Origin of the sequence: Bradyrhizobium cytisi, from assembly GCF_008123515.1 — a bacterium.
Taxonomy (GTDB): Bacteria; Pseudomonadota; Alphaproteobacteria; order Rhizobiales; family Xanthobacteraceae; genus Bradyrhizobium; species Bradyrhizobium cytisi.
In genome coordinates this window covers 1-112,557 of the sequence record NZ_VSSR01000034.1, presented here as the reverse complement: position 1 = coordinate 112,557, position 112,557 = coordinate 1, and the positions used below count along the sequence as shown (strand labels likewise).

The following is a 112,557-nucleotide window of genomic DNA, read 5'->3' as shown; positions in this document are numbered from 1 at the left end:
CGCCGCCGCCTTCTCGAACAGCGCGCGCGCCGCGACGTCGTCCTTCTCCCCGCCATTGCCGCTGGCAAGCATCAGGCCGAGTTGGTACTGCGCCTCCGCATTGGTCTCGGCGGCCTTGCCGAGCAGCGTGCGCGCCTGCGCAGGGTCCGCGGGAGCGCCGCCGCCTGCGCTGCCGAGCGCTGCGAGGTTGGAGACGCCGCGGGGGTTGCCGGCCTGCGCCGCCTTCTCGAACAATTTTCGCGCCTGCGCCTCGTCCTTCGCGATACCGGAGCCGTTGCCATAGGCGACGCCGAGCTCGACCATCGCAGCACTGGAGCCCTTGTCGGCCGCCTTGCGCCAGGCGGCGATCGCCTCAGCCGTCTGCCGGTTGGCCGCATAGGCACGCCCGAGCGCGAACATCGCGCGGCGCGATGAGCTTGCCGCCTGCTTGCAGAATTTGATCGCGGTCGCGAGGTCGGAGGCGGCGATGTCGGGCACGCCCTTCACGTCGGCCGGCTTGTCGGGATCGCTGGGATCGGCGGCGACACGGTCGCAGGGACGAGATCGGCCGATTGCGCGTGCGCGGCGACGGGCGCGGCAAGCGCGACGAGGATGGCAAAGAGACAGATCCGCATGGACATCACGTTGCGTCCGCGTGCCGGCGATTTCAAGGCTCGAGTCCTGACTGGCGCAGCACGGACGCGACCTCCGGCGATGCCAGATAGCGCAGCAGCGCCTCGGCGGCTTCGGCCTGTTTCGCATCCGCCATGCGTCCGGCGGAGAACACGGCCGGCGTCTGCAAATCGTGCGGGACCGGGCCGATCACCTCGATGCCCTCGACCTGCTTCAGCTCGCTGATCTGCTGCACGGCGAGGTCGGCCTCGCCGCTGACGAGCCGCTCGGCCGTAAAGCCCTGCTCAACGATGGTCGCCTTGGCGTTGATCTCGGCGGCAATGCCGATGCGCGCGATCAGCCGGGCAAAGTACACGCCGCTTGCGCCGAGCCGCGAATAGGCAATGGATCGCGCCGCGAGCAGCGTCTTGCGCAGCGCAGCCTCATTGGCGATGTCGGGATGCGGCGCGCCTTTCCGCACGGCGAGGCCGACATAGGAGCGCGCCAGGTCGGCTGCGGTGTCCGCGATCACCCGGCCCTCGCCGATCATCTCGTCGAGCCCTTCGCGCGTGAGGATCACGAGGTCGGCGGCCTCGCCGGCGCGCAAGCGCTTCAGCAGCGCCAGCGTTGGCGCGAAGTCGGCATCGACGTGAATGCCTCTCGCGGTCTCGAACGCGGAGGACAGGCTGCGCATCGCGCCCATCAGGCCGAGCGTCGAGAGCATGCGAATTCTTTCCATGGGCAATTCCCCGTAGCGATCAGGCGCGATGCATCAGCTTCAGCGCCGCGGTCAGGCGCAGGCTGCGCTTGCCGGCAAGCGCGGTCGCCTCCAGCACCGCCTCCTCGCCGTCATAGCTGCCGGAGAAGCCGATGCCGACCTCGTGGCCGCCAAAGATCGGATCGTCCTTGGCGAGCGTGTGCTCCTGGTTGAGGATCTGCCCCTTCCAGCGGCCGTTCGCGGCGGTGTAGCTGCCGAGGTAATAGAACGACGCATCGCCGCCGAGGATGCGGCCGCGGTTGAGCAGCATCACGCCGGTGAGCCCGCCGTCGACGCCGTCGAGCATGCGCAGGTGAATCGAGTAGAGGCCGTCGACGATGCCGGCCTCGCCGACGCCGCCGGCGATCGGCACCTCGTCTTCCGTGATCGGCGTCATCAGCGACTGGAAGGGCACGCCGGGCAGCTCCTTGAGCTCGCCCTTGAAACGGTAGAGATCGCCGTCGGCAAAACCCTTCGCGATCAGCGTCGCATCATCGGTGCCGGCCATGGCGCGGTAGGTCGGATCGGGGTTGTGGCGAACGGTCTTGATGACGATGTCGACGCCGTCCGCGGTCTTCTCGTAGGTGCCGATATGGGCGAACGCCGAATTGCCGCCGAGCATCGTGCCATTGCCGGCATGCATCACGCTCCGGCCGACGCTATCGCCGAGCTGAAATCGCACCTTGTAGAAGCCTTCAAACACCAGCCGTGTCCCCGGCCCCGCGCGCATCCTGCGGGCACTCTATCCCGATTTGGCCTGACATGGACAGGCCGGCATGGCCGCCAGACCCACAACAAGCGCTGTCATCGGAATGCAAAAATCCGCCGGAGCCTTGCAGCTCCGGCGGATTTAAAAAGCCAACCCGGGCCAGCCCCCAGCCCGGGCCGGGAGGATCTTTAAGCCGCGGCCTTCTTGTCAGCCGGGACGGACGCGATCGTCTTCAGGATCTGCGAAGCGATCTGGTATGGGTCGCCCTGCGAGTTCGGACGGCGGTCTTCCAGATAGCCCTTGTAGCCGTTGTTGGCGAAGGAGTGCGGCACGCGGATCGAGGCGCCACGGTCGGCAATGCCGTAGCTGAACTTGTTCCACGGCGCGGTCTCGTGCTTGCCGGTCAGACGCTTGTCGTTGTCCGGGCCGTAGACGGCGATGTGGTCCATCAGGTTCTTGTCGAATGCCGCCATCAGCGCCTCGAAGTACTCCTTGCCGCCGACCGTACGCATGTACTCGGTGGAGAAGTTGGCGTGCATGCCGGAGCCGTTCCAGTCGGTGTCGCCGAGCGGCTTGCAGTGGAACTCGATGTCGACGCCGTACTTCTCGGTCAGGCGCAGCATCAGGTAGCGGGCCATCCACATTTCGTCAGCGGCCTTCTTGGAGCCCTTGCCGAAGATCTGGAATTCCCACTGGCCCTTTGCGACTTCCGCGTTGATGCCTTCGTGGTTGATGCCGGCCGCGAGGCAGAGGTCGAGATGCTCTTCGACCATCTTGCGCGCGATGTCGCCGACGTTCGAGTAGCCGACGCCGGTGTAGTACGGGCCCTGCGGCGCCGGATAACCGGAGGCCGGGAAGCCGAGCGGACGGCCGTCCTTGTAGAAGAAGTATTCCTGCTCGAAGCCGAACCACGCACCCTCGTCATCGAGAATTGTGGCGCGCTTGTTGGTCGAGTGCGGGGTCTTGCCATCGGGCATCATGACTTCGCACATCACCAGCACGCCGTTGGTGCGGGCACCGTCCGGAAACACCGCGACCGGCTTCAGCACGCAATCCGAGCTGTGGCCTTCGGCCTGCTGGGTGGAGGAGCCATCGAAGCCCCAGAGCGGAAGCTGTTCGAGCGTCGGGAACGACGCGAATTCCTTGATCTGAGTTTTGCCGCGCAAGTTCGGAGTCGGCGTATATCCGTCGAGCCAGATGTACTCGAGCTTATACTTGGTCATTGAGCCTCTCTGTAGATGATGCGAAAGGTGGGGTTGAGAGCCCCCGCACGTTTGTACCCGGCCATCATCGGCCGGCCCTTTACAAGCATTTAACGTGCCAAAAGGCCGCAGCGCGGGAGGTTGTCCACCGCGACCGGAACCGGCCCGCCAGCGCAAAGCCGTCCACAGCGACCTGCGTCATAGCCGCGCACCTTCGCGTGAAGCTGCAGTGCAAAAGTCCCGCGGAAAACGCCTGATTCTGGAGCACGCGGGCCCCTGCCGCAGGCTGCCGATGAAACGCGCATCAACGTCCGGCAACTTTCGCAAAGCCCCGATCCCTGCCTAGCAACCTTTGGAATGGCCCACGCGTTAGTCACCGACACGCTGCCTTGGGGGGTGCAGACAGTCGACTGCCCACAAAATAGGCGAGAGCTGATTTCGTTTTCAGCACTTTCCAATTCGGGATGCGCGGTCGATATGGGGAGTCCAGTAACCACAATCGAACGAGTCGGGCGCACCATGGAGGCCAAGGCGCTTCGACCGAGGAGCAAATCGAAATGATGAACAATGGACTGAGTCACGGATCTGCGAAGATCTATCAATTCCCCGTCGGGGGCCGCGCGGCTCTCGCCGGGCGCCGCTATGGCGACACCCGCTTTCCCGCCGATCACGCTTCGCTTCCCGCGAACGTCTCGATCTGCAGCGACAGCTGGTACCACCAGGACGCGGTCGACGAAGCAAAGCCCAAATGGGAACGTTAATGCCGGTGCCTGGTTTGAAACCGCCGCGCTCTTTCAAGCGCTCAGCGGAAGTTTGAAAAAGGGTCGAAACAATGAGGTTTCGACCCTTTTTGATTCCGCACATGATTGCGGGCTCAGATCACCGCGCAGGCCGTCACCGGCCGCATCAAATGCTTGACCATGGTCGCCCCGGTCTTGCCGACCGATGATTGCCCCCTGTAATGGTCCGTCGGCAACATAACAAAAAGAAGCTCCCATGTCGGACTCTCCTGCCCGTCACCTCGCATTGCAAGGCGCCAGCAATTTTCGCGACCTCGGCGGTTACGCCACAAGCGACGGTCGCACCACGCGCTGGCGCCACATCTTCCGCTCCAACCATCTCGGCCAGCTCACCGCTGAAGACATCGCGATCGTGCGCGCACTCGGCGTCAGAAGTGCGTTCGACTTCCGCGGCGTCGAGGAGCGCGCGGCCGGCATTTGCGTCGTCAACGAGATCACGGTGCATTCGCTACCGATCGAGCCGACGGTGGTGGCTTCATTGCGCACCGAGCTCGCCAGGGGCGCGCTGACGGGACCGGTCGCGCTTGAGCTCATGCGCGAGTCCTATCGCAACTATGTCCGCCACAACACGCACAGCTTCCGCATGCTGTTCGGCCATCTCCTACAGGACCGCGCTCCGCTCGTGATCCATTGCACCGCCGGCAAGGACCGCACCGGCTTTGCCAGCGCGCTGATCCTGCATGCGCTCGGCGTGCCCGAGGAGGTCATTGCGGAGGATTATCTGCTGACCAATCGCCACTACAAGCGCGACGTGTCGAGCGTCTCCGATCTGCCCGCCGACGTCCTCGACGCCATCGGCTCGGTCAATGCCTCCTATCTGGACGCGGCTTTCGAAGCTGTCGGCCGCGACTATGGCGATGTCGAAACTTACCTGCGCGACGGCCTTAAGCTCGGCGCAGCCGAGCAGACCGCGCTGAAGGAGCGCTATCTTCAGGCGTGAGCGACGCCGGGCGCCTCACGCCGTCGGAGTTGCGGCCTTAATGATGGAATTGGTCAGCGCGAGCGATACCTGCATGGTACTCCAATTGCTCTGATGCAGCTTCAGATCATCCTCCGGATCCAGCAGCTGCTCGAACGAAGCGTTGTTTAGCACGTGCCAGTGGCGCATTAGCGCCCAGCGCTGGAACAGATTGACCTTGGCGTCCTCCGCCGCGGTTCGGATCGCCGAAACCATCTTCTCCGCAAGATCGGCGTTGTCGTCGAACAGCATGGCCGTCACGTATTGCGGGTCGATCAGGACAACATCCATGGTCAGGTGACCGCGCAGGAGCGCCAATCCCCCGATGATGTTCGCGACCACTTCGTCGAAGTTGAACTCCTTCTGGCGAAAGACCGCATTGGTTCCGACCTGCCAGAGCACCAGAGAAGGATTGTCAGCAAAGATATCGTCTTTGAACCGAGCCACTTCCAATGGCGCTTCTTGGCCGCCCTGGCCACGGTTGAACACGTCGACCCGGATGTTCGGATGCGGATCGTCATCCTTGTAGTGCTTTCTCAAATACAGCTCGAGCCGCGCGGGATAGGGAACGACATTGCGAAGTCCCGCAGTCGATGACGACCCCATCGCCACGACGCGCACGGGGCCCCTTCCGTTCAACGCGGCCCGGAAATTCTCCAGGGGATGCTTCAAATCAACGATCTCAGGGGGACAATCGACAGTCGGCAATTCGTCAGACATGAACCAAACCTCCGCGCCGCCATCTAAAGTTGCAGCAATCATTCAGCCTTGATGCCGCCGCCATTGCAAGTCCAATTCGCCTCACGCAATAGTCGGCGCGAATTGAGACGACGGAGAGTATCGTGCAGGGAAAAATCATTGTGGTGACCGGCGCGCTCGGCGCGCTTGGCAAGGTTGTCGCCGACGTCGCGCAATCACGCGGCGCGCGGGTCGCCGGCATCGATCACGCGCCCTCTCAACTGCCGGCGACGGCCGAGCGCATCGAGATCGGCGGCGTCGACCTGTCCGACCCGGCGCAGGCGAAGACGGCGGTGGATGCCGCCGCAAAGCATTTCGGCAGGCTGGACGCCCTGGTCAATATCGCCGGCGGCTTTGCCTTCGAGACCGTTGGCGACGGCGACATCAAGACATGGCACCGCATGCATGCGCTGAACGTGCTGACGGCCCTCAACGCCTCGCACGCGGCACTGCCGCATCTTGCTTCTTCAAAGGCGGGTCGCATCGTCAACATCGGCGCCATGGGCGCGCTGCAGGCTGGCGCCGGCATGGGGTCCTACGCGGCATCGAAGGCGGGCGTGCACCGCCTCACCGAGGCGCTCGCCAACGAATGGAAGGGCAAGATCACGGTGAACGCGGTGCTGCCGTCGACCATCGACACCAAGGCGAACCGCGCCGACATGCCGAAAGCCGACTTCGCCAAATGGGTGGCGCCGCAGGAGCTTGCCGAGGTGATCCTGTTCCTCGTGAGCGACGCCGCGAGTGGCGTCACCGGCGCGCTGATTCCGGTGAGCGGACGGGTGTGATCAATCCGGCACCAGCAGCCGCAGATTGCCCTTGAAACGGATGCTCTGCTTGCCCGCGAGCGCCATGCCTTCGCCATAGGCGGTCTCGTCGGTGTAGGTGCCGCTGAAGCCGATGGTGACGACCTTGCGACCCCATATGGGGCGCTCGTCGAACGAGGGCGAATGCTCCTCGTTGGTCAGCTCGCCCTTCCACTTGCCGTCGGCGGAGGTGTAGCTGCCATGGGCAAAGAAAAAGGAATCGCCGCCGCGCATGGTGCCGTCACGCAGCACCATAACGCCCTGATTGCCGCCCTGCACGCCATCCAGCATCTCGATCCGGATGTGATAAAGCCCGTTCCTGATCGTCATATTCGCGCGCGCCCGCCTGTTCCGCGCGCAGGGGTATAGCTGGCTTGACCGCGTCCGGGCAAATGGGCCGGCAGCCCGAGTCCCATCCGGGCTAAACTGGCCGCAACTGATTCTTCTTCTTCGATCGGAAACTCACTGTGGAAACCGCGCTCTATCTCCCCGTCAAACGCTTCCTCGAAGAGCTCGGCTTCTCCGTGAAGGGCGAGATTGGCGGCTGCGATCTCGTGGGCCTGAGCGCCGGAGATCCGCCGGTGGTGGTGATTGGCGAGCTCAAGCTCGCCTTCAATCTCGAGCTGATTCTGCAGGCGGTCGATCGCGCGCCAGCGGGCGACGAAGTCTGGATCGCCGCAAAGATGTCGATCCGCGGCAAGGGCCGCGAGAGTGACGCACGTTATCGCAATCTATGTCGGCGCCTCGGCTTCGGGATGCTCGGAGTGAGCGATAACGGCCAGGTCGAGGTGCTCGTGAAGCCACCGACGGCAGGCCCCCGCCGCGAGCCGAAGACGCGCTCGCGGCTCGTGGCCGAGCATCAGCGCCGCCAAGGGGATCCCGTGCTCGGCGGCAGCACGCGCGCGCCGATCATGACGGCATACCGGCAGCAGGCGCTGGCCTGCGCATCGGAGCTTGCCGCAGGCCCGCGGCGCGTGCGCGAATTGCGCGAGCGCTGCCCCGATGCCGGCAAGATCTTGCTTAACAATGTGTATGGCTGGTTCGAGCGCGCCGACCGGGGAATCTACGGGCTAACGGAGGCAGGACAGACGGCGCTCAAACGCTGGCCGCAGCAACGGGCTACGATCGATGCCGGTGTCGCGTCACCGCCATGACATCCGACCGGTGCATAGCTGAGATGCCACACCGATTTCATATTGCAATGCAGCATCTCAGGCACTAGGTATCCCGGCATCAAAACGAGGCCGTTATGAACGCAGACTGGAATACCAAATATGGCACGCGGCGCGTGCGCCACGATCCGCCCACCCTGGACGAGGCGATCTTCGCCGCCATCGGCATCACCGACGACCAGGAGCAGCAGGCCGAGATCGCCGCAGCGCTGATGGGCATGCCGCTCGAAACCGTTCAGGCCGAGGTCAAGAAGCAGGCGCGCACCAACAGCCGCATCACTGCGACGCGCGTGATCGCCGGCGAGCAGGGTGCGCAGCGCTCCGTGGTGGTCGAACGCCGTGTCATCCGTCGCTTCGGCAACGACAAGCGCACCGGCACCTGAGCGCTCATTCCTTGGCTCCAATAAAACAGCGGACCGGCCTTGCCGGTCCGCTTTTTGATTCAGGCCTTTGAATTTCAGGTCTCTTGATTTCAGGCTGCGCGATTGCCGTACATGCTGGAGATCAGCTTCCAGCAGGTCGAGTTGAAGTTGAGAATCGCGCGGCCGGCCTTGAACGGCGCCGCTGCGAGCTCAGCGAGCTCGGCCTCGGGCGTCTTGCCAAGATCGATCGTGCCTGTGGACTCACCATGTCGGAACTGCAGATGCGCACCGAACTTCTTGGCGAGCGCCCGCATGGCGTGATTCTCCGCTCCCGTGGTGATGCGCAGGCTCTTGTAGCCCTTCCAGCGCGCTTCCGCGATCAGGCGGCTGAACAGCACGGTGCCGACATTCTGGCGGCGGGCGGAGGCTTCCACGCTGAAGGCGACCTCAGGCAACGAATCGCCCTCCGGCGGATGCAGCTCGGCCGCACCACGAACCACGCCATCGACGATATAGGCGACGATCACGGTGCCATCCTCGGCGCAGCGGGCGGCGTAACGCTCGATGAAGCTGTCGTCGAGAAAACCGTTAAAGCGATCATGCCGGCTTTCGGCATCGAGCCTGAGCAGGTGATCGCGCAACAGCGGCAATTCTTCCTGCTGGATCAGGGTCCGCACATAGCGCGGAGCGGTGCGGACGGTGTCTTCAAGTACCACGTCAAAACTCCTCTTGGTGTCCCTCGAGGAGGCGTTCGAATCCCTAGGCCTCCAATATTGTGCGTCGCAGCAAATTTTTCAAGACGGGAACCTGCTCAAGTTTGAGGCAGCGAGAACGACTAATTCGTTAACAAAATCAAGCCTCCGTAGTTTTTACAGGACCAGCTGGGTCTGGGTCACGATAGCGATCAGCTTGCCATCCCCGGTCTCCAGCCGAGTGGTCCAGACCTGGGTCCGCCGGCCCCTATGGACCGGCGTGGCAATGGCGACGACCGTGGTTCCCTCCTTCGCCCCGCCGATGAAATTGGTCTTGCTCTCCAGGGTGGTCGTGCCCTTTGCGTCCTCCGGCAGGTTGATCACGGTTGCGGCTGCGCCGACGGAATCGGCGAACGCCATCACCGCGCCGCCGTGGACGGTGTGATGCAGGGTACAGAGATCGGGCCTGACAATCATCCGTGCCACCACGCGATCCTTCTCCGCTTCGACGAACTCGACGCCCTTGAGCTCGGCAAACGGCATCTTCATCGCTTTAACTTTCTCAAGCGGCGTCATCGGATCTCCTCCCAATTCGTTCTGTTCTCAAGCTGAAATGCACAGTGCGGCAAAGCAATGACGCCCGAGGTAATGGTTATCGTGACACGGCCGAGGCACTTGCTCATATGGTTTTGTCGCCGATCATCCTGCAACCGGGACCGGCGGCGTTGACCGACCGGCTCGATGCGATCGTGATGGCGTTGTGGGGCGAGCGCAGCTCCATCATCCGTCATTGCGAGCGTAGCGCGCTGCGCTCGCAATGACGGTTGAGGCAGCATTCGTCCCTCACGTTACCGCATTGACGACCTGATACTCCGGCCGCCGCCACACCTCGCCTGCGATTACGTCCTCGATGATCTCGGCCGCCTTCATGACTTCCGCCTCGCCGATATACAGCGGCGTGATCCCGAACCGCATGATGTCAGGCGCGCGGAAATCGCCGATGAGGCCGCGGGCGATCAGGGCCTGCATGGCGGCGTAGCCGCCCTCGAAGGCGAACGAGACTTGCGAGCCGCGGCACTCGTGCGCACGCGGCGTGACCAGCTTCAAGGGGGGGCAGCGGCGTTCGACCTCAGCGATCAACAGATCGCCGAGCGCCAGCGAGCGGGCGCGGACCTCCTCGACGTCAATCCGATCCCAGATATCGAGCGAAGCCTCCAGCGCCGCCATCGCCAGCACGGGCGGCGTGCCGACACGCATGCGCTCGACGCCGCCCGCGGCAGCATAGCCAAGCTCAAATGCGAAGGGCTTTGCGTGCCCCATCCAGCCGGACAGTGCGGTGCGTGCGCTGTCGGCGTGACGCGGGGCGACATAGAGGAAAGCCGGCGCGCCCGGGCCGGCATTGATATATTTGTAGGTGCAGCCGGCCGCAAAATCGGCACCACAGCCGGCGAGATCGACCGGCAGTGCGCCGGCCGAGTGGGCGAGATCCCAGACCGTGACGATGCCAAGCTCATGCGCCTTTGCGGTCAGCTTCGCCATGTCGTGACGGCGGCCGGTGCGGTAGTCGACCTCGGTGATGTACAGCACCGCAATCTCTTCCGACAGCGCGGCCTCGACCTCCTCGGGCGCCACCAGACGCAATTGATGGCCTCGCCCGAGCGTCGCGATCAGGCCTTCGGCCATGTAAAGATCGGTCGGGAAATTGCCGGTGTCCGACAGGACGCCCTTGCGCGATGCATTCATGTCGAGCGCGGCGGCGAGCGCTTGATAGACTTTGAGCGACAGCGTGTCGCCGACCATGACCGACCCCGCCTTCGCGCCGATCAGCCGCGCGATGCGGTCGCCAACGTGGCGCGGCTGCGCATACCAACCGGCGCTGTTCCAGGCGCGGATCAACTCGTTGCCCCACTCCGCCATAATGACGCGGTTGACGCGCTCGGCGACGCCAAGCGGCAATGCACCGAGCGAATTGCCGTCGAGATAGATCACGCCGTCAGGGAGATGAAAGAGCGCCTTGGTGTCGTCGTAGACGCGAAGCCTGGTCATGGACACATCTCTACAAAATGGTGCGCACGCGCCAGAGCTCGGGAAATAGCTCGACCTCCAGCATGCGCTTGAGATAGCTGACGCCGCCGGTGCCGCCGGTGCCACGCTTGAAGCCGATGACCCGCTCGACCGTCGTCACATGGTTGAACCGCCAGCGGCGAAAATAGTCCTCGAAATCAACCATCTTCTCGGCGAGCTCGTAAAGCATCCAGTGCGTCTCCGGCGCCTCGTAGACGATACGCCAGGCCTGCAGCACGCCCTCGTTGAAGCTGTGGGTCTCGCGGACGTCGCGCGAGAGCACAGCGGCCGGCATCTTGAGCCCGTTGCGATCGGCGAGCCGCAGCACCTCGTCATAGAGGCTCGGCGTCGCAAGCTCGTCCTCGAGCAGCTTCGTCGTCTCGGCATCGTGCGCGTGCGGCTTGAGCATGGGGTGGTTGCGGTTGCCAAGCAGATATTCGATCAGCCGGTACTGCCGCGACTGGAAACCTGATGATTGCCCGAGCTGCGAGCGAAAGCGCGTGTATTCGCTCGGTGTCATCGTGCGCAGCACGTCCCAAGCGCCGTTGAGCTGCTCGAAGATGCGCGACATCCGCGCCAGCATCTTCATCGCGGGCTGCACCTCGTCTTTGGCGATGGCGCGGCGTGCGGCGCTGAGTTCGTGGATGGCAAGGCGCATCCACAGCTCCGTGGTCTGATGCTGGATGATGAACAGCATCTCGTCATGCGCTTCGGAGAGCGGATGCTGTGCACCGAGGATCGCATCCAGCGCCAGATAGTCGCCATAGGACATGCGTCGGGCGAATTCGGTCTCGGCGCCTTCGCTTGAAGGATCGTAATCGCTGGACGTCATGGCAGGCCCTCTCGATCGATCATCCCTTTGCGCCCCGTCAGTCGAGGCCGATCAGGCGCGCGGTGATCGGCGACGACGGATCCCTAAGCGCATCGATCACGGTAAAATGGTTGAGCCCGGGATCGACGACGAGACGCGTCGGCACGTCAAAGCCGGTCCAGACGTTGGCGAACAAGTCGGACTGGCGGATGAACTCGGGCCGCTCACTGCCGCCGACCCAGGCGGTCAGAGGCGAATGTCCGCGTGGCAGATGCAGCGCCGCGCTTTCGCGCGTCGCCTCCTCCATGGTCATGCGAAGTGTCTCGTTCATCCTGGTCTTGAGCAGCGGCCGCAGATCGTGCAGGCCGCTGATCGAGAGCGTGCCGGCGATGCGGTTGAAGACGGCGGGCTCAAGCCGGCTGTCGTCGCAGAGCATGCGCGTCACGAGATGCCCGCCGGCGGAGTGGCCCGCCAGCCGGATCGGCCCCGCGACGAGCGAGGCCGCTGTCGCTATCGCGGCGGTGATTTCGGCGGTGATGCCGGAGATGCGCGCGGCCGGCGTCAGCGTGTAGCTCGGCAGTGCTACCGCCCAGCCATGGTGGCGCGCACCTTCGGCGAGATCAGTCCAGGTCGACTTATCGAAGCGCATCCAGTAACCGCCATGCACGAACACGACGAGACCCCTGCTGTCGCCGTCGGGCAGGACCAGGTCAAAACGCTGGCGCTCACCGGAGCCGTAGGCGACGTCGGGACGAAAACCCTTCAGCGCGGCGCGATAAGCCGCCGCCCGCTCCGCCCATTGCGCCGGCATCTTATCCGAGCCCGGGATATGGGCCGAATTGGCGTAAGCGTCATCCCAATCGCGCATCGTGACTCCGAGGACCCGCCCAGCGAACCCAGCGCCAGTCTGCCACCGGTCGGGCCGGCATCCTAGTCTTTCTTTTAAGCTTAAAGGATTTGGATGAGCCCCCGGATTGGGCAGGCCGGCGCCCCCGGCGACTCACTGCGTCATTGCGAGCGAAGCGAAGCAATCCAGTCTACCTCCGGGGCGGCAGTCTGGATTGCTTCGTCGCAAGAGCTCCTCGCAATGACAAAGGAGAGAGGCTTACGCCTTCTCCACCCCGCACCACTCCGCGATGAACAGCGCCATCGCCTTGGTGGTCTTCTTCAGCGAGTCCAGATCAACATATTCGTTGAAGCCGTGCATCTCCCCGCCGCTGGCGCCAAAGCACAGGCTGGGGATGCCGTAGTTGAGGCCGTAGAAACGGGTATCAGTGAGCGCGGTGAAGACGAGATCTTCGACCGCGCCGCCATAGACCTTGTTAAAAGCTGTGCCGAACGCGGCTTCCGGTGCCGCGGAATCGGTCAACTCATAGCCTTCCGACAGGAAGCCCGACCATTCGACCTCCGGCGGATTGTTGGCGAGGAAGCGGTGGTTGCGCGAGGCAGCGGCAACGCAGGCCATGATCTCCTTCTGGTGATCGGCGACCGACCAACCCGGCAGGATGGCGATACGGCAATCGACGTCGCACCAGGCCGGCACGCTGGAGGCCCAATCGCCGCCCTTGATGATGCCGGGGTTGAAGTTGATGGGATGGCTGAGCGTATTGAAGTGACGATCGGCCTTGGCGCGCTCGTTCCACTCGATCTCGAGCTTCTGTAGCGCATGGACGAGGTGATAAGCCGCCATGATCGCATTGGAGCCGGAGCCGGCAAAGGCGACATGGGTCGGATGGCCCTTCACGCGCAGGCGAAACCAGATCACGCCGACCTGCGAGCGTACCATCTTGCCGGCGGTGGGCTCGGGGATGAAGCAGGCATCGGCCCGGTAGCCGCGCTGAAGCGTCGAAAGTGCGCCGACGCCGGTGCTCTCCTCTTCGATCACCGACTGAAAGTGAATCCGCGCGGTCGGCTTGAAGCCGGCCGCCTTGATCGCGTCCAGCGAATAGAGCGCGCCGATGGTACCCGACTTCATGTCGCAGGCGCCGCGGCCGAACATCTTGCCGTCCTTGATGACAGGCGCGAACGGCGGTGTGTCCCACAATTCCAGCGGCCCCGCGGGCACCACGTCGCAATGCCCCTGGAGGATCAGCGATTTGCCGGCCTCGGTGTTCGGACGATAGGTGCCGACCACCGAGCGTGCCTTGGAGAAATCATGCTCGATCGGCCCGAAGCCGCGCAGATCCTTGAGATCATCGACGTTGATGTGCCAGTCGTCGACCTCGTAGCCCCGCTCGCGCAGGAGGTCGCCGATCATGTCCTGGCACGGTCCCTCCGCCCCGCGGGTCGAAGGGATCGCAACGAAATCGCGTGTGGTCGCAAGCTGGGCTTCGAAGCCGGCATCGATGGCGTCAAGAATCCTCTGCTGCGTTTCGGCGTTCATCAGGCAACTCCGGGCATCTAGTTGGTCAACGGTGCACGCAAGCTAGCCGATTTCAGCCGTTCGGGTACTCCACAAAATAAGCATCCCGCAATGCATCTTCGAGCAGGCGGCCTTCCGAATAGCCATTCAGCGTCGCGGGCCGGCTCACGCCGTCGAGCAGCCGCGGGCACGGCTCCGGCGCGCCGAGAACGGTGTGGACCGGAATGCGCTCGGCATAGATCGGTAATTCGTAGTCTTCTTCGTCGTCGGCGACACCCTTGGCGCGGACCTTTGCGGACGCTTCCTCGATCTCCATCGCGATGAAGGAGGTCGCCTTGATCTCCTGGGTGTTGCTGGCCCGCAGGCTCGCGGTGCGATCCGGAAAGAAGCGGTCGACCATCGCGACCACGGCGCGCTCTTTCTCTGCGGGGTCGGTCACGAGATAGGCTGTGCCGAACGCCATCACCGCGCGGTAGTCGGCGGAATGATTGAAGCCGCAGCGCGCCAGCACAAGGCTGTCGAGATGGGCGACCGTCAGGCACACCCGCTCGCCCCTCGTCTGGTTGCGCAACATGCGGCTCGCGCTCGAGCCGTGCCAATAGAGCTTCATCCCCTCGCGCCAGAAGAAGGTCGGCGTGCAATAGGGCTGACCGTCGATGACGTAGGAGACATGGCACAGCATCGAGGAGTCGAGGATGCGATGAACCGTCTCGTAATCGTAAAAGCCGCGGTCGTGCCGGCGCTTCACCTGATTGCGCGCTGACGTCGGATAGAAATCTTGGCTCTCGGTCTGGCTCACGGCCGCTCCTCATCAGAATTGGACGAATTCGAGACCGGTTGTAGCTGCGCATTTGGTCTGCGATAGTGCCAATTCCATGCAAAAACTTCCGACCAATTCTCTCGTCCCTGCCAAGGCCGAGCTGCCGCTCGATCTCATTGGCCCGCACATCACCGCCGGCGCCTCCTCAGCGCACCGGCTGTACCAGGCTCTGTGCGAGATGATCGTCTCTGGCCTTGTCAAACCTGGCGAGCCGCTGCCGCCGTCGCGCACGCTCGCCAAACAAACCGGCTTTCGGCGCAACGCGGTCGTCACGGCTTACGAGCGCCTGATCGCCGACGGGTTCGCGCAAGCGACCGTCGGCTCTGGCACGTTCGTTGCCGCGCGCATTCCGGCGCGCGCGGCCATACAGAAGAAGCCGAAGGTGATTGTCGAGGCGCCAAAGCAAGGCGCGCTCTCGCTCGGCTGCACCCATATCGACGAGCGCGCGGTACAGCGTTTTCGCGCTTTCGTTGGCCGACGCATGCGCGCCTTCGGCGCCGAGCATCTGCATTACGGCGATCCGCGTGGCAGCCGCGAGTTGCGCGTCGCGATCGCGGACCATCTGCTCTCAGCGCGGGGGCTGCGCTGCGATCCCGACCAGATCATGCTCACATCAGGAACGCTGCACACGCTGCGCATCGCTCTCGGCACGATCCTGAAGGCCGACGATCAGGTCTGGTGCGAGGACCCCGGCTATCCCATTGCGCGCCGGACCATCGCCCAATGCGGCTATCGCATTGTGCCCATTCCCGTCGACGCCCATGGCCTGCAAATCGCGAGGGGCCGCACGGGCGCGCCTTCCGCACGCGCGGCCTATGTCACGCCGTCGCATCAGTTTCCGCTCGGCGTGCAGATGTCGATGCCGCGGCGGCTGGAGCTGCTCGACTGGGCGAAGCAGGCCGGCGCCTTCGTGTTCGAGGACGATTACGACAGCGAGTTCCGCTATGACGGAGCGCCGCTGAAGTCGCTCGCCGGCATCGATCACCTCCAGCGCGTGATCTACATGGGCACATTTGCCAAGACGCTGTTTCCGGGACTGCGCATCGGCTATTGCGCCCTGCCCGAACGCTTGATCGGCGACGTCACGGCCGCGCGCGCCGCGCTCGACCGTTTTCCCGGAACGCTGATGGAAGGCGCGGTCGCCGATATGCTCAATTCCGGCGCGTTTGCCGCAAACCTCAAGCGCGTGCGCAAGCTTTACCGCGAGGCGCGTGATGCACTGGCCGAAACGCTCGAAGCGGCATCGGATGGCGCGCTGTCGGTCCCGGTGCCGTCGCAGGGCCTGCACCTCGTGGCGCAGTTCGATCCGGCCGTTGCGCCAGCGGTTGCGGCCGAAGCGAAACAGGCCGCAGGCGCAGAGGGCTGGCTGCTCGCCGACACTTATGCGCGGGCGCGGCCGCTTCCCGGCTTCGTGCTGGGATTTTCCGGGCACGCGGTTCCACAACTCGTCGCCTCCGCCGAAAGGCTCGCACGGGAGGCGCGCGCGGCCTTGCGCAACAAAAGCAAGGCGGGCCGGCGGGCGTGACAAAGGTCCACTATGAGAATCGTGTGCCGCTCCCTACATTGCTGCACCGACGCCGGAATCCCTCATCATGTCACCCTGTCGTGCAGCCTGTCTCTCAGTCCTGATCTCCGCCATGCTCGCGACGGCGGCACACGCGGCCACGGTCGGGCGCGAGCAGGACATCGTCGATCTCAAGCTTGGTCAGCGCGTGATGGTGGATGACGGAACCTGCCCGGCCGGACAGGTCAAGGAAGTTCGCGGTTCGAAGATGAGCGACAAAGGCGTCGTGCGAACCAGCTCTTGCGTGGCGCGGTACGGTCCGAAGTCCAAGTAACCGCTACGACTTCGCCGGATCGAACATGCACTGCAGGGTCGGCTTGGCGATCTTGGTGAAGGTCGCGCCGATTTCGCTTTGCTTTGCCGCCGGCACCCAATCGGTCTCGATCGTGGGAACGCCGGTCTCGCTGATGCCGCGCAGCAGCGCCTCGCGCAGGTCGCGATCCTCGACCGCGGCCGCGGCATGATCATGCAGACAGCCGCAGACCTCCTCCGGATGCTCCCAGCGCCCGAGCATGCGCGGGGCACATTGCCGCACGAATTCGGTGCGCGGGTCGGGCAGCCGGGTCGGCGCGCGCACCTGCGCCTGGACGGAACTGATCGTCAGAAGGGAGAGGACCGCTGCAGCGCAGAGACGAAGGTACATGATGGCTTTTGCCGGCTGATTTTCTTGTTGCTGATCAGAAGCGCGCGGCGAGAACGATCGGCTGAGGCGCCGTGGTGGTCACCGGCGAACCGCTGTACTGGAAGGTGCCGATACCGGGCAGACTACCGTCCGGCGCGCCGCCAAACGAGGAACCGGCGAGCACGAAGCCGAAAGCAAGGATGAAGCTGAGCGCGCGCATGGATATGTCCCCGAATTGCGTGGTCGGCGGTGTGCCGTCGTCGTTGTGAAGCTGATAACCATCCGCGGTTTCTCCCGTGATGCGCCCAAAGCCGAAAATGGTTTCTTTCCCGGTGAGAATTGTTTCGTCGCTCGCGATCTGACGAAACAATTCCCGGAAAACGTCAATCATTTCAGATAGGGCACGTGACAGTTTGAACCTGCTTGGGAGCAACCATCCACGCAGGTTGAGGTGACGCGGTCACATTCACGACGTCAGCGCTTCACATGCATTTTACGGTTTCCTGCTGAAGAGAACCGCAAGCGAAGGCCGGACCCGCTGATGAACCCGGAGCTTGCCGGGCACGACCGAAGCCTTCGAGAACCGAAGGGCCCGTCAACCGGGCACATGTGAGGAATGGCCACCATGATGGCGCAAGATCGCGCAACGGCGCGCGACGCGGCCGAACGGAACGACCGCGCCGATCAACGCGCCGCTTCGCCAGGGGCGATGGCTCTGCAATCAGGCCGCGGCTATGAGGCCGCGCCGCAGGCGTTCGTGCGGCTGAGCGGCTCGCACCATGCGAAACCGCGCGTCAGCCGCGATCCCGTCACTGAGTGAAGAAGTCGCCGCACTTCTGGACGTTCGCGTCGGCCGGTCCCCACGGCATGATCGGCACCGTCGAGGTCGAGTTCTTCGGCGATCCCTCGATCAGCTTGTCCGAATAGACCATGTAGACGAGCACATTGCGCTTTGAGTCGCAGCCGCGCACGATCTGCATCTTCTTGAAGAAGAGCGAACGGCGCTTGCGGAACATGTCGTCGCCCTGCTCCATCTTGTCCCTGAACTTGATCGGACCGATCTGGCGGCAGGCGAGCGAGACGTCAGAAACCTCCTCGGCCAGACCCAGCCACCCCTTGAAGCCACCCTTCTCAGGCACGGTAAAGTGACAGGCCACGCCTTCGACCTCGGGGTCGTCGAGGCCGTAGGTCGCAAGCTTGTCATTCGGGCTCATCCATTTGAACACGGTGGAGCGGCGAAAGATCAGATCCGGCTCGTCGGCGGCTTGCGCGGACGCCACCGGCACGGCCATAGCCAGAAGCAATAAAGCGAGGCCTTTCAAGCGGATGCCGGAAAGACCGGGGAAACGAGATGACATGAAGTTCTCCGGTAAGAAGTCACGGCAATGTAGGTATGGGGTGATCGTTCAGGAAGACGATGGCATCCGGGCGCGGCCGCCGTTTACCGCTCCGTGAGGCTTTTTTGCTACGTCTTGGACAAAAGTAGCTGATGGCAGAACCGCCCTGCTGGTGAACGCGTATCCCCTCTGCGAGACTAATGTCTGATTTGGATTACGGATTCGAGGAATGACTAGCGTGAACGGGTCCCGTTTTGCCGCCGCGCCCGCACGGCTGTGGCAGTTCGCCGTTTTGACGGCCGCGGGTGCGATCGGTACGACCAGCCAGGCAGAAGCAGCGTTCTATTACACGCCGGATTATTCGGACGGGTCCTACTACGCGCGGCCGGTGCGGCATCCCGACGAGCCACAGCAGAAGCCGCAGAAGCGCGGCTCGGCAGCCAAGACCAAGAACGCGGCGCGCGTCGAGAAGGAGACCGACGCGAAGCCGCGGGGTCCGCTCGTCATCGTCGTCTCGATCGACCGGCAGAAAGTGACGATCTACGATTCCAGCGGCGTGTTCGCGGAGTCGCCGGTGTCGACCGGCATGAAGGGCCACTCGACGCCGATGGGCGTGTTCAGCGTCATCCAGAAGCACAAATTCCACCACTCCAACATCTATAGCGGCGCGCCGATGCCGTACATGCAGCGGATCACCTGGTCCGGCATCGCCATGCATGCCGGCGTGCTGCCGGGCTATCCGGCCTCGCACGGCTGCATCCGCATGCCGATGGCATTCGCCGTGAAAATGTGGAACTGGACCAAGATGGGCGCGCGCGTGATCGTCACGCCCGGCCAGATGACGCCGCAAAATTTCTCGCATCCGATGCTCGCTTCGCTGCGCGTCCCGCCGCAGCCGGCTGCCAGCCTCGAGCCGACGACGAGCGTTGGCGACAAGGCGGACAAGGGTGCGCCTGACACCAACGTCACGGACGCCAAGGCCGTCGAGACCAAGTCGTTTGAGAAGACCGCCAGCGCCGACGGCGTGCTCGAGCTGCGCTCCACGGTTGGCCATACCGTGATGTCGGACGTGACCACGGGCAATGCGCCGGTCCGCGAGGAGGCGGTCAAGACTGACGTCAAGACTGACACCAAGTCCGCCGAGGCCTCCGATCCAGCCAAGCAGCCAGACGCGGCGGCGGCGACGGATGAGGCTGCCAAGCCCGCTGATGCAGCGAGCACCGAAGCGAAGCCTGCGGAAGCTGCCAAGGCGACCTCGGACGAGAAGCCGGCTGACAAGGTCGAGGCCGCGAAGTCAGAGCCGGTCAAGGCTGACGCGGCAACGACCGAGAACAAGCCCGACGCGGCGGTGACGGCAATTGCGCCCGCCCAGGCCGCTTCGCCGGAGGCAAAAAAGGATCAGACCCGCGTTGCCGATCCCGCGCCGTCCGTGAAGCCGGACCTGCCGAAGCGGACCGGTCAGATTGCGGCGTTCATCAGCCGCAAGGATTCCAAGCTCTACGTGCGGCAGAATTTTGCGCCGCTGTTCGACGTGCCCGTGACGATCGCGGCAAGCGACCGGCCGCTCGGCACCCACGTTTTCACCGCCGAGATCGACAAGACCGATGCCAATGCGCTGCATTGGTCAGTGGTGTCCCTGCCCGTTGCCGTTCGTGCCGCCGCGCGCGAGGACGACGGTCACGCCACGCGCCGCCAGCGCGGCGCCGCCGTGATCCCCGTGGCCGCAAAGCCTGTGATTACTCCGGACAGCCCGACCGAGGCACTGGATCGCATCACGATTCCTGCCGACGCCATGGCGAAGATCAACGAGCTGCTCACCACCGGCGGCTCGGTCATCGTCTCCGACCAGGGCATCAACCAGGGCGAGACCGGCGAAGGCACCGACTTCATCGTCCGCCTGTACTGAGCCGGGCTGCGCGAAGCTTGGCACCGCGCCAGATAACGCGGTGTTGAGCGGGCCGGTCGTCTCGCCGGAGCAGGCTGCGTGCCGGGTCACATCCGGGGGAACCTTGGGCACAATTGGGGCGAAGCGCCAAACAGCCGTTGCAATGGCGATGGGCCACCAACTAGGCTAGGATGATCAGGGGCAGGATAGGTTTTGCCGGAGGCGAAAAGCCGCGGCGGAACAACGGGATCAATCTCGAGGACAACACCATGCGTGTGGCGGCAGGACTGATTTTGGCAAGCGCGATATCGGTTGCGCTGACAGGCGCGGCGTGGTCGCAGACCCCGGCCGCGAAACCCGCAGCCGCCACCCAGGCTGCCCCCGCGGCCGCTGCTCCGGCTCCGGCACCCGCTGCAGCCCCTGCCGCAGCGCCCGCGCCGCAAGCCGCCGCGTTCCCGCCTCCGCCGCAACAAGCGCCGCAGCCGGCGCGCGCGGCCTGCAACAATCCGGACGCGCTGGGCGTCGCCCGCACCGTCGAGATCGACACCACAGGCGGTCCCGGCTTCGGCTTCGAGCATTTCAAGGAGCTCGACTTCCTGCGCGACAAGGAGGTCGTCCTGACCTTCGACGACGGTCCCTGGCCGCACAACACGCCCGCCGTGCTGAAGGCGCTCGCCGACCAGTGCACCACCGGCATCTTCTTCTCGATCGGCAAGCACGCCACCTACGAGCCGGAGATCCTGAAGCAGGTCTACGCGGCCGGCCACACCGTCGGCACCCACACCTGGTCGCACGCCAACCTCAACAACAAGAAGCTCTCCGAAGCGCAGCGCAAGGAAGAGATCGAGAAGGGCATCAGCGCCGTGAAATGGGCGCTCGGCGGCATCTCGCCCGCAGCGTTCTTCCGCTTCCCGGCGCTGCAGCATCCGCCCGAGATGGTCACCTATCTCGGCAACCGCAACGTCGCGATCTTCTCCTGCGACATCGACTCGTTCGACTTCAAGGCCTCGAAGCCCGAGAAGGTGATCGACACCGTGATGAAGGGGCTCGACAAGAAGGGCAAGGGCATCCTCCTGATGCACGACTTCCAGAAGCACACCGCGGAAGCCCTGCCCGAGCTTTTGAACCGTCTCAAGGCCGCCGGCTACAAGGTGGTAGCGATGCGCGCCAAGGCGCCGGTCGCCTCACTCCCCGAATACGACCAGGAGCTGATGAAGGACGTCAAGCTGCCGACGGTGAGCACGCGCCCGGTCAATTCCGTGGTGACGACCGTTTCCGAATAGCCGTCGCTTGTCTTTCCATTTCGAAGGTTACGTCATCGTCTCGGCGGACGGCATGCTCGCCGACGCCAGCCGCGTCATGCCCGACAGCCTGAAGTTCGAAGGCGACAAGCTGTTCTTCGAGCAGGCGCTCGACGGCGCAGCGCTGATCGTGCACGGCCGCAACTCGCATGAGCAGCACCCGAACTCGCCCAAGCGCAAGCGGCTGATCGCCACCCGCAAGATCAAGGCCCTCACCGTCGATCCGGAGATGCCGAACGCGACGCTGTGGAATCCGGATCATGCAAGCTTCGAAGAGGCTGCCGCCTTTGCCGACGTCGCCTCGGGACGGATCGCGGTCATTGGCGGCCCCCTCGTGTTCGACATGTTCATGGACCGCTTCGACACGTTCTGGCTGTCGGAAGCCCCGCATGTGCGGCTCGCCGGCGGCGAAGGCTGTTTCGTGGGCGTGCCGGAGCGGACACCGCACGAGGTGCTGGCGTCGCATGGGATGAAGCCGGGCACGCCGTATCTGCTCGACGCCGCGCATGGCGTGACCGTCACGCCGTGGCGTCGAAAGGATTAGCAAAGCCCTTAGGGCTTGCTTCCACAAAAAAACGAAAACAACCCCATGCACAGTAGCCAGGCGCCTGGCGGCCCGACCATTTTCGCTTTTTACGAATATCGCTTGCACCGTCGGGCAAAACAGGGGCAGGATGGCATCATGGCAGCGCGTGGTCAGGGACCAGGCGGGGCCCGTCCTCCGCCTACACGTCTCCGTAGGCCGTCTCGGCCGAACGCGTGGCGCGGCCATAGCCCATGATCATGAAGAGCGCGCCGATGATGGAGAGATTCTTCAGCGCGTCGATTACCATCTTGGCATTTTCAGGCGCCGGCTGATTCCAGAAGTCGTAGAACAGGACGGTCGAGACCGCGGTGTAGATGATCAGCAGCATCGCAAAGAAGCGCGTGCCGAAATTCAAGGCGATCATCAGTCCCGCGATCACCTCGAGCCCGCCGACTGCGATCGCCAAAAGCTGCGGCGTGGTCATCGCGGTCGCCGTCTCGACCTGCTTGGCGTAAGGCGCGATCACATCGGGCACCACGACCTTGGTGGCGATGAAATCGGCCGTCGCCTGGATGGCGATCAGTTTCGTCGCGCCCGTGTAGATGAACAGCACGGCGAACAGGATTCGCCCAAAAGTCACGAACGCTGGCATGGTCGGCCTCTTGGCTCAGGCTTTTAAAATCGGCGTCTTGACGAGAGTACCGAGCGATTATGAAGACTAGTGAGCCCGTTTACAAACGGGGAAATGGCGAACTGCGAGTAATTCAAAATTGGCGGCGAAGACGGTGCCCTTGGCGCTCCCTAGCGGAATCGAACCGACCGGGGCGAACGCGCCCATCCCACTCTCACCGTCATGGCCGGGCTTGACCCGGCCATCCACGACTTACCTCGCCCCACACGGAACGTGGATGCCCGGGACAAGCCCGGGCATGACGAGCTTGCGGAACGACCGCGCCTCCGAGAGACGCCGAACGCGCAGCCCGCTCCTACGTGAACAACGTCGGTTGCTGCCGGGCCGCGCGCTCCTGGGCTTCGACCACGGCCACCGCCGTCATGTTGAGGATGCCGCGCGCGGTCACCGAGGGCGTGAGGATGTGGGCGGGCCGCGCCGGGCCGATCAGGATCGGGCCGACGGGCAGCGCGTCCGCCAGCGACTTGATCATCTGATAGGCGACGTTGGCGGTGTCGAGCGTCGGCATGATCATGATGTTGGCCTCGCCCTCGAGCTTGGAGTGCGGCAGCACCATCTTGCGCGCCGCAGCGGAGAGCGCGGTATCGCCCTGCATCTCGCCGTCGGCCTCGATCTCCGGATGCCTCTCTCTCAGAAGCTGGGTCGCCTGGCGCATCTTGCGCGAGGAGTCGGTGTCGTAGCTGCCGAAATCGGAATGCGAGACGAAGGCGATCCTGGGCTTGAGCGCGAAGCGCTGAACATGCACCGCCGCGAGCGAGGCGATCTCGGCGAGCTCTTCTGCGCTCGGATTGGGCCGCACTTGCGTGTCGGCGATGAAGAACGCGCCCTTGCTGGTGATCAGCAGCGCCAGCGCGGCATAGTCGCTGACCCCGGCCTGAAAGCCGACGATCTCGCGGACATGACGCAGATGATGCATGTAGCGGCCTTCGACGCCGCAGAGCATGGCGTCCGCCTCCCCGCGCATCACCGCGAGCGCAGCAATCACCGTGTTATTCGTACGCACCACCGTGCGTGCCGCATCCGGTGTCACGCCGCGGCGGCCGGCGACTTCGACGTAAGACTGTACGTAGGAGCGATAGCGCGGATCGTCCTCGGGATTGACGAGGTCGAAATCCTTGCCGGCGCGGATCTGCAGGCCGAAGCGGTCGAGGCGGGCTTCCACCACGGAGGGACGGCCGACCAGGATCGGCCGCGCCACATTCTCCTCCAGCACCACCTGAGTGGCGCGCAGCACGCGCTCGTCCTCGCCTTCGGCGTAGATCACACGCACCGGCTGGGTCTTGGCCTTCGCGAACATCGGCTTCATGACGAGGCCGGAGCGGAAGGCGAAGCGCTCGAGCAGCGCGGTGTATTCGTCGAAATTGGTGATCTGCCGCGTCGCGACGCCGGACTCCATCGCAGCCTTGGCCACAGCGGGCGCGATGCGGAGAATCAGCCTGGGATCAAACGGGCTCGGGATCAGAGAGCCCGGACCAAAACCTTGCGTCTCGCCGGTGTCAAAGCCTTGCGCCACCGCATCCGACGGCGCCTCGCGCGCGAGCTGCGCGATGGCTTCGACCGCGGCGTGCTTCATCTCCTCGTTGATGGCGCTGGCGCCGACATCGAGCGCGCCGCGGAAGATGAAGGGGAAGCAGAGGACGTTGTTGACCTGGTTCGGATAGTCGGAGCGGCCGGTGCAGATCATCGCGTCGGGGCGCACCTTGCGCGCCTCCTCCGGCATGATCTCCGGCGTCGGGTTGGCGAGCGCCATGATCAGCGGCTTGTCGCCCATCGCCTTGGCCATCTCGGGCTTGAGCACGCCCGGCGCCGAAAGTCCGATGAAGATGTCGGCGCCGCCGATGACGTCGGCAAGCGTGCGCTTGTCGGTCTTCTGCGCATAGACCGCCTTCCAGCGGTCCATCGTGGTGTTGCGGCCCTCATGCACGAGGCCGTCGATGTCGCACACCCAGATATTCTTGCGCTGCGCCCCCATCGAGACCAGCAGGTTGAGCGTCGCGATCGCGGCAGCCCCTGCCCCCGACGCCACGATCTTGACGTCCGAGAGCTTCTTGCCGTTGAGGCGCAGGGCGTTGGTGACGGCGGCGGCGACGATGATTGCGGTACCGTGCTGGTCGTCATGGAAGACCGGGATCTTCATGCGCTCCTTCAGCTGCGCCTCGATCTCGAAACATTCAGGCCCGCGGATGTCCTCCAGATTGATGCCGCCGAAGGTCGGCTCGAGCGCCGCCACGGTCTCGACCACGCGCTCGATGGTGTCGGCGGCGATCTCGATGTCGAACACGTCGATGCCGGCGAATTTCTTGAACAGGACCGCCTTGCCTTCCATCACCGGCTTCGAGGCCAGCGGGCCGATATTGCCGAGGCCGAGCACCGCGGTGCCGTTGGAGACCACGGCGACCAGATTGGCGCGAGCCGTCAGCGTTGCGGCCTCCGACGGGTTCTTGGCGATCTCGGTGCATGCAGCCGCCACCCCAGGCGAGTAAGCGAGCGCGAGGTCGCGCTGGTTCGCAAGCGGCTTTGTTGCCTGGATCTCGAGCTTTCCGGGACGCGGCAGACGGTGATAGGCCAGCGCCGCCTGGTGGAGATCATCAGAATAGGACGACATGCGGTCTCTTGCCTCGCGTTACCGGCCACAAAATGCCTCATCCGGAGCAGCCCTCCAAGCGGACGGTATTTCCGGGTCGTGGAAACGGGATGAAGCACGGCGGGCGCCCCGGTGGCAACATCCGATTGCGATCCCATCAACAGGGCGCAGGCTCAAATATCTGATGACGCTAGCTTTCCCTGGACCTCGTAACGTTTCCCGAATATGGCAGGTTGTGCAGCGCGCAACGAGCAACTGGAGCTGGGAATGAAGCGGATCCTGATCGGCCTGATCGCTGTCGCCGTGCTTGCCGCCGGCGGATGGTTCGGCTTCAGCCTCTACGTCCAGCACCGCGTCACCACCGAGGTTGAAACGGCTTTCGAGCAGATCCGCAAGCAAGGCGGCAAGGCCAGCCACAGCAAGGTCGAATTCGACCTGATGAGCCGGACGCTCACCATCGAGGACATCGCGGTCACGCCCGGCAATCAACCGCAAGCGCAGGTCAAGATCGCCGGCATCAAGGGCACCGGCGTCCGCCAGATCGACGACACCAGGATTTCGGCTGACAGCATCGACATCACCGGCTTCGAAGTCGCACTGGACCAGATCGGCCCAGCCAAGGTGAAGGCGTCCTACAAAGTCCCGCAGCTGACGATGCGCGACTATGCCGGCCCCCTTCACATCGGCACTGCGCCGGCGAACGGCTCCCTGGTCGACCTCTACCGCTACGTGCTCGGTCAATACGCAAGCGTCGCGGCGTCCTCGCTCACGGCGCCTACGCTGACGATGAGCTTCGATTCCGGCAGCGGTCCCGGCGGCAGCGGCGAGATCACCTATTCCGGATTGACGATCCAGAACCTGAAGCAAGGCAAGATCGATGCGATGAAGGCGGACCGCGCCGCCATCTCGATCGACGTGAAGCAGCCGGGCAGGCCGGATAAGCTGACCGGCGAGGTGTCGAACATCATCGTCAACGATTTCGATGCGACCGCGATCATCGCCGCGCTCGATCCGCAGACCAGCAATGACGAGACCTATCACCGCGTCTACCGGCAAATCTTGGCCGGCCCCTATGCGCTCAAAACGGCTCAGGGGATGCGTATCGATATCGACGGCTTCGTGATGGAGGACCTCGACGTGCAACCGTCGAAATTCCGGCTAGCCGAGCGATTTGACGCGCTGTCGCAGGATCAATCGGCCGTTCCGACGCCGGCACAGTCGCGCGAAACGCTGGAGAAGATCGCCGGAATCTATGAGGGTGTTCGCATCGGCAAGGCCGAAGTCAGCAAGATTTCGGTCGGCACGCCGCAGGGGATCGGCAAGGTCAACGCGATCAGATACCACGACGGCGAGTTCGCGATCGAGGGCGTCGACACGCCGGGCCCGCAGGGCCAGTTCAAGATGGAGCGCTTCGCGCTGAAGTCGTTCAGCGCGGCAAAACTGATGCGCTTGGGGGCGGGCCTCAGCAATCCCGGACAAACGCCCTCACCTGAGCAGATCCTGGGCCTTTTCGGCGTGCTCTCAGGCGCAGAAATCAAGGGCGTGACCGCGCCGTTCAAGACCACCAAGAAGCTGGTCACGATCGACACGCTGAGCCTGGATTGGGGTCAGCTGGTCGGCTCGATCCCGAGCAAGGCGCATGCGGTGGCCAAATTTGTCACGCCGACCGATCCGTCCGATCCGAAGCAGCTAACGTTGATTGCCGCCGGCCTCGACAAGCTCGCGATCGACCTCGATCTCGGCGCAGCCTGGACCGAGTCCTCCAACAGCTTTGCTCTGGCGCCGGCAACGCTCGACATCGGAGGCATCGCAAAAGCGCAACTGCGTATCGCGCTCGGCAGTGTGCCACGTGAGGTGTTTTCGGCCGATCCCGCTCAGCTTATGGGTCAGGCCGCCCGGATCGAGGCTGACACGCTCGAGTTCTCACTGCGCGACAATGGTGGCGTCGATCTCGTCGTGACGCAGTTCGCGCGCACGCAGAACGTCAGCCGCGACGCGGCACGCAGCGCCATCGTGGAGATGATCCGGGCGCAGGGCGAGAAGGTCGCGGCCTCCAATCTCGATGCGAGGGCAGCGGTCGATGCGATCGCAAGCTTCGTCTCGACCTCGGACCAGACGCTCACCATCAAGCTGACGCCGCTCGGCAAGATGCCGGTGCTTCAGCTCATGGATGCGCTGAACAGCGGCCCGATCGTTGCGCTGGCGCAGTTCAGGATCGAGGCATCGACGGGGCTGTAGGGGAACGAGACGCAGCTCTCTCCTTCGTCATTGCGAGGAGCTCTTGCGACGAAGCAATCCAGAGTCCCTCCGCGGGAAGATTCTGGATTGCTTCGCTGCGCTCGCAATGACGATGTGGAGGCAACGCGGCCTCTCCCCGCTTCCGCCTTCGCTGAAGCTTCGGCGGGTCAAGCGCGGAGAGAGGCACGAGCCCTCACTTCTGCGGCAGGTTCACCTTCACATGCAGCTCGCGGAGCTGCTTGGTGGTGGCCTCCGACGGCGCGCCCATCAGCAGGTCCATGGCCTGCTGATTCATCGGGAACAGCGAGATCTCGCGCAGGTTGTTGGTGCCACAAAGCAACATGACGATGCGGTCAACGCCCGCGGCCATGCCGCCATGCGGCGGCGCGCCGTACTGGAAGGCGCGATACATGCCGCCGAAGCGGTCGACCACTTCCTGCTCGCCGTAACCTGCGATCTCGAACGCCTTCACCATGGCTTCCGGCACATGGTTGCGGATGCCGCCCGAGGCGATCTCGTAGCCGTTGCAGGTGATGTCGTACTGGAACGCCTTGATGGTCAGCGGGTCCTGGCCCTTCAATGCGTCGAGACCGCCCTGCGGCATCGAGAACGGATTGTGCGAGAAGTCGACCTTCTTGTCGTCCTCGTTGTACTCGTACATCGGGAAGTCGACGATCCAGGCGAGCTCGAACCGCTCCTTGTCGGTGAGGTTCAATTCCTCGCCGACCTTGTTGCGGGCCAAGCCTGAAAACTTCCAGAACTTGTCGGGATCGCCGGCGACGAAGAAGGCGGCATCGCCTTCCTTGACGCCGATCTGCGTGCGGATCGCGGCGGTGCGCTCAGGCCCGATGTTGTTCGCAAGCGGACCCGCGCCCTCGCCGCCCTCGCGCCACATGATGTAGCCCAGCCCAGGCTGGCCCTCGCCCTGCGCCCACGAGTTCATGCGGTCACAGAACGCGCGGCTGCCGCCACCCGGAGCGGGGATCGCCCAGACCTGGTTCTTGGGGTCTTCGAGCATGCGCGCGAACACCTTGAAGCCGGAGCCGCGGAAATGCTCGGAGACGTCCTGCATCTCGATGGGATTGCGCAGGTCCGGCTTGTCGCTGCCGTATTTGCGCAGCGCCTCGGCGAACGGAATCCGCCGCCAGTCCTTGCTCACCGGCTTGCCCTTGGCGAACTCCTCGAACACGCCGGTGATGACGGGCTCCATTGCCGCGAACACGTCTTCCTGCGTGACAAAGCTCATCTCGACGTCGAGCTGGTAGAACTCGCCCGGCAGACGGTCGGCGCGTGGGTCCTCGTCGCGGAAGCAGGGCGCGATCTGGAAGTAGCGGTCGAAGCCCGACATCATCAAGAGCTGCTTGTACTGCTGCGGCGCCTGCGGCAGCGCGTAGAACTTGCCGGGATGGATGCGCGACGGCACCAGGAAGTCGCGCGCGCCTTCCGGCGAGGACGCGGTCAGGATCGGCGTGTTGAACTCGAAGAAGCCTTGCCCCTCCATGCGCCGGCGCATCGACTTGATGATCTCGACGCGCGTCATGATGTTCTGGTGCAGTTTTTCGCGGCGCAGATCGAGGAAGCGGTATTTCAGGCGAATGTCTTCGGGATATTCCTGGTCGCCGAACACCGGCAGCGGCAGGTCGCCGGCGGGGCCCAGCACCTCGATCTCGGTGACATAGATCTCGATCTTGCCGGTCGGCAGGTCGTCATTGTCGGTGCCCTCGGGGCGGCGGCGGACCTTGCCGTCCATCTTGACCACGAATTCCGAACGCAGCTTTTCGGCCAGCGCGAACGCCGGCGAGTCCGGATCGACCACGCACTGGGTCAGGCCGTAATGGTCGCGCAGGTCGATGAACAGCACGCCGCCATGGTCGCGAACGCGATGTACCCAGCCCGAGAGGCGAACCGTCTCGCCGATGTTGCTCTCGCGGAGCGCGCCGCATGTATGTGACCGGTAGCGATGCATGGTCGTCCCAAAATAAATGTCGGAGGAAGCGAATCGGACGACCTTGTCACAGCCGGTCCGACGTTGCGGCAGGGTTTACCCGACGAGGCCGGAGGCGGCAACCAAGGGAACGGGCTGTTTTGGGGCTGGCGACGGCCATTTTTGGCCAATCGGGGCCCAAGCCTTTGCCATCCGCCGTTACAGCCCTATCTTGAGGCCATGACGGTCCATTTCCCCTTCCAGAACTCGTATTCGGAGCTGCCGGACAGCTTCTTTGCCCGCGTCGCGCCGACCCCTGTGGCCGCGCCGCGGCTGATCAAGCTGAACCGGCCGCTGGCGGTCCAGCTCGGGCTCGATCCTGATCTGCTGGAGACGGCGGAGGGCGCCGAAATTCTGGCCGGCAAGACGGTTCCCGCGGGCGCCGATCCGATTGCCATGGCCTATGCCGGCCATCAGTTCGGGCAGTTCGTGCCCCAGCTCGGCGACGGCCGCGCGATCCTGCTCGGCGAGGTCATCGACACAAACGGCGTGCGCCGAGACATCCAGCTCAAGGGCTCGGGCCCGACCCCCTTCTCCCGCCGCGGCGACGGCCGCGCCGCGCTCGGGCCGGTTCTGCGCGAATATATCGTGAGTGAAGCGATGTTCGCTCTCGGCATTCCCACCACGCGGTCGCTGGCTGCCGTCGTCACCGGCGAGCCGGTGATCCGCGAGACTGCGCTGCCCGGCGCGGTGCTGACGCGCGTCGCGTCCAGCCACATCCGGGTCGGCACCTTCCAGTTCTTTGCCGTCCGCCGCGACACCGACGCCATTCGTCGGCTCGCCGATCACGTCATCTCGCGGCATTATCCGGACCTGCTCCACGCCGACCGACCCTATCACGCTTTGCTTGCTGGCGTCGTCGCGCGTCAGGCGGAGCTCATCGCGCGCTGGCTGCTGGTCGGCTTCATCCACGGCGTGATGAACACGGACAACTCTTCAATCTCCGGCGAGACCATCGATTACGGCCCCTGCGCCTTCATGGATGCCTACAATCCCGCGCAGGTGTTCTCGTCGATCGACGAGACGGGCCGCTATGCCTACGCCAACCAGCCGCGCGTCGCGCTGTGGAATCTGACGCGGCTCGCCGAATGCCTGCTGCCGTTGTTCGGCGAAGAGCAGGAGAAGGCGGTCGAGCAGGCGCAGGAGATTCTGGGTGCATTCCCGGAGACCTTCAGCAAGGCCTATCAGGCTGGCTTGCGCAGAAAGGTGGGCGTGTTCAGCGAGGCCGACGGCGACGAGGCGCTGATCCAGGACCTGCTCGACGCCATGGCGAAGAACCAGGCCGACTTCACCCTGACTTTCCGCAAGCTCGGCGATGCCGCAGGTGACGAGGCTGCCGTTGCCGATGTCCGCGCGCAGTTCATGGATCCCTCAGCCTTCGACGACTGGGCCAGGCGCTGGCGCGAGCGCACGGCGCTGGAGCCGCAGTCTGCGGCCGAGCGGCAAGCGGCGATGCACGCCGTCAATCCCGTCTTCATCCCGCGCAACCACCGCGTCGAGGCCGTGATCCAGGCCGCGGTGAACGATGACAATTACGCGCCGTTCGAGGAATTGGTGAAGGTGCTGGCGAAGCCGTACGAGGAGCAACCCGAGTACGCCGCCTACGCCGATCCACCGCTGCCGGATCAGCGGGTGCTGCAGACGTTTTGCGGGACGTGAGCCGCAAACTCATCTGCCGCCGTAGATGCCCCGACCGCGACCCTGCCGAAGCTCATGACGTGATGGCGGGCACGAAGGCCGCGTTAACCTCCCGTCCACCATCGCAGCCGGACCGCCGGCGGTAACCATTAGAATTAACAGACCCTCAACGCACAGCCGACAAATCTAACGGTGTTTCTGGAGATTTCCGCCGTGGATTTGCTGGTTTTCGAGTTCCTGGGGCTGGCGCTGGTTGGCATGTGCCTGGTCGTGGTGGCGTTGCCCTGCGCCCGCAAATCCTCGCACCGGATCCGTTACGAATAGGATTTTTGGCGGAAAAGAGCGATTCCAGTCCCAATGCAAGGCTCGAATTCGCTTAGAGCCCCTTGACATCACAGCGCTTTCGGCAGAACGGCTGATACCAAGTGTCATGGGCCGTTCATGGATTTGATTACCACCACCGCTGACCTCGCGGCTGCCTGCAGCCGACTGGCCAAGCACCCCGTCATAACAGTCGATACCGAGTTCCTGCGCGAAACCACCTATTACCCGCTGTTGTGCGTGGTGCAGATGGCGAGCCCCGAGGAAGCGATCGTCATCGACACCCTGGCCGAGGGCATCGACCTCAAGCCGTTCTTCGAGCTGATGGCCAACGAGGGCGTGCTGAAGGTGTTTCACGCCGCGCGTCAGGACATCGAGATCATCTGGCATCAGGCCAATATCATTCCGCATCCGGTGTTCGACACCCAGGTCGCGGCCATGGTGCTCGGCTATGGCGACAGCATCGCCTATGACGCGCTGGTCGAGAAGGTCGCCGGCCACCGTCCGGACAAGACCCATCGCTTCACCGACTGGTCGCGCCGGCCGCTGACCAAGGAGCAGATGCACTACGCGGTCTCCGACGTCACGCACTTGCGCGACGTCTTCGCCGCGCTCGATGCCGATTTGAAGAAGCGCCGCCGCAGCGAATGGGTTTCCATCGAGATGGAAGTCCTGACCTCGCCCAAAACCTACGACTTCCACCCCGAGCGCGCCTGGGAACGGCTGAAGACGCGGGTGCGCAAGCCAAAGGACCTCGCGGTGCTGATGGAGGTTGCCGCCTGGCGCGAGCAGGAGGCGCAGAGCCGAGACGTGCCGCGCGGGCGCGTGCTGCGCGACGAAGCCATCAGCGACATCGCCACCCATGCGCCGAACACGCTGGAGAAGCTCGCCCATCTGCGCTCGGTGCCGAAGGGCTTTGAGAAGTCCAAATGGGGCGCGGACATCGTCGCCGCGGTCGAGCGCGGGCTGGCGCGGGACCATTCCACGCTGCCGAAGCTGGAGAAGCCGCGCAACAACAACAATGGTGCTGCGACCGTCGAGCTGCTGAAGGTGCTGCTGCGCATGACTGCCGAGCGCCATGCTGTCGCGAGCAAGGTGATCGCAACCGTCGACGATCTCGAGGAGATCGCAGCCGACGACGAGGCCGACGTGCCGGCGCTGCGCGGCTGGCGCCGCGAGCTGTTCGGCGACGCCGCACTGAAGCTCAAGCGCGGCGAGCTGGCGCTGGCGATCGAAAAAGGTCGCGTGATCGGGGTTCAGCGGGTCGAGGCGGTCAAACCGTCAGCCTGAGGGGTGACGGCGACAGCGTTGGGTACGCAATTCTCAACGTCGTCATTGCGAGCGAAGCGAAGCAATCCAGACCGTCTCCGCGGACACAGTCTGGATTCCTTCGTCGCTTCGCTCCTCGCAATGACGAAGAGAGCCTACGCCGGCGTGAGCTTCGCCACTTCCGGCATCATGTCGTTCAACACGCCTGATATCGCCGCGATCAGCTCGTCGATCTGGGCCTTGGTGACGATCAGCGGCGGGCAGATGGCGATGGCGTCCAGCATGTTGCGCGAGATCACGCCACGCTCCTGCAGCATGCCGCTCGCCATGCCGCCGACCGCGCCGGGCGTCGCGGCAGCGGTCTTGCGGCCCTTGTCGAGCACGAGCTCGAGCGCTGCGATCATGCCGACGCCGCGGACCTCGCCGACCAGCGGATGGCTGGTCAGCTCGCGCAGCTTGCTTTGCATGTAACCGCCGAGCTCGGCGGCATGCGCGACCAGGCCGCGCTCCTCGATGATCTTGAGGTTTTCCAGCGCAATCGCCGAGCCGACCGGATGGCCACCGGCGGTGAAGCCGTGGCCGAGCACGCCGATCTTGTTGCTCTCGTCCGCGATCGGCTCGAACATGCGCTCGTTCATGATGATCGCCGACAGCGGGAAGTAGCTCGAGGTGATCTGCTTGGAAACGACGATCGCATCGGGCTTGATGCCATAGGTCTCGCAGCCGAACATCTTGCCGGTGCGTCCAAAGCCGCAGATCACCTCGTCGGCGATCAGCAGGATGTCGTACTTGTTCAGGACCGCCTGGATCTTGTCCCAATACGTCGCCGGCGGCACGATCACGCCGCCCGCCCCCATCACCGGCTCGCCGAAGAAGGCCGCGATCGTATCAGGCCCTTCCTTCTGGATCAGCGCGTCGAGCTCCTCGGCCCGGCGCGTCGCAAAGGCTTCCTCGCTCTCGCCGGGCGCGCCGTCCTTGTAGAAATGCGGCGAGCCCGTGTGCAGGATGTTCGGCAGCGGCAGATCGAACGAACGGTGGTTGTTGGGCAGGCCCGTGAGGCTCGCCGAGGCAATGGTGACGCCGTGATAGGCGCGCATGCGGCTGATGATCTTCTTGCGCTGGGGCTGGCCGAGCGAGTTCGAACGATAGGCGATCAGCTTCAGGACGGTGTCGTTCGCCTCCGAGCCGGAATTGGTGAAGAACACCTTGCTCATCGGCACCGGCGCGAGCGCGACCAGCTTCTCGGCGAGGTCGATCGAGGGCCCGTGCGATTTGGCCGAGAAGGTGTGATAGAACGGCAGCGCCTGCATCTGCTTGTGCGCGGCCTCGACCAGCCGCTTTTCGTTGAAGCCGAGCCCGACGCTCCACAGGCCCGCCATCGCCTCGAAATAGCGTTTGCCCGACGCATCGAACACGTAGGGGCCCTCGCCGCGCTCGATCACCAGGGGACCTGCCTGCTGATGGGCGCGCGCGTTGGTGTAGGCGTGGAGCTGGTAGGCCACATCGCGGGCTTCTTGCGAATTGGGCAGCATGGACATTTGCAGGGATCCCTCAAGTCATCACGTCGCCGGCACGGCCAACGCCATCGATCGGTTATCAGGCTAGGTTATCAGGCTACTTGGCTATTGCGGCGAGGGAAAACTTGCAACGCCAATTCGTCGGCAGCAAGCGCTCAGCAGCGATGCACAAAGCCGCACACAAGACGGCGCTCAGGCCGCGCCGTCGTCATCTCCCTCGCCGTCTGCTACAGCTTCCCGCACCTCGACCAGCGCCATCGACAGCAGATAGACGGTCGTGGACAGGCCTACCCGGCGCGCCGTCTCGACGGCACGCGACAGCTCGTTCGCCAGCTCCTTGAGCTCGTCCTCCCGAGACAATGTCCCACCCCATCCATCCGCCGATCGCGTCTCTCAGACCGCGACGGCGCCGCTGATTCTGATCAGTTCGGCGCTGGACTGGAGTGTAGCAAAGTTGGCGATGACATTCACCACCGACTGCTTGTAGGCGGCCGCCTCGCCCGTTCCCGGCTGCCGGCAGGCCGCGGCATCGACGACCACCTGATAGCGGTGGCTGCGGTGAAATCCCTCGACCACGGTGGCCAGGATGGTCTCGTCGAGGGAAAAGCCCGTTACCACGCAACGGACATTGCGGACGCTGGACATGTAGTCCACGAAACGCGACGAGCTGTAGGCCGAGGGCAACGGGTGCTCGAACGTCATCTCGCCCGGACGCGGCCTCGCCTCCGCGATCCAATCGGTCAGCCTGGATGACGGATTGAACCACGCAGCCTGCGCGATACGCTTCAAATGCATCACCGGCCAGTGGTTGCTGCGCCACAGCGTCAGCAGTTCCAGGCAGCGCGAGGTGGCGGCGTCGCCATCGAGAATGACGTGGCGACGCCCGGGGGTCAGATATTCGACCTGAAGGTCCGCACAGACCAGGACCAGCGGATCGTCGTGGAGAGAGACCGGCATCATCTTGCGCCGAGCTGCACCAGTTTCAGCGATCGGCGGGCGCGAGGTCCCGCAGCGGCGAGGTCACCGCCCGTCCCGCCGAGGCATCCAGCACGCCCGGCCGGTCCCAGTCGCCCTCGGGGCGGATGATCACGTAGGGATCGCTGTCGAGCGTGATCGCGTCCGGTCCCGGCTCGATCTCCAGCAGCATTTCCGTGTAGGAGAAATCCGAGAAGGTGATCTTGCGATTGTGGCCGAGCGGCTTGGCGCCGAAATGAGCCCAGAAATCGACCAGCCGGTCCTGGGCCTGACCATAGATCTTGCGGAACCCCTTGCGCTTCACATAGTCGACGCTGGCCTGCACCAGCTTGAACGAGATGCGCGAGCGCCGATATTGGTGACGCACCGCAAGCCGCTCGACCTTGGCGAAGTCGCCGAAGAAGCGCACCCGCAAGCAGCCCGCCGGCTCGTTGCCGATGTAGCCGATGAAATGTGCGGCAACCATGTCGTTGCCGTCGAACTCCTCGTCAAACGGACAATCCTGCTCGGCGAGATAGACCGCGGAGCGAATGGCCGTGACCAGCATGAGGTCGCTCGGATCGCGCGCAAGGCGAACGGTGATGGCGCGGGAGTCAGGCTTGGCGAGAGGAATCCTAGTGCCGTGCATCTGAAAAGCTCCTTGGTTGGGTGATCGCGCCCGGCATGAGCATGGGCTGCCGGTGCCAGGGGCGCTCGTAACACCAGAGGTCGGGCTGGAAACTCGAAATGGGCGCGAAGCCCGTCGCCTTCATGATTTCGCGTCCGGCCACGGTTGACGGCTGCGCATAGCAGTCCGCGCCGCGAAACCTTATCTGCCGCAGATGAGCCGCGGCCTTGCCGAGACCGGCGATGCCGCGGCCGGTCGCCGCGATCGCCCAGATGTAGATCGCCGAAACATCCTCATTCGCGGAAGCGAGGTAGTGCGTCTCGGGCGCCGTCAGACTGATATCGTCGAGCAGCAATGCATCATGCCCGCGGTCGTTGAGAAACAGGAAGGCCATGCCGCCGAGCAGATTGCCGTTCCGGGTGAACGTCAGGATGCTCTGGGGATCGAAGGCGAAATACTTCGCAAGCTCCATCGCCCCGATCTGCACACCCGGCACCAGGCGGTGCGCCATTTCCGAAAGCGCGGCGATTTCCCCGAATTGCGCGCACCGGACATCCACGTCAGGGCTCAGCGGCAAAGCGTCGAAATCATGCCTTGCGGCAAACGAGCCCCTTTCCATACCCATGTCGTGCCTCTATCGTCCCGGGGTTTTGTACGCCGCTACGAGGAGAAGCCTAGCGGCTGGAGATCAGGAGTATGCAGCAAGTATTGCACCGGGGTGCTGCAATGAAGCACCACCATGAAGAAGCGCTAAATGCGTCCTGGGACGATTTGAAGCTCTTTTTAGCTTGCGCCAAATTTAAAAGCTTCCGAAATGCGGGCGAAGAGCTCGGGCTCACCTCCACCACGTTGATGCGCCGGATCGACCGGCTCGAAGAGAGCATCGGCTGCAAGCTCTTCCTGCGCGACCAGAGCGGGCTCACGCTCAGCGACGAAGGCACCGCGATGATTGCCGACGTCGCGCATATGGAGCGTCACGCCTTCAACGTCTTCCGCCGCGCCTCGCGATCCCAAAACGACACGTCGGGCACGGTGCGCGTCGCAGTGACGGAGGGCCCAGGCAATTTCTGGATCCTGCCGCGGCTGATCGATTTCCAGAAGACCTATCGCAAGATCACCGTCGACCTGCGTTGTGCGATGGAGCAGGCCGACGTCGCGCGGCTGGAGTCGGACATTGCGATCCAGCTCGAGCCGCCGACCAATCCCGATCTCATCGTCGCCAAGCTTGGCCGGCTGCACATCTATCCCTTCGTCTCCAGGGACTATGCGGATCTCTACGGCGTGCCGGCGACGCTCGCCGAGTTGCCGAGCCACCGCATCATCAAGCAGAGCGCGCCGCAGGTCGACGACGGCGCCTATGCCCGCGTGCTCGGTTTGAAATCGCTGGAAGGCATCGTCGGGATCAAGACCAATTCTTCCGTCGGCGTGCTCTACGCGGTCGAGCGCGGCGCCGGCATCGGCTTCCTGCCGACGGTGTCGATCGCGCTCGGTGTGCCGCTTGTCGCCGTTGACCTCGGCGTCAGCCACCACGCCGACCTCTGGCTCACCTATCACAAGGAGTTCCGCGCCTCCGAGCGGCACAAGATCGTGGTCGACTGGCTGAAGAAGATCTTCGACCCCAAGACCCATCCCTGCTTCCGCGACGAGTTCATCCATCCGAACGCGCTGGTGCCGATGATGACGGCCGCACGCGAAGGCTTCGGATTGTCCGGATACGTTGCAGCGACGCCGAAGTAAGCTCGCCTCACCACCGATATTCGAAGCCGATTGTGCCCTGGTGCGATGTCAGCTCGTTGCGGAACTTGCCGTCGTAATTGACGTAGAGCCGCGCGGTGTTGGTCAGGCTGAGTGACGCCGAGGCGCCGGCGTCCATGCCGTAGCGGCTCTCGCCGATGCCGGGGACGATGATGCTCTGGGTGCCCAGGCTGACCTGGACCGATCCCAGATCCTGATAGAAATTGTCGACGAACTTGCCGTAGGCCGACAGGTCCAGGATCTTCCGGTCGAAAATGAAGTATCGCCCGATCTCGGCGCCGATCATGACACGCGCGCGTGCGAGCGCGCTGGAGCCGACATTGAGCGGATCGAGCCCGCCGGCCTCCTGGAACGCCGCGCCGGTGGCCCGCACATATTCGAGCGCGCCCTTGGGCACGACGCGCATCTGGTCCTTGGTCCAGTAGTAGCTGATCTCGGTCAGTGCGCCGTCGACCGCGGCGCGATAGCCGGCCGTCGCAACACCAAAGCCGGTGTCCCGGCTGGAATGGACCTTGCCGAAACCGTGCACCACCGCAAAGGCCCAGGTCCACGGTCCCTTGTCGACGGAGCCGTTGAAGCCGATCTGGGTCAGGTCGAGCGACGCCGACTGCAGCGCGAGCGGCACGTCGATATCGGTATGGCTCTGGTCGACGGAGAAGCCGAGATTGACGCCCGGCGCGACCCGCGCACCGAAACCGGCGACGCCGCCGAACGTCTTGCGCTTGTCGCCGACGAAATCGCCTTGCGGATCGGTCCGGACCGAAATGCCGTAGCCCTCGTACCAGGTGCGGTAACGTGGATCCTCCGTGCTCGCCGAGGCTCCGCCACCGCCGGGGTTGGTGCGGAACGCGCGATTGACGCCGCCAGAGGCCTGATTGCCAAGGCGCTCCAGGAAGTTCGAGCCGAGATTGAGCGTGGAGTTGCCGGCGGACTGGTCGTAGTTGGTCGACGTCGGGACCGGGATCGGCGTCGGAGACGGCGTAGGCGTCGGGGTAGGCGTCGGAGTGGGCGTCGGGCTCTGCGCGAACGCCGGCGTCGCCGCCGATATCGTCACGACGATTGCCAAGGCCATCGCAGTGGCCCTCGCAGTGGCCATCGCAATCGCGGCCGCGACCCGGCGGACGCGGTCCAGCCCGATCGTCTGCCGTGTTCCGGAGGGCTGCGAGGGGCAGCTCATGATGACAAATCCCGAAGCAAAATGACGGCCCGCAAAAATACAACACGAACAGCGAGCGGGTGCGGCGATTTGTGCTGAACTGCCACTAGGGGTCAACCGTTTGGCACACTATCGCAGGGGCGATTGCCCCTGATTGTGGTTCCGCGGCCACAGGTCGCAAATTGCAACGGCGCAGGCCCGGTCCGGCCTTGAAATTTGCGCGCGGCTTGCTAGCGCGTGGTTTTCGTGTTGGAATACCGCACACAATCGGAATTGGCGCTCGGCTGTGCGTTTCGCGACATTGAGACTCAAGACTCGAACAGACTTCCGGAAGCCCGTTTGTGGCGTGGCACGCGAAATGCGGCCGCGTCTTTTTTGTATCTAGCGGAGGAGACTAACGATGCCACAAAAGGGCACCGTCAAATGGTTCAACCCGACCAAGGGCTACGGGTTCATCAAGCCGAACGGCAGCGACAAGGACGTGTTCGTCCACATCTCTGCCGTCGAGCGTGCCGGACTCTCGACCCTCAATGAAAACCAGGCGGTTGAATACGACCTCGTGGAAAACCGCGGCAAGGCATCCGCGGAAAACCTGAAGGTCTCCTGATTTCTCTCAAAGCTAAGCGCGAGAGATCATGACGTTGCCCCCGGCTCTGCCGGGGGATTTTGTTTTTGGCCCTGTTTCTTCCAATTGGTCTTTATGTAGATTTCCGGTTATATTACCGGAGATTTATTTCGGAGCGGGCCGTGTCGACGAAATCCCAGCGAAAGGCAACCCGAACCCATCGGCGCCGCGCCGCAGCGCGTGGTTTGGTACGGGTTGAAGTCCAAGCCGCGAAGAAGGACGCAAGCCTCATCCGTGCCTTGGCGGAAACCCTACGCGACAAACCGGAAAGAGCTGCGGCACTTCGATCGACGCTCGCCAGCGCCCTCCTCAATCCTGAGGTCAGGACGGCCTTCGATGTTTTTGGCTCGGAACTTCCCGATGACGCGTTCGAGGGTGTGTTCGATCAGCCACGGCGTGACGGCTGGCGAGAGGTCGACTTGTGAAGTTTCTGGTCGATACCAACGTCATTTCCGAAATTCGTAAGCGCGAGCGGGCCGACCCAAACGTCATTCGTTGGGTTAATCAGATCCCAGCCGAAGAAATCGGAACCAGCGTCTTGGTTCTGGCTGAAATTAGCCGAGGCATCGAACTAAAAAGGCGAAGCGATCCGCTCCAGGCAAAATCTCTCGATCAGTGGTTTTCGCAGATGAGGACAAGACTTGCGGATCGGGTTCTGCCCATTGATGAGAGCATCGCCGACACCTGGGCACTCCTTGGAGTTCCCAATCCGCTGCCACTCATCGACAGTCTCCTCGCCGCCACTGCCAAGGTCCACGGCCTAACACTGGTGACGCGCAACATTGCCGATATTGAATCGACCGGTGTGGCGCTGCTCGACCCGTTTGCAGCGCCGTGAGCGATAGAGCGATGGTACAACGATCGGAGTATTTCTCTCGCTAATGACACCAAATGGCGAGACCTGCGAACTGCAATACTCGACCTCGACCGAGCCGATCAACCCGCTTTTCGTTGCAAAGACTTTGAAAGCGGCGTCCACGGCTCCCCGGATGGAGAATGATATTATCATTGGCTGCAAGACGGCTGGGTGTGGATGGAGTGGGTAGAACTGTCCGTGGAAACGCCGCAGCAGCGCGACCTCGTCCGAGCAATCTTGAAACGTACTCGGTTCGGAGGAGAGGAGACCGCGGCGGGTTTCCGCATTCTCGGATATGTCGGCAACGGCGAGCCGGCAAACTATATCGAACAGCCGCGCGGTTCTGCCCTAGCTCACCACGGGCGCAACCAAAAAATTCTCCGACGCCGAACTGCCCACCGTCTTGCAAACATCGCCTTCGATCCGGACCTTGCCGGTCGCAAGCAGGCTCAGCGCTGCGGGATAGATGCGGTGCTCGACTTCGAGGATGCGCTCCGACAACGTTTCGCCAGTATCATGGTCGCCGACGGGCACCGCGCCCTGCATCACGATCGGACCGGCGTCGGTCTCGGGGATCACGAAGTGCACCGTCGCGCCAGACAGCTTTACGCCGGCGCGCAAGGCCTGCCCATGCGGATCGAGGCCGGGGAAGGACGGCAGCAGCGAGGGATGGATGTTGAGCATCCGCCCGTACCAGGCCCTGGCGAATTCGGCGGTGAACAGGCGCATGAAGCCGCCGAGGCAAATCAGCTCGATGCCGTGCAGGTCGAGCGCTGCCTGCAGCACTGCCTCGAAGCCGGCGCGATCCTTGCCGAACGGCTTGCTCTCGATCACCTGCGTTTTCACGCCGGCCGCCTTGGCCCGTTCGAGCCCGAGCGCGTCGGCCTTGTTCGAGACGACGAGCGAGATTTCGGCAGGAAAATCCGCCGCGCTTGCTGCCTTGATCAGCGCGGACATGTTGGAGCCGCGGCCGGAAATCAGGATGGCGACGCGGCGCTTCATCACAGCGCCAGGTCGAGATGGCCGTTATAGACGACGCGGTGCTCGCCCTCGGCCGGGATCACGGTGCCGAGTTGCGCCACGGTCTCGCCGGCATGGGTGAAAACCCGCACGACCTCGTCGACCTTCTCAGGCTCGACGATCGCGATCATGCCGATGCCGCAGTTGAAGGTCCTGAGCATTTCGAGCTCGGCGATGCCGGCTTGCGCCGCCAGCCATTTGAACACGGGCAGCACGGGCAGGCGCGCCAGATCGATGCCGACACCGAGATGGCTCGGCAGCACGCGCGGAATGTTGTCGGTGAAGCCGCCGCCGGTGATGTGGGCGAGGCCCTTCACCGCAGCCGTTTCGCGGATCGCGCGCAGGCAGGATTTGACGTAGAGCCGCGTCGGCGTCAGCAGCGCGCCGCCAAGCGTCATCACCGGCGCGAACGGCGCCTGCGCCTCGAAGCCGAGGCCGGATTGTTCCACGATCTTGCGCACCAGCGAGAAGCCGTTGGAGTGCACGCCCGACGAGGCCAGGCCGATCACGGCATCGCCCGCGGCAATGTCCTTGCGCGGCAGCAGCGTGCCCCGCTCGGCTGCGCCGACGGCAAAGCCGCCGAGATCATAGTCGCCGTCCTTGTAGAGGCCGGGCATTTCAGCGGTCTCGCCGCCGATCAGCGCGCAGCCGGACTCGCGGCAGCCTTCGGCGACGCCGGCGACAATCGAGGCGGTCGCCTCCGGGTCGAGCTTGCCGCAGGCAAAATAGTCGAGGAAGAACAGCGGCTCGGCGCCCTGCACCACGAGGTCGTTGACGCTCATGGCGACGAGGTCGATGCCGATCCCGCCATGCAGGCCGGTCTCGATCGCGATCTTGACCTTGGTGCCGACGCCGTCGGTGGCCGCGACCAGGACAGGGTCCTTGAAGCCGGCCGCCTTGAGGTCGAACAGGCCGCCGAATCCGCCGATCTCGGCGTCGGCGCCTGGCCGTGCAGTGGCGCGCACCATCGGCTTGATCAGGTCGACCAGGCGGTTGCCCGCGTCGATATCGACGCCTGAATCGGCGTAAGTGAGGCCGTTTTTGCGGTCGGTCATGCCCGATTTCCAGTGGGTTTGCGGCTGGTTACGTCGAATTCCGGGGACACGCAATGGCAAGCGTGGCGCCCTGCCCTATACTATGTAGATATCAACCGGTTCGGCCTCCAAGGGGCCGGATTTCGAGGTCAGGTCGGGTGCCGGGAAGCGCCGCGTGAGTATTCCGAACATCATTACCCTGGGCCGCATCATGCTGGTCCCGATCATCGTCTGGGCCATCGTGTCGAGCCAAATGGAGGTGGCGTTCACCGTCTTCCTGGTCGCCGGCATCAGCGACGCCGTCGACGGCTTTCTGGCCAAGCGCTTCAACATGGCGAGCGAGCTAGGCGCCCTGCTCGACCCCCTTGCCGACAAGGCGCTGCTGGTGTCGATCTACCTCGCGCTCGGCATCTGGGGCGACATTCCGCGCTGGATCGTGATCCTGGTGGTGTCGCGCGACATCATGATCGTGGCGGCAGTGATCGTGTCCTGGCTGTTCGACAAGCCGGTCGAGATGAAGCCGTCGATGGTCTCCAAGCTCAACACCGCGGCCCAGGTGGCCTATGCGGCGCTGGTGCTGGCCTCGCTCGCCTTCGGCTTCAAGTCGGGGCCCTATGATATAATCCTGATGGGCCTCGTTACGGTGTTCACGCTGTCCTCCGTGTCGCTCTATCTCGTCGAGTGGCTACGGCACATGAGCACTATTGATGGCAAGTAGCACTATTGATGCCAAGTAGCACGATCGGGGCCAAATGAGCCGGGAGGCGGCCCCGCAAAAGGCCAACTCCCGATCGAATAAGTCTATCCTCTTCAAACACAGCCGGCGCGCCGGCACGGAGCAAAGCAAGCGTGGCAGGCCGCGTTCATCCCCGACAATTGGCGTTTTCGCTTCCGCATGCGGAGAGCCTCAGCCGGGACAATTTCCTCGAGGGCCCTGCCAATGCCGCAGGCCTCGCGCTGATCGACGGCTGGCCGGAATGGCCGAACCGGGTCATGTGGCTCGCCGGCCCCGAAGGCTCAGGCAAGAGCCATCTCGGCGCGATCTGGGCCGAGGAGGCCGGCGCCCGTTCGAGCGCGGCCAATGCGCTGACCGCAGCCAGCGTCCCCGGCGCGCTCGCGACCGGCGCGCTGGTGGTCGAGGATCTCAAGGCCACGGATTTTGACGAGCGCGCCCTCTTCCATCTGATGAACCTCGCCCGCGAAGACGGCGCCTATGTGCTGTTCACCGGACGTGAGGCGCCGGCGGCGATCGAGGTGGAGCTCCGAGACCTCCGCTCCCGGCTGCGGACGATTCCGGTGATTTCGCTGGCGCCGCCAGACGACCAGCTGTTCCGCGGCCTGATCGTCAAGTTCTGCGCCGACCGCCAGCTCTCCGTGGACGAAAGCGTGGTGAGCTACCTCGCGACCCGGCTGGAGCGGTCGTCGGCCGCCGCCCGGCGCGCCGTGGAGCTGCTCGACGGCGAGGCGCTCCGGCTCGGCCGCCCCGTCACCCGGGCGCTCGCCGCTGAACTGCTGCGCGACGCCTGACCGCCAAGTCCCCCTTTGGTCCACTTTGCGCCCGCTTGACGCGGCGAGGCAGCGGAACATCAATGTCATCGAAACGTCATCGCACTAACACATGCTCCGGCCGGCTTTGCGCATAAGACGCAAATTGGGGCGAACTGAATGGACCGACTTCTCATGGATTCCGTGCAAGCTATTGAAACAAAAGAGAAAGCTTCGGAATCCGAGAGCCTTCCGGCGATCGCCTCAAGCCCCGAGCGATTCATCAATCGCGAACTCTCCTGGCTGCATTTCAACCGCCGCGTCCTGGAGGAATCGGTCAATCCCAGCCATCCGGTACTGGAGCGGGTGCGATTCCTGTCGATTTCCGCAAATAACCTCGACGAATTCTTCATGGTCCGCGTCGCCGGCATCAAGGCGCAGGTGCGTGAGGGCATCGCCGAACGTGCCCCCGATGGCCTGACCCCGTCCGAGCAACTCGCGCTCATCAACCGCACCGTTTCGCGGCTTGCTTCCGACCAGCAGGCGATCTGGGCCGATTTGCGCGGCACCCTCGCCGGGGTCGGCATCGCGCTGGTCGACGGCAAGGAGGTCAGCAAGACGGAGCGGACCTGGCTCGAGGATTATTTCCTCAACAACGTGTTCCCACTACTGACGCCATTGGCGATCGATCCGGCCCACCCCTTCCCGTTCATCCCGAGCCTCGGCTTCACCATCGCGCTCCAGCTCACGCGCGCCATCGACGGCAAGCAGATGAACGCGCTGATCCGCATGCCCGGCAAGATCGACCGCTTCATCCGCCTGCCGACCGACGGCAAGGTGGTGCGCCTGATCTCGCTGGAGCAGGTGACCGGCCTTTTCATCAACCGCCTGTTCCCCGGCTACAATCTGCACGGCCAGGGCGCCTTCCGCATCATCCGCGACTCCGAGCTCGAAATCGAGGAAGAGGCCGAAGACCTCGTCCGCCTGTTCGAGACCGCGCTGAAGCGCCGCCGCCGCGGGTCGGTGATCCGGCTCGAGATCGACGCCAAGATGCCGGAGCAGCTGCGCAGCTTCGTGCAGCACGCGCTGTCGGCGGCCGACGACGAAGTGTTCCTGGTCGACGGCGTGCTCGCCATGAACGAGCTCTCGCAGCTCACCCGTCTCGACCGGCCCGACCTCGAATTCACCCCTTACGTGCCGCGCCATCCCGAGCGCGTGCGCGAGCATGGCGGCGACATCTTTGCCGCCATTCGCCAGAAGGACCTGGTCGTCCATCACCCCTACGAATCCTTCGACGTGGTGGTGCAATTCCTGCAGCAGGCCGCGCGCGACCCCGACGTCGTCGCGATCAAGCAGACGCTCTATCGCACCTCCAACAACTCGCCGATCGTGCGCACGCTGGCGGAAGCGGCCGAAGCCGGCAAGTCCGTCACCGCGCTGATTGAGCTGAAGGCGCGCTTCGACGAAGAAGCCAACATCCGCTGGGCGCGCGACCTCGAACGGGCCGGCGTGCAGGTCGTCTACGGCTTCCTCGAGTTGAAGACGCACGCGAAGCTTTCGATGGTGGTACGCCGCGAAGGCGGCAGCCTCACCACTTACGTCCATACCGGCACCGGCAACTATCACCCGGTCACCGCGCGTATTTATACGGACCTCTCTTACTTCACCTCGGAACCGACCATTGGCCGCGACGCCGCGCGCGTGTTCAACTTCATCACGGGCTACGCCGCACCAAGCGATCTGGAAAAGATGGCGGTGTCGCCGCTGACCCTGCGCAAGCGCATCATCGAGCACATCCAGGGCGAGACCGAGCACGCGCGTCACGGCAAGCCCGGCGCGGTCTGGATGAAGATGAATGCGCTGGTCGACCCCGATATCATCGACGCGCTCTACGAGGCCTCACAGGCGGGCGTGCAGGTCGAGCTCGTGGTCCGCGGTATCTGCTGCCTGCGACCCGGCATTCCCGGCCTGTCGGAGAACATCCGCGTCAAGTCGATCATCGGACGCTTTCTGGAGCACGGCCGAATCTACTGCTTCGGCATGGGCCAGGGCCTGCCGAGCGCGAAAGCGGCTGTGTATATCTCGTCAGCCGATATGATGCCGCGCAACCTCGACCGGCGCGTCGAGGTGCTGTGTCCGCTGCAAAATCCCACGGTGCATCAGCAGGTTCTCGAACAGATCATGGTCGCGAACCTGAAGGACAATGAGCAGAGCTGGCAATTGTTGCCGGACGGGTCTTCAACGCGTATGAAGACCGCGAAGGGCGAGGAGCCTTTCAACGTGCACAACTACTTCATGACAAATCCGAGTCTGTCTGGCCGTGGAAAGTCGCTCAAGGAATCCTCGCCGCGCCGTCTCACGCGCAGAAACGAACGCCATCAGTCCTGACCGGAGATTTCTGCCTTGAAACGGCCGCGCAAGCGTGGCGCTAGCGTCGCGGTCATCGACATCGGCTCCAACTCGGTTCGTCTCGTCGTCTACAAGGGACTGACACGGAGCCTGATTCCGATCTTCAACGAGAAGACGCTGTGCGGCCTCGGGCGAGAGGTGCAGAGCACGGGCCTGCTCGCGCCGGATGCCGTCGACAAGGCGCTGACCTCGTTGAAGCGTTTTCGGGCGTTGTGCCGCGTGATGCAGGTCGGCCGCGTGTTTGCGATTGCAACCGCGGCCTGCCGCGATGCTTCCAACGGCCCCGACTTTATCGCCAAAGCCGAGCGCATCTGCGCCGTGAAGATCGAGATCCTGTCGGGACCGCGCGAAGCGAAGCTGTCGGCGCTCGGCGTGCTCTCGGGCATTCACCGCCCCGACGGCATCGTCGGCGATCTCGGCGGCGGCTCGCTCGAGCTGATCGACGTGCGCGGGAGCAGCGTGCGCAGCGGCGTGACGCTGCCGCTCGGCGGCCTCGCGCTGCAGGACCTCGCGCACAAATCGCTCAAGCGCGCCGACCGCATCGTCCGCGAGGCAATCGACGATGTGGCGCAGCTCAAGGCGGGCAGCGGCCGCAGCTTCTATGCGGTCGGCGGCACCTGGCGCGCGCTTGCGCGCATCCACATCATCCAGAGCGGCTACCCGCTCCAGGTGATGCACGGCTATTCGATTTCGGCCGCCGAAGCGCTCGACTTTTCGCGTCGTCTGCGTCGTCTTGCAGCCGCCGACATGCTCGCCGACATCGAGGTCGTCGCGGATGCGCGGCGCCCTCTCCTCACCTATGCCGCGCTGGTGCTCGAGCACATCATCCGGGTCGCAAAACCGAAGACCATCGTGTTTTCGACCTTCGGAGTGCGCGAAGGTCTGCTGCACGAGAAGCTCTCGGAGAGCGAGCGCAACAAGGACGGGCTGATCTGCGCGGCGGAAGAGCTGAACCAGCTGCTGTCACGCTCGGCCAAGCATGCGCGCGAGCTGATCGCCTGGACCGACCGCCTCGCGCGCGTTGTCAAGCTGCGCGAGACCGGGGAGGACCGCCGGCTTCGCCACGCCGCCTGCCTGCTCTCCGACATCGGCTGGCGTGTGCATCCCGACCATCGCGGCGAGCAAACGCTGAGCCTCGTCGTCAACGGCAATTTCGGCGCAATCACGCACATCGAGCGCGCCTTTGTCGGCCTGTCGGTTTTCTATCGCTATGCGGGCTTGAGCGAAGAGAACCAGCCGCCGCTGACGATGCAGGAACTGCTGACACCGGCGCAGCTCGAGCGCGCCCGCCTCCTTGGGGCGGCGTTCCGTGTCGCGCATCTGATCTCGGCGGCGCGCCCGGGCGTGCTACCCGCCACGCATTTCCGCAGCCAGGGGCGCAACCTGATGCTGGTGTTCGAGCACAGGCTCGGCGATCTCGTCGCCGACCGCGTCGGCAGCCGCTTCAAGCAGCTCGCCCGCCTGATCGGACGATCGGGGTCGATCGTACGGCGGTAGGGCTTATTCAGCTGACGCTTTTGCGTGCTCGAGCGCGGCGAGACTCAGGCTGCGCCGGCGCCAGATCGAGCCGACCAGCAGCACGACGATGACGCCGAGCGCTGCGCAGAGATATTCCGCGCCACCGCCGCCATGGGCGAATTGCGGCGGGACGTGCAGGCTGCCGAGCATCTTGTCCAGCGAGGTGCCGAACGGACCTTCGGATAGCGTGTGCAGCTTCGGCGCGATGCCGGGATCGGTTGCGATCACCTCGCCCGCGATCCAGCCGAGCAGCGCCGCGCCGGCCCAGACCAGGATCGGCAGCTTCGACAGCAGCGCCATGATCAGCGCCGCACCGGCGACGATCAGGGGCACGCTGATGGCAAGGCCGAGCACCAGCAGCGGCACGCTGCCATTGGCCGCCGCGGCGACCGCAATGACGTTGTCGAGGCTCATCACGATGTCGGCGATGACGACGATCTGCACCGCCTGCCACAGATGCGAGGCTGATTCGACGCCGTCCTCGTCCTCGTTTTCGGGCACGAGCAGCTTTGCCGCGATCACGATCAGCGCGAGGCCGCCGACCAGCTTGAGGTACGGCAGCGCCATCAGGCTCGCGACGATGCCGGTGAAGATGATCCGCAGCAGCACCGCAGCGCCCGCCCCGAGCACCATGCCCCACAGCCGATGCCGCGGCGTCAGGCCGCGGCAGGCAAGCGCAATCACCAGCGCATTGTCGCCGGACAAAAGGATGTTGATCCAGATGATCTTGCCGACCGCAATCCAGAAGGTCGGCTCGGCCATCTCATTGCGGAACTGGGTGAAGAATGCCCCGATCGTGGCGGGATCGAAGATCTGCCAGAGCCAGTTCACAATACGTCCTTTCGCCCCGTCGACTTAACTTATCGGCTGAAAGCTCAGCCGACGATCTCGTTGCCCGAGAAGAACTGCGCGATCTCGATCGCGGCGGTCTCCGGGGCGTCCGAGCCGTGGGCGGAGTTCTCGCCGATCGACTTTGCGTAGAGCTTACGGATGGTGCCGTTGGCCGCCTTGGACGGATCGGTCGCGCCCATTACGTCACGGTACTTGGCGACCGCGCGCTCGCCTTCCAGCACCTGGACCACAACCGGGCCCGAGGTCATGAACTCCACGAGCTCGCCGAAGAACGGACGGGCCTTGTGGACGGCGTAGAACGTCTCGGCCTGTTCCTTGGTCATACGGATGCGCTTCTGCGCGACGATGCGCAGGCCCGCCTTCTCGATCACGGCGTTCACGGCGCCGGTCAGGTTACGCGCAGTCGCGTCGGGCTTGATGATCGAGAAAGTGCGTTCGATGGCCATGATCTTGTCCTTGAAGAGAAAAAGGGTGGTTCGGAGTTGCGGGGCTTATATCGGCGCGTTCGCGATCCGGCAAGCGACCGCCGGAACGGCCTTGCGGTCGCTTCGCCCGGCCGGATTCCAACATGGATTACGACGATTTCACGGAGATGAACCCAATCTGAAGGCTCTATCAGGTTTTGGTTCAGTCTCGCTGGCGTAACGTCAACGCCATCGAAACCAAAGCCTCCCCCCGAGGCGAACCGTTTCGGCGGCCTTTCCATCGACGCGATTGCCCCGCGCCGGCAGTTTTGAGGAGATCACCATGTTGAGGAAACTTTCGCTCGCTGCAGTCGCCGCGGTCGCGCTGGGTGCCGCGCTGGCTCCCACCTCCGCCTCCGCTCACTGGCATGGCGGCGGCTGGGGCTGGCACGGCGGTGGCGGCTGGCATCACGGCGGCTGGGGCTGGGGCGGACCGCGCTTCTATGCTGCCCCCGTCTCCTACGGTTATGGCGGCTGCTATGTGCGCCGGCTGGTGCCGACCCCCTGGGGACCCCGCTGGCGGCTGATCAACCGCTGCTACTGAGCCCGCAAGCACCTTCTGAAGCACCTTTCTAAATACCTTCCTGAGGTACTGTTCCCCCTGCAGTACCTTCCAAGCAAGGCCCCGGCGTTCCCCCCGCCGGGGCCTTGCATTTGGGCAGATACGACGAATTCATACAATTTTTACTAGAATGCCAGGCCAGCCTGACGCTCGCGAAACCATTTGGGCGCCAATGACTTGGTACCGTGTCGTTTACTTTGCAAATACGGAACCCTGCGATGGCTAGCCCTTCTGCCAATGACAGCGAACAGATCGACCGGCGCACCAGCCGCGCGATTTGCGATGCCGTGGGCGAACGGCTGCAGCAGAGCATTCGCCCCGACCCCCGGCTCCCGACGCATCTCGAACAGCTGATGGACGAGTTGAGGAAGCGCGAGCGCGACCAGCACTGACGAAATATTGGCTTGCGAAAAATCGGGTTGCGTTTGATCCCGGCTGCGGTGACAAGGCCGCATGCTCTCCATCACCGACCTCTCCATCCGCCTCGCCGGACGCCTTCTGATCGATAACAGCTCCGTGCAGATCACGCCCGGCTCGCGGGTCGGCATGGTCGGGCGCAACGGCACCGGCAAATCGACGCTGTTCAAGGTGATCCGCGGCGAGCTTGCGGCCGAGCACGGCTCGGTGACGCTGCCGCCCCGCTGGCGCGTGGGCAGCCTGGCGCAAGAAGCACCGAACGGCCCCGAAAGCCTGATCTCGGTCGTGCTCAAGGCCGACCTCGAGCGCGACGCGCTGCTTCACGAAGCCGAGAGCGCCACCGATCCGCACCGGATCGCCGAGATCCAGACCCGGCTCGTCGATATCGACGCGCATTCGGCGCCCGCACGTGCGGCCGCCATCCTCTCCGGCCTTGGCTTCTCCGCCGCCGACCAGTTGCGGCCCTGCGCCGAATTCTCCGGCGGCTGGCGCATGCGCGTCGCGCTGGCGGCGACGCTGTTTGCAGCACCCGACCTGTTGCTGCTCGACGAGCCCACCAACTATCTCGACCTCGAAGGCACGCTGTGGCTGGAGGATCATCTCGCGCATTATCCGCGCACCGTGATCGTAATCAGCCATGACCGCGACTTGCTGGATAGCTCGGTCGACCAGATCCTGCATCTGGAGCGCGGCAAGCTCACGCTCTACAAGGGCACCTACTCCTCCTTCGAGGAGCAGCGCGCCGCGCGCGAGCTGCTCGACGCCAAGGCGGTCAAGCGCCAGGAGGCCGAGCGCGCCCGCCTGCAGGCCTTCGTCGACCGCTTCAAGGCCAAGGCGTCCAAGGCGCGCCAGGCCCAATCGCGCGTAAAAATGCTGGAGCGGCTGAAGCCGATCACGGCGCTGGTGACGGAGGACGTCCGCGAAATCACCTTCCCGGCACCGGAGAAAATCCTTTCGCCGCCGATCATCGCCGTCGACAACGCCTCGGTCGGCTACGATCCGGCGACACCGGTGCTGAGCCGCGTGACGCTCCGCATCGACAACGACGACCGCATTGCGCTGTTAGGCGCCAACGGCAACGGCAAGTCGACACTCGTCAAGCTGCTCGCCGCGCGTCTGGCGCCCTTCTCCGGCAAGGTGACGCGGGCCGACAAGCTGTCGATCGCCTATTTCGCGCAGCATCAGCTCGACGAGCTGAACGAGGACGCCTCGGCCTACGACCACGTCCGCAAGCTGATGGGCGATGCGCCCGAAGCCAAGGTGCGGGCCCGCGCCGGCGCGATCGGCTTCTCCGGCAAGGCGGCCGACACCAAGGCCGGCAAACTCTCGGGCGGCGAGAAGGCGCGGCTCCTGCTGGGCCTTGCCACCTTCTTCGGCCCCAACATGATCATCCTGGACGAGCCGACCAACCATCTCGACATCGACAGCCGCGCCGCACTTGCCGAAGCGATCAACGAGTTTCCCGGCGCGATCATCATGGTCTCGCACGACCGCTACCTGATCGAGGCCTGCGCCGACCAGCTCTGGATCGTCGCCGACCGCACCGTGACCAATTACGATGGCGACCTCGACGAGTACCGCCGCCTGGTGCTGTCCTCGCGCAACGGCGAGCCCGCCCCGCGCGAGCGCAGCATGGCGAGCGAAAAGCCGCAGCGCCCCAAATCGGACAATCGCGGCTCGCTGAAGAAACGCATCGCGGAGGCCGAGAGCGAGATTGCGCGCGTCAGCGACATCATCGCCAAGATCGACACCGCGCTCGCCCTGCCCGACATCTTCACCCGGGATCCCAGGCAGGCCGCGCAACTGTCGAAGGCTCGCGCCAACGCCGCCGACGCGCTGGCGCGCGCGGAAGAACAGTGGCTCGAGGCGAGCGCGCAGTTTGATCAGGCGGCGAACTAACGCTCCCGCATGATGTCGTGCCGGTAGCGCTGCAGCGGCGACAGCAGATAGCTCAGAATCGTGCGCGAGCCGGTTCGGATCTCCACCGTCACGGCCATTCCCGGCGACAGGTTCACGAGCCGATCTTCCACTTGCATTTGCGCGCGATCGAGCGAGATACGCGCGCTGTAGCTGAGCTCCTGCCCGTCGGGCTCGCTGCTATCGTGCCGCGTCCCGGCCGCGCGGTCGCCGCTACGCTCCGGCGGTCGGTCGCGAATGATGGCGTCCTGCGAGACGCTCAGCACCCGGCCTTCCAAAAGGCCGTAACGGGTGAAGTTGAAGGTGTCGACCTTGATGGCAGCGCCCTGCCCGGCCTCGACAAAGCCGATGTCGCGGTTGGAGATCATCGCCTCGATCTCGAGCCGCGTGTCTGACGGCACGATCACGAGCAGCGACTGCGCCGGCGTGACCACGCCGCCGATGGTGTGGACCGCGAGCTGCTGCACGACGCCGTCGACCGGTGACGTCAATTGCTGGAGCTGCGTCCTCTGCTGCGCCTTGATCAGGTCCCGCGCAATCCCGTTGGCCTTCTGCCCGCTCTTGGCAAGCTCATCGGACAGGCTTTTGCGATACTCGGCCACGGCCTGGATGCGGGTCTCGCGGATCGCGGCGACGGCCTGCTCGGCCTCCTTCAGGCGGCTGCGTTGGACACCGAGCTCCTCCTGCTGCTCGATCTGGAGCTGAAGCGTCTCGTAATATGTCAGCTTCGAACCGATCTCCTTCTCCATCAGCGTCTTGCGGATATCGACGCGCTGCTCGGTCACGGGGAGCAATGCACCCAGCTTGTGGATCGTCGCCGCGATGGTCTGATGCTCGGCGTCCTTCTGCGCCTCCTGGCGTTCAAGGGCCGCGAGCTTGGCGCGGTGCTCGCTCACCTGGTTGGCGAGAAGCTGCTGCTGCGTCGCGACCAGCGATGGATCGGCATTCGCGGGAGGAACGAGATCGGCGGAGCCATCCTCGCCCGCGGCCAGCGCCGCGCGGAGGCGCGCGCTATTGAGACGTTCGGCCACGAGATCGTCGTGCAGGTGATCGCGCTCCGCGGCGTTCACGGTTGGATCGAGCTCGATCAGCACGTCGCCGGATTTGACCGCCTGCCCGTCCTGCACTTGGATGGCGCGCACCACGCCGGTCTCGAACGGCTGCACCACCTTGCTGCGCCCGCTCGACACCACCTTGCCGGTCGCGGACGCCACGATGTCGATCGTACCCCACGCGGACCACGCGAGCGCCGCACAGACAAGGGCCATCAGCGCCATCGCGATGGCGCGGCCGATCGGCGATGGCGGGGTTTCGGTGATCTCCAGCGCTGCCGGGAGAAAGGCGATTTCCTCGGCACGTGGGCTCTTCGCCTTCCGGAAGGGAACGACGGTCTGCTCCGGCTTCCGGGCCGGCGCGGTGCTAGCCGACCTCATAGATCCCTCCCTGAAGCCGGTGCAAGGTGGCATAGCGGCCGCCGTTCCTGATCAAGGCGTCATGCGTGCCGTCCTCGACCAGACGGCCGCGCTCCAGCGTGAAGATGCGGTCGGCGCCGCGGACGGTGGAGAGACGATGCGCGATGATCAGGACAGTGCGGCCCTTCGCGATGTTGTTCATGTTGTCATGGATGATCCGCTCGCTTTCATAGTCGAGCGCGCTGGTGGCTTCGTCGAAGATCAAGATGCGCGGATTGGTCACGAGTGCGCGGGCGATCGCGATGCGCTGGCGCTGCCCGCCCGAGAGCGTCGAGCCGCGCTCGCCGACGACGGTGTCGTAGCCCTCCGGGAGCTCCAGAATGAAATCATGGGCGCCCGCAAGCTTCGCCGCTTCCATGATTCGGTCCATCGGCAGGGTCGGATCGGCGAGCGCGATGTTGTCGCGCACCGAGCGGTTGAACAGCATGTTCTCCTGGAGAACCACCCCGATCTGCCGCCGCAGCCAGGCCGGGTCGGTCATGACAAGATCCGTGCCGTCGATCAGCACGCGGCCGCCCTGCGGTACATAGAGCCGTTGCACCAGCTTTGCGAAGGTGCTCTTGCCCGAGCCCGACGATCCGACAATGCCGACGGTCTGGCCGGCCGGAATATCGAACGAGACGTCGTGCAGGATTTCCGGCCCGTCGAGCCGGTAGCGGAACGCGACGTGCTCGAAGCGGATATTGCCCTGCAGTGCCGGCAGCCCGGCGCGGGCCGCCGAGTAAGCCGGCTCCGCGGCGCTGTTGAGGATGTCGCCGAGCCGGGCGATCGAGAGCCGTGCCTGATGAAAATCCTGCCAGACCTGCGCCAGCCTCAGCACCGGCGCCGAGACGCGCCCTGCAAAGATGTTGAACGCCACGAGCTCGCCGACGGTCAGGCCGTCCCCGATCACAAGCCGCGCGCCGACATAGAGGATCGCAGCGGTGACGACCTTGCTGACGAACTGCACCAGTTGGCTCGCGGTGTTGCCGAGGCTGGTGACGCCAAAACTCGCCGAGACGTAGCCGGCGAGCTGCTCCTCCCAGCGGCGCTGCATCTGCGGCTCGACCGCCATCGCCTTCAGCGTCTCGATGCCGCTGACACTCTCGACCAGAAAAGCCTGGTTCTCGGCGCCGCGGCGGAATTTCTCCTCCAGCCTGCGGCGAAACAGTGGCGTCGCGACCGCCGAGATCGCGATGTAGAACGGAAACGATCCGAGCACGATGCAGGTCATCATCGGCGAATAGGCGAACATCACCGCCAAAAACACCGAGGTGAAGACCAGGTCGATGACAAGCGTCAGCGACGAGCTGGTGATGAAATTGCGGATGTTCTCGAGCTCGCGGACCCGCGCCACGGAATCGCCGACTCGCCTGGCCTGAAACCAGGCCATCGGCAGCGCCAGCAGATGATGGAACAGGCGGGCCCCCAGCTCGACGTCGATGCGGTTGGTCGTATGCGAGAACAGATAATTGCGCAAAATTCCGAGCACGGTGTCGAACAGCGAGACGACGACGAGGCCGATCACGAGCACGTCAAGCGTGGACAGCGAGCGGTGCACCAGCACCTTGTCGATCACGACCTGAAAGAACAGCGGCGAGACCAGCGCAAACAGCTGGAGAAAGAACGAGGCGGCCAGCACCTCGCCGAACAGCCGCCGGTATTTTCCGATCGCGCCGATGAACCAGGTGATGTCGAAGGCACGCCCGGGGTCGGACAGTCCGGCGCGCCGGGCCATCAGGATCAATCCACCGTCCCAGATCGCGCACAGCTCGTCGCGCTCCATGAACACCGGCCGCCGCGCCACCGGCGACTGCACCAGCACCTTGTCGGCGGAGGCTTTTGCGATGACCATGAAACTGCCGTCACGCAGCATCGCGATTGCCGGCAGCGGACTGTCCGACAGACGGCTCCATTGCGTTCGATAGGTTCGTGCTTTCAGTCCGAGCGACCTGGCGCAGCGGATGATGTCCGCTGCGCCGAAGCTTGCCGTGCCTAGCCGGTGCCTGAGCTGATCGCGGTCGGCCGCCACGCCTTGCAGATGAAGCAAGGTCAAGAGCGCGTCGAGCCCCGTATCGGTCGAGACCGCGTGCGTCGTCATGGGCGTTCTCCAGGCCGGAGCGTCAGGCGTGCTGCGGAGGAGCGAGCGTCTGGGTCTGCGCCGCGTGCGGATCGGCCAGCGGCATCTCGCCATGGCCGTCGCCGGCCGGAACGAAGCTCGCCGCCATGGCCTGGTTGAGCAGCATCGTTGCCGCCATCGCCGCCCCGTCCTGGATCAGGACGTTGTTGCCGGTGCCGCCATCGAGGATGTCTTGGCCGGCGCCGCCGATCAGCACGTCGTCACCCGCGCCGCCCGTCAGCGTGTCGTTGCCGGAGCCGCCGATCAGGACGTCGTCGCCATTGCCGCCATTGGCGACGAGCTGGATGCCGCCGTGCAGGCCCGAAGCCGTGATGACATCATCGCCATCGAGGCCGTTGATGACGATCCTGTCGCCTGCGCCGGCATCGGAGATGTTGATGTCCTGGCCAAGTCCGGACACCGTGACGATGCCATCGTGCTCGGTCACCGTGATGACGTCGCTGCCGCCGGTTCCGTTGATGGTCACGGTATCAGCGGCGCCGTCATTGGCGCCGAGGTCGAGATTGACCTGGTTCACCCCGGTGCCGGAGAGATCATTGACCGTGATGTTGTCGGCGCCGCCGAGGGCGTTGAAGTTGATGTGCTCGACGCCATTGAGGTCCATCGCGATGGCGGCGACGTCGCGGGTGAACAGCACCCGGCCGCCGTTGGCCGAGATGTTGATGTTCTCGTTGATGTTGGCACCGTTGAACAGCAGCGTATCGGTGCCCTTGCCGCCTTCGACGGTGTCGCTGCCGTCGCCGGGGTTCCAGACGAAGGTGTCGTCACCGCCACCGAGACTGGCGACGTCGTTGCCGCGGCCGCCGATCACGGTGTCATTGCCGGCGCTGCCGGTGATGGTGTCGTTGCCGTCACCGCCGTTGATGTTGAGACTGACGAGCTGGCCGGCCTTGATCGCGGATGCATCGATGACGTCGTTGCCGACGCCGCCGTTGAGGGCGAGCGCGTCGCCGGCGTCTGCGTGCGCGATCGTGACCTGCGCGGCCAAGCCGTTGACCACGACCGATCCGCTGGACGTGACGACCTTGATGTTATCGTCACCCGCGGTGCCGTTCACCGTCACGCGGTCCGCCGCGCCGTCACCGCTCTGGCTGCCGGGACCGGCGCTGAGGTCGATCGCGACCTGCGTGACGCCGGTGCCGGTGAGGTCGCCGACATTGATGTTGTCGGCGCCGCCGGCCGCGGCGATCTGCACGCGCTCGACGCCGTTGAGGTCCATGGTAATGGCGCCGACGTCGCGGGTGAGAAGCGCACGGCCTCCATTCGCCGAAATCGACGTATTCTCGGCCACATTGGAGCCGTTGAACACCAGCGTGTCCGTTCCCGTGCCGCCTTCGACGGTGTCGCTGCCGTCGCCGGGATTCCAGACGAAGGTGTCGTCGCCCGCACCGAGAAGGGCCACGTCGCTGCTGCGGCCGCCGGTGACCTTGTCGTTGCCGTCACCGCCGATCAGTGTGTCGGCGCCCTGGCTGCCGGTGATGGTGTCGTTGCCCGCGCCGCCGTCAATGGTCAGCCCGATCACCGCAGCGAGCGCGGAAGCATCGATGACGTCGTTGCCGCCGAGTGACTGGATGACCAGCCGATCGTTGGCAGCTTCTGCATTCGCGATTGTCACGACTTGCGGCAGGCCGGTCACCGTGACCGTGGTGCCCTCGGCTGTGACCTGGATGTTCTGATTGCCGTTGGTCCCGTTGACGGTCACCGTATCGGCCGCGCCATCGCCCTGCGTGCCGCCAGGAACGGCTCCGAGATCGACGAGGATCTGCTTGACGCCGGTGCCGGTGAGATCGCCGACATTGATATTGTCGGCGCCGCCTCGCGCATCGAACTCGATCTGCTCGATGCTGTTGAGGTCCATCGTGATGTTGGCGACATCGCGGGTGAAGCGCACCCGGCTGCCATTGGCCGAGATGTTGATGGTCTCGTTGATATTGGCGCCGTTGAACAAGAGCTTGTCGTTGCCCGATCCGCCTTCCACGGTGTCGCTGCCGTCGCCGGGATTCCAGATGAAAGTGTCGTCACCCGATCCAAGCTGGGCGACGTCGTTGCCGCGACCGCCATTGACGATGTCGTTGCCGGAGCCGCCGATCAGGAGATCGTTGCCGTCACCGCCGGTGATCGTGTCGTTGCCGGCGCCGCCGTCGAGCGTCAGCGAAATCAGGCTGCCGAGTCCGTTACCTGCGGTGATGACATCGTCGCCGCCGCCGGCGTGCAGCACGAGATTCTCCGTCGTGCCTATGTCGAGCGAAAATGGTGCCGGGCCCGTCTCGTCAAACCGCACGCGCGTGCCATTCGCCGTGATCGTAAATGTTTCGGAAGTATTGCTTCCGTTGATCTGCACCGTGTCGTTGCCGTCGCCGCCCTCAACGACGTTGGTGCCGCCGCCGGGATTCCAGATCATGAGGTCGTTGCCGGCCTCGCCGAAGAGCTGGTTGTCGCCGCTGCCGCCGTCCAGCGTGTCGTTGCCTGCGCCACCGAACAGCAGATCGTTGCCGCCGCCGCCCTTGATCACATCGTCGCCAGCCTGCCCGAACAGCAAATCGGCTCCCGAGCCGCCGGTGATTTTGTCATTGCCGTCACCGCCGAAGATGTTGACCGCGGGCATCGGACCGTGGCCTTCGTCGACGGTGATCGTGTCGTCGCCGCCTTGCCCGAAGATGTCGATCTCGTTGGTGTTGGCAATTGTGGGATCGCCACCGATCGTCTTCACGTGCCCGTTATTGATGAGAATGCGGCCGGACTGGTCGCGGCCGATCACGAGGCCGTTATTGGCGCTGTCGCCGAAAATCGTGAGCTGCCCCGTAACCGAGGAAAAAACAGAGGTAATAGACATTCTAATATCCTTCGATCGATCTAGCCCCTCCCCTCGATGCCTAGCAGCCGCCAACACAACAATCTTGAAGCGTTGCTTGAGACACGCGTGATTAATCTGGAGATTTCCTCCAGATTTGCGGCAGGCCGGTTTCGGAGATCAGCGGATGTGACAGCTCGCACATTGCGCGGCGCGGCGGCGGCGCAGCTTTGGGCGAGCATGCCGGGGCCGAACGAAATTGCCCGTGTGGTCTCGACGCCTTTGGTATTAAGCTCGGCGGTGGAATTGGCGTCAGCACATGATGTACGGTCCCGAGAGCGACCCGGTATTTTCGGCCCAACGGATATCCAAACAAGGAATATTTGAAGGAGATCTCACTTGTCATTACCAGAACCGATCAAGTTCACCGATGGCGCGGCTTACGAACGCTTCATGTCGCCCTGGAGCCGATCGGCCGGGACGCTGTTCCTCGACTGGCTGGCGCCACGCTCGGGACTGGCCTGGGCGGATGTCGGTGCCGGCAATGGCGCCTTCACCGAGCTGCTGCTTGCGAAGTCCGCGCCCTCATCCGTTTGCGCGATCGATCCGTCGGACGCGCAGATTGCGACTGCACGCCAGAAGATATCGGCAAAGCAGGTCGAGCTTTCGATTGGCGATGCGATGGCGCTTCCCTACGACGCCGACCGCTTCGACGTCGCGGTGATGGCGCTGGTGCTGTTCTTCGTCCCCGACCCGCGCAAGGGCGCCTCGGAGATGGTCCGCGTCACCAGGCCCGGCGGCATGGTCGCGTCCTACACCTGGGACATCATGCGGGGCGGGACGCCCACCGAGCCCCTGTGGGAAGAGTTGGACGCCATGGGCAAACCGGCGGCGCGCCCGCCGAGTGCGGAGATCTCGCGCTTCGAAGCGCTGAAGGCGCTTTGGGCGGAGCTCGGTCTTCGCGACATCGAAACCCGCGAGCTGGTCGTCGAGCGGACATTCGCTGACTTCGACGACTACTGGCTCTCCATGGTTGTGAGCAGCCCGGCCGGCGTGCTGGGAAAGCTTTCGGACACCGAGAGCGCGGAGCTGAAGCGCCGATTACAAGCGCGACTGCCGGCGAGTGCGACCGGCGAAATCACCGTTCATGCGAGCGCGACTGCGATCAAGGGACGAAAGGCCGCTTGATGGTCGGGCGAGCATCCGCGGCTGATCGCGTTGACAGCCGCAACCGGCTTCAGGGCGGAAGGCCGACGACGTGTTACGTCGCCGCCTTCTTCTTCGCCTTCGGCTTCACTGGTTTCGGAGCGACCGCCGGCTCCGGCGAGCCCTCGATCGCGGACAGGCGTCCGGCCGTAAATGTGTAGATGCCCGCGCGGGGGCCCGTGGTCCAGGTGACCACCGCGACGCGACGGCCGGCGGCATCGCTGGAGAGATTGACGGTCGATGGCGCGCCGATGCCGCGCACCACGTCGCATTCGGTGTGACCGAGCGCGACCGTGCCGCCCATCGGCGCGGGCGCCGTGGTCGAGGCATTGGCGTCGGCAGGTCCAGGCGGCGTCATGCCGGGGCAAGCGCCGTCGGCGCTGACGAGATCCTCGGCGCCAACCGGCTTGTCCGGGGTCAGCGGCGGCGATTCGATCGAGATGTTCTTGATGAACAGGCGGCTCGGCTTGTTGAACCATTCGGCGTCTTTTGCAGACGCCAGCAGATCGGTCCCGCCCGAGCAGCCCGCGATCAGCGGCGCGACAGCGGCCAACACAAGTATGAGCGACTTTGGAAGCTTTTGATGTCGCACGATGAACTAAATTCCCCACGTCAAGGAGCAGCCCTAAGCGATTGTCCCAACATCACTTTGCGGCACGAAGGTGGCCGAAACCAGTTTGCCCGAGAAAGTCCAAATTATCATTAATTGCGAACGGCCGCTAATTCCGCCGCTGCCATCGGCCCCGTTCGTCCGCCTGCCAATAGGTGACCTCAAATCCGCGCGTCTTGCAATCCGTCCAGGTGCTGCGGGCCACCGCGAGCGCATCCGGATCGTCGCCGTTGAACAGCAGCACCATGCGCTCATAGGCCTCCGCGTCCTGCGGCAAGGCGGCGCTGTCGACCAGAAAGCGGACATTGGCGCCGTTGGGATTACCCTCCTCGATCGCCAGCACGATCGGCTGCTCGGCCACATCGTTCACGCGCCATGTCGCATGCGGCAGGAAAGAATCGTCGCGATAGGTCCATAAATGCGCGTCGAGCGCATCGGCGCGCTCCGGCGAGGTCGACTGCACCACGACGCGCCAGCCGCGCTCGAGCGATTTCTCGAGAAGCGGCGGCAAGACGTTCTCAACCGTCATGTTTTGCAGATGGTAGAACAGCACTTCCGTCATTTGCGCTCGTAATGATCTGCCACCAGGCGATCGAGCAGCCTGACGCCGTAGCCCGAACCCCAGCTCTGGTTGATGTCGGTCTTGGGCGTGCCCATCGCGGTGCCGGCGATGTCGAGATGCGCCCACGGCGTGCCGTCGACAAAGCGCTGCAGGAACTGCGCCGCGGTGATCGAGCCGCCGTGACGGCCGCCGGTGTTCTTCATGTCGGCAAACTGGGAATCGATCAGCTTGTCGTATTCGGGGCCGAGCGGCAGGCGCCAGACCTTCTCGCCGCTCTCGATGCCGGCCGCGAGCAGGCGCTCGGCGAGTTCGTCATTGTTGGAGAACATGCCGGCATGATCGGTGCCGAGCGCGACCACGATCGCGCCGGTCAGCGTCGCCAGATCCACCATGAATTTCGGCTTGGTCTTCTTGGCCACGTACCAGAGCACGTCGGCCAGCACGAGGCGGCCTTCCGCGTCGGTGTTGATGATCTCGATGGTCTGGCCCGACATCGAGGTGACGATGTCGCCCGGCCGCTGCGCGTTGCCGTCGGGCATGTTCTCGACGAGGCCGATGGCGCCGACCGCATTGACCTTGGCTTTGCGCGCCGCGAGCGCGTGCATCAGGCCGACGACGCAGGCCGCCCCGCCCATGTCGCCCTTCATGTCCTCCATGCTGCCGGCCGGCTTGATCGAGATGCCGCCGGTGTCGAAGCAGACGCCCTTGCCGACGAAGGCAACCGGCGCCTCGCCCTTCCTTGCCCCGTCCCAGCGCATGATCACGGTGCGGCTCGGCCGCGCCGAGCCCTGGCCGACGCCGAGCAGCGCGCCCATGCCGAGCTTCGCCATCGCCTTGACGTCGAGCACCTCGATCTTGACGCCCAGCTTGCGCAGCTCGCTGGCGCGGCGCGCGAACTCCTCGGGGTAGAGCACGTTCGGCGGCTCGTTGACGAGATCGCGCGCGATGATGACGCCGTCGACGACCGCGCCGGCCGAGGCAAAGGCCTTCTTCGCCGCGGCCGCATCGCCGACCGCCAGCGAGACGTCGGCGCGCAAGGTCCCCTCCTCGCCGTCCTTCTTTTTGGTCTTGTAGCGATCGAACTTGTAGGCGCGCAGCCGCAGGCCCGAGGCGATCGCGACCGCCTGCTCGCTGCTCATGGCGCCGGTCGCCAGTTCCGCCACGATGGTCATGGCAGCGGGACCCGCCTTGAGCTTGCTGGCGGCGATGCCGCCGAATTTGAGGAAGTCGTTGCCCTTCAGGCCCGATGCCTTGCCGGTCCCGATCACGATCAGGCGCTCGGCCTTCAGACCCTCAGGCGCGAGGATGTCCAGGGCGGCGCCGGTTTTACCCTTGAATGAGGCGACGGCCGCCGCCCGCTTCACGAGCTCGGCTGCCCCGCCGAGCGCCTTGGCCGTCGCCGGGCCGACCTTCAGAGCGTCGTCACAGAACACGATCAGGATGCCACGGGCGGCGGTAGCCAGCGGGACGAAGCCGACCTTGATGGCATCGGGCATGGGTAACTCCTCGAAAACATGGGATATTTTGCCAATCAAGGGGACCGGCCGAGAGCCGGATCTGAACGGCGATTCACTCGTCTGTCCCCACTATGGGCCAGAGCCACGGTGGATGCCAAGCGCCGGCCGTGGCAGGGACGCCACAACGAGCGAAATATTAACCATATGTTGAGGGTGCCATGGGTCAGCCATTTTGTTGACGGATCAAAGGGATGGTAGTGAGAAAGTGAGCCTCCGGAAGAGCAGCCTGGCCGACCTTGGGGATCCCCTGTCAGGGGATTGGTTGGACAGAAGGGCTTCCGGTGCGCGCGTTGGGGCTTTGGTGGGATTCGTGCGGTAGCGCATGGGGTCAATCGACAGGTATATTTTCCGCACGACGCTGGCGTCGTTTGCGCTCGTCCTGGTCAGCCTCACCGGCGTGATCTGGATTACGCAGGCGTTGCGCGGCATCGACCTGATGACGAGCCAGGGTCAGACCATCCTGACCTTCCTCGGCATCACCGGGCTCGTCATTCCGGCGCTGGTCCTGATTATCTCGCCGATCGCGCTGATGATCGCGATCTCGCACACGCTGAACAAGCTCGCGACCGATTCCGAAATCATCGTGATGAATGCCGCCGGCTTCTCGCCGTTCCGGCTGTTCTATCCGTTCTTCTACGCCACCTGCGTGGTGGCGCTGCTGGTCACCTTCATCTCGGCCTATCTCGCCCCCGATGGCATGCGGCGGATCAAGCAATGGGATGCCGAGATCACCGCCGACGTGCTCACCAACATCCTGCAGCCCGGCCGCTTTGCCCAGCTCGACAAGAATCTCACGATCCGGATCCGCGAGCGGCAGCCCGGCGGCATTCTCGCCGGCATTTTCATCGACGACCGCCGCGATCCCAATGAGCGCGTCTCGATCGTCGCCGAGCACGGCGAGGTCGTGAAGAACGAGAACGGTTCGTTCCTGGTCCTCAAGGACGGCAATCTCCAGCGCTTCGAGGCCGGCAAGCGCGATCCGGCGCTGGTGGCCTTCGGCCGCTACGGCTTCGACATGTCGAAGTTCTCCAACCAGGGCCACGACGTCACCCTCGGCATTCGCGAACGCTATCTCTGGGAGCTGTTCTCGCCGTCCGAGGACGACCCCGTCTACAAGGCGGTCCCCGGCCAATTCTGGTCCGAGCTGCATGACCGCCTGATGGCGCCGCTCTATCCGTTCGCGTTTGCGGCACTGACCTTCGCCTTCCTCGGCGCGCCGCGCACCACGCGCCAGAGCCGCAACTTCTCGATCGGCGGCTCGGTGCTCGCGGTGTTCGGGTTGCGCATGGCCGGATTTGCCTGCTCGGTGATGGCGGTGAAGTCGCCGTTCGCCGCCGCCGTGCAATATGCGATGCTGGTGACAGCGATCGGTGCCGGCATGTGGATGATCGTCGGCGGTGTCGTGGTCGAGCCGCCTGCCGGCCTGATGGAAGCCATCAACAGATCAAACGCGCGTATCGCGCGGCTGTTCGGGCGGCCGGCCGCCGCATGAGCATGCTCACCAACACGCTCGGGCGCTATTTCGCCGGCCGATTCGTGGTCGCCGCGCTCGGCGTGTTCGCGAGCATTTTCCTGCTGCTGGTGCTGGTCGACTACATCGAGATGGTGCGCAAGACCTCAGGGCTGGCCTCAGCCTCCGCGGTCATGGTCGCGGAAACCTCGCTGTTCCGGGTGCCGCAGCTGCTGGAGAAGCTGACGCCGTTCTGCATGCTGATCGGCGCCATGATGTGCTATCTCGCCCTCTCCCGCCGGCTCGAGCTCGTGGTGGCGCGCGCCGCCGGCGTCTCGGCCTGGCAGTTCATCTCGCCCGCGCTCGGCAGCGCGCTCCTGATCGGCGTGATCGCTACCGTCGCCTACAATCCGATGTCGGCTAACCTGCGCGAGCTCTCCAAGCGGATGGAAGCCGAGCTGTTCGGCTCGGCACCGGGCGGCGGCATTCAGGATGCATCCGGCTTCTGGCTCAACCAGGTGACCAGCGACGGCCAAACCATCATCAACGCCGCGCGCAGCGAGCAGCAGGGCGTCCGGCTGACAGGGCTCACGCTGTTCCGGTTTGACACAGAGCAGCATTTCAAGGAGCGGGTCGAGGCGCGCGAGGCGACGCTCGAGTCCGGCCACTGGCTGTTCAAGGGCGTGCGCCGCTTCTCGCTCGATGCCCCGCCGGTCGATCAGGCCAGCCTCGAGATTCCGACGACGTTGACCGAAGCGCAGGTCCGCAACAGCTTTTCCACACCCGAGACTGTGTCCTTTTGGCAACTACCGAGCTACATCCGCTCATCGGAGAGCTCGGGGTTCGCGACAGCCGGATATCGACTCCAGTATCACAAGCTGCTGGCACAGCCGTTTTTGCTCGCCGCCATGGTGATGCTCGCGGCTTCCGTGTCGCTGCGCTTCTTCCGGATGGGCGGCGTACAGAAGATGGTTTTGAGTGGCGTGGGCGCAGGCTTTCTGCTCTACGTTCTGTCGAAAGTGACTGAAGACTTGAGCAAGGCTGAGTTGATGCATCCGATCGCTGCGGCGTGGTTGCCCGCGGTGGTGGGCGGCCTCACCGGCTTTTTGGCCTTGCTGTATCAGGAGGACGGATAGTGACGACCGTCCGCCGAGGACACGTGTCTGGTTTGGCGTTGCGCAATCCCGTGCGCGCGAACGGATTCGGCTTGTCTGTCCGCAGGCTCCTGCTCGCCCTGATCGCGACCGTATCGCTTGCCGGCATGATCGATCTTGCCGCGGTGACGCCGGCTGCCGCCCAGAGCTACACCTACAATCCGCGGCCGCCACGTCCGACGCCGCCCAAGGCCGCCAATGACGGGCAGATGCTCGTGCAGGCGACCGAGGTCGATTACGACTACAACAATTCGCGCGTCTCCGCGGTCGGCAACGTCCAGCTGTTCTACAACGGCACCAGCGTCGAGGCCGACCGGGTCATCTACGACCAGAAAACCAAGCGGCTCCATGCCGAAGGCAACATCCGCATGACGGATGCGGACGGCAAGATCACCTACGCCGAGATCCTGGATCTTTCCGACGATTACCGCGACGGCTTCGTCGATTCGCTGCGCGTGGACACTGCCGACCAGACCCGCATGGCCGCGACCCGCGCCGACCGCTCCTCCGGCAACTACACGGTGTTCGAGAACGGCGTCTACACGGCCTGCGCGCCGTGCAAGGACGATCCGAAGAAGCCGCCGCTCTGGCAGGTCAAGGGCGCCCGCATCATCCACGACCAGCAGGAGAAGATGCTCTATTTCGAGACGGCGCAGCTCGAATTCTTCGGCGTGCCGCTCGCCTACATGCCCTATTTCTCGACGCCCGATCCGAGCGTGAAGCGCAAGACCGGCTTCCTGATGCCGGGCTTCACCTCCTACACGGCGTTCGGCTACGGCGTCGAAGTCCCGTTCTACTGGGCGATCGCGCCCGACATGGACGCGACCTTCAGCCCGCGCATCACCTCCAAGCAGGGCGTGCTGTTCCAGGCCGAGTTCCGCCAGCGCCTGATGGACGGCGCCTATCAGGTTCGCGTCTACGGCATCGACCAGCTCAACCCCGGCAATTTCGCCGGCCAGCCGGGCGACCGCCAGTTCCGCGGCGGCATCGAGACCAAGGGCCAGTTCGCGCTGAACGACAAATGGGTCTGGGGCTGGGACGGCGTCCTGCTCTCCGATTACTATTTCATGTCGGACTACCGCCTGTCGGCCTATCGCGATCCGCTCGGCTCGTTCCTGAACCTGCCGACGGATGCGCTGTCGCAGCTCTATCTGACCGGCGTCGGCAATCGCAGCTTCTTCGACGCGCGCACGATGTACTGGACGAGCTTCTCGGGCAACCAGCAGCAGGTCCCGGTCGTCTATCCCGTGATCGACTACTCGAACGTGCTCAACTATCCGATCTTCGGCGGCGAGGTCTCCTACAAGACCAACTTCGTCAATCTGACGCGTAACGACGCGGCGTTCGATCCGATCACGACGGCGGCCAACACCAGCGGCCTGTGCACGACGACGTCAGCCGATCCGCTCGCGCGCACGCCGTCGCAGTGCCTGCTGCGCGGCTTCCCCGGCACCTACACCCGCCTGACGGCGGAGGCGCAGTGGCGCAAGTCCTTCACCGATCCCTTCGGCGAGATCTGGACGCCATTCGCGATCCTGCGCGCCGACGCGATCAATTCCGACGTCTCCAACCAGCCGGGCGTTTCGAACTACCTGCCCGTCGGCGACACCCAGGCGTTCCGCCTGATGCCGACCGTCGGCCTCGAATATCGCTATCCCTTCATCAACGTTCAGCCCTGGGGCTCGACCACCATCGAGCCGATCGCGCAGATCATCATCCGCCCGAACGAGACCTATGCCGGCAAGCTTCCGAACGAGGATGCGCAGAGCATGGTGTTCGACACCTCGAACCTGTTCAGCGTCGACAAGTTCTCCGGCTACGACCGTGTCGAGGGCGGCGGCCGCGCCAATGTCGGCGTGCAGGCGACCACACAGTTCGACAAGGGCGGCGCCGTCAAAGTGCTGTTCGGCCAGTCCTACCAGCTGTTCGGCATGAACTCCTACGCGGTGCAGGACTCCATCAATACCGGCATCAATTCCGGCCTCGACAAGCCGCGTTCGGATTACGTGGCGAGCGCGGCCTACTCGCCGAACAGCACCTATACGTTCAGCGTCCGCTCCCGCATGGACGAGCAGACCTGGAACGTCCAGCGCTTCGAGGCGGAAGGCCGCGCCAACTTCAATCGCTGGGCGGTCAGCGTGATGTACGGCAATTATGCGGCGCAGCCGGAGCTCGGCTATTTGACCCGCCGCGAGGGTATTCTGACGACAGGCTCGATCAAGGTCGCGACCAATTGGGTGGTGACCGGCTCGGCGCGCTGGGACCTCGAGGCCAACAAGATCAACCAATACGTGCTCGGCGCCGGCTATGTCGACGATTGCTTCGTGCTGGCGGCGAACTATGTAACTTCGTATAGCTACTCCGCGGGCACAACACCGCCCGTGCTGAGCCACGCGTTCATGTTCCAGATCGGCCTGCGCACGCTGGCGACCTCGACCGGGTCCAGCGGTACCGCCGGTTACCAGTGAACCCATCTAAAATGCCGGCCGCCTGTTCCCTATCGCGGAATCATTGCGGCTGACATGCGAGCGACAACCATGACGACCCGATCATGACCATCCGATTGCCTGTCTTCCGCCTCCCCCTCCTCGTGCTGGGCGCCGTGCTGGCCTCCATACTGGTTCTCGCCGGCGCACCTGCGCGTGCGCAGAACATCGTGGTCATGGTCAACGGCGATCCCATCACCGATTTCGACATCGAGCAGCGCTCCAAGCTCGACCAGCTGACGACGCAGAAGGCCCCGAGCCGGCAGGACGTCATCAACGTGCTGATCGACGACAAGATCAAGCTCAAGGAAGGCAAGAAGTACGGCGTCGATCCCACCGCTTCCGACATCAACCAGTCCTACGAGGGCATGGCGCAGCGCATGCGCATCTCGCCCGATCAGCTCACCAAATCGCTCGAGGTCAAGGGCGTGCGCCCCGAAGCTCTCAAGAATCGCATGAAGTCCGAGATGGTCTGGACCAGCCTCGTGCGCGGCCGCTTCAAGGAGAAGTTGCTAGTCAGCGAGAAGGACGTCGCCGACAAGGTGCGGGAAGGCGGCGACGAGAAGCTTCAGATCGAGGGCACCGAATACAAGATGCAGCCGATCGTGCTGATCGTGCCGCGCGGCTCGTCCGCCGCCTTCCAGGAGACGCGGATGAAGGAAGCCGAGCAATATCGCTCGCGTGTCGGAAGCTGCGAGGAAGCCAATTCGCTGTTCCGTTCGACGCCGAACGCCACCATCCGCGACAGCGTCACCAAGACCACCGCCGACCTGCCGGAGGCGCTGCGCAAGGTTCTCGACGACACCGCGATCGGCCACCTCACGGCACCCGAAGTGACCAAGGCCGGCATCGAGATGGTCGTGCTTTGCTCGCGCAAGCCGACCACGATCGATACGCCGAAGAAGCGCGAGATCCGCGAGAAGATGTATACGGAGAAGTACGAGAAGACCCAGAGGGTCTATCTCGACGAGCTCCGTAAAGCGGCGATGATCGAATATCGCAACCACTGATGGCTGCTCCCGCAAAGCCCCTTGCACTGACGCTCGGAGAGCCCGCCGGCATCGGCCCCGACATCACCATCGCAGCCTGGCTCAGGCGCCGCGAGCTAGGCCTGCCCGCCTTCTATCTGCTCGGCGACGAGGCGCTGATCGCGCAGCGCGCCAAAGCACTCGGCGCCGAGATCAGGATCGCCGCGGTGAGCCCGGGCGAAGCCGAGAGCGCCTTCGCCGACGCCCTGCCCGTGGTTGCGACCGGCGGGCGTGCGACCGCTGCGCCCGGTAAGCCCGACGCCTCGAGCGCACCGGCAGCCCTTGCCTCGATTCGCCAGGCCGTCAGCGACGTCCGTGCCGGCCGCGCCAGCGCCGTCGTCACCAACCCGATCGCCAAGAGCGTGCTCTACCGCGCGGGCTTCCGTCATCCCGGCCACACCGAATTCCTCGCCGAGCTCGCAGCCACCGATGCCAGCGTGCCGCAGCCGGTGATGATGCTGTGGTCGCCGCGGCTCGCCGTGGTGCCGGTGACGATCCACGTTTCCCTGCGGGAAGCCCTTACCCAGCTCACGAGCGAGCTCATCGTCTCGACCGTGCGCATCGTCGCGACTGAGCTCACATCACGCTTCGGCATTGCGCGGCCGCGGATCGCGATCTCCGGCCTCAACCCGCATGCCGGCGAGGACGGTTCGCTCGGACATGAGGAGCAGACCGTGATCGCGCCGGCGCTGAAAGCGCTGCGCCATGACGGCATCGACGCCAGGGGACCGCTGCCCGCCGACACCATGTTCCACGAAGCCGCGCGAAACACTTATGACTGCGCGGTCTGCATGTATCACGACCAGGCGCTGATCCCGATCAAGACGGTGGCGTTCGACGACGCCGTCAACGTCACGCTCGGCCTGCCCTTCATCCGCACCTCGCCCGATCACGGCACCGCCTTCGACATCGCCGGCACCGGCAAGGCCAATCCGGCGAGCCTGATCGCGGCGCTCAAGCTTGCCAGCCGCATGGCGGCTGCAAACAGCTAATGAGCGCGATCGACGACCTCCCGCCGCTTCGCGAGGTCATTCGCCAGCACGCTCTGTCGGCCCGCAAATCGCTGGGCCAGAACTTTCTGCTCGATCTCAATCTCACCGCGCGCATCGCGCGCGCGGCAACGCCGCTGGAAGAGAGCACCATCGTCGAGATCGGCCCGGGCCCGGGCGGACTGACGCGCGCACTGCTCGCGCTCGGCGCCAAACGCGTCATCGCGATCGAGCATGACGAGCGCGCGATCCCGGCGCTGGATGACATTTCCGCGCGCTATCCCGGCCGGCTCGAGATCGTGCATGGCGATGCCATGACCTTCGATCCGCGTCCGCTGCTTGGCGGAGAGCGCGCGAAGATCGTCGCCAATCTGCCCTACAACATCGCGACCCAGCTCCTGATCAACTGGCTCACCACCGAGCCCTGGCCGCCCTGGTTCGACATGATGGTGCTGATGTTTCAGCGCGAGGTCGGCGAGCGCATCGTCGCGCGCGAGGACGAGGAGGCCTATGGCCGGCTCGGCGTGCTCGCCAACTGGCGCTGCGAGACCAAAATCCTGTTCGACATCTCACCATCCGCCTTCGTGCCGCCGCCGAAGGTCACCTCCTCGGTCGTGCGCCTGGTGCCGCGCGCGGAGCCTCTGCCGTGCGATCGCAAGATGCTCGAGCAGGTCGCCGCCGCGGCCTTCGGCCAGCGCCGGAAAATGCTGCGCCAGAGCCTGAAATCGCTTCAAGCGGATCCCGCGCGGCTTGCGCAGGCGGCCGGCGTCGATGCGACGCGGCGTGCCGAGACCATTCCCATCTCCGGCTTTGTTGCCATGGCGCGTGAATTGGCGGATATACGAGCCGAAACGTGAGAATGGAAATTCCGGAGGAAAGAAAATGGCGGTGATGCGCCGGCAGTCGCTGGTCACGTTCGATGCACCCTTGTGCGAGACCATCGTCGATACGCCCAAGCCGCAAGGACGTGAGGTGCTGGTGCGCATCGAGCGCTGCGGCCTCTGCCATTCCGACCTGCACATCCAGGACGGCTATGCCGATCTCGGCGGCGGCAAGAAGCTCGACACCACGCGCGGCATGACGCTTCCCTTCACGCTCGGCCACGAGATCGCCGGCGTCGTCGACGAAGTCGGCCCCGACGTGGCGGCGGGTCTCGTCGGTTCGAAGAAGGCGGTGTTTCCCTGGATCGGCTGCGGCCAGTGCCGCGACTGCAAGAATGGCGACGAGAACCTCTGCGCCAGGCAGCGCTTCCTCGGCGTCTCCATCGACGGCGGCTTCGCCACCCACGTGCTGGTGCCCGACGCAAAGTATCTGCTCGATTACGATCCGCTGCCCGTCAACCAGGCCGCGACCTTGATGTGCTCCGGCGTCACCGCCTATGGCGCGCTCAAGCGCCTGGTCGACCGTCCGCGCCAGCGCAACCTCTTGCTGATTGGTCTGGGCGGCGTCGGCATGATGGGCCTGTCATTCGCGCAAGCCATGTTCAAGCAGCCGATCACGGTCGCCGATCTCTCGCCGGCCGCCCGCGAGACCGCGCTGAAGAACGGCGCGGCCAACGCCTACGATCCGTCCGAGCCCGACGCGATCAAGCGCATCCTGAAGGAGACCGATGGCGGTTTTGACGAGGTCGTCGATTTCGCCGGCAACGAGAAGTCGATGGCATTCGCGGTCGCGGTTGCCGCGCGCGGCGGCAAGGTCGTGGTCTCCGGCCTGATGGGCGGCCAGTTCACGCTGCCGATGGTGCAATGGGTCTACAAGCGCCTCACGGTCGAGGGTTTTATGGTCGGCACGCTTGCTGAGGCGCATGAACTGATGGCGCTCGCCCGCGCCGGCAAGATCAAGCCGACACCGATGCGCGAAGAGCCGATGGGCGATGTCCAGAAATGGATCGATGAGCTGCGCGCGGGCCACGTGGTCGGCCGCATCGTGCTGAAGAACTGAGTTTCGAACGGCGGCGGGATACGCGTCTCGCCCCCGCTTTCGTCTTGCTCGATTTCTCGGCTCGACGTTCGTCGCTGAAGGAGACACGCACGCCTTCGCACGAAGCCCGGCGCGTGGAACGGCTGCGGCTACACCGCGTTGGCAGCGCATGTCCATTCGCTGCACCATCGAGGCCGCGCCCTCGGTACGCCGAGGGTGCAGGCCGGCGGTACATCGGGCACTCAATTTCGAAATTCCGTAGTTCTCCGGACGAGAACAAAGTTCGGGGCGTGGCCCTCGTGCAACGCAGCACGCTCTTCCGGATTCGGCGCCAATTTTTCGATTTCCCGGAAGCCGTTGGTCGGCCCTCCCGCCCGACGCGGCCCGTCGCTGGCAGCACGCCAACGCCTGCCGCCATCCCAGTTCCGCGGATGGATCCGGGCGCCCCCGCCCCCAACTTGCCGAATTCCGATAGCCTATTCCCCCGAAACTTGCGTAGAACCAAAGCACAACTTGCATTGGAATGCGAACGGCCGTTCAATAGCAGCATAAGCCAACAGCACATTGCATCACCTGTGGTTTTGAGTGGAATGCAGACCTTCCTTGTCATTCTGGGCATCTGGCTCCTGATCAACGTACTCTTCGTCGTGATCATGATCCCCCCGCGCAAGCCGCGGAAATCTGACCAGCCGCGATCGTCGAGCACGCTTGCGCCTGTCCCGATCGGCCAAAATGCCTACGCGTTCGATGAGGACGAAAAGGTCTCGCTGCGCCATACGATCATCGCCATTGCGATGGGTGCTCTGTTCTCCCTGACGCCACCTCTGCTGCAGGCCGTCGACGACATCAAGCGGATGATCGGCAAATACCGCAAGCCGTTGCAGCATGCCGAGATGGAAGGCGACGGGCGATCCCTCGATACGGCCCTGAAACAGCTCCGCGCCCGCGAGACTCAGACACCAGCCGATGGATCGTCATCCGGCGAGCAGGACGGCTTGAAACAGTAGAGCCGCCTCCTCCCATCACTTCGCTCTAAAAATTGGAACGCCGCTAACCGCCCGCGCGTTGGCCTCTCGTCAAGGCAACGACGGAATCTGAATCGCATGACGAAGCCGCTGACAAAGACGGTGCGGCCAGTTCCAGACGAAAACCAGAGTCACAAGGGCGCCGGCAGCGCGCCGACCGTTCCCGTCGACACCACCAAGGGCCACCGCGACGACGAGAAGCAGAACATCCGTGAGCAGGCAGCCCACGGCAACTTGACCCAGAATACCAGCAACCGGCGCATGGGATAGGCGCAGAAATCAGGGGGATCAAACAGGAGACACGAACTTGGTCAGTCCAGACAACAAATGGTACGATCCGATCTCAGAGCGCTGGATCGCGCCGCGCGAACTCCACGCCGCAGCACCATCTCCCCACGCCAGCGAGAACCACGTCCTCGAGCTTCAGAGGAACGTCGAAATCCAGCGCATCTGGCGCGCGTTGGTCGATTGCTGCGCAAGGAAGTGATGCTCTTGGACGAGCGTGGCGGAACGCACCACCTGCCGCGCCATTATCACCCCGCATGACCGATCCCGCATCATCAGCAAGGCCCGTCGCAACCGCGATCCGCTATCTCTCGATCATCGCCGGCTGCGCCTGCCTGCTGCTCGCCGCGATCTGCTTCGCCATCGCCTGCCAGGTCTTCATCCAGACCGGGGTGTTCGCGCAATCCTACGCAATGGTGGGATTGATCAGTACGGTGCTGGGGCTTCTCGTTCTGACGCTGGCCCGTGTCTGGAAGTAAGCTTTCGTCACGCCATAGACATTCCGTAGATGGGGAGATGATCTTTGCTGCGCAGTGACGCTCGGGGTACCTGGACCGCGAGCAAGCAATAGCGCCGGCAAAAAGCCTGAATTCGCGGTGGAACCAACGCCGTGCGGGCCCGATTCAGGCCACATCCTCTCCGGATTTGCGGCTCATTGCCACCTAAGTCTTTGTTGAGAAAGGGAAGGTAACGAGTTGCATGATGCGTAACCGGGAGACCAGAATGGGCAACCGCACGGCAAAGTTTGTATCCGCGCTGATCGGCAGCATCATTGCCGGCGCGCCGTTGGCCGCTGTCTCACAGAACGCGCCAAGCGCCCCCAGTGCGGCGAGCACGGCGAATGCCGCGAGCGACTGTCTCGCCTCACCGAAGGGTGCCACGCCGCAGGGCCAGCACTGGTTCTATCGGCTCGAGCGCGCGACCAAGCGGCAATGCTGGTATCTGCGTGCCGAAGGCGCCAAGGCGACGCAGAGCGCGCAGGCGACGCAGGGCGCGCAGGAGGCGACGGCCGATACGCCGAATGCAGCTCCAGCCGCGCCGCAATCGGTGCAGAATGCGCATGCTGAATACATCGCGCCGCAAACCCGTGCCGCAGCAAGCGCGCCGGCGCCGGCCGCAGCCTCAACACAGCAGTCTCCCGGCACCGCTGATGCCAATGCAGCGCAGCCCGCCGTCGCCACGCGTTGGCCCGACGCCGCAGCCGCTTCGCCTGCACCGCAGCAGCCATCACCTGCGACGGCTGCCGCACCTGCAGCGGCGCCCGCACGGCCGAGCGCGACACCCGCCGCATCCCCTGCCCCGGTGACGCTCGCCGCGGCCGAAGCGCCCGCCGACAAGCCGACGGGCTCGCTCCAGATGCTCCTGCTCGTCATCGGGGGCGCGCTGGCGCTCGCCGGCCTCCTCGCCAGCATCATCTACCGCTTCGCCGGCGGACGCGTCCGCGTCCAGGCCGGCGACCATCGCCGCGTGAACTGGGACCAGCGGGATCACGGCGACAGCCGCGCGCCCTGGCTCAATGACGCGCCTGCCCCGGCGCCGCGCGCGCAACGGCCGCGACCGGTGGACTTCGACGCTGGGCGTCCCCAACCGGCGCAACTCGCCGCATTCACCAACGAGATCGGCAGGATCGCAGCACGGGGCCGCCCCGCCCCGCTCGCAGCAGCAGAACCTGACGAGACCGAGATCGAGATATTCGACGGGGAGCTCGAGGTCGAGGCCCCGGCACCGCAGTTGGCTGCCGCCGCCCCCCATGCCGCAGCGCCGGCTGATCACGATGAAGCGACACCCGACGACGAGGATGCCGTCAACATCGACATCATCACGGCGATGCTGGAACGGCTGGCGCAGGAAGGGCCGCGGCTGCCGCAGCCTAGCCTTGAAGCTGACCTTGCAGACCTCGCACGAATCCAACGAGACCGGTCCGCCGCTCGCGCTTGAGGCGCTCGGCCTTCAGGATCGACTGCACCTCGGCGAAGGCGTCATCGACATTGTGGTTGATGACGATGTAGTCGTACTCGGCCCAGTGGCTCATCTCGTGGCTGGCACGGCTCATCCGATTGCGGATCACCTCGTCGGAATCCTGCGCGCGTGAGTGTAGCCGCTTCTCGAGATCGCCGGCCGACGGCGGCAGGATGAAGACGCGAACCACGTCGACGCTCGCTTTCTGGTGCAGTTGCTGCGTGCCCTGCCAGTCGATGTCGAAAAGCACGTCCTGTCCGGCCGACAGTGCAGCCTCGACCGGCGCACGCGGCGTCCCGTAAAGATTGTCAAACACGGTGGCCCATTCGAGCAGTTCGCCCTGTTCCACCATCGTCTCGAACCTGGGCTTGCTGACGAAGAAATAATCGCGCCCCTCGACCTCTCCCGGCCGCTTCTGACGCGTGGTCGCCGACACTGACATCTTCAGGCCGGGCTCCCGCTCGAGCAACATCCGCGACAGCGTCGTCTTGCCCGCGCCCGATGGCGAGGACAGCACGAACATCAATCCGCGCCGCTCGACACCGTCAGTACCGTGACCGCCCGTCGTCATCGATCACTCCAGATTCTGGACCTGCTCGCGAAATTGCTCGACCACGTTCTTCATGGCGAGCCCGGTATTGGTCAGCTCGATGTCGTTCGACTTCGAGCAGCAGGTGTTGACCTCGCGGTGAAACTCCTGCGCCAGGAAATCGAGCTTGCGCCCGACCGGGCCGCCCTTGCCGATCAGCTCGCGCGCCTGCGCGATGTGGGAGGCGATGCGGTCGAGCTCCTCGCGGATGTCGGCCCTGGTTGCGATCAGGATCGCTTCCTGCATCAGGCGGTCGGAATCGAAACGGTCGGAGGTGTCCAGCAGCGTTGCGATCTGCTCGGCGAGCCTGGCCCTGATCGCCTCCGGCTTGCGGCCCGGGGCGGCCTCGGCCTTCTTCGCCAGCACCTCGACCTCGTCCACGCGCTGGGTGAGGATCTGCCCGAGCGAGGTGCCCTCGCGCTTGCGCATCTCGACGAGTTCGGCGAGCGCCTTGTCGAAGGCGTCCGCTGCAGCTGCGCGCGCGGCCTTGTCCTCCTCCTCGTCCCCCTCGGGCTCGGCGACCTCGATCACGCCCTTGATGGCCAGGAGGCCGTCGACGCTCGGCGCGACCGCGTCGACCTTGCCGGCGATGACGGAGGCGGCCTTCAGAACGGCATTGAGCACGTCCTCATTGACTCGGACGGAGGTGGCGGCATTGGCGCGCTTGACGGTGAGATTGGCGTAGACGGTGCCGCGCGACAGCAGCTCGGCGGCGCGCTTCTTGGCATAAGCCTCGAGCTCGTCGAACCCCTGCGGCAGCCGCACCCGCAGGTCAAAGCCCTTGGCGTTGACCGACTTCAATTCCCATTCGAACGTATACGGCCCGCTCGCGCCGTGGCTTCGGGCAAAGCCGGTCATGGACGACAACGCCATCAGGTCAAATTCTCCGGAAACATGGGATTCGCGAGGCCAACAGGCCACGCGAATCTTAAGACTATTTTGCAGGAAAGTGGAATCCGCAAAGTCCCGTAGGCAGGTCTGCGCAAGGGCTGACGCCGGACCAAGGCCTAGCGCTGGATCACCGGCGGCGACGGCTGCACCGCGCCCTGCCGCGCGGGCGCCGGACCAGCGGGCCGCGCCGGCGGCTTCTTCTGCTGGGTCGGCTTGGGCGTGGTCGCGGTCGGCGCCGTATCGGCAGCCGCAGGCGCCGCGGCGGCCGGCGCCTGTACGTCGTCGGCCGGCTCGACCGTGTCGTTCTGGATCTGCCTCTCCATCGCGCGCAGCTTGGCGACGTTCTTCTGGTGCGCGTCGTAGGTCTCGGTAAAGGCATGCCCGCCCGACCCGTCGGCGACGAAAAAGAGGTCGCGGGTACGGGCCGGATTGGCCGCAGCCTCAAGCGAGGCGCGGCCGGGGTTGGCGATCGGGCCCGGAGGCAGGCCCTCGATCACATAGGTGTTGTAGGGCGAAGGCTGCGTGATCTCGCTGCGCTTGATCGGGCGTCCCAGCGTGCCCTTGCCGCCGACAAGGCCATAGATGATGGTCGGATCGGACTGCAGCTTGATCTTCTGCTTGAGGCGATTGACGAACACGGCAGCGACCCGGCTGCGCTCGTCCGGCTTGCCGGTCTCCTTCTCGACGATCGAGGCGAGCGTCTCCAGCTGCTCCGGAGTCTTGACCGGAAGATCCTGGCTGCGGCGCTCCCAGATCTCCGCGAGCACGCGCTTGTGCGCCTGCTGCATGCGCTGGATCACCTGCTCGCGCGGGGTCCCGCGCGGGAACTTGTAGGTCTCGGGCAGCAGCGTGCCTTCACGCGGCAATTCGCGTACGCTGCCGGTGAAGATGTCATTGTCGGACAGCCGCGCCACGATCTGCTCGGAGGTCAGGCCTTCCGGAATCGTGACGGAATGCTGCACCACCTTGCCCTCGACGATGGTGGCGATGACATCACGCAGGGACGCATTCTTCTGGAACGAATATTCCCCCGGCTTCAGATCCGAGCTCGCCTTCAGCGCAGCCACCGCGGCGATGAACACCCACGGATTGACATCGGTCACGCTTTCCCTGTTCAGGGTCTCGGCGATGTCACGCTTTCCGGCGCGCTGCGGAATGTTGACGATCTTGTCGTCCTTCAGCGGCCCCGGCGCCTCGAGCACCTGCCGGCCGTAATAATAGACGCCGCCGGCGCCGAGCATGGCAATCAGCAGCAGCGTGATGATGGCGTTGCCGACCACGACAAAGGGATTACGCGCCCGCTCCGAACGCTTCGGCGGCGGCGGGACCTGCTCGGGCTCGAGCGCTGCCCGGGGACTCCGGGGCGAAATGGGCGGCCTTTCACTCATCGAAGCAACCTGAATCCTGCCGGTTCAATCGCAGCCTGACAATCGCTTGCCGAGCCAAATGCACGCGCCCACAGACATGACTATCGCCGAATACGGCAAAACGGTGGATTCGTCGCAAACACAAACTATTGGGCCAGACGCCGGATGATCACCGACGCATTGGTACCGCCGAAACCAAAAGAATTCGACAACGCGACGTTCACCTCACGCTGCTTCGCCTTATGCGGCACGAGATCGATCGCGGTCTCCACCGACGGGTTGTCCAGGTTGATGGTCGGCGGGACGACATTATCGCGAATCGCGAGGATGGCGAAGATCGCCTCGATCGCGCCAGCCGCACCGAGCAGATGGCCGGTCGACGATTTGGTCGAGGACATCGCGACTTTGGACGCGGCGTTGCCGAGCAGCCGCTCCACCGCGGCGAGCTCGATCTCGTCGCCGAGCGGCGTCGAGGTGCCGTGCGCGTTGATGTAGTCGAGATCGGACGCGGTGAGGCCGGCGCGCTTCAGCGCGGCCGACATGCTGCGGAAGCCGCCATTGCCATCGGGGGACGGCGACGTAATGTGATAGGCGTCACCCGACAGACCGTAGCCGATCACCTCGGCGTAGATCCTGGCGCCGCGGCGCCGGGCATGCTCGAGCTCCTCCAGGACGAGGACGCCGGCGCCCTCCCCCATGACGAAACCGTCGCGGTCCTTGTCGTAGGGACGCGAGGCCTTCTCCGGCGTCTCGTTGAAGCCGGTCGACAGCGCGCGCGCGGCATTGAAGCCCGCAATGCCGATGCGGCTGATCGGCGACTCCGCGCCACCGGCAACCATCACGTCGGCATCGCCGAGCGCAATCAGGCGCGCGGCGTCGCCGACCGCGTGGGCGCCGGTCGAGCAGGCCGTGACCACCGAATGGTTCGGCCCCTTCAGCCCATGCTTGATCGAGACATAGCCGGACGCGAGATTGATCAGGCGGCCCGGAATGAAGAACGGCGACACGCGGCGCGGGCCGCGCTCTTTCAGCAGGATCGCGGTATCGGCAATACCGTTGAGGCCACCGATGCCCGAGCCGATCATGGTACCGGTCGCGCATTTGTCCTCTTCGGTCTCGGGATGCCAGTTGGCATCGTCGAGCGCCTGGCCGGCCGCGGCCATGCCGAAGATGATGAAGTCGTCGACCTTGCGCTGGTCCTTCGGCTCCATCCAGATATCGGGATTGAAGCTATCGTTCGACCCGTCGCCGCGCACGACGGTGCAGGCGTATTTGGTCTGCAGATCGGAGACATCGAAGCTCTCGATCCTGCGCGCACCGCTTTCGCCGTTGAGGATGCGTTTCCAGGTCGGCTCGACGCCGCAGCCGAGTGGCGACACCATGCCGAGACCAGTGACGACAACCCGCCTCATATCCGAAAACTCCGCATCGAAAGATTCACGGCCAATAACAAGAAACCGGCTGACCGCTGCGAAGCGGCCCGTCCGGTTTCAATGTTGTCCCCGCGAAAATGAAGAGCTTAGCTCTTCGCGTTCTTCTCGAGAAACTTCGTGGCGTCGCCGACGGTGAGAATCGTCTCCGCGGCGTCGTCCGGAATCTCGCAACCGAATTCTTCTTCGAACGCCATCACCAGTTCGACGGTGTCCAGACTGTCGGCGCCGAGGTCGTCGATGAAGCTCGCTGCGTCGACAACCTTCTCGGGTTCAACACCAAGGTGTTCGACCACGATCTTCTTAACCCGTTCGCCAATGTCACTCATTGCATAACCTCGCGTTGTTCCCTGTAGACCCGACCCCCCGGGACGATACGAGCCGTCGTGGTCGTTGACTGCCTTCGCTTACGAACTTTGATTTGGCCCCACCTTAACCGATGGAGGCCCGGCGAACGACGGCCAAGGCTCCGCATCGCCAATATACAGGGTTTCAAAAACCTGCAATGGCGTTCTTTGCCCATCCGTTGAAGGCCCGGTTATCATACTTCAACTGCCTTGACTACACGCCTCAATTCGCTCCGGAAACGGCCGTTTGCCGCATCCTGCCCATGTGGGCAGTGCGAAACGAATTGTCAGATCATCGCCATGCCGCCATTGACGTGGATGGTCTGGCCGGTGACGTAAGCTGCTTCGTTCGAACTCAGGTAGACTGCGGCCGCCGCAATGTCCTCGGGCGTCCCCAGGCGGTTAGCCGGAACCTTGGTCAGAATCGTCTCGCGCTGCTTGTCGTTGAGCGCATCCGTCATCGGCGTCTTGATGAAGCCGGGCGCGATGCAGTTCGCGGTCACGCCGCGCTTGGCGTATTCGGCGCCGAGCGTCTTGATCATGCCGATCAGGCCGGCCTTCGATGCGGTGTAATTGCCCTGCCCGGGATTACCGGTGACGCCGACGACCGAGGTGATGGCGATGATGCGGCCGAAGCGCTTGCGCATCATCAATTTGGTGGCGGCACGCGCCAAGCGGAAGGTCGCGGTCAGATTGACGTTGATGACCTCGTCCCAATCCTCGTCGCGAAGCTGCACGAACAGATTGTCACGCGTGATGCCGGCATTGGCAACGAGAATGTCGACCTGCCCCATCGCGGCTTCCGCGGCCGGCACCAGCGCCTCGACCTCGTCGGCCTTGGAGAGATTGCAGGGCAGCACATGGGTGCGCTCGCCAAGCTTGCCGGCCACCTCATCCAGCACTTCCTTGCGCGTTCCAGAGATCGCGACGGTGGCGCCCTGCGCGTGCAGCGCCTGTGCGATCGCGCCGCCGATGCCGCCGGTCGCCCCGGTGACGAGCGCCTTTTTGCCAGTCAGATCGAACATCGAATACTCCTCTAGCCCTGCTTCGCAGCGGCCATTGCATCCTTGGCGGCGGCAATGTCGTTCGGACCGCCCACGGCAACACCGACGGCGCCGTCAGCGATACGTTTGACGAGTCCCGTCAGGACCTTGCCTGCGCCGATCTCGAAGAAGCGGGTAACGCCCTGCCCCGCCATATAGACAACCGACTCGCGCCAGCGCACCGTGCCGGTCACCTGCTCGACCAGGCGGCGGCGGATCTCGTCGGGATCGGTGATGGCGCTTGCCAGCACGTTCGACACCAGCGGCGCAGCCGGCGCCTTGATCGTGACCTTGGATAGCGCCTCGGCCATGGCGTCGGCGGCAGGCTGCATCAGCTTGCAATGGAACGGCGCGGACACCGGCAGCAGCATGGCGCGCTTGGCGCCCTTGGTCTTGGCGATCTCGACGGCGCGATCGACCGCGGCCTTGTCGCCGGAGACAACCACCTGGCCGCCACCATTGTCATTCGCAGCCTGGCAGATCTGGCCCTGAGCCGCCTCCTTGGCGACCGCCATGGCCGCGTCGTAATCAAGGCCGAGCAACGCGGCCATCGCGCCGGCGCCGACCGGCACGGCTTTTTGCATTGCGAGACCGCGGATGCGAAGCAGCCGCGCGGTGTCCGAGATCGTCAGACTGCCGGCAGTAGCCAGCGCCGAGTATTCGCCGAGCGAGTGGCCGGCGACGAACGCCGCATCCCGCCCCACGGAAAACCCGGCTTCAGCCTCCAGCACGCGCAGGGTGGCCACAGACACCGCCATCAGGGCGGGCTGGGCGTTCTCGGTGAGCTGGAGGGTTTCGGCCGGGCCATCCCAGATGGTGGCCGTCAGCTTCTCTCCAAGCGCGGCATCGACCTCATCGAACACGGCGCGCGCCGCCGGAAAGGCGTCGGCCAAGGCCTTGCCCATGCCAACCGCCTGGGAACCCTGCCCCGGAAATGTGAATGCTGCCGTCATCGGCGCTCCCTGGATCGCTCGAGCCGCGTGCTTCGAGAACCCGGCAGCCGATGACGCCCGGCCCGAGCCTTGGTTCCCGACCGTGCTCCGAAAGGGGCCGTAGACACTGTCCGGGGCTGGAATGTCAAGCCAAGATAGGAACTTCGGCCTGCATTCGACTGGGGATGCGGCCCCTAGAATCCACCATTGGTCTGGTTGGAATCGACCGCTGCCCCTGCTTGCGCGCGGCGTGCATTGTTGACCAACTGCCCCGGCCGGTCGTCGCAGTTCGGCTTGGCCGTGGCGAGCCGCAGCACTGCGGCGTAGTTCGGCTGCACCTCCATCCGCTCGGCATGCCGGCTCTCGCTCAACAGGCGATGCACCTTCGGCAGATTGTAACAGGGCACATAGAACAGCAGATGATGCTCGAGGTGGTAGTTCACGTAGTATGGCGCAATGAACAGGCGCTCGATAAAATTCGCATGCGTGGTGCGGGTGTTGCGCAGGGGATCGCTGCTGTCGGGCACCACGGCGTGCTCGGCGATGTTACGGATACGGGTGATGACCATCATCCAGGTCACCAGCGGCACCAGCCATAGCAGCGGGTAGGCCCACCACACGCCGGCCGCCGCGCACGCTGCGAACATCGCAGCGTTGACCAGGCATTGCGGGCCGAGCTTGTCCCGGAAATGCGCGGTGCGCTGCCGCCATTGCCAGTCCTTCGGACCGAGCGCGTTGAGCAATTGCGCCTTGCGCTGCTGGTAGCCGGTCTGCCCGGTGATGTCGCGAATGAACTTGCGGCGATAGCTCAGCCCGGTGATTGGAAACGGCGCCGACAGCACCAGATCAGGATCGTCCTCCTGCTGGGTGCGTGCATGATGCTGCAAGTGATAGCGCCGATAGCTGCGCGTCTCGGCAAAGAGCGGATAGGCGCAGAGCCACTGGCTCAGGGCCAGATTGGTCTTCTCGTCAGCGGACAGGCAACCATGCGCACCGTCATGCATGAGGATCGCGAGCCCGAGCTGGCGCGAGCCGATGATGGCGACGGCGAGAACATAAGTGATCGGATTGGGCCACCACGCGACCAAGGCGATCGCGGCAATGATGAGCGCCCAGGCGTGTGCGATCATCGCAACGCCCTTCCAGGTCACGCGCCGGCGCACCTCGGCCAGTTGATCGTCGGTCAGGAAATCGCGGGCACGCATGCGAAGCGCGGTCATGACCTGCCCTCCTCGTTCGAATGGCTTGATGTGTCGCGCTCGTCGACGAGACGCGGGCGCGCTGTCTCGCCGGTGGATTTCGCCTGCTCGCCGAGGACGCGCAGCATCTCCTCGCAGAGTGCCTCCGGCGAGCGGCCCATGGCGTAGCCCTCGAGAATGATTCCGATGGCGACGGCCCAGAAACGCCGCGAGCTTTCGTCGGGCGCGCGCAGCGAGCGCCAGCCATGACGGGCGACCTGGCCCGCATAAGCACGTGCGCCTTCGCTGTGCAGGCGTTCGATGGTGCGCTCGACCAGCGGCGCCAGATCCTGTCGCCGCCGCGTCAGCGTCAACGCCTCCGCGAAGAAGGCGATCGAATCGCTCGCCGTCACGGTCTCGGCCAGCGCGTGGGTGTATTCCCGCGGTGTGCGCGCCTTCAGCGCCGCCTGCTCGGTCGCGCGCGCCAGATACAGGAGATCGCGGCAGGCGCATTCGACGAACAGCGCCTCCTTGGTGCGGAAGTAATAGGTGATCTGGCTCGGGAACGCGTCCGCTGCGGCGGCGATATCGGTGATTGCGGTGCCCGACAGCCCCCGCTCCCGAAACAGCGGGCTGGCGGCGTCCAGCAGCAGGGAACGCGTCTTGCGCCCGGCCGAACGCGTCGCCCGCGTGGCATGTTTGGGATCGCCAGCCGCCTCAAACGGCTCCTGGGCCGACTTTTCCACCATCGGATCCTCTTGCTCATATATTTGTATGACATACAAACAAAGAAATCAAGCCGGATGTGGCGTGGGAGGACCAGTCCCCTCACCGGGACGATCCGGGCCGAAAACACGGCCGCAAACCTTGCCAAGCCGGCCAAAATCCGTATAACGCCCACATCCGCAGACCCCGGCCGGGAGCTGAACGGACGGTCTCAGCAAATCATTCGTTGATTTTGGTGTGGCAGGGCCAGTCGGCCCGTCGTCCCGTGTTTCCGCCTTCTGAGCTTAATCCCAGAGTCCTTTCCGAAGGTCTCTTAAGGGCTTGACGCCGGGCGATGCGCTAACACGAGGAAAGGACGACTATGGCTCTCTATGAGCATGTTTTTCTCGCGCGCCAAGACGCGAGCACGCAGCAGGTCGAAGAGCTGACTGCGCAAATGACCGGCATCGTCGAGGGTCTCGGCGGCAAGGTCACCAAGACCGAGAATTGGGGCGTTCGCTCCCTCACTTACCGCATGAACAAGAACCGCAAGGCGCATTTCGTGCTGCTCAACATCGACGCGCCCTCCGCGGCGATCGCCGAGATCGAGCGCCAGGAGCGTATCAGCGAAGACGTGATCCGCTATCTCAGCGTCCGCGTCGAAGAGCTCGAGGAAGGCCCGTCCGCGATGATGCGCAAGGCTGACCGCGATCGCGAGCGTGACGACCGTGGCGGCGGCTTCCGCGATCGTGAAGCTGGCGGCTTCCGTGGCGACCGCGAAGGCGGTTTCCGTGGTGGCGATCGTGATGGTGGCGGCTTCCGCGGCGATCGCGGCCCGCGCCGTCCACGCGACGAAGCTGAAACCACGACGGGTGGGGAGTAAGACCAATGGCTGAAGCTGGTGCACGCCGTCCGTTTTTCCGCCGCCGCAAGAGCTGCCCGTTCACGGGAGCCAATGCGCCGAAGATCGACTACAAGGACTCCAAGCTGCTGATGCGTTACGTCTCCGAGCGCGGCAAGATCGTGCCGAGCCGCATCACCGCGGTGTCCGCGAAGAAGCAGCGTGAGCTCGCCCGCGCCATCAAGCGCGCGCGGTTCCTGGGCCTGCTGCCCTACGTCATTCGCTAAGACAAATTCGACCGGCGGCGATCGCGCCGCCGGTCGTGACCTTCTGAACTCATAAGGCTTCCGGGTCGTCCGGTCGCCGATGGTTGGGGCAAAACGCCTCTAACCGCTCGAAGGGAGCGGGACAGCTGATGATGGTATTTGGACTGATAGCCCTGATCGCCGGCGCTGCGTCGGCCCTGATGTTCGCCTCGATTGTGTCGGGCGCACTGATCTCGCTTGTCCTGGTTTACCTCGCTCCGCTGCCGCTCATGCTCGCCGCGATCGCCTGGGGACCGCTCTGCGGTGCACTTGGTGGCATCGTCGCGACGCTCGTCATCGCTGGCGCGCTCAGCCCGCCCCTCGCCCTCGGTTACGGTTTCGCGTTCGCGCTGCCGGCCTGGTGGCTTGGCCATCTCGCCATGCTGGGAAGACCCGTGACGCTGGGAAGACCGGCAAGCGGCACCGCGGGCTCGGATGCGGCTTCGGTCCAGGTCGAATGGTATCCGCTTGGACGCATCCTGCTCTGGATTGCGGCGCTGGCGACGCTGCTGACCGCGGGATCGCTGTATTCGCTGGGCAGCGATGCATCGGCCATCAGCGATGCGATGCGCCGCGGCTTCGCCAAAATTCTTTCAATGGTGAGCGAGACGACCGTTACGGAGAGTGATCCTCGCGTCGGCCTGATGGTCGCAGTCATTCCGGTTCTGGTCGCGGCATCGCAGATGGCGACGCTGACCTTGAATCTCTGGCTTGCCGCCAAGGTCGCGGCTGTTTCAGGTCGGCTGCATCGGCCCTGGCCGGACCTCAGCAGCACGAGCTTGCCGCCGATGACGCTGGTGGCACTCTGTGTCGCGCTTGCCTTCAGCTTCTTCAGCGGGATGACCGGCATTCTCGCCGTCGTCGTCACGACCGTCGTGATGATGGCCTATGCGCTGGTCGGCCTTGCCGTTCTGCATACCATCACGCGCGACCTCGCCAATCGCGGAATTTGGCTCGCCTCCGCCTACGCCATCCTCTTCATGTTCAGCGTGAGCCTCATCCTGCTGACCGCCCTCGGGCTTGCGGACGCCGTGTTCGGCTTCCGCGAGCGCTTCCTGCGCAACCGGCAACCGCCGCCATTGCCGACGACTTAAGTCCAACCTGAAAACTGAAAACCCAGAGCACTTCAAAGGAGAACGAATATGGAAGTCATTTTGCTGGAACGCGTGAACAAGCTCGGCCAGATGGGCGAAGTCGTGAAGGTTCGCGACGGCTATGCCCGCAATTTCCTGCTCAAGCGCGGCAAGGCGCTGCGCGCCACCGCCGACAACCGCGCCAAGTACGACGGCATGAAGGCCGACCTCGAAGCTCGCAACCTTGCCTCGAAGGGCGAGGCGTCCAAGATTGCCGAGAAGGTCCAGGGCAAGAACATCATCGTGATCCGTCAGGCCTCCGAAGCCGGCCAGCTGTTCGGCTCGGTGACGGTGCGTGACGTTGTCACGGCGTTCGAAGCCGATGGCGTTTCGCTCGACCGTCCGCAGGTGCAGCTCGACGCGCCGATCAAGACCATCGGCAAGCACACCATCACCGTCGCCATTCATCCCGAGGTCGAGGTTGAGGTTTCCGTCACGGTTGCGCGCAGCCAGGACGAGGCTGAGCGCATCAACCGCGGCGAGGACATCTCGACCCGCAACGAGGACCGCGACGCGGCCGCCGAGGCGATTGCCGCCGCCGGCGAGTTCTTCGATCCGGAAGCTCAGCACGACGACGCCGAGCCCGCTCCGGCTGCAGAAGAGACCGAGAAGTAAGCTTCGCGCTCGCGCTAGCTTACGAAGCCCGGCTGCCTCAGGCAGCCGGGCTTTTCGTTTTGGGCGCGACATCCTCGCTCAGGATGGCGATCGAGGCGAGTGCCGTTGCCGTGTGCTTCTCGACACCATCGCTGACGCAGAACACGTCGGCCGCGACCACGGAGACCTGACGGCCCGGTTTGATCACCCTCGCACGACAGATCAGCTTGTCGCCGATCGCTGGCGACAGCAGATTGAGCTTGTATTCCGCGGTCAGGGCCGCCTGCCCACGCGAGGTCGCGGCCGCGATGGTCGTGGCATTGTCGACCAGAAAGGCGGTGACGCCGCCATGGAAGAAACCATGCTGCTGCAACAGCTCCGGCCGACGCTCGACCGCAATCGTGCAAGCGCCCCGCGACAATTCGGAGAGCTCGGCGCCGACCAGTTTCATAAAGCCCTGCCGGCCGACATTGGCGTGGATGCGCTCGGCAATCGGAGTGAACTCGGGATCAGCTTCTTTGCTCATGTCGCCACTCCTTGCCTGGTGTTGAGGCGGCCGGGCGGCACCAGCGCACGGATGGCGCAGGCGATCAGCGTGTCGGCCTCACCGCGCGGATCGGCGCGATCGCGTCCGGACAGAAAGGCACGGCAGAAGATCTGTGCCGGGCCGATCAGCTGGCTGACGAACATCACCGGTGTCATTGGCAGAAGCTCGCCGCTTGCGACCAGCGGCGCGCGCCAGCGCCCGATGCCTTCCGCGAGCCGCGCATTCTGCGCGCGCTGGGCGTCGCGGACGTCCTCACCCCACTCGTTGCGCGAGATCTCGAAGAGATAGCGCGCCTCGCGGTGGCTCAGCACGACCCAGTCGAGATGGGCGCGGATCAGGCGATCGATGCCCTGCTCCGCATCGGCGCTTTGATCCAGTGCGGCAAGCATCGCGGCGTGATAGTGCCGCAGCACCTCCAGAAACAGCGCGCCGGCGAGCTCCTTCTTGGAGCCGAAGACATGAAAGAAGCTGCCGTTGGAGGCACGGGCCTTGGCGCGGATCGCGGCCACCGTCGCGCCCTCGAAGCCCGACCGGTCGAACACCGCGAGCCCCGCAGCCAATAGATCGTCGCGAACGCCGGATGGCATCGCCACCTCCTAGAGTGATACTCTAGAGTGCTACTCTAGTGGCAGTCAAGACAACGCAAAGGCCGTCGTGGGCGCGGCCCTCGCAGATCGATGGGATGATCGGCTTATCGCGAGATCGGCGGCGCCGGCGGACCGGAGGACTCGGCGGCTGCAGGTGACGGCGCCGCAGCGGGCGCAGACGGTGCCGGCTCTGCCGGCTTGGCTGCCGGTTCGGAGCTGGGCACGAGCTCGGCCGGTTTGGAGACGGCCGCTTCCGCAGGCTTTGGCGCAGCCGGTTCAGCCGGCTTGGCGGCCGCCGGCGGGGCCGGCGTCACCTGCGGCACCGGATCGGGGCGCAGAGCCGGCGTCTCGCCGGCGCGCGGCTCGACCTTGGCGCTCTCCGGCTTGGCCTCTGTCGGCTTCTCGGCCGGCTTGGCGCTCTCGGACTTGGACTCGTCGCGCCCGGAATCGACCTTGGCGCTCTCGCTCTTTGGTTCAGTCGGGGGTTCGGTCTTGGATTCGGTCTTGGACTCGGCTTTGGAATCGACCTTCGGCTCAACCTTCTGCGCGGCTGCGTCGTCGGTCTGCGGCTTGCCGCGCTTGCCCATGCGCTTGCCTTTCCGGCCCTCGGGCGGTTGTTCGGTGGTGGCCTCGGGCTTGGCGCCTTCCTTGGCACCTTCCTTGGCGCCCTCCTCGCTCGGCCGCGCCGCGCGCTTCTGACGGCCCTCAGGCGCCGGGCTAGCGCCCTCGCCCTCCGGCTTGGCGGCTTCTTGCGAGCGCTGGCGGCGGCCCTGATGATCGGGCGCCTGGGCCGGGTTGGTGTTGGCGTCCTTCTCCTTGGCGCCGTCCTTCTTGTCCTTGCCGTCCTTGCCATCCTTGGATTGGTAGCGGGCGTCGGTCGCACCGTTAGACACGAGGTAGGAGGCCAGCACGCCGGCCATGTCGGGGCTGGTCGTGTAGTGCTGACGCAGGAAACCCGGCAGCGAGCCTGCCGAAACCGTCTTCAAAAGACCCCTCGGGCTCTTGTGGCAGGCATTGCAGGTCTGCGCGAAGATCTGGGATGGGGCCTTGCCGGCCTCGAGGTTCGTCGCCTGCGCCAAGATGGCATCGGAGGCGCCGAAGCCGATCAGAAACAGCACCGTGGCGAGGCTGAGCGCTCGGCTCGACATTCCCATCATCTCCATTGAAATCCGATAGATACAGCCGGCGTGCGGGCGCGGCGGCGGTCACCTTTTAGCCGATTGCGCTGCGAATGGAAGCGCGCTCATCAAGCATGCAATTACGCGTTTTTCGAATATCGGGTTTGAACACAACGCATTAGTGGGACGGTCGCAGGCTGCCTAGGTTTAGATGCGAACGCATTGGAACCGCACCGGGTCCCTAAGCGTCAGTATGGGTGCCGGGCTAGTCGCATCTTTTCGGGTTCGCTCGATAGGTGGGGTGTTGATGGACCGCTTGTTGCGTAGATTCTTGTCTCAGTTCATCCGCCGCGGGTCGATGACAGTGACCACGGCCGGTGGGATGAAGTTCAGCGTCGGCGACGGTTCCGGCGAGCCGGTTGAAATCCGCTTCGTCACTGCCGACGCACAAAGGAGAGTCCTCATCAATCCCGAGCTCGGGCTTGGCGAGGCCTTTATGAACGGCGAGTTCGTCGTCGAGCGCGGCGGCATAGCCGATGCCCTCGCGATCCTGCTCGGTCAAGCCGACCTGTTGCCGCACTGGGCAAAACCCTGGTGGCACCTGCGTTATCTCGTCCGACATCTGAGACAGTTCAATCCGCGGGCACGCGCGCGCAGGAATGTCGCGCATCACTACGATCTCGATGCGCGGCTCTATTCGCTCTTCCTCGACGCCGACAAGCAATATAGCTGCGCCTATTTCGAGACGCCGGACGCCACGCTCGACGACGCACAACTCGCCAAGAAGCGGCACGTCACCGCAAAGCTGCTGGTCAGTCCCGGCCAGCGCGTGCTCGATATCGGCTCTGGCTGGGGCGGACTTGGCCTCTATCTTGCCGAGATCGCAGGCGCCGAGGTGACCGGAGTGACGCTATCGACAGAGCAGTTGCAGATTGCCAACACGCGCGCCGCCGAAAAAGGTCTGACGCGACAGGCGCGCTTCCTGCTTCAGGACTATCGCGACGTCGATGGCCCGTTCGACCGCATCGTCTCGGTCGGCATGTTCGAACACGTCGGAGCCGGATTCTACGACATGTATTTCCGGCGCTGCGCCGAATTGCTCAGCGAGGACGGCGTCATGCTGTTGCACTCGATCGGCCGTTCGCAAGGGCCGGATTCGACCAATCCCTGGATCGCCAAATACATCTTCCCCGGCGGTTACATCCCGTCGCTCTCGGAAGCGCTGCCCGCAATCGAGGCCGCCGGGCTCCTGGTCTGCGACATCGAGATCCTGCGCCTGCACTACGCCGAGACGCTGAAGGCCTGGCGGGAACGTTTCATGGCGCGGCGCGAGGAAGCCGTGCAGCTCTACGACGAGCGCTTCGCGCTGATGTGGGAGTTTTATCTTGCGGCCTCCGAGATGACCTTCCGCAAGCAGGGCATGATGAACTTCCAGATCCAGCTTACCAGGCGCCAGGGTGTGGTCCCCATGACCCGCGACTATATCGCGCACGAGGAAGCCCGGCTCCGCGCCCTTGAGGGCGGCGCCAGACCGAAGCTGAAGCTCGCCGGTGAATGAATTCTAATGACGTAAGGTCGAACTCGGGAAGAGCCGCAAAGACGCCGGCAACGCCAGCTGGGCGCGCAATGCCGCGAGAGTTTCGGGTGCGACCGGCAGGCGCCGCTGGTCCGGCTGCGCGGCACGCTCCATGGCGGCGATGAGCCCGGACAGCCAGAGCCGGCTGCCTGCCTCGCTTCGCCAAACCTTTAGCTGCCGTTCTGGCCGCATCGCTTGCCTCGTCTCCCTGATGGCAGGTTACGGGAGACAATTCCCTACCCGCCAGTCCTGTTCCGGAGGTACCCCGAAAGAACCCGGGGAGATGTGATCTGCTTCACATAAGTCCGGTCGGTCCTTGGGTTAGATCGTCGCCATGAGCAAAGAGACCCAAACCTCATTCGACGTGCAGGACGACCTCCGAACCGATTATGCCCTGATCGCCACCGGCGTCGGCGCGGCCCTGGTGGCGCTGGTCTACCTCCTGCTGGTCTGAACCTGCGCTGGAAGCGCCAGTGCGCCCTGTCGCGCGCTCTTCAATACGTGTGCACCTCAATCCATTAGGTTCACGAATTCCGGATATTTCCGTGGCGCGGCCATGACCCGCCCCCGGACGCGGCGAGTTCCGCAAAAATCCGTCAAGCGCGGCGCGTGCCGGGGCTGCCAGTCATCCACCATTTTAACTGAGCGGTTGATAGCGACCAGCTTTTGCTTCCGCTTTCAGCTGAGGCGGCGCTTTATCCCGGCCCCGCATCCGCCCCAGAAAATTGCTATCGCTCGACCATGGCCCTGACTGATTCGAACGTCCTCAAACTCGCGCCCGAACCCGGAACTCCCGCTTATCGGAGTGCGCCGCATAATATCGAGGCGGAACAGAGCCTTCTGGGCGCGATTCTGGTCAACAATGACGCCTTCTATCGTGTCTCCGACTTCCTGGAGCCGAAGCACTATTTCGAGCCGCTGCACCAGACCATCTTCGAGACCGCCGGCAGCCTGATCCGGATGGGCAAGATCGCCACGCCCGTGACGCTGAAGACGTTCCTGCCCGCCGACACCGATGTCGGCGGCATGACCATCGGACAATATCTGGCGCGGCTCGCGGCCGAGGCGACCACCATCATCAACGCCCAGGACTATGGGCGTACCATCTATGATCTTGCGCTGCGCCGCGATCTCATCGGCATCGGCGAAGACATGGTCAATGTCGCCTATGACGCACCGGTCGATTTCGCGCCGCGGGCGCAGATCGAGGACGCCGAGCGCCGGCTCTACGAGCTCGCCGAGTCCGGCCGGTATGACGGCGGCTTCCAGAAATTCTCGCAGGCGTTGGCGGTCGCAGTCGATCTCGCGGCAAAGGCGTTCCAGCGCGACGGAAAGCTGTCCGGCATCTCCACGGGTATGCGCGACCTCGACACCAAGATGGGCGGCCTGCAGCACTCCGACCTCATCATCGTGGCCGGACGCCCGGGCATGGGCAAGACGTCGCTGGCGACCAACATCGCCTACAACGTCGCCAAGGCCTATGTCGGCGAGCTCCAGGCCGACGGCACCATGAAGGCCGCCAATGGCGGCGTGATCGGCTTCTTCTCCTGCGAAATGTCGGCCGACCAGCTCGCCACGCGTATCGTGGCCGAGCGCACCGGCATTCCCTCCTCCCACATCCGCCGCGGCGGCATCTCGGAAGCCGATTTCGACAAGATCAGGGACGTCTCGATCGAGCTGCAGTCGCTGCCCTTCTATGTCGATGCGACCGGCGGCCTGTCGATCGCGCAGCTAATGGCGCGCGCGCGCCGGCTGAAGCGCCAGAAAGGCCTCGATCTGCTCGTGATCGACTACATCCAGCTGCTGTCCGGAAGCGGTAAGCGGAGCGAAAACCGCGTGCAGGAAATCACGGAGATCACAACCAGTCTGAAGGCGCTGGCGAAGGAACTCAACGTCCCCGTAATCGCGCTGTCGCAGCTGTCGCGTCAGGTCGAATCCCGCGAGGACAAGCGGCCGCAGCTCTCCGACTTGCGTGAATCCGGATCAATCGAGCAGGACGCCGACGTCGTGCTGTTCGTTTATCGCGAGGAATATTACCTCGCGATGAAGGAGCCACGCCCGGGCACGCCCGAACACGAGAAATGGCGCCTGGACATGGACCTTGCGTACGGCAAGGCCGAAGTCATCATCGGCAAGCAGCGCCACGGCCCGACCGGCACCGTCGATTTGGCGTTCGAAGCCTCGGTCACGCGGTTCAGCGACCTCGCGCCTGACAGTCAGATGCCGGCTCGCAGCGGCAACGACTACTGAGTTCCTTGAACCCGACCTGGCTCTTGCGTAAAACGGCGCCATGACAATGGCGTCCGACCCTAACATGATCCCGCAATCCGGCCTTCTCTCCGCGGAGGCCAATCAGGCTGCCGCGCTCGCAGCCCACGGCGGCGTGCTCACCGTCGATCTCGACGCCATCATCGCGAACTGGCGCAAGCTCGAGAAGACGGCCGTGCCGGCCGAGTGCTCGGCGGTGATCAAGGCCGACGCTTACGGCTGCGGCACCGCACAGGTCGCGCAGGCGCTGAACAAGGCCGGCTGCAAGACCTTCTTCGTCGCCACCATCGAGGAGGCGCGCACGGCGCGCACGGCCCGCGCGGCGCTACCGGACGCCACGATCTATGTGCTCGGCGGCTATTTCCAGAACACCGGCGAGCACTACGCCAAGATCAACTGCCGTCCCGTGATCGGCGACCTCAACGAGCTCGCCGAATGGGACGTGTTCTGCCGCCGCACCGGCTGGTCCGGCGGCGCCGCGATCCATATCGACACCGGCATGAACCGGCTCGGGCTGACGCTTGCGGAGGCGCAGGCCATCATCCCCCGCATCAATGCCGGCGATCATGGCATCACGCTGGTGATGAGCCATCTGGTCTCGGCCGAGCAGCTCAACAGCCCCGTCAATGCCAAGCAGCTCGCGGCGTTCCGCAGCATCGCCAGCGAATTCTCCGGCGTGCCGGCGGCGCTTGCGAATTCGTCAGGCATTTTCCTTGGGGCGCCCTTCCAGTTCGATCTGGTTCGGCCGGGCGCCGCGCTCTACGGCGTCAATCCGACGCCGGAGGCCGACAATCCGATGCAGCCGGTCGTCGACCTCAAGGCGCGCATCGTGCAGATCCGCACTATCGAACGCGGCGAAAGCGTCGGCTATGGCGGCACCTGGACCGCGCGGCGACCGACCAAGCTCGCGATCATTGCGGTCGGCTATGCCGACGGCTATTTCCGCGCGGCCAGCTCCAATGACGGCACCCGCGGCGCCGAAGTGATCGTTGCCGGCAAGCGCTGCCCGGTGGCGGGTCGCATCTCCATGGACCTGATCGCGATCGACATCACCGACCTCCCGCCGAACGCGGCACGGCGCGGCCACATGGTGACGCTGCTCGGCGACGGCATCACCGTCGACGAGCTCGCCCATCATTTCGGCACGATCGGCTATGAGGTGCTGACCAGCCTCGGCCACCGCTACGCCCGCGTCTACAAGGGCGGCAATGTCGTGGAGCCGCTGGCAAAGCCCGAACCCGCGCAGGCGGCCGAACAGCCGCCCTCCCCGCCATCGGTCGAGCAGCCGGCGAACCCGCCGCCGCTGCCGAGCTAGAGCACACGTCCGTGCCCCGGACGCAGCGCAGCGCTCCTTCGGCGGTGCGCTGCAGATCCGGGGCCCCATCTCTCAACAGCATACCGTGTCGCTTTCTGGGTCCCGGCTCTGCGGAGCAGCGTTGCACGCTGCACCGCGTCCGGGACACGAGAGTGGGTGCTTACTTCTTCTTCCTGCTGTCCAGCGCTGCCTTGCAGGTCGTGCTGAGCTGATCGCGCTTGCCGTTGAGGCAGGCGACGATGCCGCCGCCGGGCGCGATGCCGGAGCAGAATTTGTCGTAGTCCGCCTTGCATGCGCCGCGCGGATCGGCCGATTGTGCGGAAGTGGCCCCGGAGAGTGCGACGACGAATGCGATAGCGGCAAAGCTCAACTTGGACATTGTATCTCCGGTGTCGGGACGTGCGAGGCGATCAGCTCTACATGAAGATTGCGACATTCAACATCAACAACATCAACCGCCGCCTGCCCAATCTGCTCGCATGGATGCGCGCGGCGAAGCCGGATGTCGTCGCACTCCAGGAGTTGAAGGCAAGTGATGGCGAATTTCCGGCAGCGGCAATCGAAAAGGCCGGCTACGGCGCAGTCTGGCGCGGACAGAAGACCTGGAACGGTGTCGCTATCCTCGCCCGCAACGCCCAGCCGGTGCTGACGCGCGACCGGCTGTCGGGACGGCCCGACGACCACGAGGCGCGCTACATCGAAGCTGCCGTGCGCGGCGTCATCGTCACCAGCATCTACTTGCCGAACGGCAATCCGCAGCCCGGGCCGAAGTTCGACTACAAGCTGGACTGGCTTGCGCGGCTGAGACGCCACGCCAAGACCTTCATCAAGCAGGAGCTGCCCGTCGTGCTAGCTGGCGACTTCAACGTTGCGCCTGATGAGATCGACATCTATCCGACGCGGTCATGGGACAAGGATGCGCTGATCCAGCCGAAAAGCCGTGCGGCGTTCGCCTCGCTTGTCGAGCAAGGCTGGTGCGATGCGATCCGTGAGCTGCACGGAGACAAGCGCATCTACACCTTCTGGGACTACAAGCGAAACCGCTGGCCGCGCGATGCGGGCCTCAGGCTCGACCATCTGCTGCTCAGCCCTACCCTCGTCTCACGCCTGGCAAAGGCCGGCGTCGACAAGAAGGTTCGTGGCGAGGATGGTGCGAGTGATCATGCTCCGGCCTGGGTGGTGTTGAAATAAGCGAGGTGCTGTAGGGTGGGCAAAGGCGCGCTTGCGCCGTGCCCACCATCCCATATCGATAAAATATTGGTGGGCACGCTTCGCTTTGCCCATCCTACGAACGAGCGCCGTGGATCACCGCCCGTAATAATCCTGCACCGTGTCCCACGCCGCCTTCTGCAGCAATTGCACCGTCTCCTGATCGATCCCCATCGTGTAGGAATTGCCGACCGGCGAGCGGCCGGTCAGCGCGGCCAGCGTCACGCAGGCCGCGAGATAGGTGCCGGCGGGACTCGGATGCCGCTTGTCCGGCGCATAGAGATTGAGCTCCGGCTGCAGCTTGCGCACGCGCGCAAACGCGAGGCCTGCGGGAATGACCAGCATATCATTGGTATTGCCGGCGATCGCATAGGCCTCGGCCAGCCCTTCCGTCATTTCCGGCTTGTCGAGATAGGCCCAGGACATGAACAGCACCGGCCGCATGCCGTGGCCGCGAACAATCTCGCTGTCCTTCCTGGCGAAGGTCGTGAACGCGTCCTTCAGTTGCGGATGGATCGGACATTGGCTGCAATCCATCATCACGACGGCATCGAACTGTTTGCCCGGCTTGTTGAAGACGACAACGTTCTGGTCGTCGAAGGAATAAGCACCGAGACCGCCCGGCCGCAGCAGATTGTCCATGTCATGCCAGTCGAGGCCGGAGCCGCCGATCGTGGCCATGGTGTTGCGATAGGCACCCTTGTTGGCATCATCCGCAGCCCGCTCCATGAAGGAGAGATGCCCGGGCATGCCGTTGTTGTAATAGAAGAAGCTGTTGCCGACGAACAGCGCGGCCTTTGGAAAGTCCGGTCCGAGGGTCGTGACCTTCGGCTTCGTCTGCGCTTGCGCATCGAAGCCGGCTGCAAGGGCCAGACAAATCGCGAGCATCACTCGCGCAAAGAGACGCATGATAGCTTCCTCCCCTTTTTCTTGGGCCGGAAACAAATCAGCTTTCCTGGACGGCCTCAAGAGGACGATCGTGCAGGAGCTATGCGCGGGACTGCGCCCTTACCACAGGTTCTTGCCGTCGATCACATTCACCGGCACCGCTTCGAGATCGAAATCGTCGAACAGGCGCGCATTGACGCCGACCTTGGGATTGTCGAAATCGGGCTTGCCCGTCGACCAATCCGGCGATTCCGAGTATGTGCCGCAGCCACAGTTTGCGCAGAAATGATGTTTGACGGTGCGGCTGCCCCAGAGGTAGGTCGCCACGTTCTCCGGCGGTGACAGCAGTCGGAATTGCGCCGGCTTGTAATAGGCCCACAGCGCCCCTCGCTTGGCGCAGAGGGAACAGGTGCAACACGTTACGCTCGATGGCGCCTCTGTCACCTCGAACACCGTCTCACCGCAATGACAGCTTGCCTCGATCGGCATGTCCCGCATCCTCCCTTTGTCAGGAGGTGGTCATAGCCCGCCACTGCTGCCAACATGCTGTCAGCAGCGAGCCGCTCGGTCGAAGGGTCTAGTTTGCGGACAGCCGCTTGGCGTTCGCGGCCACGTGCTCGCGATAGCGCTGGACGACCGAGGCCGGCGTCGCGCCCGCAAGCAGGCTCGCAAACGCTTCGAAAGCGGCAGCGATTTTCTCGCTCACCATCAGCACGGCCTCCTGCCCGGCCGCCTCGTCGCCATGACTGAGCCTCTCGCAGCGCAGCCGCACCACCTCGCTGGCCTCGACCGCAAGCATCGCGCCGGCATACCAGGGAAAGCCGTTGTCGGATCCGCCGAGCACCGCATGGCGGTCGAGGGCGGAGAAGCAATGGTGATCGGGCATGGCGGACCTCAAATTCTTTGGGCGAGCACTCCGATCAATACACTTCAAATTCTAAGGATCAGGCCGGCGACCCGCTCGCATTGTGGGTGCCTGCGACACGCGCGATTAACCAATGCCCTTGACGTCGCGATCTGGTCATCCTACTGGTCTAACCAAGGTCAGCTCAAGACGAGACGGGAATGGAACTCAAGCGGGCCGCCGAAGGCGAAAAGGGCTTCGAGAAGGTGTTTGCCTTCTTGCGGGAGCAACTGCTCGCAGGCTCGCTAAAGCCCGGCGACCGCCTGATCTCCGAACGCGAGCTCGCCAGCCTCCTCGGCGTCAGCCGCCCCATCGTCCGCGAGGCGCTGCGCGCTCTCACCGTGCTCGGCATCGTCGAAATCCGCGACCGCATCGGCACCGTGGTGACGCGGCCTGACGTCTCGGTGCTCAACGACTTCTTCGCCTTCGCCCTCGCCCAGCAGGCGGACATGGTCGACGACGTCATGCAGGCGCGCGTCGCGATCGAGTGTCAGGCGATCCGGCTCGCCTGCGAGCGCGCCAACATTGCCGATTTCGAGCGCCTCCAGCGCTCGCTTGCGAAGATCGAGGAGACCATCGACGAGGCGGACGCCGGCGGCATGGCCGACTTCGAATTCCATCGTTCCATCGTCCTGTCCTCGCACTCGGAAACGCTGACCGTCCTGCACAATTCGATGGCCGGTCTGCTGACGCATTCGCATCGCAGCCGCCGCGAGCTGGTGCAGGCCTTCCCGTCGATGAAGACTTATCTGATCGACGACCACCGCCGCATCTTCGAAGCAGTCATCGCGCGCGATCCCGAGCGCGCAGATGCAACGCTGCGCAAGCATTTTGCCATCGGCGACGAATACCGGCGGCGCGCCGTCGTCGGCGACATGGACAAGACCAGCGCCTCGCGCTGACCGCGAACAGACCAATCAAGAAACGGACGGGCAACATGGGACGGGATGACAAGGGCAGCGTCGGCTTCATCGGCGTTGGGACGATGGGCCTTGAGATGGTGCGCAACCTGTTGAAGGCCGGCCACACGGTCAGCGCCTTCGATCTCAACGAAGCCGCTGTGGCCGATATCGTCAAGGAAGGCGCGAGCCGCGCGAGAACTCCGGCAGACGCCGCGCAGCGCGCCGACATCGTCATAACGATGCTGCCCGACACGCCTCACGTCGAAGCGACCGTTTACGGCGAGAACGGTCTTTTGAAATCACCACCGCCCGGCAAACTGATCGTCGACATGAGCACGATCTCACCGGTCGCCGTGCGCCGCATCCATGCCGACCTGCAAAAGGTTGGCGTGAGCTTCATCGACGCGCCCGTCTCCGGCGGGCCGCTGGGCGCCAAGAACGCCGCGCTCTCGATCATGGCCGGCGGCGAGGCTGACGCCTTTGCCAAGGCCGAACCGTTCTTCCGCGCGATGGGCACCACCATCACGCATGCCGGCGCCAGCGGCGCCGGCCAGACCGTCAAACTCTGCAATCAGCTCATCTGCGGCATCAACATCCAGGCGATCTGCGAAGCGCTCGCGCTCGGGCGCGCCTCGGGCGTCGATCTCGATCTGCTGCGCCGGGTGCTGCTCGGTGGCTCCGCTGCATCCTGGATGCTCGACAAGCTCGGCCCGTCCATGATCGCGGGCGATACCGGCGCCGGCTTTCGCATCGACCTGATGCTGAAGGACCTCCGCCTGGTGCAGGAGCATGCGCAGGCGCTGAACGTCCCCCTGCCCGGCACCGCGCTGGTCACCAGCCAATATGTCGATGCACGCGCGCACGGCGAAGGAAGCAACGGCAACCAGGCGCTGTTTCGCGTCTACGACCGCATGACCAACCAGGTGACGGGTTGACCCGACGACGATGAGCCTCCAACTCGACTTCCCCGCAGTGCTGGAGCGATGGCCGAGCTTGCTCGGCGGTGCCGCGTTGACGCTGGAGTTGGCTTTCTTTGCGACTGTGCTCGGCGCCCTGTTCGGCACGCTCGCAGCCGTCGGCCGCAGCTCGCAGAGCTCGCTGATCGCGGGCGCCTGCAAGGTCTATGTCGAGTCCATCCGCAACACGCCACTGCTGGTGCAGATCTTCCTGGTCTATTTCGGCCTTGCTAGCTTGGGGTTGAAACTTTCGGCCTTCACGGTGGCAGTCGCGGCGCTGACCATCAATGTCGGCGCCTATACCGCCGAGATCATGCGCGCCGGCTTCGAGGCCATCCCGCGCGGGCAGATCGAGGCGGCCGAGGGGCTCGCGCTATCGCGCCTCCAGATCTACTGGCACATCATCCTGCTGCCGGCGATCGAGAAGGTTTATCCGGCCCTCACCAGCCAGTTCGTGCTGTTGATGCTGGCCTCCTCGGTCTGTTCGCAGATCTCGGCCGAAGAACTCACCGCGGTCGCCAACTACATCCAGTCCGACACCTACCGCGCTTTCGAGGCCTACATCATCGTCGCCGTGCTCTACATCGCCCTGTCGCTGGTCATGCGCGCGGGTTTCTGGGGTCTCGGGCTTGTGCTGTTTCCGCGCCGGCGCCGGCTCGGCACGCCGCTGTGAGATGACCATGGGCGGACATCTCAACATCAATCATCTGACGTTCCTCGGCCAAGGCGCGCTGTGGACGATTGGTCTATCCGTGATCGCGCTGATCGGCGGCGGCATCGTCGGCTTTGCAATCGCGCTCGCGCGGATATCGCCGCTCAAATCCGTGCGGCTCGCCAGCGCCGTCTATGTCCAGCTGATCCAGGGCACGCCGCTGCTGGTCATCCTGTTCCTCGGCTATTTTGGCCTCGCCGCGATCGGCCTCAAGGTCTCGTCACTCACCGCCGCCGGCGCCTCGCTGACGCTGTATGTCGCCGCCTATCTCGGCGAGATCTGGCGCGGCTGCATCCAGTCCGTGCCGAAGTCGCAATGGGAGGCGGCTGAAGGCCTGGCGCTGAGCCGGACCCAGCGCATGATGAAGGTGATCCTGCCGCAGGCCATCCGCATCGCGACGCCTCCGACCGTCGGATTCATGGTGCAAATCATCAAGAACACCTCGCTCGCCTCCGTCGTCGGCTTCGTCGAGCTGATGCGCTCCGGCCAGATCGTCAACAACTCGCTGTTCGAACCGTTCGCCATCTACGCAATCATCGCCGTCGTCTATTTCGCCATGTGTTATCCCCTCTCGCTGTTCAGCCAGAAGCTCGAACGGCGCATGGGACGTGGCAGGTCCAACCTCGCGTCAGCCTGACATGCAACAAAGCACCCCCTCGCCCGAACCCATCGTGTCGCTCCGCGACGTGCAGAAGAGCTTTGGCCCGCTCCGGGTGCTCGATGGCGTCAGCTTCGCCGTCGAGCGCGGCGAGGTGCTGGCGATGATCGGCCGCTCCGGCTCCGGCAAGAGCACGGCGCTGCGCTGCATTGATCGCTTTGAAAAGGTCGATGGCGGCGAGATCGTGGTCTGCGGACACCGGGTCGACCGGCCCGACGTCGACCTCCGCGCGCTGCGACAGGACGTCGGCATCGTGTTCCAGAGCTACAATCTGTTTCCGCACCTGACGATCGAGCAGAACATCACGCTTGCGCCTTGCGCGGTGAAGGGCATGGCAACATCGCAAGCGAAGGACCTCGCGCGCAAGGTGCTGGCGCAGGTCGGACTCGAAGAGAAGCTGCTCGCTTATCCCGAGCAGCTCTCGGGCGGCCAGCAGCAGCGCGCCGCGATCGCCCGCTCGCTGGCGATGCAGCCGAAGGTCATGCTGTTCGACGAAGTCACCTCGGCGCTCGATCCGGAGCTCACCGCCGAAGTGCTGAGGGTGATCGAGCAGCTCGCGGCCGACGGCATGACCATGGTGATGGTCACCCACGAGATGGGGTTTGCCAAAGGCATCGCCGACCGGATCGTGTTCATGCATCGCGGCAAGGTCCACGAGACCGGACCCGCCTCGATCCTGACGTCGCCGACGACCCCCGAGCTCACGCAATTCGTGGGCACGGGAAACTTAAAATCATAACAGGGAGAGGAGAACTAGGGATGACCAATAAAACATTGCTGGCCGCTGCTGCCGCGCTATGCGGCCTCGTCATGATATCAGCAACGCCCGCATCAGCCGACCTGCTCGACGACATCATGCAGGCCAAGAAGATCCGCATTTCGACGGACGTCGCCATTCCGCCGTCGGGCATGATGGATTCCAGCATGAAGCCGACCGGCTCCGATGTCGAAGTGGCGCAGCTGCTTGCCAAGGACTGGGGGCTCGAGCTCGAACTTGTCCAGACCACGGGCGCGACGCGTATTCCGAACGTCCTGACCGGCAAGGCCGACATCATCATCTCGACCCTGTCGGTGACACCCGAGCGTGCCAAGGTCATCGATTTCACCAAGCGTTACGCCACGCTGCAGTCCGACATTGGCTGCCTGAAGTCGCTGAATATCAAGGACTGGCCCGACCTCAAGGACAAGTCGATCGGCGTTTCGCGCGGCACCACGCAGGACACCACCCTGTCCAACATGAAGGACAAGGACCTCAAAATCGCCCGCTACGACGACGACGCCACCATGGTGACGGCCGCCGTCTCGGGCCAGGTCGACTGCGTCGCCTCGTCCGCGACGATCATCAACCAGATCGGCGTGAAGAACCCCGCGCGCGTGTTCGAGTCCAGGATTCCGCTGGCAACCTTCGATCTCGCCATCGGCCTGAAGAAGGGCGAGCAGCGCCTGATGGACAAGCTCAACGTCTGGATCACCGAGAACGTCAAGAACGGCAAGCTCAACGCGATCTACAAGAAATTCCACGGCGTCGAACTGCCGCCCGACATGCGTAGCTAGGACCAGAAATAGTCGTGACGGCCACTCGCGGCTGTCACGACCTATGCAAAATCAAGAAGGACATCACATGCGTCTCGTCATCGGATCCGACCACGCCGGCTGGCCGCTCAAGCAGACCGTCATCGACCATATCCGCAAGCTTGGCCACGACATCGTCGACATCGGCTCCTACGACGACAAGCCGGTCGACTTCCCCGACATCGCACGCGCCGTGGCGCAGAAGGTGACGTCGGGCGAAGCCGCGCGCGGCATCATGGTCTGCGGCACCGGCGTCGGCGCCTCGATCGCAGCCAACAAGATGAAGGGCATCCGCGCCGCGGTCTGCCATGATATCCACTCCGCCCATCAGAGCGTCGAGCACGACGACGTAAACGTGATGTGCATCGGCGCGCAGATCGTCGGGGCATGGCTCGCCGTCGATCTCGTCTCCTCCTACCTGTCCGCGGAATTCTCCACCGACGAGGATTTCCGCCGCCGCGTCGAGAAGCTGCGCGTCATGGACGAACAAGGCTGACAGCCTGCCTGCCATGCGCAAAGCGATCGGTTCCCCCGCCTAACATGGATCGCCCACATCGCTGGCCGCGGCTAAACTCTTCCGATTCGTGGAGAGTCATTTGGCCTTTCTTTTCGTCCTCGCCGTCGGCCTCGTCGCCGGCACCATCTCAGGCATCGTCGGCACGGGATCGTCGATCATGCTGATGCCGGTGCTGGTCTATGCCTATGGGCCGAAGGAAGCCGTGCCGATCATGGCGGTCGCCTCCGTGATGGCGAATTTTTCGCGGATCCTGGCGTGGTGGCGCGAGGTCGACTGGCGGGCCTGTCTGGCCTATTCGGTCACGGGCATTCCGGCTGCGGTGCTGGGCGCACGGACGCTGCTCGCCCTGCCCTCGCATGCCGTCGATCTCGCCATCGGCATGTTCCTGATCGCGATGGTGCCGGTGCGGCACTGGCTGGCGCGGCACGACCTCAAGGCCAACCTCTGGCATCTCGCGATCGGCGGCGCGATCATCGGCTATCTCACCGGCATCGTGGTCTCGACCGGTCCGCTCAGCGTACCGCTGTTCCTGTTCTACGGCCTTTCCAAAGGCGCCTTTCTCGCGACCGAGGCCGCCGCCTCGCTTGGTCTCTACTTCGCCAAATCCGTGACGTTCGAACGTTTCGGCGCCCTCACGCAAGAGGTCTTCATCAAGGGTCTGGTCGCGGGCTCGTCACTGATGGCCGGCGCTTTCATCGCAAAACGCTTCGTGCTGCACCTGAAGCCCGAGATGTTCCGCCTGGTGATGGACGCGATCATGATCGCAGCCGGACTCTCGATGCTGTGGACCGCTATTCAAACGTGAGGGTTACGCACCCTCGCACTGGAGTTTCGGCCCGACATGTCGTTGAGGATCGGAGTGATCTCAGACACGCACGGTCTCCTGAGGCCGGAGGTAGAACAATGCCTTGCCGGCGTGTCGCACATCATCCACGCAGGCGATATCGGCGCGCCGGAAGTTCTGGAACGGCTCCGGCGAATTGCGCCCGTTACGGCGATCAGAGGAAATGTCGATGTCGGCGATTGGGCGAAGCACTATCCTGAAACCGAAACGCTCCTCCTCGGCGGCCGCTGCTTCTATCTCTTGCACGATCTCAAGGCTCTACGGATCGACCCGGCGGCTCACGACATTGACGCCGTGATTTCCGGTCACTCGCATCGGGTGCAGATCAACAGGATCAACGGAATGCTGTTCTTGAACCCGGGAAGCGCCGGCCCGAGGCGCTTCAAATTGCCGGTCACATTGGCAACGCTCGATCTGGATGACGCCGGCGTTCTGCGGCCTGAGATTCATGACCTCGACAGGTGAGAGCGATGGGGTATATCCGATGCAAGCTTGGATCATCACCGCGTGGAGCCGCTCAATGAAAGGCAGAAATCCTCGATAATCGAGACCAGCGCATCAGGCGATTCCAGCATCGACAAGTGCCCCGTGCCGGGCAGCTCACGCATGACGGCTAGCGGAACTCGGGAGAGCAATTCTGCTCTTAGCAAGTCGGGGCTATCCACACGGTCCAATTCACCAGCAACCACAATCGTGGGAACGTTGATCGCGCCGACCTGAGCCGTGATGTCTTCCAAGCTGGTGGCTCTCGGCCAGGCAATCTTCGCCGCAGCCGCGCCGCGCAGACTGTCCGTTATCACCTGTTCGCGATCCGCGGCGGAGAGCGGTTTGGCTGTCAACACATTGTCTATGGCCGCCTCCACGGCTTGGCGCGAGGCGTACGACCCAGCCATCATCTCGCGCGCGTCCGCCGGCATCGTCATGGGTTGAGGCGGAGACGGCGCTACGAGAATGAGGCCGGCCAGCCCAGCGGGCCGACGGGATGCCATGAGCTGGGCAACCTTGCCGCCCATGGAATGCCCGATGAGCACATAGCGCTTCAGCTGGAGTGCCTGGATCACTCCTTCGGCATCAGCCGCAAGATCGGCCAAAGCATATCCATCGCTTGGCGCATCGGACTCGCCCCAGCCGCGATGATCGATAGCGACGGTGCGAAAGTGCGGCGCCAGCTTGGCAGTGACGTGCTTCCAGGTGCGGGATGAGCCGCCCCAGTAATGCAAAAACACAAGTGACAGATTGCCGCCGCCGCGCTCTTCAACGTTCAGTTCCAAGCCAGTCGAGGCGACTTTCATCGTGATCTCCTTTTTTCCGAGCCAACCGGGGATCGGTCGGACGACGAACGGAGATAATTGCCGTTGGATCGATCGATAATCGGCCTAATTTTATCGGCACCTGATAATGGGATTATCAGATCGGAGCTTTCATGGATCGGTTCATCAGCATGGCGGTATTCGTCGCCGCGGTCGAAGAGGGCAGTCTTGTAGGTGCTGCCGGGCGCTTCGGCCTGTCGCCTTCAATGGCAGGTAAGCATGTTTCTGCGATCGAGGAGCAATTGAAGGTGCGGCTGCTTCAGCGGAGCACGCGCATGCTGACGCTGACCGACGTGGGACGGTCCTATTACGCACGGTGCAAGCACATACTCGAAGAATACGAGGATGCGAATAGGGAGGCTCGGGATGCGCAGCAGACAGTGCGCGGAATGCTGCGCGTTGCCGCACCGACCACCTTCGGAACCATGCATCTCGGCAGCGTTGTGGCGAGCTATCTGGCCGCATATCCCGACGTCGCGGTTGAGACCGTGCTTAGCGACCGCTATGTCGACTTGCTGGCGGATCGTATCGATGTGGCCATTCGCATCGGGCTGTTGGAAGATTCCGATCTTGTGGCCCGACGGCTTGCCCCATGCCGCATGGTATTCTGCGCAGCGCCATCTTTTGTGTCGTGGCACGGCGCGCCGAAAGACGTTGAGCAACTCCGCCAAGCTCCACGACTCGCATTCACTGAAGCTGTTTCAGCCGGCGATTGGACGGTTACAGATCCTTGCGGCAACACTCATGTCATCAACGGCCCGGTGCGGCTGGCCGCGAACAACATGCAAATGCTACTGGCTGCGGCATTGGCGGGAACGGGCGCGGCCTACGGACCCAGCTTCGTGTTCGGAGAGTCTGTCGCCGCGGGAACCCTGCAAGTCTTGATGTCAGACCACAAGACGCCGGAACTGGCGATACATGCCGTCTACCCAACCAAACGGCACGTGTCCTTGAAACTTCGTCGGTTTATCGAGCATCTGAGCGCCAGTTTGGGAGACATGCCACCCTGGGATCTCATGCTTAGGACCTGAGGTTTCAGACAATCCGATAGGCTCTCCCCAGAGACGCCGCTAACTGGGTCCCGCTTTCAAGGTCCGCAAGGCCAGGACGAAGAAGGATCGCCGATCAGCGGCTGCTCTCCCGTGACGCGCATGGGCATCTGGCAAACTGACAATTGCCAGGATGTCCCCAAATTCGGCCCTGAAGACAGTAGCGATCTTCCGCGACTATCCGTGCTATCACCAAATCCGAGCCCCTCGAATCCCCCTCCCCATGGCCAAGAACACGCTTTCCTTTGTCTGCCAGAACTGCGGCGCGGCCTATAACCGCTGGCAGGGCAAGTGCGAGTCCTGCGGCGAGTGGAATACGCTGGCCGAGGAGGACGCGACCGGCAGCGTGCCGGTCTCGATCCGCTCCAAGCGCAAGGGTCGCACGTTTGCGCTGGAGAGCCTCGCGGGAAAAAGCCCAGACGCACCGCGCCTGTCCTCGGGCATGACCGAGCTCGACCGCGTCGCCGGCGGCGGTTTCGTGCGCGGCTCGGTGCTGCTTGTCGGCGGCGATCCAGGCATCGGCAAGTCGACATTGCTGACACAGGCGACCAGCCTGATGGCGCGCGCCGGCCACCGCATCGTCTACATCTCCGGCGAAGAAGCCATCGCCCAGGTGCGGCTGCGCGCCGAACGGCTCGGGCTGTCGGATGCGCCCGTGCAGCTCGCGGCCGAGACCTCGGTCGAGGACATCGTATCAACCTTGTCGGAAGGCGCCGTCCCCCGGCTGATCGTGATCGACTCGATCCAGACGATGTGGACCGACACGGTGGAATCGGCGCCCGGCACGGTCACGCAAGTGCGCGCCTCGGCGCAGGCGCTGATTCGGTTCGCCAAGAAAACCGGCGCGGCCATCATCCTGGTCGGCCACGTCACCAAGGACGGCCAGATCGCCGGCCCCCGCGTCGTCGAGCACATGGTCGATGCCGTGATGTCGTTCGAGGGCGAAGGCTCGCAGCAATTCCGAATCTTACGCGCCGTCAAGAACCGCTTCGGCCCGACCGACGAGATCGGCGTGTTCGAGATGACCGGGCTCGGCCTGCGCGAGGTCACCAACCCCTCCGAGCTGTTCCTGTCGGAGCGCGATCTCGGCACGCCCGGCACCGCAGTCTTCGCGGGTATCGAGGGCACGCGGCCCGTTCTGGTCGAATTGCAGGCGCTGGTGGCCCCGACCTCGCTCGGCACCCCGCGCCGCGCCGTGGTCGGCTGGGATCAGAGCCGGCTCTCGATGGTGCTGGCGGTGCTGGAAGCGCATTGCGGGGTCAAGCTGTCCGGCCACGACGTCTATCTGAACGTCGCGGGCGGCCTGCGCATTCACGAGCCGGCAGCTGATATGGCCGCTGCGGCCGCGCTGGTTTCATCCCTGGTTAATGCGCAGTTACCCACCGATGCCGTTTATTTCGGCGAGATTTCACTCTCCGGCGTCATCCGCCCGGTGGCACAGACCCCGGCCCGGCTCAAGGAAGCGGTCAAGCTCGGCTTCAAACGCGCCGTGCTGCCCGAATCGGCCCGGGGCGCCGAGGCCAGCGGTGACGCGGGGTTGACCCTGAACGCGGTCAACAGCCTGACCACGCTGGTCGCCGAAATCGCCGCCAAGGGCTCCCGCCGCGGCGACTCGAGCCCGCCGGCGGAGAAAAATGCCACACCGGCAAGATTCCGCCGTGGAGAGGGGTAGCTAGAGGTGACGTCAAGCGCCCCCACAGCTATACAGCCGTCACAAAAGCAGCATGGGATTGCGTGGTTGCGGCCTTGCCGGAAGCGCCGTCTGCCCCTCTTTTAGGGCGGCGGCCAAACACCGATTCGCTGAGCATCCTTTGAGAGTACGAGCGGACCAGACCAGCCGATGCCAGTTACACTCCTCGACCTGATCCTGCTCGGTGTGATGCTGATCTCGGGCCTGCTCGCGATGGTTCGCGGCTTCATGCGCGAAATCCTCTCGATCGCAGCCTGGGGCACGGCGGCAATCGTGACTCTGTACTCTTTCTCCAAGCTGCTGCCGACCGCCAAGACCTATTTCAACAACGACACCGTCGCGAGCGTGGTCGTGGTCGCCGGTGTGTTCGTCGGTACCCTGGTCGTGGTCTCCGTGATCACGGTCCGGATCTCCGACATGATCCTGGATTCGCGCATTGGCGCGCTGGATCGCACCCTCGGCTTCCTGTTCGGCCTGGCTCGCGGGCTCTTAATTGTCGTGGTGGCCTTCCTGTTCTTCACCTGGCTGGTGCCGGACAAGCAGCGCCCGGATTGGGTCACGGGGGCCAAGTCCCGCGTGGTGCTCCAGGGAACCGGGGATTGGCTGATGTCCCTCTTGCCTGACGACCCCGAGAACACCATCTTGAAGAGATTCAAGAAAAACAAACCAGATGATGATCAAGCTGATACCGAGCAGCAGCCTTCGGGCAGTGGCGACGGATACAGTAAACCTGCTCGTGACAGCATGAAGAAGCTGATCGAGAAACCTGCGGCGCGTTGATTGAGCCAACAGAGAGGCGCGGACGAGATGCGACACCCTGACCAGGACGCCCAACTTGATCTCGATACCGGCCCGGCCGCGCTAGAGCTTCAGGACGACCTGGAGGGAGATACGCTGCGCGAGGAATGCGGCGTCTTCGGCATCTATGGACACCCGGACGCCGCCGCCATCACGGCGCTCGGCCTTCACGCCCTTCAGCACCGCGGCCAGGAAGCCGCCGGCATCGTCTCCTACGACGGCAGCCGCTTTCACTCAGAACGCCGCCTCGGCCTGGTCGGCGACACCTTCTCCCGCCGCGAGGTGATCGACCGCCTGCCCGGCAACATGGCGGTCGGCCATGTCCGTTATTCCACGACCGGCGCAACCATCTTGCGCAACGTGCAGCCGCTGTTCGCCGAGCTCAATGCCGGCGGCCTCGCGGTCGCCCACAACGGCAACCTCACCAACGGCCTGACGCTGCGCCGCGAGCTCGTGATGCACGGCGCGATGATGCAGTCGACCACCGACACCGAGGTGATCCTGCATCTGGTCGCACGCTCCAGGCGCGCCCGCTTCATCGAGCGCTATATCGATGCGCTGCGCGAGATCGAGGGCGCCTACGCGCTGGTCTCGCTCACCAACAAGAAGCTGGTCGGCGCGCGCGACCCGCGCGGCATCCGTCCGCTGGTGCTTGGCGAGCTCGACGGCTGCCCGATCCTGGCGTCCGAGACCTGCGCGCTCGACATCATCGGCGCCCGCTTCGTCCGCGACATCGAGGCCGGCGAAGTCATCGTGTTCGACGAGAACGGCCAGGACATCCACAAGCCGTTCCCGCCGATCGCGCCACGTCCCTGCATCTTCGAATACATCTATTTCTCGCGTCCGGATTCCATCGTCCACGGCCGCTCGGTCTACGAGGTGCGCAAGGCCTTTGGCGCGCAGCTCGCGCGCGAAAGCCATGTGCCGATCGACGTCGTCGTGCCGGTGCCGGATTCCGGCGTGCCCGCTGCGATCGGCTACAGCCAGCATTCCGGCGTGCCGTTCGAGCTCGGCATCATCCGCAACCACTATGTCGGCCGCACCTTCATCCAGCCGACGCAGGCGATCCGCGAATCCGGCGTGCGCATGAAGCATTCGGCCAACCGCGCCGCGATCGAAGGCAAGCGCATCATCCTGATCGACGACTCGCTGGTGCGCGGCACCACCTCGAAGAAGATCGTGCGCATGATGCGCGATGCCGGCGCGAAGGAGGTGCATTTCCGCCTCGCCTCGCCGCCGATCCTCTATCCCGATTATTACGGCATCGATCTGCCCGACCGTGGCGGCCTGCTGGCCGCGACGCACTCGCTGGAGGAGATGCGCGAGATCATCGGAGCCGACTCGCTCGCGTTCCTGTCGATCGACGGCATGTACCGCGCCATGGGCGAGCCAGGCCGCGATCCCGCCAATCCGAAGTTCTCGGATCACTGCTTTACCGGCGCCTATCCGACCCACCTCACCGACCAGACCCAGACCGAGCCGCAACCGCGGCAGCTGTCGTTGCTGGCGGAGGCGAGCTGACGGCGAAGGCGTCATCCCGGGGCGTGCGACAGCGCGAACTATGGTGCGCAATTGCGCACCTGAGGATCTCGAGATTCCGGGTTCGGTCCTGCGGACCGCCCCGGAATGACGTCGTGGTGGGGGCTTGTCCCGGCCACCCACGCCTGTAAAACCCCCGCCATGACACTTCCCCTCGCTGACCGCATCGCTCTCGTCACCGGCGCCTCGCGCGGCATCGGTTTTGCTACGGCGCTCGCGCTGGCGAAGGCCGGTGCGCATATCGTTGCAACCGCACGCACCCAGGGCGGGCTCGAGGAGCTCGACGACGAGATCCGCAAAGCGGGCGGCAACAGCGCCACGCTGGTTCCGCTCAACCTCACCGATTCCGATGGCATCGCACGGCTCGGCGCGGGCCTGCATGAGCGGTACGGCAAGCTCGACATCCTCGTCGGCAATGCCGGCGTGCTCGGTCCCTCCTCGCCGGTCGGCCATATCGAGCTCAATACGTTCAACGACGTCATGGCCGTCAACGTCTCCGCGAACTTCCAGCTGATCCGCTGCATGGAGCCGTTGCTGAGGCAGTCCGATGCCGGCCGCGCCGTATTCATCACCTCGGGCGCCGCCAACAAGGCGACCGCCTATGTCAGCCCCTACGCCGCCTCCAAGGCCGCGCTGGAGACGCTGGCGCGCGCCTGGGCGCAGGAGACCGCAAACACGCCGCTGCGCGTCAACCTGTTCAACCCGGGCCCGATCCGCACCCGCATGCGCGCAACCCTGATGCCGGGCGAAGATCCCACGACGCTTGAGACCCCCGAGCAGGTCGCCGCGTTCATCGTCCCGCTGTGCGCGCCCGGCTGGACCGAGACCGGCAAATTCTACGACTACAAGACGCGCACCCTGATGAGCTTCCGTGCACCGGCCTGATTGACTTGATCACCTCCCCGCGATTGACTGCCCGCGCTCAAGCGGCAGCAAGCCGCAAGCCAAAAAAGGGAGGTTGCCATGGCGCCATGGCATGATCGCGCAGGGCTTCATCGCACGGGGCTTGATCGTGCAGGCCTCAACCATGCGGTTGCACGCGTCTCTCACGCTTTCTCCATCCTGATTGCAGCCATCGCATTCGCGTTTCCGAACGTTGCCAAAGCCGGCGACGTGCCGACCTTCGCGGTCGATGCGTCCTGGCCGAAGCAACTCCCGAACAACTGGATCCTCGGCCAGGTCGGCGGCATTACCGTCGACTGGCAGGGCCATATCTGGATGATCCATCGCCCGCGCTCGCTCACTGACGACGAGAAAGGCGCAAGCCTCAACCCACCTCGTTCGAAGTGCTGCGTCTCGGCGCCGCCCGTGCTCGAATTTGATGCCGACGGCAATCTGCTGCGGTCCTGGGGCGGGCCCGGCACCGGCTATGAATGGGTCGGCCGCGAGCACGGCATCGAGATCGATCCGGCAGGCTTCGTCTGGATCGGCGGCAATGCCGACAACGACAACGCGATCCTGAAATTCACGCTCGACGGCAAGTTCGTGGCCCAGATCGGCAAGATCGCGCCGAGCCTCGGAAGTAACGACACGACGCAGCTCGGTAAGCCCGCCGAAACCGCGCTCGACAAGGACGCCAACGAGATCTACGTCGCCGACGGCTATAGCAACCGCCGCGTCATCGTGTTCGATGCAACCACGCTCGCCTACAAGCGGCACTGGGGCGCCTACGGCAACAAGCCCGACGACAGCAAGCAGGCAGCCTATGATCCCAAGGCCCCGATCTCGCAGCAATTCGGCAATCCCGTGCACTGCGTGAAGATTGCCAATGACGGCCTCGTCTACGTCTGCGACCGCATCAACAACCGCATCCAGGTGTTCAAAAAGGACGGTACTTTCGTCAAGGAGTTCTTGTTCGAGAAGAACACGCTCAGCAACGGCGCGGTGTGGGACATCGCGATCTGGCCCGATCCGAAGCAGACCTGGCTGCTCAGCGCCGATGGCGAGAACAACGAGATCAGGGTGCTCAAGCGCGAGGACGGCAGCGTCGTCGGCAGCTTTGGCCACAACGGGCGCAATGCCGGGCAATTCCACTGGGTGCATGCTATGGCGGTCGATGCCGGGGGTAACGTCTATACCGCCGAGGTCGACACCGGAAAGCGCATCCAGAAATTCAAGCTGACCTCGGACGCGCTCAAATAGCAATTCAACGCATTTTGCCCAAAGGTTAACCGACGGATGACGCCACGACACGGCGTCATCCGGCTTTAGGCGCATTGCCGCCGTCCCCGGGACAGGCTACGGAATCGGCCGGACCAAGGCTTCATCCAAGAGAGCCGTCCGCATATTTGACAATGGAGGAAACCTTTTATGACGACGACGTTCGCGCGCCGCTCTGCGGCCCTTCTTGCCTGCGCCGCTTTCGGTTTTGCCACATCCGCCTACGCCCAGGAAAAAGGACAAGACAAGACCGTCACAATCGGCGTGCTCAACGACATGTCCAGTCTCTACGCCGACATCGGCGGTCCGGGCTCCGTGCTGGCCGTCAACATGGCGGTGGAGGATTCCGGTCTCCGCGCCAAAGGCTGGAAGATCGAGGTCCTCAGCGGCGATCACCAGAACAAGCCGGACATCGGGGTCAACATCGCGCGGCAGTGGATCGACACCCAGAAGGTCGACATGATCACCGACACGCCGAACTCCGGCGTGGCGCTGGCAGTCAGCAACGTCGCCAAGGAAAAGAACGCGGTCCTGCTCAACAATGGCGGCGCCAGCGCCGACCTCACCGGCAAGGCCTGCAACGCCAACACGATCTCCTACACCTATGACACCTATATGCTGGCCAACGGCACCGGCAAGGCGCTGACCAAGGCCGGCGGCGACAGCTGGTTCTTCCTGACCGCCGACTATGCGTTCGGCGCCGCGCTCGAGCGCGACACCAGCGCGGTCGTGACCGCAAACGGCGGCAAGGTGCTCGGCGGGGTCAAGCACCCGCTCAACACCTCGGACTTCTCGTCCTTCCTGCTCCAGGCGCAGAACTCCAAGGCAAAGATCGTCGGGCTTGCCAATGCCGGCGGCGACACCACCAACGCGATCAAGCAGGCGGCCGAGTTCGGCATCGTCGAAGGCGGCCAGAAGCTCGCAGCGCTGCTGCTCTTCATCAACGACGTCCATTCGCTCGGCCTCAAGACCGCGCACGGCCTGACCTTCACCGAATCCTTCTACTGGGATCTGAATGACAACACCCGTGCCTGGTCCAAGCGCTTCCAGGAAAAGACCGCCAACAAGGCGATGCCGTCGATGACGCAGGCGGGCAACTATGCCGGCGTGATACATTACCTCAAGGCGCTCGAGGCGCTCGGCGGCAATCCGCACGACGGCGTCAAGGTCGTCGCCAAGATGAAGGAAATCCCGACCGACGATCCGCTATTCGGCAAGGGCCCGCTGCGCGAGGACGGCCGCCGCATCATCCCGGCCTATCTGTTCGAGGTGAAGAAGCCCGAGGAGTCGAAGGGACCGTGGGACTATTACAAGTTGGTCGCGAACATCCCGGCCGAAGATGCCGCCAGGCCGCTCAAGGACAGCGAGTGTCCGCTGGTGAAGAAGTGACCGCGTAGCGGTCATCCCGGGGCGATGCGCAGCAGCGAACCCCGGGATCTCGCGCGGCATCTGATGCTATCGTAGGGTGGGCAAAGGCGCGAAGCGCCGCGCCCACCATCTCTCCGAGACTGCAAGACGCGGTGGGCACGCTTCGAGACTG

114 protein-coding genes and 1 pseudogene (1 of these 115 only partly in view) are annotated in these 112,557 nt (G+C 64.4%); 63 read left to right on the top strand and 52 right to left on the bottom strand.

Going from position 1 to position 112,557, the window contains the following annotated elements; genetic code table 11:
• The 4 genes and pseudogenes from FXB38_RS21680 to FXB38_RS21665 form a co-directional block, all read right to left on the bottom strand.
• Positions 1-614: pseudogene (locus FXB38_RS21680) on the bottom strand (tetratricopeptide repeat protein) (it extends 207 nt beyond the left edge of the window).
• A gap of 32 nt (positions 615-646) precedes the next feature.
• A complete protein-coding gene (locus FXB38_RS21675) occupies positions 647-1,330 on the bottom strand; it encodes a substrate-binding domain-containing protein (protein ID WP_148753009.1) in 684 nt (227 codons plus the stop codon).
• A gap of 19 nt (positions 1,331-1,349) precedes the next feature.
• Positions 1,350-2,051 carry a GrlR family regulatory protein gene (locus FXB38_RS21670; protein ID WP_148753008.1) on the bottom strand — a complete coding sequence of 234 codons (702 nt, stop codon included), beginning with the start codon at positions 2,049-2,051 and terminating at the stop codon, positions 1,350-1,352.
• Positions 2,052-2,245: 194 nt separating this feature from the next.
• Positions 2,246-3,280, bottom strand: coding sequence for a glutamine synthetase beta-grasp domain-containing protein (locus tag FXB38_RS21665; RefSeq protein WP_148753007.1), 1,035 nt, complete (start codon positions 3,278-3,280; stop codon positions 2,246-2,248).
• Between the two features lie 536 nt (positions 3,281-3,816).
• Between FXB38_RS21665 and FXB38_RS21655 the strand changes: the two genes are divergently transcribed.
• Entirely contained in the window at positions 3,817-4,020 is a 204-nt protein-coding gene (locus FXB38_RS21655) for a DUF2735 domain-containing protein (RefSeq protein ID WP_080137849.1), read from the top strand.
• A gap of 235 nt (positions 4,021-4,255) precedes the next feature.
• Positions 4,256-4,999: a tyrosine-protein phosphatase gene (locus tag FXB38_RS21650; RefSeq protein WP_148753006.1), complete on the top strand. Its 744-nt coding sequence runs from the start codon at positions 4,256-4,258 to the stop codon at positions 4,997-4,999.
• Between the two features lie 15 nt (positions 5,000-5,014).
• On the opposite strand, the gene FXB38_RS21645 is transcribed toward FXB38_RS21650, so the two are convergent.
• Positions 5,015-5,779 carry an SGNH/GDSL hydrolase family protein gene (locus FXB38_RS21645; RefSeq protein ID WP_246230020.1) on the bottom strand — a complete coding sequence of 255 codons (765 nt, stop codon included), beginning with the start codon at positions 5,777-5,779 and terminating at the stop codon, positions 5,015-5,017.
• Between the two features lie 80 nt (positions 5,780-5,859).
• Between FXB38_RS21645 and FXB38_RS21640 the strand changes: the two genes are divergently transcribed.
• The gene (locus FXB38_RS21640) at positions 5,860-6,540 is read left to right on the top strand and encodes an SDR family oxidoreductase (RefSeq protein ID WP_148753005.1); all 681 of its coding nucleotides are present in this window, start codon (positions 5,860-5,862) and stop codon (positions 6,538-6,540) included.
• Here FXB38_RS21640 and FXB38_RS21635 read toward each other — a convergent pair whose 3' ends face one another.
• The gene (locus FXB38_RS21635; protein ID WP_148753004.1) at positions 6,541-6,888 is read right to left on the bottom strand and encodes a GrlR family regulatory protein; all 348 of its coding nucleotides are present in this window, start codon (positions 6,886-6,888) and stop codon (positions 6,541-6,543) included. It lies immediately after the preceding gene.
• Between the two features lie 137 nt (positions 6,889-7,025).
• Here FXB38_RS21635 and FXB38_RS21630 point away from each other — a divergent pair, with 137 nt between their 5' ends.
• Both FXB38_RS21630 and FXB38_RS21625 read left to right on the top strand, forming a co-directional pair.
• Positions 7,026-7,712, top strand: a complete 687-nt coding sequence (locus FXB38_RS21630; RefSeq protein WP_148753003.1) for a DUF2161 domain-containing phosphodiesterase — start codon at positions 7,026-7,028, stop codon at positions 7,710-7,712.
• 95 nt (positions 7,713-7,807) lie between these two features.
• Positions 7,808-8,113, top strand: coding sequence for a hypothetical protein (locus FXB38_RS21625; RefSeq protein ID WP_148753002.1), 306 nt, complete (start codon positions 7,808-7,810; stop codon positions 8,111-8,113).
• Positions 8,114-8,202: 89 nt separating this feature from the next.
• On the opposite strand, the gene FXB38_RS21620 is transcribed toward FXB38_RS21625, so the two are convergent.
• On the bottom strand, positions 8,203-8,808 hold the full coding sequence (locus FXB38_RS21620; protein WP_148753001.1) for a GNAT family N-acetyltransferase: 606 nt from the start codon (positions 8,806-8,808) through the stop codon (positions 8,203-8,205).
• A gap of 153 nt (positions 8,809-8,961) precedes the next feature.
• A complete protein-coding gene (locus FXB38_RS21615; protein ID WP_148753000.1) occupies positions 8,962-9,360 on the bottom strand; it encodes a PaaI family thioesterase in 399 nt (132 codons plus the stop codon).
• A gap of 107 nt (positions 9,361-9,467) precedes the next feature.
• Between FXB38_RS21615 and FXB38_RS42875 the strand changes: the two genes are divergently transcribed.
• Complete coding sequence (locus tag FXB38_RS42875; RefSeq protein ID WP_187435050.1) at positions 9,468-9,605, top strand: hypothetical protein; 138 nt, start codon at positions 9,468-9,470, stop codon at positions 9,603-9,605.
• Between the two features lie 22 nt (positions 9,606-9,627).
• Here FXB38_RS42875 and kynU read toward each other — a convergent pair whose 3' ends face one another.
• The 5 genes from kynU to FXB38_RS21585 form a co-directional block, all read right to left on the bottom strand.
• Positions 9,628-10,830, bottom strand: a complete 1,203-nt coding sequence (gene kynU, locus FXB38_RS21610) for a kynureninase (protein WP_187435042.1) — start codon at positions 10,828-10,830, stop codon at positions 9,628-9,630.
• Positions 10,831-10,840: 10 nt separating this feature from the next.
• Entirely contained in the window at positions 10,841-11,680 is an 840-nt protein-coding gene (gene kynA / locus FXB38_RS21605) for a tryptophan 2,3-dioxygenase (protein WP_148752998.1), read from the bottom strand.
• 37 nt (positions 11,681-11,717) lie between these two features.
• Positions 11,718-12,527 carry an alpha/beta hydrolase gene (locus FXB38_RS21600; RefSeq protein WP_148752997.1) on the bottom strand — a complete coding sequence of 270 codons (810 nt, stop codon included), beginning with the start codon at positions 12,525-12,527 and terminating at the stop codon, positions 11,718-11,720.
• Positions 12,528-12,764: 237 nt separating this feature from the next.
• Positions 12,765-14,042, bottom strand: a complete 1,278-nt coding sequence (locus FXB38_RS21590; RefSeq protein ID WP_148752995.1) for an ArgE/DapE family deacylase — start codon at positions 14,040-14,042, stop codon at positions 12,765-12,767.
• 52 nt (positions 14,043-14,094) lie between these two features.
• Positions 14,095-14,820: a pyridoxamine 5'-phosphate oxidase family protein gene (locus tag FXB38_RS21585; RefSeq protein WP_148752994.1), complete on the bottom strand. Its 726-nt coding sequence runs from the start codon at positions 14,818-14,820 to the stop codon at positions 14,095-14,097.
• A gap of 76 nt (positions 14,821-14,896) precedes the next feature.
• Here FXB38_RS21585 and pdxR point away from each other — a divergent pair, with 76 nt between their 5' ends.
• Both pdxR and FXB38_RS21575 read left to right on the top strand, forming a co-directional pair.
• Positions 14,897-16,366 carry a MocR-like pyridoxine biosynthesis transcription factor PdxR gene (pdxR, locus tag FXB38_RS21580; protein ID WP_148752993.1) on the top strand — a complete coding sequence of 490 codons (1,470 nt, stop codon included), beginning with the start codon at positions 14,897-14,899 and terminating at the stop codon, positions 16,364-16,366.
• Between the two features lie 67 nt (positions 16,367-16,433).
• Positions 16,434-16,679: a DUF6719 family protein gene (locus FXB38_RS21575; protein ID WP_148752992.1), complete on the top strand. Its 246-nt coding sequence runs from the start codon at positions 16,434-16,436 to the stop codon at positions 16,677-16,679.
• A gap of 3 nt (positions 16,680-16,682) precedes the next feature.
• On the opposite strand, the gene FXB38_RS21570 is transcribed toward FXB38_RS21575, so the two are convergent.
• Together FXB38_RS21570 and FXB38_RS21565 are read right to left on the bottom strand one after the other, a co-directional pair.
• Complete coding sequence (locus FXB38_RS21570; RefSeq protein ID WP_148752991.1) at positions 16,683-17,048, bottom strand: hypothetical protein; 366 nt, start codon at positions 17,046-17,048, stop codon at positions 16,683-16,685.
• A gap of 34 nt (positions 17,049-17,082) precedes the next feature.
• Positions 17,083-17,460 (bottom strand): hypothetical protein, encoded by a 378-nt coding sequence (locus FXB38_RS21565; RefSeq protein WP_148752990.1) that lies wholly within the window; start codon positions 17,458-17,460, stop codon positions 17,083-17,085.
• Between the two features lie 192 nt (positions 17,461-17,652).
• Here FXB38_RS21565 and FXB38_RS21560 point away from each other — a divergent pair, with 192 nt between their 5' ends.
• Entirely contained in the window at positions 17,653-17,847 is a 195-nt protein-coding gene (locus FXB38_RS21560; protein WP_148752989.1) for a hypothetical protein, read from the top strand.
• Here FXB38_RS21560 and FXB38_RS21555 read toward each other — a convergent pair.
• Positions 17,837-18,385 (bottom strand): CreA family protein, encoded by a 549-nt coding sequence (locus tag FXB38_RS21555; RefSeq protein ID WP_148752988.1) that lies wholly within the window; start codon positions 18,383-18,385, stop codon positions 17,837-17,839. The genes FXB38_RS21560 and FXB38_RS21555 overlap by 11 nt on opposite strands.
• A 208-nt stretch (positions 18,386-18,593) precedes the next feature.
• Between FXB38_RS21555 and FXB38_RS21550 the strand changes: the two genes are divergently transcribed.
• The 3 genes from FXB38_RS21550 (at position 18,594) to FXB38_RS21540 (ending at position 22,094) form a co-directional block, all read left to right on the top strand.
• Positions 18,594-20,270, top strand: coding sequence for a L,D-transpeptidase (locus FXB38_RS21550; protein ID WP_148752987.1), 1,677 nt, complete (start codon positions 18,594-18,596; stop codon positions 20,268-20,270).
• 248 nt (positions 20,271-20,518) lie between these two features.
• Positions 20,519-21,532, top strand: a complete 1,014-nt coding sequence (locus FXB38_RS21545; RefSeq protein ID WP_148752986.1) for a polysaccharide deacetylase family protein — start codon at positions 20,519-20,521, stop codon at positions 21,530-21,532.
• A 7-nt stretch (positions 21,533-21,539) separates the two neighbouring features.
• Entirely contained in the window at positions 21,540-22,094 is a 555-nt protein-coding gene (locus FXB38_RS21540) for a dihydrofolate reductase (RefSeq protein WP_187435041.1), read from the top strand.
• 181 nt (positions 22,095-22,275) lie between these two features.
• Here FXB38_RS21540 and FXB38_RS21535 read toward each other — a convergent pair whose 3' ends face one another.
• Both FXB38_RS21535 and FXB38_RS21530 read right to left on the bottom strand, forming a co-directional pair.
• Complete coding sequence (locus tag FXB38_RS21535) at positions 22,276-22,728, bottom strand: DoxX family protein (RefSeq protein ID WP_148752985.1); 453 nt, start codon at positions 22,726-22,728, stop codon at positions 22,276-22,278.
• Positions 22,729-23,062: 334 nt separating this feature from the next.
• The gene (locus FXB38_RS21530; protein WP_148752984.1) at positions 23,063-25,372 is read right to left on the bottom strand and encodes an NADP-dependent malic enzyme; all 2,310 of its coding nucleotides are present in this window, start codon (positions 25,370-25,372) and stop codon (positions 23,063-23,065) included.
• Between the two features lie 246 nt (positions 25,373-25,618).
• Between FXB38_RS21530 and FXB38_RS21525 the strand changes: the two genes are divergently transcribed.
• Positions 25,619-27,589 carry a hypothetical protein gene (locus FXB38_RS21525; protein ID WP_148752983.1) on the top strand — a complete coding sequence of 657 codons (1,971 nt, stop codon included), beginning with the start codon at positions 25,619-25,621 and terminating at the stop codon, positions 27,587-27,589.
• Positions 27,590-27,782: 193 nt separating this feature from the next.
• On the opposite strand, the gene aspS is transcribed toward FXB38_RS21525, so the two are convergent.
• On the bottom strand, positions 27,783-29,555 hold the full coding sequence (gene aspS, locus FXB38_RS21520; RefSeq protein WP_148752982.1) for an aspartate--tRNA ligase: 1,773 nt from the start codon (positions 29,553-29,555) through the stop codon (positions 27,783-27,785).
• Positions 29,556-29,753: 198 nt separating this feature from the next.
• Here aspS and FXB38_RS21515 point away from each other — a divergent pair, with 198 nt between their 5' ends.
• Both FXB38_RS21515 and rnd read left to right on the top strand, forming a co-directional pair.
• Positions 29,754-31,232: a protein adenylyltransferase SelO gene (locus FXB38_RS21515; RefSeq protein WP_148752981.1), complete on the top strand. Its 1,479-nt coding sequence runs from the start codon at positions 29,754-29,756 to the stop codon at positions 31,230-31,232.
• Between the two features lie 420 nt (positions 31,233-31,652).
• Positions 31,653-32,822, top strand: a complete 1,170-nt coding sequence (rnd, locus tag FXB38_RS21510; protein ID WP_148752980.1) for a ribonuclease D — start codon at positions 31,653-31,655, stop codon at positions 32,820-32,822.
• Between the two features lie 134 nt (positions 32,823-32,956).
• Here the strand turns inward: rnd and FXB38_RS21505 are convergent, their stop codons facing one another.
• The 5 genes from FXB38_RS21505 to FXB38_RS21490 form a co-directional block, all read right to left on the bottom strand.
• Positions 32,957-34,339, bottom strand: a complete 1,383-nt coding sequence (locus FXB38_RS21505) for an aspartate aminotransferase family protein (protein ID WP_148752979.1) — start codon at positions 34,337-34,339, stop codon at positions 32,957-32,959.
• A 171-nt stretch (positions 34,340-34,510) separates the two neighbouring features.
• Positions 34,511-34,678, bottom strand: a complete 168-nt coding sequence (locus FXB38_RS42870; protein WP_187435040.1) for a hypothetical protein — start codon at positions 34,676-34,678, stop codon at positions 34,511-34,513.
• 33 nt (positions 34,679-34,711) lie between these two features.
• Positions 34,712-35,275: an isochorismatase family protein gene (locus tag FXB38_RS21500; protein ID WP_148753044.1), complete on the bottom strand. Its 564-nt coding sequence runs from the start codon at positions 35,273-35,275 to the stop codon at positions 34,712-34,714.
• Between the two features lie 25 nt (positions 35,276-35,300).
• Entirely contained in the window at positions 35,301-35,921 is a 621-nt protein-coding gene (locus FXB38_RS21495) for a GNAT family N-acetyltransferase (protein ID WP_148752978.1), read from the bottom strand.
• The gene (locus tag FXB38_RS21490; RefSeq protein ID WP_187435039.1) at positions 35,908-36,525 is read right to left on the bottom strand and encodes a hypothetical protein; all 618 of its coding nucleotides are present in this window, start codon (positions 36,523-36,525) and stop codon (positions 35,908-35,910) included. The genes FXB38_RS21495 and FXB38_RS21490 overlap by 14 nt, the downstream gene beginning before the upstream one ends.
• Before the next feature lie 71 nt (positions 36,526-36,596).
• Between FXB38_RS21490 and FXB38_RS21485 the strand changes: the two genes are divergently transcribed.
• Entirely contained in the window at positions 36,597-37,637 is a 1,041-nt protein-coding gene (locus FXB38_RS21485) for a LysR family transcriptional regulator (protein ID WP_148752977.1), read from the top strand.
• 7 nt (positions 37,638-37,644) lie between these two features.
• On the opposite strand, the gene FXB38_RS21480 is transcribed toward FXB38_RS21485, so the two are convergent.
• The gene (locus tag FXB38_RS21480) at positions 37,645-38,832 is read right to left on the bottom strand and encodes an autotransporter outer membrane beta-barrel domain-containing protein (protein WP_148752976.1); all 1,188 of its coding nucleotides are present in this window, start codon (positions 38,830-38,832) and stop codon (positions 37,645-37,647) included.
• Positions 38,833-39,211: 379 nt separating this feature from the next.
• On the opposite strand from FXB38_RS21480, the gene FXB38_RS21470 reads away from it, so the two are divergent.
• The 3 genes from FXB38_RS21470 (at position 39,212) to FXB38_RS21460 (ending at position 40,274) form a co-directional block, all read left to right on the top strand.
• Complete coding sequence (locus FXB38_RS21470; protein ID WP_148752975.1) at positions 39,212-39,418, top strand: cold-shock protein; 207 nt, start codon at positions 39,212-39,214, stop codon at positions 39,416-39,418.
• 140 nt (positions 39,419-39,558) lie between these two features.
• Positions 39,559-39,861, top strand: a complete 303-nt coding sequence (locus FXB38_RS21465) for a hypothetical protein (protein WP_148752974.1) — start codon at positions 39,559-39,561, stop codon at positions 39,859-39,861.
• Positions 39,858-40,274 carry a type II toxin-antitoxin system VapC family toxin gene (locus FXB38_RS21460; RefSeq protein WP_148752973.1) on the top strand — a complete coding sequence of 139 codons (417 nt, stop codon included), beginning with the start codon at positions 39,858-39,860 and terminating at the stop codon, positions 40,272-40,274. The genes FXB38_RS21465 and FXB38_RS21460 overlap by 4 nt, the downstream gene beginning before the upstream one ends.
• A 366-nt stretch (positions 40,275-40,640) precedes the next feature.
• On the opposite strand, the gene purN is transcribed toward FXB38_RS21460, so the two are convergent.
• Positions 40,641-41,294 carry a phosphoribosylglycinamide formyltransferase gene (gene purN / locus FXB38_RS21455; RefSeq protein WP_187435038.1) on the bottom strand — a complete coding sequence of 218 codons (654 nt, stop codon included), beginning with the start codon at positions 41,292-41,294 and terminating at the stop codon, positions 40,641-40,643.
• A complete protein-coding gene (purM, locus tag FXB38_RS21450; RefSeq protein WP_148752971.1) occupies positions 41,294-42,367 on the bottom strand; it encodes a phosphoribosylformylglycinamidine cyclo-ligase in 1,074 nt (357 codons plus the stop codon). Before purM ends, purN begins: the two co-directional genes overlap by 1 nt.
• Positions 42,368-42,521: 154 nt before the next feature.
• Here purM and FXB38_RS21445 point away from each other — a divergent pair, with 154 nt between their 5' ends.
• The 4 genes from FXB38_RS21445 to ppx all read left to right on the top strand — a co-directional run bounded on the left by FXB38_RS21445 (position 42,522) and on the right by ppx (position 47,737).
• Positions 42,522-43,064: a CDP-alcohol phosphatidyltransferase family protein gene (locus tag FXB38_RS21445; protein ID WP_148752970.1), complete on the top strand. Its 543-nt coding sequence runs from the start codon at positions 42,522-42,524 to the stop codon at positions 43,062-43,064.
• A gap of 131 nt (positions 43,065-43,195) precedes the next feature.
• Entirely contained in the window at positions 43,196-43,873 is a 678-nt protein-coding gene (locus tag FXB38_RS21440; RefSeq protein ID WP_148752969.1) for a P-loop NTPase family protein, read from the top strand.
• 153 nt (positions 43,874-44,026) lie between these two features.
• On the top strand, positions 44,027-46,219 hold the full coding sequence (locus FXB38_RS21435; RefSeq protein WP_187435049.1) for an RNA degradosome polyphosphate kinase: 2,193 nt from the start codon (positions 44,027-44,029) through the stop codon (positions 46,217-46,219).
• 15 nt (positions 46,220-46,234) lie between these two features.
• Positions 46,235-47,737 (top strand): exopolyphosphatase, encoded by a 1,503-nt coding sequence (ppx, locus tag FXB38_RS21430; protein WP_148752968.1) that lies wholly within the window; start codon positions 46,235-46,237, stop codon positions 47,735-47,737.
• A 3-nt stretch (positions 47,738-47,740) separates the two neighbouring features.
• On the opposite strand, the gene FXB38_RS21425 is transcribed toward ppx, so the two are convergent.
• Positions 47,741-48,589 carry a TerC family protein gene (locus FXB38_RS21425; protein WP_148752967.1) on the bottom strand — a complete coding sequence of 283 codons (849 nt, stop codon included), beginning with the start codon at positions 48,587-48,589 and terminating at the stop codon, positions 47,741-47,743.
• Positions 48,590-48,633: 44 nt separating this feature from the next.
• Positions 48,634-49,056 (bottom strand): nucleoside-diphosphate kinase, encoded by a 423-nt coding sequence (ndk, locus tag FXB38_RS21420; protein ID WP_148752966.1) that lies wholly within the window; start codon positions 49,054-49,056, stop codon positions 48,634-48,636.
• 301 nt (positions 49,057-49,357) lie between these two features.
• Between ndk and FXB38_RS21415 the strand changes: the two genes are divergently transcribed.
• From FXB38_RS21415 to FXB38_RS21410, 3 genes are all read left to right on the top strand, one after another.
• Complete coding sequence (locus tag FXB38_RS21415) at positions 49,358-49,618, top strand: sulfur globule protein precursor (protein WP_148752965.1); 261 nt, start codon at positions 49,358-49,360, stop codon at positions 49,616-49,618.
• A gap of 236 nt (positions 49,619-49,854) precedes the next feature.
• Complete coding sequence (locus tag FXB38_RS42865) at positions 49,855-50,028, top strand: hypothetical protein (RefSeq protein ID WP_187435037.1); 174 nt, start codon at positions 49,855-49,857, stop codon at positions 50,026-50,028.
• A gap of 61 nt (positions 50,029-50,089) precedes the next feature.
• Positions 50,090-51,952 (top strand): ABC-F family ATP-binding cassette domain-containing protein, encoded by a 1,863-nt coding sequence (locus FXB38_RS21410; protein WP_148752964.1) that lies wholly within the window; start codon positions 50,090-50,092, stop codon positions 51,950-51,952.
• On the opposite strand, the gene FXB38_RS21405 is transcribed toward FXB38_RS21410, so the two are convergent.
• Genes FXB38_RS21405 through FXB38_RS21395 form a run of 3 tightly spaced genes read right to left on the bottom strand, consistent with a single transcriptional unit; the run spans position 51,949 to position 58,394 of the window.
• Positions 51,949-53,403, bottom strand: a complete 1,455-nt coding sequence (locus tag FXB38_RS21405; RefSeq protein WP_148752963.1) for an HlyD family type I secretion periplasmic adaptor subunit — start codon at positions 53,401-53,403, stop codon at positions 51,949-51,951. The genes FXB38_RS21410 and FXB38_RS21405 overlap by 4 nt on opposite strands.
• The gene (locus FXB38_RS21400) at positions 53,390-55,522 is read right to left on the bottom strand and encodes a type I secretion system permease/ATPase (RefSeq protein ID WP_148752962.1); all 2,133 of its coding nucleotides are present in this window, start codon (positions 55,520-55,522) and stop codon (positions 53,390-53,392) included. Before FXB38_RS21400 ends, FXB38_RS21405 begins: the two co-directional genes overlap by 14 nt.
• A gap of 22 nt (positions 55,523-55,544) precedes the next feature.
• Positions 55,545-58,394, bottom strand: a complete 2,850-nt coding sequence (locus tag FXB38_RS21395) for a beta strand repeat-containing protein (RefSeq protein ID WP_148752961.1) — start codon at positions 58,392-58,394, stop codon at positions 55,545-55,547.
• A gap of 357 nt (positions 58,395-58,751) precedes the next feature.
• On the opposite strand from FXB38_RS21395, the gene FXB38_RS21390 reads away from it, so the two are divergent.
• Entirely contained in the window at positions 58,752-59,540 is a 789-nt protein-coding gene (locus tag FXB38_RS21390; RefSeq protein ID WP_148752960.1) for a class I SAM-dependent methyltransferase, read from the top strand.
• 73 nt (positions 59,541-59,613) lie between these two features.
• Here the strand turns inward: FXB38_RS21390 and FXB38_RS21385 are convergent, their stop codons facing one another.
• The 3 genes from FXB38_RS21385 to FXB38_RS21375 form a co-directional block, all read right to left on the bottom strand.
• Positions 59,614-60,111, bottom strand: a complete 498-nt coding sequence (locus FXB38_RS21385) for a hypothetical protein (RefSeq protein WP_187435048.1) — start codon at positions 60,109-60,111, stop codon at positions 59,614-59,616.
• A 166-nt stretch (positions 60,112-60,277) separates the two neighbouring features.
• Positions 60,278-60,730, bottom strand: a complete 453-nt coding sequence (locus tag FXB38_RS21380; protein ID WP_148752958.1) for a DNA polymerase III subunit chi — start codon at positions 60,728-60,730, stop codon at positions 60,278-60,280.
• The gene (locus FXB38_RS21375) at positions 60,727-62,226 is read right to left on the bottom strand and encodes a leucyl aminopeptidase (protein WP_148752957.1); all 1,500 of its coding nucleotides are present in this window, start codon (positions 62,224-62,226) and stop codon (positions 60,727-60,729) included. The genes FXB38_RS21380 and FXB38_RS21375 overlap by 4 nt, the downstream gene beginning before the upstream one ends.
• Positions 62,227-62,569: 343 nt before the next feature.
• Here FXB38_RS21375 and lptF point away from each other — a divergent pair, with 343 nt between their 5' ends.
• From lptF to FXB38_RS21315, 12 genes are all read left to right on the top strand, one after another.
• A complete protein-coding gene (gene lptF / locus FXB38_RS21370) occupies positions 62,570-63,739 on the top strand; it encodes an LPS export ABC transporter permease LptF (protein ID WP_148752956.1) in 1,170 nt (389 codons plus the stop codon).
• Entirely contained in the window at positions 63,736-64,833 is a 1,098-nt protein-coding gene (gene lptG, locus FXB38_RS21365; RefSeq protein ID WP_148752955.1) for an LPS export ABC transporter permease LptG, read from the top strand. The genes lptF and lptG overlap by 4 nt, the downstream gene beginning before the upstream one ends.
• On the top strand, positions 64,833-67,319 hold the full coding sequence (locus tag FXB38_RS21360; RefSeq protein ID WP_187435036.1) for an LPS-assembly protein LptD: 2,487 nt from the start codon (positions 64,833-64,835) through the stop codon (positions 67,317-67,319). The genes lptG and FXB38_RS21360 overlap by 1 nt, the downstream gene beginning before the upstream one ends.
• 83 nt (positions 67,320-67,402) lie before the next feature.
• The gene (locus FXB38_RS21355; protein WP_148752953.1) at positions 67,403-68,347 is read left to right on the top strand and encodes a peptidylprolyl isomerase family protein; all 945 of its coding nucleotides are present in this window, start codon (positions 67,403-67,405) and stop codon (positions 68,345-68,347) included.
• Complete coding sequence (gene pdxA / locus FXB38_RS21350; RefSeq protein WP_148752952.1) at positions 68,347-69,357, top strand: 4-hydroxythreonine-4-phosphate dehydrogenase PdxA; 1,011 nt, start codon at positions 68,347-68,349, stop codon at positions 69,355-69,357. The genes FXB38_RS21355 and pdxA overlap by 1 nt, the downstream gene beginning before the upstream one ends.
• Positions 69,357-70,211 carry a 16S rRNA (adenine(1518)-N(6)/adenine(1519)-N(6))-dimethyltransferase RsmA gene (rsmA, locus tag FXB38_RS21345; protein WP_148752951.1) on the top strand — a complete coding sequence of 285 codons (855 nt, stop codon included), beginning with the start codon at positions 69,357-69,359 and terminating at the stop codon, positions 70,209-70,211. Before pdxA ends, rsmA begins: the two co-directional genes overlap by 1 nt.
• A gap of 25 nt (positions 70,212-70,236) precedes the next feature.
• Complete coding sequence (locus tag FXB38_RS21340; protein ID WP_148752950.1) at positions 70,237-71,295, top strand: alcohol dehydrogenase; 1,059 nt, start codon at positions 70,237-70,239, stop codon at positions 71,293-71,295.
• A 470-nt stretch (positions 71,296-71,765) separates the two neighbouring features.
• Positions 71,766-72,281: a phosphonate metabolism protein PhnM gene (locus FXB38_RS21335; RefSeq protein WP_246230018.1), complete on the top strand. Its 516-nt coding sequence runs from the start codon at positions 71,766-71,768 to the stop codon at positions 72,279-72,281.
• A 96-nt stretch (positions 72,282-72,377) separates the two neighbouring features.
• Positions 72,378-72,569, top strand: coding sequence for a hypothetical protein (locus FXB38_RS21330; protein ID WP_148752949.1), 192 nt, complete (start codon positions 72,378-72,380; stop codon positions 72,567-72,569).
• 37 nt (positions 72,570-72,606) lie between these two features.
• Positions 72,607-72,786, top strand: coding sequence for a hypothetical protein (locus FXB38_RS21325; RefSeq protein ID WP_148752948.1), 180 nt, complete (start codon positions 72,607-72,609; stop codon positions 72,784-72,786).
• Positions 72,787-72,841: 55 nt separating this feature from the next.
• The gene (locus FXB38_RS21320; protein ID WP_148752947.1) at positions 72,842-73,063 is read left to right on the top strand and encodes a hypothetical protein; all 222 of its coding nucleotides are present in this window, start codon (positions 72,842-72,844) and stop codon (positions 73,061-73,063) included.
• A 244-nt stretch (positions 73,064-73,307) separates the two neighbouring features.
• Positions 73,308-74,522 carry a hypothetical protein gene (locus tag FXB38_RS21315; RefSeq protein WP_187435035.1) on the top strand — a complete coding sequence of 405 codons (1,215 nt, stop codon included), beginning with the start codon at positions 73,308-73,310 and terminating at the stop codon, positions 74,520-74,522.
• Here FXB38_RS21315 and gmk read toward each other — a convergent pair.
• The 9 genes from gmk to FXB38_RS21270 form a co-directional block, all read right to left on the bottom strand.
• The gene (gene gmk, locus FXB38_RS21310; protein ID WP_148752946.1) at positions 74,455-75,114 is read right to left on the bottom strand and encodes a guanylate kinase; all 660 of its coding nucleotides are present in this window, start codon (positions 75,112-75,114) and stop codon (positions 74,455-74,457) included. The genes FXB38_RS21315 and gmk overlap by 68 nt on opposite strands.
• A 3-nt stretch (positions 75,115-75,117) precedes the next feature.
• On the bottom strand, positions 75,118-76,005 hold the full coding sequence (locus FXB38_RS21305) for a YicC/YloC family endoribonuclease (RefSeq protein WP_148752945.1): 888 nt from the start codon (positions 76,003-76,005) through the stop codon (positions 75,118-75,120).
• A gap of 134 nt (positions 76,006-76,139) precedes the next feature.
• A complete protein-coding gene (gene mltG / locus FXB38_RS21300; RefSeq protein ID WP_148752944.1) occupies positions 76,140-77,411 on the bottom strand; it encodes an endolytic transglycosylase MltG in 1,272 nt (423 codons plus the stop codon).
• Positions 77,412-77,536: 125 nt separating this feature from the next.
• Positions 77,537-78,802, bottom strand: a complete 1,266-nt coding sequence (fabF, locus tag FXB38_RS21295) for a beta-ketoacyl-ACP synthase II (protein ID WP_148752943.1) — start codon at positions 78,800-78,802, stop codon at positions 77,537-77,539.
• Between the two features lie 107 nt (positions 78,803-78,909).
• On the bottom strand, positions 78,910-79,149 hold the full coding sequence (locus FXB38_RS21290; RefSeq protein WP_008130699.1) for an acyl carrier protein: 240 nt from the start codon (positions 79,147-79,149) through the stop codon (positions 78,910-78,912).
• Between the two features lie 305 nt (positions 79,150-79,454).
• Positions 79,455-80,192, bottom strand: coding sequence for a 3-oxoacyl-[acyl-carrier-protein] reductase (gene fabG, locus FXB38_RS21285; protein ID WP_148752942.1), 738 nt, complete (start codon positions 80,190-80,192; stop codon positions 79,455-79,457).
• An 11-nt stretch (positions 80,193-80,203) separates the two neighbouring features.
• Positions 80,204-81,163, bottom strand: a complete 960-nt coding sequence (gene fabD, locus FXB38_RS21280; RefSeq protein ID WP_148752941.1) for an ACP S-malonyltransferase — start codon at positions 81,161-81,163, stop codon at positions 80,204-80,206.
• Between the two features lie 173 nt (positions 81,164-81,336).
• Complete coding sequence (locus FXB38_RS21275; protein ID WP_148752940.1) at positions 81,337-82,362, bottom strand: fatty acid desaturase family protein; 1,026 nt, start codon at positions 82,360-82,362, stop codon at positions 81,337-81,339.
• Complete coding sequence (locus FXB38_RS21270; RefSeq protein ID WP_148752939.1) at positions 82,359-83,069, bottom strand: TetR/AcrR family transcriptional regulator C-terminal domain-containing protein; 711 nt, start codon at positions 83,067-83,069, stop codon at positions 82,359-82,361. The genes FXB38_RS21275 and FXB38_RS21270 overlap by 4 nt, the downstream gene beginning before the upstream one ends.
• Positions 83,070-83,407: 338 nt before the next feature.
• On the opposite strand from FXB38_RS21270, the gene rpsF reads away from it, so the two are divergent.
• From rpsF to rplI, 4 genes are all read left to right on the top strand, one after another.
• Entirely contained in the window at positions 83,408-83,908 is a 501-nt protein-coding gene (rpsF, locus tag FXB38_RS21265) for a 30S ribosomal protein S6 (protein WP_148752938.1), read from the top strand.
• 5 nt (positions 83,909-83,913) lie between these two features.
• Positions 83,914-84,153: a 30S ribosomal protein S18 gene (gene rpsR / locus FXB38_RS21260; RefSeq protein WP_007592020.1), complete on the top strand. Its 240-nt coding sequence runs from the start codon at positions 83,914-83,916 to the stop codon at positions 84,151-84,153.
• A gap of 128 nt (positions 84,154-84,281) precedes the next feature.
• Positions 84,282-85,265, top strand: a complete 984-nt coding sequence (locus FXB38_RS21255) for a DUF2232 domain-containing protein (RefSeq protein ID WP_148752937.1) — start codon at positions 84,282-84,284, stop codon at positions 85,263-85,265.
• Between the two features lie 48 nt (positions 85,266-85,313).
• Positions 85,314-85,919, top strand: coding sequence for a 50S ribosomal protein L9 (gene rplI, locus FXB38_RS21250; RefSeq protein ID WP_148752936.1), 606 nt, complete (start codon positions 85,314-85,316; stop codon positions 85,917-85,919).
• Positions 85,920-85,956: 37 nt separating this feature from the next.
• On the opposite strand, the gene FXB38_RS21245 is transcribed toward rplI, so the two are convergent.
• From FXB38_RS21245 to FXB38_RS21235, 3 genes are all read right to left on the bottom strand, one after another.
• Entirely contained in the window at positions 85,957-86,424 is a 468-nt protein-coding gene (locus tag FXB38_RS21245; protein WP_148752935.1) for a PaaI family thioesterase, read from the bottom strand.
• Positions 86,421-87,032: a TetR/AcrR family transcriptional regulator gene (locus FXB38_RS21240; RefSeq protein ID WP_148752934.1), complete on the bottom strand. Its 612-nt coding sequence runs from the start codon at positions 87,030-87,032 to the stop codon at positions 86,421-86,423. Before FXB38_RS21240 ends, FXB38_RS21245 begins: the two co-directional genes overlap by 4 nt.
• 104 nt (positions 87,033-87,136) lie before the next feature.
• Complete coding sequence (locus FXB38_RS21235; RefSeq protein ID WP_187435034.1) at positions 87,137-88,180, bottom strand: hypothetical protein; 1,044 nt, start codon at positions 88,178-88,180, stop codon at positions 87,137-87,139.
• 277 nt (positions 88,181-88,457) lie between these two features.
• On the opposite strand from FXB38_RS21235, the gene FXB38_RS21230 reads away from it, so the two are divergent.
• The 3 genes from FXB38_RS21230 to alr all read left to right on the top strand — a co-directional run bounded on the left by FXB38_RS21230 (position 88,458) and on the right by alr (position 93,309).
• Positions 88,458-89,708, top strand: coding sequence for a cyclopropane fatty acid synthase (locus tag FXB38_RS21230; protein ID WP_187435033.1), 1,251 nt, complete (start codon positions 88,458-88,460; stop codon positions 89,706-89,708).
• A 759-nt stretch (positions 89,709-90,467) separates the two neighbouring features.
• Positions 90,468-91,976, top strand: a complete 1,509-nt coding sequence (locus FXB38_RS21220) for a replicative DNA helicase (protein WP_148752931.1) — start codon at positions 90,468-90,470, stop codon at positions 91,974-91,976.
• Positions 91,977-92,022: 46 nt separating this feature from the next.
• Positions 92,023-93,309, top strand: coding sequence for an alanine racemase (gene alr, locus FXB38_RS21215; protein ID WP_187435032.1), 1,287 nt, complete (start codon positions 92,023-92,025; stop codon positions 93,307-93,309).
• Between the two features lie 160 nt (positions 93,310-93,469).
• On the opposite strand, the gene FXB38_RS21210 is transcribed toward alr, so the two are convergent.
• A complete protein-coding gene (locus tag FXB38_RS21210; protein WP_148752929.1) occupies positions 93,470-93,688 on the bottom strand; it encodes a cysteine rich repeat-containing protein in 219 nt (72 codons plus the stop codon).
• A gap of 41 nt (positions 93,689-93,729) precedes the next feature.
• Here FXB38_RS21210 and FXB38_RS21205 point away from each other — a divergent pair, with 41 nt between their 5' ends.
• Positions 93,730-94,500: an exodeoxyribonuclease III gene (locus tag FXB38_RS21205; protein WP_148752928.1), complete on the top strand. Its 771-nt coding sequence runs from the start codon at positions 93,730-93,732 to the stop codon at positions 94,498-94,500.
• Positions 94,501-94,614: 114 nt separating this feature from the next.
• On the opposite strand, the gene FXB38_RS21195 is transcribed toward FXB38_RS21205, so the two are convergent.
• From FXB38_RS21195 to FXB38_RS21185, 3 genes are all read right to left on the bottom strand, one after another.
• Positions 94,615-95,430: an SGNH/GDSL hydrolase family protein gene (locus FXB38_RS21195; protein ID WP_148753039.1), complete on the bottom strand. Its 816-nt coding sequence runs from the start codon at positions 95,428-95,430 to the stop codon at positions 94,615-94,617.
• Positions 95,431-95,526: 96 nt separating this feature from the next.
• On the bottom strand, positions 95,527-95,895 hold the full coding sequence (locus FXB38_RS21190) for a GFA family protein (RefSeq protein WP_148752927.1): 369 nt from the start codon (positions 95,893-95,895) through the stop codon (positions 95,527-95,529).
• Between the two features lie 88 nt (positions 95,896-95,983).
• Complete coding sequence (locus FXB38_RS21185) at positions 95,984-96,292, bottom strand: hypothetical protein (RefSeq protein ID WP_148752926.1); 309 nt, start codon at positions 96,290-96,292, stop codon at positions 95,984-95,986.
• 179 nt (positions 96,293-96,471) lie between these two features.
• On the opposite strand from FXB38_RS21185, the gene FXB38_RS21180 reads away from it, so the two are divergent.
• From FXB38_RS21180 to FXB38_RS21140, 9 genes are all read left to right on the top strand, one after another.
• Positions 96,472-97,212: a FadR/GntR family transcriptional regulator gene (locus FXB38_RS21180; protein ID WP_148752925.1), complete on the top strand. Its 741-nt coding sequence runs from the start codon at positions 96,472-96,474 to the stop codon at positions 97,210-97,212.
• A complete protein-coding gene (locus FXB38_RS21175; RefSeq protein WP_430640183.1) occupies positions 97,209-98,147 on the top strand; it encodes an NAD(P)-dependent oxidoreductase in 939 nt (312 codons plus the stop codon). Before FXB38_RS21180 ends, FXB38_RS21175 begins: the two co-directional genes overlap by 4 nt.
• Before the next feature lie 10 nt (positions 98,148-98,157).
• Positions 98,158-98,841 (top strand): amino acid ABC transporter permease, encoded by a 684-nt coding sequence (locus FXB38_RS21170; RefSeq protein ID WP_148752923.1) that lies wholly within the window; start codon positions 98,158-98,160, stop codon positions 98,839-98,841.
• A 7-nt stretch (positions 98,842-98,848) separates the two neighbouring features.
• Positions 98,849-99,517, top strand: a complete 669-nt coding sequence (locus FXB38_RS21165) for an amino acid ABC transporter permease (RefSeq protein ID WP_187435031.1) — start codon at positions 98,849-98,851, stop codon at positions 99,515-99,517.
• A 1-nt stretch (position 99,518) separates the two neighbouring features.
• Positions 99,519-100,277, top strand: a complete 759-nt coding sequence (locus FXB38_RS21160; RefSeq protein WP_148752921.1) for an amino acid ABC transporter ATP-binding protein — start codon at positions 99,519-99,521, stop codon at positions 100,275-100,277.
• Between the two features lie 20 nt (positions 100,278-100,297).
• The gene (locus FXB38_RS21155; RefSeq protein ID WP_148752920.1) at positions 100,298-101,092 is read left to right on the top strand and encodes a transporter substrate-binding domain-containing protein; all 795 of its coding nucleotides are present in this window, start codon (positions 100,298-100,300) and stop codon (positions 101,090-101,092) included.
• Between the two features lie 67 nt (positions 101,093-101,159).
• Entirely contained in the window at positions 101,160-101,606 is a 447-nt protein-coding gene (gene rpiB, locus FXB38_RS21150) for a ribose 5-phosphate isomerase B (protein WP_148752919.1), read from the top strand.
• Positions 101,607-101,706: 100 nt separating this feature from the next.
• Entirely contained in the window at positions 101,707-102,432 is a 726-nt protein-coding gene (locus FXB38_RS21145; protein WP_148752918.1) for a sulfite exporter TauE/SafE family protein, read from the top strand.
• A gap of 36 nt (positions 102,433-102,468) precedes the next feature.
• On the top strand, positions 102,469-102,936 hold the full coding sequence (locus FXB38_RS21140) for a metallophosphoesterase family protein (RefSeq protein WP_148752917.1): 468 nt from the start codon (positions 102,469-102,471) through the stop codon (positions 102,934-102,936).
• A 35-nt stretch (positions 102,937-102,971) separates the two neighbouring features.
• Here FXB38_RS21140 and FXB38_RS21135 read toward each other — a convergent pair whose 3' ends face one another.
• A complete protein-coding gene (locus tag FXB38_RS21135) occupies positions 102,972-103,763 on the bottom strand; it encodes an alpha/beta fold hydrolase (RefSeq protein ID WP_148752916.1) in 792 nt (263 codons plus the stop codon).
• A gap of 131 nt (positions 103,764-103,894) precedes the next feature.
• Here FXB38_RS21135 and FXB38_RS21130 point away from each other — a divergent pair, with 131 nt between their 5' ends.
• The 7 genes from FXB38_RS21130 (at position 103,895) to FXB38_RS21100 (ending at position 112,406) form a co-directional block, all read left to right on the top strand.
• Positions 103,895-104,812, top strand: a complete 918-nt coding sequence (locus FXB38_RS21130) for a LysR family transcriptional regulator (RefSeq protein ID WP_148752915.1) — start codon at positions 103,895-103,897, stop codon at positions 104,810-104,812.
• A gap of 241 nt (positions 104,813-105,053) precedes the next feature.
• Complete coding sequence (gene radA, locus FXB38_RS21125) at positions 105,054-106,502, top strand: DNA repair protein RadA (protein WP_148752914.1); 1,449 nt, start codon at positions 105,054-105,056, stop codon at positions 106,500-106,502.
• Positions 106,503-106,670: 168 nt separating this feature from the next.
• Entirely contained in the window at positions 106,671-107,300 is a 630-nt protein-coding gene (locus tag FXB38_RS21120; RefSeq protein WP_148752913.1) for a CvpA family protein, read from the top strand.
• 27 nt (positions 107,301-107,327) lie between these two features.
• The gene (purF, locus tag FXB38_RS21115) at positions 107,328-108,839 is read left to right on the top strand and encodes an amidophosphoribosyltransferase (RefSeq protein ID WP_148752912.1); all 1,512 of its coding nucleotides are present in this window, start codon (positions 107,328-107,330) and stop codon (positions 108,837-108,839) included.
• A 159-nt stretch (positions 108,840-108,998) separates the two neighbouring features.
• Entirely contained in the window at positions 108,999-109,742 is a 744-nt protein-coding gene (locus FXB38_RS21110) for an SDR family NAD(P)-dependent oxidoreductase (protein WP_148752911.1), read from the top strand.
• Positions 109,743-109,820: 78 nt separating this feature from the next.
• A complete protein-coding gene (locus FXB38_RS21105) occupies positions 109,821-110,999 on the top strand; it encodes an NHL repeat-containing protein (RefSeq protein WP_148752910.1) in 1,179 nt (392 codons plus the stop codon).
• Positions 111,000-111,167: 168 nt separating this feature from the next.
• Positions 111,168-112,406 (top strand): ABC transporter substrate-binding protein, encoded by a 1,239-nt coding sequence (locus FXB38_RS21100; protein ID WP_148752909.1) that lies wholly within the window; start codon positions 111,168-111,170, stop codon positions 112,404-112,406.
• Positions 112,407-112,557: the final 151 nt, after the last annotated feature.

Bases quoted from the DNA above. Each gene is read 5' to 3' on its own strand.
- FXB38_RS21675 (WP_148753009.1), bottom strand. From the start codon at position 1,330: ATGGAAAGAATTCGCATGCTCTCGACGCTCGGCCTGATGGGCGCGATG.
- FXB38_RS21665 (WP_148753007.1), bottom strand. From the start codon at position 3,280: ATGACCAAGTATAAGCTCGAGTACATCTGGCTCGACGGATATACGCCG.
- FXB38_RS21655 (WP_080137849.1), top strand. From the start codon at position 3,817: ATGATGAACAATGGACTGAGTCACGGATCTGCGAAGATCTATCAATTC.
- FXB38_RS21650 (WP_148753006.1), top strand. From the start codon at position 4,256: ATGTCGGACTCTCCTGCCCGTCACCTCGCATTGCAAGGCGCCAGCAAT.
- FXB38_RS21645 (WP_246230020.1), bottom strand. From the start codon at position 5,779: ATGATTGCTGCAACTTTAGATGGCGGCGCGGAGGTTTGGTTCATGTCT.
- FXB38_RS21635 (WP_148753004.1), bottom strand. From the start codon at position 6,888: ATGACGATCAGGAACGGGCTTTATCACATCCGGATCGAGATGCTGGAT.
- FXB38_RS21625 (WP_148753002.1), top strand. From the start codon at position 7,808: ATGAACGCAGACTGGAATACCAAATATGGCACGCGGCGCGTGCGCCAC.
- FXB38_RS21615 (WP_148753000.1), bottom strand. From the start codon at position 9,360: ATGACGCCGCTTGAGAAAGTTAAAGCGATGAAGATGCCGTTTGCCGAG.
- FXB38_RS42875 (WP_187435050.1), top strand. From the start codon at position 9,468: ATGGTTTTGTCGCCGATCATCCTGCAACCGGGACCGGCGGCGTTGACC.
- kynU (WP_187435042.1), bottom strand. From the start codon at position 10,830: ATGACCAGGCTTCGCGTCTACGACGACACCAAGGCGCTCTTTCATCTC.
- kynA (WP_148752998.1), bottom strand. From the start codon at position 11,680: ATGACGTCCAGCGATTACGATCCTTCAAGCGAAGGCGCCGAGACCGAA.
- FXB38_RS21600 (WP_148752997.1), bottom strand. From the start codon at position 12,527: ATGCGCGATTGGGATGACGCTTACGCCAATTCGGCCCATATCCCGGGC.
- FXB38_RS21590 (WP_148752995.1), bottom strand. From the start codon at position 14,042: ATGAACGCCGAAACGCAGCAGAGGATTCTTGACGCCATCGATGCCGGC.
- pdxR (WP_148752993.1), top strand. From the start codon at position 14,897: ATGCAAAAACTTCCGACCAATTCTCTCGTCCCTGCCAAGGCCGAGCTG.
- FXB38_RS21575 (WP_148752992.1), top strand. From the start codon at position 16,434: ATGTCACCCTGTCGTGCAGCCTGTCTCTCAGTCCTGATCTCCGCCATG.
- FXB38_RS21570 (WP_148752991.1), bottom strand. From the start codon at position 17,048: ATGTACCTTCGTCTCTGCGCTGCAGCGGTCCTCTCCCTTCTGACGATC.
- FXB38_RS21560 (WP_148752989.1), top strand. From the start codon at position 17,653: ATGATGGCGCAAGATCGCGCAACGGCGCGCGACGCGGCCGAACGGAAC.
- FXB38_RS21555 (WP_148752988.1), bottom strand. From the start codon at position 18,385: ATGTCATCTCGTTTCCCCGGTCTTTCCGGCATCCGCTTGAAAGGCCTC.
- FXB38_RS21550 (WP_148752987.1), top strand. From the start codon at position 18,594: ATGACTAGCGTGAACGGGTCCCGTTTTGCCGCCGCGCCCGCACGGCTG.
- FXB38_RS21545 (WP_148752986.1), top strand. From the start codon at position 20,519: ATGCGTGTGGCGGCAGGACTGATTTTGGCAAGCGCGATATCGGTTGCG.
- FXB38_RS21535 (WP_148752985.1), bottom strand. From the start codon at position 22,728: ATGCCAGCGTTCGTGACTTTTGGGCGAATCCTGTTCGCCGTGCTGTTC.
- FXB38_RS21530 (WP_148752984.1), bottom strand. From the start codon at position 25,372: ATGTCGTCCTATTCTGATGATCTCCACCAGGCGGCGCTGGCCTATCAC.
- FXB38_RS21525 (WP_148752983.1), top strand. From the start codon at position 25,619: ATGAAGCGGATCCTGATCGGCCTGATCGCTGTCGCCGTGCTTGCCGCC.
- aspS (WP_148752982.1), bottom strand. From the start codon at position 29,555: ATGCATCGCTACCGGTCACATACATGCGGCGCGCTCCGCGAGAGCAAC.
- FXB38_RS21515 (WP_148752981.1), top strand. From the start codon at position 29,754: ATGACGGTCCATTTCCCCTTCCAGAACTCGTATTCGGAGCTGCCGGAC.
- rnd (WP_148752980.1), top strand. From the start codon at position 31,653: ATGGATTTGATTACCACCACCGCTGACCTCGCGGCTGCCTGCAGCCGA.
- FXB38_RS21505 (WP_148752979.1), bottom strand. From the start codon at position 34,339: ATGTCCATGCTGCCCAATTCGCAAGAAGCCCGCGATGTGGCCTACCAG.
- FXB38_RS21500 (WP_148753044.1), bottom strand. From the start codon at position 35,275: ATGCCGGTCTCTCTCCACGACGATCCGCTGGTCCTGGTCTGTGCGGAC.
- FXB38_RS21495 (WP_148752978.1), bottom strand. From the start codon at position 35,921: ATGCACGGCACTAGGATTCCTCTCGCCAAGCCTGACTCCCGCGCCATC.
- FXB38_RS21490 (WP_187435039.1), bottom strand. From the start codon at position 36,525: ATGGGTATGGAAAGGGGCTCGTTTGCCGCAAGGCATGATTTCGACGCT.
- FXB38_RS21485 (WP_148752977.1), top strand. From the start codon at position 36,597: ATGCAGCAAGTATTGCACCGGGGTGCTGCAATGAAGCACCACCATGAA.
- FXB38_RS21480 (WP_148752976.1), bottom strand. From the start codon at position 38,832: ATGAGCTGCCCCTCGCAGCCCTCCGGAACACGGCAGACGATCGGGCTG.
- FXB38_RS21470 (WP_148752975.1), top strand. From the start codon at position 39,212: ATGCCACAAAAGGGCACCGTCAAATGGTTCAACCCGACCAAGGGCTAC.
- purN (WP_187435038.1), bottom strand. From the start codon at position 41,294: ATGAAGCGCCGCGTCGCCATCCTGATTTCCGGCCGCGGCTCCAACATG.
- purM (WP_148752971.1), bottom strand. From the start codon at position 42,367: ATGACCGACCGCAAAAACGGCCTCACTTACGCCGATTCAGGCGTCGAT.
- FXB38_RS21435 (WP_187435049.1), top strand. From the start codon at position 44,027: ATGGATTCCGTGCAAGCTATTGAAACAAAAGAGAAAGCTTCGGAATCC.
- ndk (WP_148752966.1), bottom strand. From the start codon at position 49,056: ATGGCCATCGAACGCACTTTCTCGATCATCAAGCCCGACGCGACTGCG.
- FXB38_RS21415 (WP_148752965.1), top strand. From the start codon at position 49,358: ATGTTGAGGAAACTTTCGCTCGCTGCAGTCGCCGCGGTCGCGCTGGGT.
- FXB38_RS42865 (WP_187435037.1), top strand. From the start codon at position 49,855: ATGGCTAGCCCTTCTGCCAATGACAGCGAACAGATCGACCGGCGCACC.
- FXB38_RS21410 (WP_148752964.1), top strand. From the start codon at position 50,090: ATGCTCTCCATCACCGACCTCTCCATCCGCCTCGCCGGACGCCTTCTG.
- FXB38_RS21405 (WP_148752963.1), bottom strand. From the start codon at position 53,403: ATGAGGTCGGCTAGCACCGCGCCGGCCCGGAAGCCGGAGCAGACCGTC.
- FXB38_RS21400 (WP_148752962.1), bottom strand. From the start codon at position 55,522: ATGACGACGCACGCGGTCTCGACCGATACGGGGCTCGACGCGCTCTTG.
- FXB38_RS21395 (WP_148752961.1), bottom strand. From the start codon at position 58,394: ATGTCTATTACCTCTGTTTTTTCCTCGGTTACGGGGCAGCTCACGATT.
- FXB38_RS21380 (WP_148752958.1), bottom strand. From the start codon at position 60,730: ATGACGGAAGTGCTGTTCTACCATCTGCAAAACATGACGGTTGAGAAC.
- FXB38_RS21375 (WP_148752957.1), bottom strand. From the start codon at position 62,226: ATGCCCGATGCCATCAAGGTCGGCTTCGTCCCGCTGGCTACCGCCGCC.
- lptF (WP_148752956.1), top strand. From the start codon at position 62,570: ATGGGGTCAATCGACAGGTATATTTTCCGCACGACGCTGGCGTCGTTT.
- lptG (WP_148752955.1), top strand. From the start codon at position 63,736: ATGAGCATGCTCACCAACACGCTCGGGCGCTATTTCGCCGGCCGATTC.
- FXB38_RS21355 (WP_148752953.1), top strand. From the start codon at position 67,403: ATGACCATCCGATTGCCTGTCTTCCGCCTCCCCCTCCTCGTGCTGGGC.
- pdxA (WP_148752952.1), top strand. From the start codon at position 68,347: ATGGCTGCTCCCGCAAAGCCCCTTGCACTGACGCTCGGAGAGCCCGCC.
- rsmA (WP_148752951.1), top strand. From the start codon at position 69,357: ATGAGCGCGATCGACGACCTCCCGCCGCTTCGCGAGGTCATTCGCCAG.
- FXB38_RS21340 (WP_148752950.1), top strand. From the start codon at position 70,237: ATGGCGGTGATGCGCCGGCAGTCGCTGGTCACGTTCGATGCACCCTTG.
- FXB38_RS21330 (WP_148752949.1), top strand. From the start codon at position 72,378: ATGACGAAGCCGCTGACAAAGACGGTGCGGCCAGTTCCAGACGAAAAC.
- FXB38_RS21320 (WP_148752947.1), top strand. From the start codon at position 72,842: ATGACCGATCCCGCATCATCAGCAAGGCCCGTCGCAACCGCGATCCGC.
- FXB38_RS21315 (WP_187435035.1), top strand. From the start codon at position 73,308: ATGGGCAACCGCACGGCAAAGTTTGTATCCGCGCTGATCGGCAGCATC.
- gmk (WP_148752946.1), bottom strand. From the start codon at position 75,114: ATGACGACGGGCGGTCACGGTACTGACGGTGTCGAGCGGCGCGGATTG.
- FXB38_RS21305 (WP_148752945.1), bottom strand. From the start codon at position 76,005: ATGGCGTTGTCGTCCATGACCGGCTTTGCCCGAAGCCACGGCGCGAGC.
- mltG (WP_148752944.1), bottom strand. From the start codon at position 77,411: ATGAGTGAAAGGCCGCCCATTTCGCCCCGGAGTCCCCGGGCAGCGCTC.
- fabF (WP_148752943.1), bottom strand. From the start codon at position 78,802: ATGAGGCGGGTTGTCGTCACTGGTCTCGGCATGGTGTCGCCACTCGGC.
- FXB38_RS21290 (WP_008130699.1), bottom strand. From the start codon at position 79,149: ATGAGTGACATTGGCGAACGGGTTAAGAAGATCGTGGTCGAACACCTT.
- fabG (WP_148752942.1), bottom strand. From the start codon at position 80,192: ATGTTCGATCTGACTGGCAAAAAGGCGCTCGTCACCGGGGCGACCGGC.
- fabD (WP_148752941.1), bottom strand. From the start codon at position 81,163: ATGACGGCAGCATTCACATTTCCGGGGCAGGGTTCCCAGGCGGTTGGC.
- FXB38_RS21275 (WP_148752940.1), bottom strand. From the start codon at position 82,362: ATGACCGCGCTTCGCATGCGTGCCCGCGATTTCCTGACCGACGATCAA.
- FXB38_RS21270 (WP_148752939.1), bottom strand. From the start codon at position 83,069: ATGGTGGAAAAGTCGGCCCAGGAGCCGTTTGAGGCGGCTGGCGATCCC.
- rpsF (WP_148752938.1), top strand. From the start codon at position 83,408: ATGGCTCTCTATGAGCATGTTTTTCTCGCGCGCCAAGACGCGAGCACG.
- rpsR (WP_007592020.1), top strand. From the start codon at position 83,914: ATGGCTGAAGCTGGTGCACGCCGTCCGTTTTTCCGCCGCCGCAAGAGC.
- FXB38_RS21255 (WP_148752937.1), top strand. From the start codon at position 84,282: ATGATGGTATTTGGACTGATAGCCCTGATCGCCGGCGCTGCGTCGGCC.
- rplI (WP_148752936.1), top strand. From the start codon at position 85,314: ATGGAAGTCATTTTGCTGGAACGCGTGAACAAGCTCGGCCAGATGGGC.
- FXB38_RS21245 (WP_148752935.1), bottom strand. From the start codon at position 86,424: ATGAGCAAAGAAGCTGATCCCGAGTTCACTCCGATTGCCGAGCGCATC.
- FXB38_RS21240 (WP_148752934.1), bottom strand. From the start codon at position 87,032: ATGCCATCCGGCGTTCGCGACGATCTATTGGCTGCGGGGCTCGCGGTG.
- FXB38_RS21235 (WP_187435034.1), bottom strand. From the start codon at position 88,180: ATGTCGAGCCGAGCGCTCAGCCTCGCCACGGTGCTGTTTCTGATCGGC.
- FXB38_RS21230 (WP_187435033.1), top strand. From the start codon at position 88,458: ATGGACCGCTTGTTGCGTAGATTCTTGTCTCAGTTCATCCGCCGCGGG.
- FXB38_RS21220 (WP_148752931.1), top strand. From the start codon at position 90,468: ATGGCCCTGACTGATTCGAACGTCCTCAAACTCGCGCCCGAACCCGGA.
- alr (WP_187435032.1), top strand. From the start codon at position 92,023: ATGGCGTCCGACCCTAACATGATCCCGCAATCCGGCCTTCTCTCCGCG.
- FXB38_RS21210 (WP_148752929.1), bottom strand. From the start codon at position 93,688: ATGTCCAAGTTGAGCTTTGCCGCTATCGCATTCGTCGTCGCACTCTCC.
- FXB38_RS21205 (WP_148752928.1), top strand. From the start codon at position 93,730: ATGAAGATTGCGACATTCAACATCAACAACATCAACCGCCGCCTGCCC.
- FXB38_RS21190 (WP_148752927.1), bottom strand. From the start codon at position 95,895: ATGCCGATCGAGGCAAGCTGTCATTGCGGTGAGACGGTGTTCGAGGTG.
- FXB38_RS21185 (WP_148752926.1), bottom strand. From the start codon at position 96,292: ATGCCCGATCACCATTGCTTCTCCGCCCTCGACCGCCATGCGGTGCTC.
- FXB38_RS21180 (WP_148752925.1), top strand. From the start codon at position 96,472: ATGGAACTCAAGCGGGCCGCCGAAGGCGAAAAGGGCTTCGAGAAGGTG.
- FXB38_RS21170 (WP_148752923.1), top strand. From the start codon at position 98,158: ATGAGCCTCCAACTCGACTTCCCCGCAGTGCTGGAGCGATGGCCGAGC.
- FXB38_RS21165 (WP_187435031.1), top strand. From the start codon at position 98,849: ATGGGCGGACATCTCAACATCAATCATCTGACGTTCCTCGGCCAAGGC.
- FXB38_RS21160 (WP_148752921.1), top strand. From the start codon at position 99,519: ATGCAACAAAGCACCCCCTCGCCCGAACCCATCGTGTCGCTCCGCGAC.
- FXB38_RS21155 (WP_148752920.1), top strand. From the start codon at position 100,298: ATGACCAATAAAACATTGCTGGCCGCTGCTGCCGCGCTATGCGGCCTC.
- rpiB (WP_148752919.1), top strand. From the start codon at position 101,160: ATGCGTCTCGTCATCGGATCCGACCACGCCGGCTGGCCGCTCAAGCAG.
- FXB38_RS21140 (WP_148752917.1), top strand. From the start codon at position 102,469: ATGTCGTTGAGGATCGGAGTGATCTCAGACACGCACGGTCTCCTGAGG.
- FXB38_RS21135 (WP_148752916.1), bottom strand. From the start codon at position 103,763: ATGAAAGTCGCCTCGACTGGCTTGGAACTGAACGTTGAAGAGCGCGGC.
- FXB38_RS21130 (WP_148752915.1), top strand. From the start codon at position 103,895: ATGGATCGGTTCATCAGCATGGCGGTATTCGTCGCCGCGGTCGAAGAG.
- radA (WP_148752914.1), top strand. From the start codon at position 105,054: ATGGCCAAGAACACGCTTTCCTTTGTCTGCCAGAACTGCGGCGCGGCC.
- FXB38_RS21120 (WP_148752913.1), top strand. From the start codon at position 106,671: ATGCCAGTTACACTCCTCGACCTGATCCTGCTCGGTGTGATGCTGATC.
- purF (WP_148752912.1), top strand. From the start codon at position 107,328: ATGCGACACCCTGACCAGGACGCCCAACTTGATCTCGATACCGGCCCG.
- FXB38_RS21110 (WP_148752911.1), top strand. From the start codon at position 108,999: ATGACACTTCCCCTCGCTGACCGCATCGCTCTCGTCACCGGCGCCTCG.
- FXB38_RS21105 (WP_148752910.1), top strand. From the start codon at position 109,821: ATGGCGCCATGGCATGATCGCGCAGGGCTTCATCGCACGGGGCTTGAT.
- FXB38_RS21100 (WP_148752909.1), top strand. From the start codon at position 111,168: ATGACGACGACGTTCGCGCGCCGCTCTGCGGCCCTTCTTGCCTGCGCC.